The organism is Pseudomonas cannabina, from assembly GCF_900100365.1.
GTDB lineage: Bacteria > Pseudomonadota > Gammaproteobacteria > Pseudomonadales > Pseudomonadaceae > Aquipseudomonas > Aquipseudomonas cannabina.
On the sequence record NZ_FNKU01000001.1, the window covers coordinates 3,388,744 to 3,504,086 of the forward strand.

100 protein-coding genes and 5 pseudogenes (2 of these 105 only partly in view) are annotated in these 115,343 nt (G+C 58.2%); 55 read left to right on the top strand and 50 right to left on the bottom strand.

Annotation, left to right across the window (positions count from 1 at the left end):
- The 9 genes and pseudogenes from bglX to BLT55_RS15980 all read left to right on the top strand — a co-directional run.
- Positions 1 to 286: the 3' end of a beta-glucosidase BglX gene (bglX, locus tag BLT55_RS15940; protein WP_055001003.1), read on the top strand. Its footprint begins 2,012 nt before the window's first position; only the last 286 of its 2,298 coding nucleotides appear in the window; its start codon lies off the left edge, out of view; it ends in the stop codon at positions 284 to 286.
- 69 nt (positions 287 to 355) lie between these two features.
- A pseudogene (locus BLT55_RS15945) lies at positions 356 to 2,113 on the top strand (ATP-binding protein).
- A gap of 6 nt (positions 2,114 to 2,119) precedes the next feature.
- Positions 2,120 to 3,454, top strand: a complete 1,335-nt coding sequence (locus BLT55_RS15950; RefSeq protein WP_055001004.1) for a sigma-54-dependent transcriptional regulator — start codon at positions 2,120 to 2,122, stop codon at positions 3,452 to 3,454.
- Positions 3,455 to 3,678: 224 nt separating this feature from the next.
- Positions 3,679 to 6,059 (top strand): annotated as a pseudogene (locus tag BLT55_RS15955) (PAS domain-containing protein).
- 74 nt (positions 6,060 to 6,133) lie between these two features.
- Positions 6,134 to 7,828 carry a molecular chaperone HscC gene (locus BLT55_RS15960; protein WP_055001005.1) on the top strand — a complete coding sequence of 565 codons (1,695 nt, stop codon included), beginning with the start codon at positions 6,134 to 6,136 and terminating at the stop codon, positions 7,826 to 7,828.
- Positions 7,829 to 7,833: 5 nt separating this feature from the next.
- Entirely contained in the window at positions 7,834 to 9,459 is a 1,626-nt protein-coding gene (locus BLT55_RS15965) for a J domain-containing protein (RefSeq protein ID WP_055001015.1), read from the top strand.
- Positions 9,460 to 9,642: 183 nt separating this feature from the next.
- Positions 9,643 to 10,968, top strand: coding sequence for an MFS transporter (locus BLT55_RS15970; protein ID WP_007248843.1), 1,326 nt, complete (start codon positions 9,643 to 9,645; stop codon positions 10,966 to 10,968).
- A gap of 518 nt (positions 10,969 to 11,486) precedes the next feature.
- On the top strand, positions 11,487 to 11,846 hold the full coding sequence (locus BLT55_RS15975; protein WP_074800642.1) for a hypothetical protein: 360 nt from the start codon (positions 11,487 to 11,489) through the stop codon (positions 11,844 to 11,846).
- Positions 11,847 to 11,986: 140 nt separating this feature from the next.
- Entirely contained in the window at positions 11,987 to 12,610 is a 624-nt protein-coding gene (locus BLT55_RS15980) for a flavin reductase family protein (RefSeq protein ID WP_055001006.1), read from the top strand.
- Here the strand turns inward: BLT55_RS15980 and BLT55_RS15985 are convergent, their stop codons facing one another.
- A complete protein-coding gene (locus BLT55_RS15985) occupies positions 12,611 to 12,850 on the bottom strand; it encodes a hypothetical protein (RefSeq protein ID WP_055001007.1) in 240 nt (79 codons plus the stop codon).
- A 152-nt stretch (positions 12,851 to 13,002) separates the two neighbouring features.
- On the opposite strand from BLT55_RS15985, the gene BLT55_RS33495 reads away from it, so the two are divergent.
- Both BLT55_RS33495 and BLT55_RS15990 read left to right on the top strand, forming a co-directional pair.
- Positions 13,003 to 13,173: a hypothetical protein gene (locus BLT55_RS33495; protein WP_166647499.1), complete on the top strand. Its 171-nt coding sequence runs from the start codon at positions 13,003 to 13,005 to the stop codon at positions 13,171 to 13,173.
- A gap of 128 nt (positions 13,174 to 13,301) precedes the next feature.
- Positions 13,302 to 14,795 carry an MDR family MFS transporter gene (locus BLT55_RS15990; RefSeq protein ID WP_055001008.1) on the top strand — a complete coding sequence of 498 codons (1,494 nt, stop codon included), beginning with the start codon at positions 13,302 to 13,304 and terminating at the stop codon, positions 14,793 to 14,795.
- A 14-nt stretch (positions 14,796 to 14,809) separates the two neighbouring features.
- On the opposite strand, the gene BLT55_RS15995 is transcribed toward BLT55_RS15990, so the two are convergent.
- Both BLT55_RS15995 and pmeR read right to left on the bottom strand, forming a co-directional pair.
- Positions 14,810 to 15,940 (bottom strand): DUF3396 domain-containing protein, encoded by a 1,131-nt coding sequence (locus BLT55_RS15995; protein ID WP_055001016.1) that lies wholly within the window; start codon positions 15,938 to 15,940, stop codon positions 14,810 to 14,812.
- A 477-nt stretch (positions 15,941 to 16,417) separates the two neighbouring features.
- Complete coding sequence (gene pmeR / locus BLT55_RS16000; protein ID WP_007248849.1) at positions 16,418 to 17,065, bottom strand: auxin-lysine conjugate-binding transcriptional regulator PmeR; 648 nt, start codon at positions 17,063 to 17,065, stop codon at positions 16,418 to 16,420.
- 256 nt (positions 17,066 to 17,321) lie between these two features.
- Between pmeR and BLT55_RS16005 the strand changes: the two genes are divergently transcribed.
- From BLT55_RS16005 to BLT55_RS16015, 3 genes are read left to right on the top strand one after another with little or no spacing between them, the layout of a single operon-like run.
- A complete protein-coding gene (locus BLT55_RS16005; protein WP_007248850.1) occupies positions 17,322 to 18,482 on the top strand; it encodes an efflux RND transporter periplasmic adaptor subunit in 1,161 nt (386 codons plus the stop codon).
- Between the two features lie 3 nt (positions 18,483 to 18,485).
- A complete protein-coding gene (locus BLT55_RS16010; protein ID WP_054079815.1) occupies positions 18,486 to 21,620 on the top strand; it encodes an efflux RND transporter permease subunit in 3,135 nt (1,044 codons plus the stop codon).
- Complete coding sequence (locus BLT55_RS16015) at positions 21,617 to 23,077, top strand: AdeC/AdeK/OprM family multidrug efflux complex outer membrane factor (protein WP_055001009.1); 1,461 nt, start codon at positions 21,617 to 21,619, stop codon at positions 23,075 to 23,077. The genes BLT55_RS16010 and BLT55_RS16015 overlap by 4 nt, the downstream gene beginning before the upstream one ends.
- A gap of 88 nt (positions 23,078 to 23,165) precedes the next feature.
- On the opposite strand, the gene BLT55_RS16020 is transcribed toward BLT55_RS16015, so the two are convergent.
- The 5 genes from BLT55_RS16020 to pcaR form a co-directional block, all read right to left on the bottom strand.
- Entirely contained in the window at positions 23,166 to 24,467 is a 1,302-nt protein-coding gene (locus tag BLT55_RS16020; RefSeq protein ID WP_055001010.1) for an MFS family transporter, read from the bottom strand.
- Between the two features lie 216 nt (positions 24,468 to 24,683).
- Positions 24,684 to 25,886 (bottom strand): 3-oxoadipyl-CoA thiolase, encoded by a 1,203-nt coding sequence (gene pcaF / locus BLT55_RS16025; protein WP_174518628.1) that lies wholly within the window; start codon positions 25,884 to 25,886, stop codon positions 24,684 to 24,686.
- Positions 25,883 to 26,665: a CoA-transferase subunit beta gene (locus tag BLT55_RS16030; protein ID WP_174518629.1), complete on the bottom strand. Its 783-nt coding sequence runs from the start codon at positions 26,663 to 26,665 to the stop codon at positions 25,883 to 25,885. The genes pcaF and BLT55_RS16030 overlap by 4 nt, the downstream gene beginning before the upstream one ends.
- Positions 26,662 to 27,519: a CoA transferase subunit A gene (locus tag BLT55_RS16035; RefSeq protein WP_055001017.1), complete on the bottom strand. Its 858-nt coding sequence runs from the start codon at positions 27,517 to 27,519 to the stop codon at positions 26,662 to 26,664. Before BLT55_RS16035 ends, BLT55_RS16030 begins: the two co-directional genes overlap by 4 nt.
- Before the next feature lie 158 nt (positions 27,520 to 27,677).
- Positions 27,678 to 28,520: a pca regulon transcriptional regulator PcaR gene (gene pcaR / locus BLT55_RS16040; RefSeq protein ID WP_007248858.1), complete on the bottom strand. Its 843-nt coding sequence runs from the start codon at positions 28,518 to 28,520 to the stop codon at positions 27,678 to 27,680.
- Positions 28,521 to 29,478: 958 nt separating this feature from the next.
- On the opposite strand from pcaR, the gene BLT55_RS16045 reads away from it, so the two are divergent.
- Both BLT55_RS16045 and BLT55_RS16050 read left to right on the top strand, forming a co-directional pair.
- On the top strand, positions 29,479 to 29,676 hold the full coding sequence (locus BLT55_RS16045) for a hypothetical protein (RefSeq protein ID WP_007248860.1): 198 nt from the start codon (positions 29,479 to 29,481) through the stop codon (positions 29,674 to 29,676).
- 198 nt (positions 29,677 to 29,874) lie between these two features.
- Positions 29,875 to 31,347, top strand: coding sequence for an inorganic phosphate transporter (locus BLT55_RS16050; protein ID WP_055001013.1), 1,473 nt, complete (start codon positions 29,875 to 29,877; stop codon positions 31,345 to 31,347).
- Between the two features lie 50 nt (positions 31,348 to 31,397).
- Here BLT55_RS16050 and BLT55_RS16055 read toward each other — a convergent pair whose 3' ends face one another.
- The 7 genes from BLT55_RS16055 to BLT55_RS16085 all read right to left on the bottom strand — a co-directional run bounded on the left by BLT55_RS16055 (position 31,398) and on the right by BLT55_RS16085 (position 38,680).
- Complete coding sequence (locus BLT55_RS16055) at positions 31,398 to 32,885, bottom strand: helicase HerA-like domain-containing protein (protein WP_055001014.1); 1,488 nt, start codon at positions 32,883 to 32,885, stop codon at positions 31,398 to 31,400.
- Positions 32,886 to 32,943: 58 nt separating this feature from the next.
- The gene (locus tag BLT55_RS16060; RefSeq protein ID WP_055001018.1) at positions 32,944 to 33,135 is read right to left on the bottom strand and encodes a hypothetical protein; all 192 of its coding nucleotides are present in this window, start codon (positions 33,133 to 33,135) and stop codon (positions 32,944 to 32,946) included.
- Between the two features lie 77 nt (positions 33,136 to 33,212).
- A complete protein-coding gene (gene purU, locus BLT55_RS16065) occupies positions 33,213 to 34,064 on the bottom strand; it encodes a formyltetrahydrofolate deformylase (protein ID WP_003363851.1) in 852 nt (283 codons plus the stop codon).
- Positions 34,065 to 34,335: 271 nt separating this feature from the next.
- Positions 34,336 to 35,439: an IS5-like element ISPsy19 family transposase gene (locus tag BLT55_RS16070; RefSeq protein WP_004663854.1), complete on the bottom strand. Its 1,104-nt coding sequence runs from the start codon at positions 35,437 to 35,439 to the stop codon at positions 34,336 to 34,338.
- Between the two features lie 713 nt (positions 35,440 to 36,152).
- Complete coding sequence (locus BLT55_RS16075; RefSeq protein WP_054998781.1) at positions 36,153 to 37,265, bottom strand: hypothetical protein; 1,113 nt, start codon at positions 37,263 to 37,265, stop codon at positions 36,153 to 36,155.
- Positions 37,266 to 37,428: 163 nt separating this feature from the next.
- Complete coding sequence (locus BLT55_RS16080; RefSeq protein ID WP_054998782.1) at positions 37,429 to 37,881, bottom strand: hypothetical protein; 453 nt, start codon at positions 37,879 to 37,881, stop codon at positions 37,429 to 37,431.
- 112 nt (positions 37,882 to 37,993) lie between these two features.
- On the bottom strand, positions 37,994 to 38,680 hold the full coding sequence (locus tag BLT55_RS16085; protein ID WP_054998783.1) for a hypothetical protein: 687 nt from the start codon (positions 38,678 to 38,680) through the stop codon (positions 37,994 to 37,996).
- 335 nt (positions 38,681 to 39,015) lie between these two features.
- Here BLT55_RS16085 and BLT55_RS16090 point away from each other — a divergent pair, with 335 nt between their 5' ends.
- A complete protein-coding gene (locus tag BLT55_RS16090) occupies positions 39,016 to 39,765 on the top strand; it encodes an IS5 family transposase (protein WP_082438194.1) in 750 nt (249 codons plus the stop codon).
- A 163-nt stretch (positions 39,766 to 39,928) separates the two neighbouring features.
- Here BLT55_RS16090 and BLT55_RS16095 read toward each other — a convergent pair whose 3' ends face one another.
- Positions 39,929 to 40,906 (bottom strand): IS5 family transposase, encoded by a 978-nt coding sequence (locus tag BLT55_RS16095; RefSeq protein WP_007247761.1) that lies wholly within the window; start codon positions 40,904 to 40,906, stop codon positions 39,929 to 39,931.
- Between the two features lie 106 nt (positions 40,907 to 41,012).
- A complete protein-coding gene (locus BLT55_RS16100) occupies positions 41,013 to 42,116 on the bottom strand; it encodes an IS5-like element ISPsy19 family transposase (protein ID WP_004663854.1) in 1,104 nt (367 codons plus the stop codon).
- 128 nt (positions 42,117 to 42,244) lie between these two features.
- Here BLT55_RS16100 and BLT55_RS16105 point away from each other — a divergent pair, with 128 nt between their 5' ends.
- On the top strand, positions 42,245 to 43,225 hold the full coding sequence (locus BLT55_RS16105; protein ID WP_004665467.1) for an IS5-like element ISPsy2 family transposase: 981 nt from the start codon (positions 42,245 to 42,247) through the stop codon (positions 43,223 to 43,225).
- A gap of 146 nt (positions 43,226 to 43,371) precedes the next feature.
- Here the strand turns inward: BLT55_RS16105 and BLT55_RS34790 are convergent, their stop codons facing one another.
- On the bottom strand, positions 43,372 to 43,701 hold the full coding sequence (locus BLT55_RS34790) for a plasmid mobilization protein (RefSeq protein ID WP_074800645.1): 330 nt from the start codon (positions 43,699 to 43,701) through the stop codon (positions 43,372 to 43,374).
- Positions 43,702 to 43,774: 73 nt separating this feature from the next.
- On the opposite strand from BLT55_RS34790, the gene BLT55_RS16115 reads away from it, so the two are divergent.
- Complete coding sequence (locus BLT55_RS16115; protein ID WP_007247761.1) at positions 43,775 to 44,752, top strand: IS5 family transposase; 978 nt, start codon at positions 43,775 to 43,777, stop codon at positions 44,750 to 44,752.
- Between the two features lie 1,002 nt (positions 44,753 to 45,754).
- Here the strand turns inward: BLT55_RS16115 and BLT55_RS34795 are convergent.
- From BLT55_RS34795 to BLT55_RS16135, 3 genes are all read right to left on the bottom strand, one after another.
- Positions 45,755 to 46,198, bottom strand: a complete 444-nt coding sequence (locus BLT55_RS34795; protein ID WP_082438088.1) for a replication protein RepA — start codon at positions 46,196 to 46,198, stop codon at positions 45,755 to 45,757.
- 76 nt (positions 46,199 to 46,274) lie between these two features.
- Positions 46,275 to 46,808, bottom strand: a complete 534-nt coding sequence (locus BLT55_RS34420) for a replication protein RepA (RefSeq protein WP_074800651.1) — start codon at positions 46,806 to 46,808, stop codon at positions 46,275 to 46,277.
- A gap of 7 nt (positions 46,809 to 46,815) precedes the next feature.
- On the bottom strand, positions 46,816 to 47,007 hold the full coding sequence (locus BLT55_RS16135) for an AlpA family phage regulatory protein (protein ID WP_074801414.1): 192 nt from the start codon (positions 47,005 to 47,007) through the stop codon (positions 46,816 to 46,818).
- Positions 47,008 to 47,257: 250 nt separating this feature from the next.
- Between BLT55_RS16135 and BLT55_RS16140 the strand changes: the two genes are divergently transcribed.
- Together BLT55_RS16140 and mvaT are read left to right on the top strand one after the other, a co-directional pair.
- Complete coding sequence (locus BLT55_RS16140) at positions 47,258 to 48,235, top strand: IS5 family transposase (RefSeq protein WP_007247761.1); 978 nt, start codon at positions 47,258 to 47,260, stop codon at positions 48,233 to 48,235.
- A 354-nt stretch (positions 48,236 to 48,589) separates the two neighbouring features.
- Positions 48,590 to 48,970, top strand: coding sequence for a histone-like nucleoid-structuring protein MvaT (mvaT, locus tag BLT55_RS16145; RefSeq protein ID WP_002554971.1), 381 nt, complete (start codon positions 48,590 to 48,592; stop codon positions 48,968 to 48,970).
- Positions 48,971 to 49,038: 68 nt separating this feature from the next.
- On the opposite strand, the gene sbcB is transcribed toward mvaT, so the two are convergent.
- The gene (sbcB, locus tag BLT55_RS16150; protein WP_055000753.1) at positions 49,039 to 50,469 is read right to left on the bottom strand and encodes an exodeoxyribonuclease I; all 1,431 of its coding nucleotides are present in this window, start codon (positions 50,467 to 50,469) and stop codon (positions 49,039 to 49,041) included.
- A 264-nt stretch (positions 50,470 to 50,733) separates the two neighbouring features.
- Here sbcB and BLT55_RS16160 point away from each other — a divergent pair, with 264 nt between their 5' ends.
- From BLT55_RS16160 to BLT55_RS16175, 4 genes are read left to right on the top strand one after another with little or no spacing between them, the layout of a single operon-like run.
- Positions 50,734 to 51,369 (top strand): RDD family protein, encoded by a 636-nt coding sequence (locus BLT55_RS16160; RefSeq protein WP_223862827.1) that lies wholly within the window; start codon positions 50,734 to 50,736, stop codon positions 51,367 to 51,369.
- The gene (locus BLT55_RS16165; RefSeq protein WP_055000758.1) at positions 51,366 to 52,346 is read left to right on the top strand and encodes a stage II sporulation protein M; all 981 of its coding nucleotides are present in this window, start codon (positions 51,366 to 51,368) and stop codon (positions 52,344 to 52,346) included. The genes BLT55_RS16160 and BLT55_RS16165 overlap by 4 nt, the downstream gene beginning before the upstream one ends.
- The gene (locus BLT55_RS16170; protein ID WP_055000755.1) at positions 52,333 to 53,925 is read left to right on the top strand and encodes a DUF4129 domain-containing protein; all 1,593 of its coding nucleotides are present in this window, start codon (positions 52,333 to 52,335) and stop codon (positions 53,923 to 53,925) included. Before BLT55_RS16165 ends, BLT55_RS16170 begins: the two co-directional genes overlap by 14 nt.
- The gene (locus BLT55_RS16175) at positions 53,922 to 55,151 is read left to right on the top strand and encodes a DUF4350 domain-containing protein (protein WP_055000756.1); all 1,230 of its coding nucleotides are present in this window, start codon (positions 53,922 to 53,924) and stop codon (positions 55,149 to 55,151) included. Before BLT55_RS16170 ends, BLT55_RS16175 begins: the two co-directional genes overlap by 4 nt.
- Before the next feature lie 473 nt (positions 55,152 to 55,624).
- On the opposite strand, the gene BLT55_RS16180 is transcribed toward BLT55_RS16175, so the two are convergent.
- Both BLT55_RS16180 and BLT55_RS16185 read right to left on the bottom strand, forming a co-directional pair.
- Positions 55,625 to 55,975: a type II toxin-antitoxin system RelE/ParE family toxin gene (locus tag BLT55_RS16180; protein WP_055000757.1), complete on the bottom strand. Its 351-nt coding sequence runs from the start codon at positions 55,973 to 55,975 to the stop codon at positions 55,625 to 55,627.
- A 12-nt stretch (positions 55,976 to 55,987) separates the two neighbouring features.
- Positions 55,988 to 56,236 (bottom strand): type II toxin-antitoxin system prevent-host-death family antitoxin, encoded by a 249-nt coding sequence (locus tag BLT55_RS16185; RefSeq protein WP_017685122.1) that lies wholly within the window; start codon positions 56,234 to 56,236, stop codon positions 55,988 to 55,990.
- 470 nt (positions 56,237 to 56,706) lie between these two features.
- Here BLT55_RS16185 and BLT55_RS16190 point away from each other — a divergent pair, with 470 nt between their 5' ends.
- Positions 56,707 to 58,131, top strand: a complete 1,425-nt coding sequence (locus BLT55_RS16190) for an IS1182-like element ISPsy6 family transposase (protein ID WP_055001182.1) — start codon at positions 56,707 to 56,709, stop codon at positions 58,129 to 58,131.
- Positions 58,132 to 58,855: 724 nt separating this feature from the next.
- Here the strand turns inward: BLT55_RS16190 and BLT55_RS16200 are convergent.
- Positions 58,856 to 59,833: an IS5 family transposase gene (locus BLT55_RS16200; protein WP_007247761.1), complete on the bottom strand. Its 978-nt coding sequence runs from the start codon at positions 59,831 to 59,833 to the stop codon at positions 58,856 to 58,858.
- A 243-nt stretch (positions 59,834 to 60,076) separates the two neighbouring features.
- Between BLT55_RS16200 and BLT55_RS16205 the strand changes: the two genes are divergently transcribed.
- The 4 genes from BLT55_RS16205 (at position 60,077) to BLT55_RS16220 (ending at position 63,139) form a co-directional block, all read left to right on the top strand.
- Entirely contained in the window at positions 60,077 to 60,400 is a 324-nt protein-coding gene (locus tag BLT55_RS16205) for a hypothetical protein (protein ID WP_139206396.1), read from the top strand.
- Positions 60,401 to 60,489: 89 nt separating this feature from the next.
- The gene (locus BLT55_RS34800; RefSeq protein ID WP_139206397.1) at positions 60,490 to 60,600 is read left to right on the top strand and encodes a helix-turn-helix domain-containing protein; all 111 of its coding nucleotides are present in this window, start codon (positions 60,490 to 60,492) and stop codon (positions 60,598 to 60,600) included.
- Positions 60,601 to 60,752: 152 nt separating this feature from the next.
- Positions 60,753 to 61,799, top strand: a complete 1,047-nt coding sequence (locus BLT55_RS16215; protein WP_055000086.1) for an AAA family ATPase — start codon at positions 60,753 to 60,755, stop codon at positions 61,797 to 61,799.
- Complete coding sequence (locus tag BLT55_RS16220; RefSeq protein WP_055000087.1) at positions 61,796 to 63,139, top strand: DUF58 domain-containing protein; 1,344 nt, start codon at positions 61,796 to 61,798, stop codon at positions 63,137 to 63,139. The genes BLT55_RS16215 and BLT55_RS16220 overlap by 4 nt, the downstream gene beginning before the upstream one ends.
- A gap of 55 nt (positions 63,140 to 63,194) precedes the next feature.
- Here BLT55_RS16220 and BLT55_RS16225 read toward each other — a convergent pair.
- The 3 genes and pseudogenes from BLT55_RS16225 to BLT55_RS16235 form a co-directional block, all read right to left on the bottom strand.
- A pseudogene (locus BLT55_RS16225) lies at positions 63,195 to 63,464 on the bottom strand (PilZ domain-containing protein); the annotation flags it as partial.
- 103 nt (positions 63,465 to 63,567) lie between these two features.
- Positions 63,568 to 63,657: pseudogene (locus tag BLT55_RS16230) on the bottom strand (PilZ domain-containing protein); the annotation flags it as partial.
- A 193-nt stretch (positions 63,658 to 63,850) separates the two neighbouring features.
- Entirely contained in the window at positions 63,851 to 64,240 is a 390-nt protein-coding gene (locus BLT55_RS16235; protein ID WP_055000088.1) for a tetratricopeptide repeat protein, read from the bottom strand.
- Positions 64,241 to 64,416: 176 nt separating this feature from the next.
- Here BLT55_RS16235 and pyk point away from each other — a divergent pair, with 176 nt between their 5' ends.
- A complete protein-coding gene (gene pyk / locus BLT55_RS16240) occupies positions 64,417 to 65,868 on the top strand; it encodes a pyruvate kinase (protein WP_007248886.1) in 1,452 nt (483 codons plus the stop codon).
- 468 nt (positions 65,869 to 66,336) lie between these two features.
- Here pyk and BLT55_RS16245 read toward each other — a convergent pair whose 3' ends face one another.
- The gene (locus BLT55_RS16245) at positions 66,337 to 67,275 is read right to left on the bottom strand and encodes an iron-sulfur-binding ferredoxin reductase (RefSeq protein WP_055000089.1); all 939 of its coding nucleotides are present in this window, start codon (positions 67,273 to 67,275) and stop codon (positions 66,337 to 66,339) included.
- 178 nt (positions 67,276 to 67,453) lie between these two features.
- Between BLT55_RS16245 and BLT55_RS16250 the strand changes: the two genes are divergently transcribed.
- On the top strand, positions 67,454 to 68,977 hold the full coding sequence (locus BLT55_RS16250; protein ID WP_055000090.1) for a fumarate hydratase: 1,524 nt from the start codon (positions 67,454 to 67,456) through the stop codon (positions 68,975 to 68,977).
- Between the two features lie 104 nt (positions 68,978 to 69,081).
- On the opposite strand, the gene BLT55_RS16255 is transcribed toward BLT55_RS16250, so the two are convergent.
- From BLT55_RS16255 to BLT55_RS16270, 4 genes are all read right to left on the bottom strand, one after another.
- On the bottom strand, positions 69,082 to 70,239 hold the full coding sequence (locus tag BLT55_RS16255) for a phospholipase D-like domain-containing protein (RefSeq protein ID WP_055000091.1): 1,158 nt from the start codon (positions 70,237 to 70,239) through the stop codon (positions 69,082 to 69,084).
- A 1-nt stretch (position 70,240) separates the two neighbouring features.
- Positions 70,241 to 70,822 (bottom strand): YceI family protein, encoded by a 582-nt coding sequence (locus BLT55_RS16260; RefSeq protein WP_055000092.1) that lies wholly within the window; start codon positions 70,820 to 70,822, stop codon positions 70,241 to 70,243.
- A gap of 79 nt (positions 70,823 to 70,901) precedes the next feature.
- Positions 70,902 to 71,240, bottom strand: a complete 339-nt coding sequence (locus BLT55_RS16265) for a hypothetical protein (protein WP_055000093.1) — start codon at positions 71,238 to 71,240, stop codon at positions 70,902 to 70,904.
- Positions 71,237 to 72,343: a serine hydrolase domain-containing protein gene (locus BLT55_RS16270; RefSeq protein WP_055000094.1), complete on the bottom strand. Its 1,107-nt coding sequence runs from the start codon at positions 72,341 to 72,343 to the stop codon at positions 71,237 to 71,239. Before BLT55_RS16270 ends, BLT55_RS16265 begins: the two co-directional genes overlap by 4 nt.
- A 452-nt stretch (positions 72,344 to 72,795) precedes the next feature.
- Between BLT55_RS16270 and olsB the strand changes: the two genes are divergently transcribed.
- Positions 72,796 to 73,551, top strand: a complete 756-nt coding sequence (gene olsB / locus BLT55_RS16275) for an L-ornithine N(alpha)-acyltransferase (RefSeq protein ID WP_055000095.1) — start codon at positions 72,796 to 72,798, stop codon at positions 73,549 to 73,551.
- The gene (locus BLT55_RS16280; RefSeq protein ID WP_055000096.1) at positions 73,551 to 74,357 is read left to right on the top strand and encodes a lysophospholipid acyltransferase family protein; all 807 of its coding nucleotides are present in this window, start codon (positions 73,551 to 73,553) and stop codon (positions 74,355 to 74,357) included. Before olsB ends, BLT55_RS16280 begins: the two co-directional genes overlap by 1 nt.
- Here BLT55_RS16280 and BLT55_RS16285 read toward each other — a convergent pair.
- Positions 74,315 to 74,914, bottom strand: coding sequence for an acyl carrier protein phosphodiesterase (locus tag BLT55_RS16285; protein WP_055000097.1), 600 nt, complete (start codon positions 74,912 to 74,914; stop codon positions 74,315 to 74,317). The two genes, BLT55_RS16280 and BLT55_RS16285, sit on opposite strands and share 43 nt — an antisense overlap.
- A 164-nt stretch (positions 74,915 to 75,078) precedes the next feature.
- Between BLT55_RS16285 and BLT55_RS16290 the strand changes: the two genes are divergently transcribed.
- Genes BLT55_RS16290 through BLT55_RS16300 form a run of 3 tightly spaced genes read left to right on the top strand, consistent with a single transcriptional unit; the run spans position 75,079 to position 77,664 of the window.
- On the top strand, positions 75,079 to 75,393 hold the full coding sequence (locus BLT55_RS16290; RefSeq protein WP_007248896.1) for an ArsR/SmtB family transcription factor: 315 nt from the start codon (positions 75,079 to 75,081) through the stop codon (positions 75,391 to 75,393).
- Between the two features lie 33 nt (positions 75,394 to 75,426).
- Positions 75,427 to 76,593 (top strand): MFS transporter, encoded by a 1,167-nt coding sequence (locus BLT55_RS16295; RefSeq protein WP_055000103.1) that lies wholly within the window; start codon positions 75,427 to 75,429, stop codon positions 76,591 to 76,593.
- 21 nt (positions 76,594 to 76,614) lie between these two features.
- Positions 76,615 to 77,664, top strand: a complete 1,050-nt coding sequence (locus BLT55_RS16300; RefSeq protein ID WP_055000098.1) for an alkene reductase — start codon at positions 76,615 to 76,617, stop codon at positions 77,662 to 77,664.
- A 91-nt stretch (positions 77,665 to 77,755) separates the two neighbouring features.
- On the opposite strand, the gene BLT55_RS16305 is transcribed toward BLT55_RS16300, so the two are convergent.
- From BLT55_RS16305 to BLT55_RS16315, 3 genes are all read right to left on the bottom strand, one after another.
- Positions 77,756 to 78,607, bottom strand: coding sequence for a hypothetical protein (locus tag BLT55_RS16305; RefSeq protein ID WP_007248899.1), 852 nt, complete (start codon positions 78,605 to 78,607; stop codon positions 77,756 to 77,758).
- A gap of 86 nt (positions 78,608 to 78,693) precedes the next feature.
- Entirely contained in the window at positions 78,694 to 79,686 is a 993-nt protein-coding gene (locus BLT55_RS16310; RefSeq protein WP_055000099.1) for an NAD-dependent epimerase/dehydratase family protein, read from the bottom strand.
- Positions 79,687 to 79,760: 74 nt separating this feature from the next.
- Positions 79,761 to 80,660, bottom strand: coding sequence for a LysR family transcriptional regulator ArgP (locus BLT55_RS16315; protein ID WP_055000100.1), 900 nt, complete (start codon positions 80,658 to 80,660; stop codon positions 79,761 to 79,763).
- Positions 80,661 to 80,754: 94 nt separating this feature from the next.
- Between BLT55_RS16315 and BLT55_RS16320 the strand changes: the two genes are divergently transcribed.
- The 6 genes from BLT55_RS16320 to BLT55_RS16345 all read left to right on the top strand — a co-directional run bounded on the left by BLT55_RS16320 (position 80,755) and on the right by BLT55_RS16345 (position 90,439).
- Entirely contained in the window at positions 80,755 to 81,357 is a 603-nt protein-coding gene (locus BLT55_RS16320; RefSeq protein ID WP_055000101.1) for a LysE/ArgO family amino acid transporter, read from the top strand.
- A gap of 191 nt (positions 81,358 to 81,548) precedes the next feature.
- Complete coding sequence (gene sodB, locus BLT55_RS16325) at positions 81,549 to 82,130, top strand: superoxide dismutase [Fe] (protein WP_007248904.1); 582 nt, start codon at positions 81,549 to 81,551, stop codon at positions 82,128 to 82,130.
- A 362-nt stretch (positions 82,131 to 82,492) separates the two neighbouring features.
- A complete protein-coding gene (locus BLT55_RS16330; protein ID WP_007248905.1) occupies positions 82,493 to 84,544 on the top strand; it encodes a putative bifunctional diguanylate cyclase/phosphodiesterase in 2,052 nt (683 codons plus the stop codon).
- Positions 84,545 to 84,723: 179 nt separating this feature from the next.
- The gene (locus tag BLT55_RS16335; RefSeq protein WP_055000102.1) at positions 84,724 to 86,088 is read left to right on the top strand and encodes an imelysin family protein; all 1,365 of its coding nucleotides are present in this window, start codon (positions 84,724 to 84,726) and stop codon (positions 86,086 to 86,088) included.
- 305 nt (positions 86,089 to 86,393) lie between these two features.
- Complete coding sequence (locus BLT55_RS16340; protein ID WP_055000970.1) at positions 86,394 to 87,281, top strand: DUF4123 domain-containing protein; 888 nt, start codon at positions 86,394 to 86,396, stop codon at positions 87,279 to 87,281.
- A complete protein-coding gene (locus BLT55_RS16345; protein ID WP_223862782.1) occupies positions 87,278 to 90,439 on the top strand; it encodes a toxin VasX in 3,162 nt (1,053 codons plus the stop codon). Before BLT55_RS16340 ends, BLT55_RS16345 begins: the two co-directional genes overlap by 4 nt.
- Before the next feature lie 108 nt (positions 90,440 to 90,547).
- On the opposite strand, the gene BLT55_RS16355 is transcribed toward BLT55_RS16345, so the two are convergent.
- Complete coding sequence (locus BLT55_RS16355; protein ID WP_004663854.1) at positions 90,548 to 91,651, bottom strand: IS5-like element ISPsy19 family transposase; 1,104 nt, start codon at positions 91,649 to 91,651, stop codon at positions 90,548 to 90,550.
- A 471-nt stretch (positions 91,652 to 92,122) separates the two neighbouring features.
- Between BLT55_RS16355 and BLT55_RS34000 the strand changes: the two genes are divergently transcribed.
- Positions 92,123 to 93,178, top strand: coding sequence for a DUF6708 domain-containing protein (locus BLT55_RS34000; RefSeq protein ID WP_223862762.1), 1,056 nt, complete (start codon positions 92,123 to 92,125; stop codon positions 93,176 to 93,178).
- A gap of 17 nt (positions 93,179 to 93,195) precedes the next feature.
- Here the strand turns inward: BLT55_RS34000 and BLT55_RS16370 are convergent, their stop codons facing one another.
- Entirely contained in the window at positions 93,196 to 93,825 is a 630-nt protein-coding gene (locus BLT55_RS16370) for a pyridoxamine 5'-phosphate oxidase family protein (RefSeq protein ID WP_055000161.1), read from the bottom strand.
- A 178-nt stretch (positions 93,826 to 94,003) separates the two neighbouring features.
- On the opposite strand from BLT55_RS16370, the gene BLT55_RS16375 reads away from it, so the two are divergent.
- Genes BLT55_RS16375 through BLT55_RS16385 form a run of 3 tightly spaced genes read left to right on the top strand, consistent with a single transcriptional unit; the run spans position 94,004 to position 97,655 of the window.
- The gene (locus BLT55_RS16375; RefSeq protein WP_055000160.1) at positions 94,004 to 95,431 is read left to right on the top strand and encodes a di-heme oxidoreductase family protein; all 1,428 of its coding nucleotides are present in this window, start codon (positions 94,004 to 94,006) and stop codon (positions 95,429 to 95,431) included.
- A gap of 45 nt (positions 95,432 to 95,476) precedes the next feature.
- Positions 95,477 to 96,541: an imelysin family protein gene (locus BLT55_RS16380; RefSeq protein WP_055000159.1), complete on the top strand. Its 1,065-nt coding sequence runs from the start codon at positions 95,477 to 95,479 to the stop codon at positions 96,539 to 96,541.
- 16 nt (positions 96,542 to 96,557) lie between these two features.
- Positions 96,558 to 97,655, top strand: a complete 1,098-nt coding sequence (locus BLT55_RS16385; RefSeq protein WP_055000158.1) for a DUF1513 domain-containing protein — start codon at positions 96,558 to 96,560, stop codon at positions 97,653 to 97,655.
- A 68-nt stretch (positions 97,656 to 97,723) separates the two neighbouring features.
- Here BLT55_RS16385 and BLT55_RS16390 read toward each other — a convergent pair whose 3' ends face one another.
- The 5 genes and pseudogenes from BLT55_RS16390 to colR all read right to left on the bottom strand — a co-directional run bounded on the left by BLT55_RS16390 (position 97,724) and on the right by colR (position 101,517).
- Positions 97,724 to 97,951, bottom strand: a complete 228-nt coding sequence (locus tag BLT55_RS16390) for a hypothetical protein (protein WP_055000157.1) — start codon at positions 97,949 to 97,951, stop codon at positions 97,724 to 97,726.
- A pseudogene (locus BLT55_RS16395) lies at positions 97,948 to 98,670 on the bottom strand (lipopolysaccharide kinase InaA family protein). Before BLT55_RS16395 ends, BLT55_RS16390 begins: the two are co-directional and overlap by 4 nt.
- A 4-nt stretch (positions 98,671 to 98,674) precedes the next feature.
- On the bottom strand, positions 98,675 to 99,355 hold the full coding sequence (locus BLT55_RS16400) for a class I SAM-dependent methyltransferase (RefSeq protein ID WP_055000156.1): 681 nt from the start codon (positions 99,353 to 99,355) through the stop codon (positions 98,675 to 98,677).
- A 199-nt stretch (positions 99,356 to 99,554) separates the two neighbouring features.
- Positions 99,555 to 100,844 carry a sensor histidine kinase gene (locus BLT55_RS16405; protein WP_055000155.1) on the bottom strand — a complete coding sequence of 430 codons (1,290 nt, stop codon included), beginning with the start codon at positions 100,842 to 100,844 and terminating at the stop codon, positions 99,555 to 99,557.
- Positions 100,834 to 101,517, bottom strand: coding sequence for a two-component system response regulator ColR (colR, locus tag BLT55_RS16410; protein WP_007248919.1), 684 nt, complete (start codon positions 101,515 to 101,517; stop codon positions 100,834 to 100,836). Before colR ends, BLT55_RS16405 begins: the two co-directional genes overlap by 11 nt.
- Before the next feature lie 177 nt (positions 101,518 to 101,694).
- On the opposite strand from colR, the gene BLT55_RS16415 reads away from it, so the two are divergent.
- Positions 101,695 to 102,435, top strand: a complete 741-nt coding sequence (locus BLT55_RS16415; RefSeq protein ID WP_055000154.1) for a phosphatase PAP2 family protein — start codon at positions 101,695 to 101,697, stop codon at positions 102,433 to 102,435.
- Between the two features lie 594 nt (positions 102,436 to 103,029).
- Here BLT55_RS16415 and groL read toward each other — a convergent pair.
- The 3 genes from groL to BLT55_RS16430 form a co-directional block, all read right to left on the bottom strand.
- The gene (gene groL, locus BLT55_RS16420; RefSeq protein ID WP_007248922.1) at positions 103,030 to 104,673 is read right to left on the bottom strand and encodes a chaperonin GroEL; all 1,644 of its coding nucleotides are present in this window, start codon (positions 104,671 to 104,673) and stop codon (positions 103,030 to 103,032) included.
- Between the two features lie 49 nt (positions 104,674 to 104,722).
- Positions 104,723 to 105,016 carry a co-chaperone GroES gene (locus BLT55_RS16425; RefSeq protein WP_003304675.1) on the bottom strand — a complete coding sequence of 98 codons (294 nt, stop codon included), beginning with the start codon at positions 105,014 to 105,016 and terminating at the stop codon, positions 104,723 to 104,725.
- A gap of 252 nt (positions 105,017 to 105,268) precedes the next feature.
- On the bottom strand, positions 105,269 to 105,760 hold the full coding sequence (locus tag BLT55_RS16430) for an FxsA family protein (protein ID WP_055000153.1): 492 nt from the start codon (positions 105,758 to 105,760) through the stop codon (positions 105,269 to 105,271).
- Between the two features lie 311 nt (positions 105,761 to 106,071).
- On the opposite strand from BLT55_RS16430, the gene BLT55_RS16435 reads away from it, so the two are divergent.
- Positions 106,072 to 106,830 (top strand): SDR family oxidoreductase, encoded by a 759-nt coding sequence (locus tag BLT55_RS16435; protein ID WP_055000152.1) that lies wholly within the window; start codon positions 106,072 to 106,074, stop codon positions 106,828 to 106,830.
- 58 nt (positions 106,831 to 106,888) lie between these two features.
- On the opposite strand, the gene BLT55_RS16440 is transcribed toward BLT55_RS16435, so the two are convergent.
- Entirely contained in the window at positions 106,889 to 107,896 is a 1,008-nt protein-coding gene (locus BLT55_RS16440) for a DUF481 domain-containing protein (protein WP_054079822.1), read from the bottom strand.
- A 159-nt stretch (positions 107,897 to 108,055) separates the two neighbouring features.
- Here BLT55_RS16440 and BLT55_RS16445 point away from each other — a divergent pair, with 159 nt between their 5' ends.
- Genes BLT55_RS16445 through BLT55_RS16455 form a run of 3 tightly spaced genes read left to right on the top strand, consistent with a single transcriptional unit; the run spans position 108,056 to position 110,360 of the window.
- Positions 108,056 to 108,412, top strand: a complete 357-nt coding sequence (locus BLT55_RS16445; protein ID WP_055000151.1) for an MGMT family protein — start codon at positions 108,056 to 108,058, stop codon at positions 108,410 to 108,412.
- Between the two features lie 54 nt (positions 108,413 to 108,466).
- Complete coding sequence (locus tag BLT55_RS16450; RefSeq protein WP_055000150.1) at positions 108,467 to 110,017, top strand: AmpG family muropeptide MFS transporter; 1,551 nt, start codon at positions 108,467 to 108,469, stop codon at positions 110,015 to 110,017.
- A 28-nt stretch (positions 110,018 to 110,045) separates the two neighbouring features.
- Positions 110,046 to 110,360, top strand: a complete 315-nt coding sequence (locus tag BLT55_RS16455) for a hypothetical protein (RefSeq protein ID WP_055000149.1) — start codon at positions 110,046 to 110,048, stop codon at positions 110,358 to 110,360.
- A 65-nt stretch (positions 110,361 to 110,425) separates the two neighbouring features.
- Here the strand turns inward: BLT55_RS16455 and BLT55_RS16460 are convergent, their stop codons facing one another.
- Both BLT55_RS16460 and BLT55_RS16465 read right to left on the bottom strand, forming a co-directional pair.
- Positions 110,426 to 111,256, bottom strand: coding sequence for a mechanosensitive ion channel family protein (locus BLT55_RS16460; RefSeq protein ID WP_055000148.1), 831 nt, complete (start codon positions 111,254 to 111,256; stop codon positions 110,426 to 110,428).
- A 101-nt stretch (positions 111,257 to 111,357) separates the two neighbouring features.
- Positions 111,358 to 111,837 (bottom strand): YajQ family cyclic di-GMP-binding protein, encoded by a 480-nt coding sequence (locus tag BLT55_RS16465; RefSeq protein ID WP_007248931.1) that lies wholly within the window; start codon positions 111,835 to 111,837, stop codon positions 111,358 to 111,360.
- 171 nt (positions 111,838 to 112,008) lie between these two features.
- On the opposite strand from BLT55_RS16465, the gene BLT55_RS16470 reads away from it, so the two are divergent.
- The 3 genes in view from BLT55_RS16470 to BLT55_RS16480 are tightly spaced (at most 43 nt apart) and all read left to right on the top strand, a layout consistent with a single transcriptional unit that may run on beyond the window.
- Positions 112,009 to 112,929, top strand: a complete 921-nt coding sequence (locus tag BLT55_RS16470; protein WP_055000147.1) for a putative 2-dehydropantoate 2-reductase — start codon at positions 112,009 to 112,011, stop codon at positions 112,927 to 112,929.
- Positions 112,930 to 112,972: 43 nt separating this feature from the next.
- A complete protein-coding gene (locus BLT55_RS16475) occupies positions 112,973 to 115,009 on the top strand; it encodes a sensor histidine kinase (RefSeq protein ID WP_007248933.1) in 2,037 nt (678 codons plus the stop codon).
- Positions 115,010 to 115,024: 15 nt separating this feature from the next.
- On the top strand, positions 115,025 to 115,343 hold the 5' portion of the coding sequence (locus BLT55_RS16480) for a cob(I)yrinic acid a,c-diamide adenosyltransferase (RefSeq protein WP_055000146.1). 260 nt of this gene lie beyond the right edge of the window; the window shows 319 of its 579 coding nt (coding positions 1–319); the start codon lies at positions 115,025 to 115,027; the stop codon falls past the right edge of the window.

Here is a 115,343-nt window from a genome sequence, read left to right on the forward strand (position 1 = left end):
CAGCGTTACGGTGAAGAACACCGGCAAGGTCGCGGGCGCCACCATTGTTCAGCTGTACCTGCGCGATATCGCCGCGTCGATCAGTCGTCCGGTGAAAGAACTGAAAAACTTCGAGAAAGTCATACTTGAGCCAGGCGAGGAAAAGGTTGTCACCTTCACCCTCAGCGAAGACGACCTGAAGTTCTACAACACGGAACTCAAGTACGCCGCAGAGCCGGGCGAATTCAAGGTCATGATCGGCCTCGACTCGCAGACGGTGAAAGAAGCGACGTTCACTCTGTTGTAACGCCCCTCCAAGGCGTATTGGCGAGCACCCGCCTGCCAATACGCCTGCGGATTCCGTTCAGGCTGCACCATGACGATCAAGCATCGCTACTGGCGACTTTCTCTGTACGTGCTGCTGATTCTGGCGGGTGCCGCCCTGTCGGCCAGTCTGGCGATGCGTCAGGCGCAGCGCCACGCACTGTCGGAAGATGCCGCACGTGGCAGCGGGCAACTGGCGTTGTACGCCAACACTCTGCACACCCTGATCGAACGCTACCGCGCCCTGCCCTCGGTGCTGGCACTGGACCCGGAAATTCGCGCGGCACTAAGCCATCCGGTGACCGACGACGTGCAACGCGCACTCAATCTCAAGCTGGAAAAAATCAACAGCGCGGCCCACTCGTCGACCCTCGAACTGCTTGATGCCAACGGGCTGGCCATCGGCGCGAGCAACTGGCGCACGCCCAACAGTTATGTCGGTCACAACTACGGCTTTCGGCCTTACTTCCTGCAAACCCGCGCCAATGGCACCGGGCGCTTCTACGCAGTCGGCGTGACCACGGGGATTCCCGGTTACTTCCTCTCCAGCGCAGTGGTGAACGATGCGGGGGTCTTCAGTGGCGCGATGGTCGTGAAACTGGAGTTTCCGAACCTTGAGCAGGAATGGGGCCAGGGTGACGACCTGCTGCTGGTCAGCGATGAAAAGGGCATCGTGTTCATCGCCAATCGACCCGACTGGCGTTATCACGAACTGCTGCCGATCTCCGTTGCAGGCCGGGCCGATCTGCTGCGCACTCGCCAATATGACAAAAAGCCTCTGTCTCCGTTGCGCAGCCGGGTTATTGATCGCTTTGGCATCAACAGCCACTTGAGCCGTGTCGAAGGACCGGATGGCACGGCTGACTACCTCTGGCAATCACTGCCGCTGCCCGACAAAAACTGGACCCTGCACCTGCTGCGCAAGCCAGCGGCCGCCAGCGAGGACGTGCGCAATGCCGGACTGGCCGCAGCGGGCATCTGGCTGGCACTGGTGTTTCTCGGCCTGTTTCTTTACCAGCGCTGGCGGCTGGCGCGATTGCGCGAACGCAGTCGGGACGAACTGGAGCGCCTGGTGCAGGAGCGCACCCGCGACCTGCAAACCGCGCAGGACGGGCTGGTGCAATCGGCCAAGCTGGCTGCGCTGGGGCAGATGTCAGCAGCGCTGGCCCACGAAATCAACCAACCGCTGACGGCCCAGCGCATGCAACTGGCAACCCTGCGCCTGCTGCTCGATCAGGGCCGCATCGACGAAGCCTGCAAGGCGCTGAATGCGGTGGACCAGCAACTGACGCGCATGGCGGCACTGACCGGCCACCTGAAAACCTTCGCGCGCAAGAGCCCGAGCGGTTTGCGCGAGCGGCTGGACCTCGCCACGGTGGTCGATCAGGCCTTGCTGCTGCTGGAACCACGCCTGCGCGAAGAAGCTGTCGACTGCGTGCTGCACCTGTCGCGTCCGGCCTAGGTACGCGGCGATGCGATCCGTCTGGAGCAGGTGCTGATCAATCTGCTGCGCAACGCGCTGGATGCCATGCGCGATTGCAGCACACGCCGCCTGGAAGTCCGTATCGATGCGCTCGACGCGCAGTGGCGACTCAGCGTCAGCGACACCGGGACCGGCATCGCGCCAGAAAACCTCGCCCGTATTTTCGATCCGTTCTTTACCACCAAACCGGTAGGCGATGGTCTGGGCCTCGGTCTGGCCGTTTCGTACGCCATCATTCATCAACTGGGCGGGCAACTGACCGCAGAAAGCCATGCCAACGACGCGGTGTTCTGGTTCTGCCTGCCCAATGACGCTCTGGAGACCTGACCCGGCATGTTGAACTCGGTCATCGTGGTAGACGACGAAGCGCCCATCCGGCAAGCCGTCGAACAGTGGCTGAGCCTGTCGGGTTTCGAGGTGCAGGTGTTTGCCCGCGCTGAAGAATGCCTGAACAGCCTGCCGGAACACTTTCCCGGCGTGGTACTGACCGACGTGCGCATGCCGGGCATGAGCGGTCTGGAGCTGTTGAGCCGACTGCATGAACTGGACCGGGATTTGCCGGTCATTCTGCTGACCGGGCATGGCGACGTGCCGATGGCGGTCGAGGCTATGCGCGAAGGCGCGTATGACTTTCTGGAAAAGCCGTTCAGCCCTGAAACCCTGATCAGCAACCTGCGCCGCGCCCTGGAAAAACGCCAGTTGGTGCTGGAAAACCGGCGCCTGCATGAGCAGGCTGACGCCCGGACACGCCTCGACGCTACCCTGCTTGGCACTTCGCCCAGCCTGCAAACCCTGCGCCGGCAGGTGCTGGAGCTGTCGCAACTGCCGGTCAATGTGATCATCCGGGGCGAAACAGGCAGTGGCAAAGAACTGGTCGCCCGCTGTCTGCATGACTTCGGCCCGCGCGCAGGCAAACCTTTCGTGGCACTCAACTGCGCGGCCATCCCGGAACACCTGTTCGAAGCCGAACTGTTCGGCCACGAAAGCGGCGCGTTTACCGGCGCGCAAGGCAAGCGCATCGGGCGCCTGGAGTACGCCGACGGCGGCACGGTGTTTCTCGATGAAATAGAAAGCATGCCGATGGCGCAACAGGTCAAGCTGCTGCGCGTGCTGCAGGACAAGCGCTTGGAGCGATTGGGCTCGAATCAGAGCATCGAGGTCGACCTGCGGATCATTGCGGCGACCAAGCCTGATCTGCTTGAAGAGGCACGTGCCGGGCGCTTTCGGGAAGACCTCGCGTATCGCCTGAATGTAGCTGAACTGCGCTTGCCGCCCTTGCGCGAACGCCGGGAAGACATCCCGCAACTGTTCAGCCATTTCGCCAGAACCTCCGCCGAACGTCTGAACCGCGACGCGCCTACCCTCAGTGCCGCGCGCCTGAGCCAGTTGCTTAGTCATGACTGGCCCGGCAACGTTCGCGAGCTGGCCAATGCGGCCGAGCGTCAGGCACTCGGCCTGGAGCTGACGCCTTCCGAGCCTGACAGCCCGGCGCAGGGGCAATCACTGGCGACCCGTCAGGAAGCGTTCGAGGCGCAATGCCTGCGCGCCTCGCTGACCCTTCATAAAGGCGATATCAAGGCCGTGCTGAGCGAATTGCAACTGCCGCGCCGGACCCTGAACGAGAAGATGCAGCGTCATGGCCTGACGCGGGAAATGTTTCTCAACTGAGGGTTACCGGCGCTGCACACGTCTTCTTAAGGGCAGAAACGAACATTTTTGCTCGCACCGGGTCTGCTTACTGATCGCGGTCGCATTCGATAGCGGTCGCTGAGTCAGACAAGGCATAATGACACCATTCCTGCTTTAACCATTCAGCTCACTTTGGCAGTCCGAAAGATGGGGCATTTTCTACCGTGAATACTCCCCTCGACCTCCCACTGGGAGGCGGCGAAATGGGCCGGTTTATCCGCGAGACCGACTGGTCGACGTCTGCGCTGGGGCCAAAGCATGCCTGGCCTGCGGCGTTACTGTCGGCGTTGAACCTGATGCTCAGTTGCCCGGACAGCATGTATTTGCTCTGGGGGCGGGATTTCATTCTGTTTTTCAACGATGCTTATTGCCCGGTGCTGCCCGTTGAGGCTCGACAGGCGCAGGGACAGCCTATCGCCTCTGTATGGGGCGATGCGTGGGAAGCGGTTCGACCGCTGGCCGAGCAGGCGCTCGCCGGTCACAGTTGCCGGTCGGACGATATTCAGCGAACCGTCGTGCGCGGTGGCAAATCCGTACAGACCTGGTGGTCGCTGTCCTATTCACCCCTTTACGGTGACAGCGGCCTGATCGAAGGCGTCTTCAGCCGGGTCAACGAAACCACCTCTCAGGTTCTCGCTGAAGCCCGGCAAAATGAAAACGAAGCGTTTACCGACCGGGTTCTGTCGAGCATCAATGACTGCATCAAAGTGCTGGATCTCGACTCGCGTCTGACGTTCATGAGCGAAGGCGGTCAGCGGATCATGGAAGTCAGCGACTTCAACGCCATTCGTGGCTGTCCGTGGCCGGATTTCTGGCAGAACCAGGGCAATCTGGACGCCATCGCCGCCGTCGAAGCCGCGCGCGCCGGTCGAAGCGCCAGCTTCATGGGCTCGGCGCAAACGCTGGGTGGCAACGTCAAATGGTGGCATGTGCAGGTCAGCCCGATTTTCGGCAAGGACGGCAAACCGGAGAAGATTCTCTGCGTCTCCAGAGACATGACCCAGCTCAGGGATGCAGAAGAGGCGCTGCTGTCGCTGAACGAAACCCTCGAACAGCGCGTTATCGAGCGCACCCAGGACCGCGACCGCATCTGGCGGCTCTCGACCGATCTGATGCTGGTTGCGCAGTTCGACGGCATCATTTCGGCGGTCAACCCGGCCTGGACCCAGGCATTGGGCTGGTCGGAAGAACAACTGCTCGACAGCCAATTCCTGGCGTTGGTGCACCCTGACGATATCGACAGCACCCTGGCGGCGATGAGCGGGCTGGAGAACGGTCAGACCATCCCTCATTTCAAGAACCGTTACCGCCACAAGGACGGTTCGTACCGGACCATCGCCTGGACGGCGGTGCCGGACAAGCAGTTCATTCACGCCGTGGGTCGCGATATTCAGGCCGAAGAAGCCGCCAACGAGGCCCTGAGGGTTTCTCAGGAAGCGCTTCATCAAGCCCAGAAACTGGAAGCCATCGGTCAGCTGACCGGTGGCGTGGCACACGATTTCAATAATCTGCTGACGGTTATCCGCTCGTGCAGCGACTTGCTGAAGTCCACCAACCTCGACGAAACGCGCCGCATGAAATACGTGGAAGCGATTTCCAGCACCGTCGACCGCGCGGCGCGCTTGACCGGCCAGCTGCTGGCCTTTGCCCGCCGCCAGGCCTTGCAGCCGGAAGTCTTCGATGTCTGCAAAAGCGTGGCGCGCATCGGCGAAATGATGGACACCCTGACCGGCTCACGCATTCAGGTACACATCGATCTGCCGCCAGAACCGTGCTTTATCTTTGCTGATGGTAGCCAGTTCGACACCGCGCTGGTCAACATGGTGGTCAACGCCCGCGATGCGATGGCGGGCTCTGGCCGTCTGACCATCAAGGTCGAATGCTCGGCCTGCTCTTCTGCTGAACTGGACCCTTCGCTCAGCGAGGGGACTACGTGACAGTGTCGTTGACCGATACCGGGTCGGGCATCCCCAAGGACAAACTGGGGCTGATCTTCGAGCCGTTCTATACCACCAAAAGTATTGGTCAGGGCACCGGGCTGGGCCTGTCGCAGGTGTTCGGCTTTGCCAAGCAGTCCGGTGGTGAAGTGCTGGTCGAAAGCGAACTGGGCAGCGGCAGCCGCTTTACGTTGTGCCTGCCCAGCGCCCAGGACCATGAGCCGGTTCCGGAAGACGAGAACTGCGAGCTCAATGCACCCTCCGGCTTGTGCGTATTGATGGTCGAAGACAATCAGGACATCGGCACCTACACCCGGCCGATGCTCGAACAACTCGGTTTTCAGGTGCTCTGGGTATCGAGCGCCCGCGAAGCACTGCACGAGCTGTCCGGCAACCCTGAAAACTTCCACGTGGTGTTTTCGGACATCGCCATGCCGGGCATGAGCGGACTGGAGCTGTACGCAGAAATCGAAGCGCGCTACCCGTGGATGCCGGTGGTGCTGACCACAGGCTACAGCACCGAATTTGCCACGATTGCTCAAGACGAAACCCATCGCTTCGATCTGCTGCAAAAGCCCTACTCCAGAGAAGATCTGGCCGCCCTTCTGCATAAGGCCGTGTGCCGCAATGGGGAACCGAAGCACTGAACACTCGTTTACAGGCGGCACAGACCGCCTTGTTTTAGAATCACGCCAAATTTAAGGCAGGGAGCATTTTTGAGATGATCGTCGGAATTGACCTGGGCACCACCAACAGCCTGGTCGCGGTATGGCGCGACGGTAGCAGCCAGCTGGTTACCAATGCCCTGGGTGAAACGCTCACCCCGAGCGTGGTCGGGCTGGACGATGAAGGGCATATTCTGGTCGGCAAGGCGGCACGCGAACGTCTGCAGACCCACCCGCAACAAACCACGGCGCTGTTCAAGCGCTACATGGGCAGCGCCCAGGAGATTCGTCTGGGCGCCGAGACCTACCGCCCGGAAGAACTGTCGTCGCTGGTCCTCAAAAGCCTGAAAGCCGACGTCGAGCGCGCGTTCGGTGAGCCGGTGACCGAGGCGGTGATCAGTGTTCCCGCGTATTTCAGCGATGCTCAACGCAAGGCAACGCGCATTGCCGGTGAGCTGGCCGGCCTGAAAGTCGAAAAACTGATCAACGAGCCCACCGCCGCAGCACTGGCGTACGGGCTGCACCAGCAAGAAGGCGAAACCTCGTTCCTGGTGTTTGACCTGGGCGGCGGGACGTTCGATATTTCGATTCTCGAGTTGTTCGATGGTGTGATGGAAGTGCGCGCCAGTGCGGGTGACAACTTTCTCGGCGGCGAAGACTTCGATCGGTTGCTGGTCGAGCACTTTCTGAACCTGCACCGCGACGAGCGTGACTTCCCGGCCAAGGAACTGGTGACCCCGTCGCTCAAGCGTGAAGCCGAGCGCGTGCGCAAAGCGCTGGGGCAGGAAGACAGCGTTGACTTCGTGCTGCGTCATGCTGATCGGGAATGGCGCAAAACCATCACCCAGGATGAGATGACCGAACAGTTTGCACCACTGCTGGCCAGGCTGCGTGCACCGATCGAGCGCGCCTTGCGTGACGCGAAAATACGCGTCGCCGATCTCGACGAGATCCTGCTGGTGGGCGGCACGACGCGCATGCCTTTGATCCGCAAACTGGCGGCCGGGATGTTCGGGCGCTTTCCGGCCATCACCCTCAACCCGGACAAAGTGGTCGCGCAGGGTGCTGCGATTCAGGCCGCACTCAAGCAGCGTGATGCAGCGCTGGAAGAGGTCGTGCTGACCGACGTGTGCCCTTACACATTGGGCATCGAGACCACGCAATACGTGTTCAATGGCTATCAGCCGGGGCATTACCTGCCGATCATCGAGCGCAACAGCGTGGTGCCGGTCAGCCGGGTGCGCACGGTTAACACGGTGGCTGACAATCAGGAACACGTGCTGCTGAAGATATTTCAAGGCGAAAGTCGTCTGGTCAAAGACAACATCGCACTGGGCGAGCTGAATATTCCCGTCCCGAAGGCCAAGGCCGGTGAGGTCGAGCTGGACGTGCGCTTCACTTACGACAACAACGGTCTGCTGGAAGCCGACGTCCTGATCCAGATGACCGGCGAAAAGCACAAGCTGGTGATCGAGAACAACCCCGGCGTCATGACCCCCGCCGAGATCAAGGAACGCCTCAAGGTGCTGGAAGCGCTCAAGGTTCATCCGCGCGAACGGCAGGTCAATACTCACCTGACAGCCCGCCTGGAACGGCTCTATCAAGAGTATCTGGGCGAGGCTCGGGAAACCATCGGAGTCTGGGCAGCGCAGTTCCAGCGGGTTCTGGAAACCCAGGATGACCGGCAGATCAGTGAAATGCGCAAGCAGCTCGAACAGGAAGCCGACCGTTTTGAACGGGGTGAGTGGTGATTGCAATGGATTGCTGGGGCGTACTGCAACTGCAAGACGACGCCGATGAACGCAGCATCAAACGGCAATACGCCAGACTGCTGAAGACCACTCGGCCGGATGATGATCCTGTCGCGTTCCAGAGGCTGCGCGATGCGTACGAGCAGGCGCTGGAGCGGGCCCGAAATCGTGTCGAAGACGACAGCGAAGGCGACGAAGCGTGGTCGTTTGCCGGTCAGGAGTCGACAGCTCTGGATACACCCGCACTGCGGGTACAGCCGCACGATCAGGCGCTGTCCGGCTTCGACGGCACCGATGCTCCGGTGCGCCCGGCGATAGAGCTGAACTGGTATGAGCAAGCGTCTCGAACCACGCCGGACAACCTGCATGCACAACACCAGCTCGCCAGGGATCAGGGCTGCGACGAGGTGTTCCAGCAACATCTGGCGCGCCGCTGCCTGCTCGACCCGGAAGACAACCTGCCGCTGATAAAAGCCGCAGTAGAGCAGTTACATTGGCTGACACCGTGGCAGAAGGTGCAGCTCAGAGCGCACCAGTCGCACCGACTGACCCAGGCACTGCTGGAAAGCTCGGTTCAGCCCATGCATGCGTTGCTCGAAAGCAACGAAGAGCGCGCCTTTCTCGACGCGTTGAAGACACTTCAACAGCAACCCTGGCTGGCTTCTTTTGATCGGCAGGAGCAACTGGAGCAGTGGACCATGGCGCTGCTGCTCAACAACCATCACTGGTCGCCCGCCCTGTTCGAACGTCTGACCAATCTGTTCGACTGGGACAAGAAGCACGATGTGCATTCCGGGCCGATGTCGCTGTGGATGAACCTGGTCCGACGCTGTGAAGAGAAAGCCTTCATCGCCCGTCAGTATCAACTGCTCGCTGGACCGCCCGATACTCCCGAAGCGGCTGCAGCGCATCTGATTCTGCAGCCGCCGCCGTTGAATGAAAGACTGCGCATCGCAAGACTGGGCGATCAAACGCTCTGGCAAGCCTGCGAAGCACTCGCGTCTGATCTGATTCATCGATTTCCGGAGGCCATGCAGTGGTTTCCCGAGGCTGATGTGCAGTCATGGCGAAAGTTGTCGAAGCAGGTGTCGTTCAACACTAATCTCAGAACGTACCTGTTCAGCGCATTGGCGACGTTGACGACAGTCAATCTGAATCCTCCGACCACAAAAGATCGATGGAACGAAATACTTTCCGTTGTACTTACCGTCCCCGTTTTCACAATACTGGCTGTCGCCGTGTTCATGCGCGCCTGGCGCCCTGCTTCTGCAATGTTCAGCTCAATCGATATTCGCTACAGCAAACGCCTGCTTCCCGACTTCCTGAGCTGGCCCGGTCATCAGGCACTGCTGTTGCGCCACGGACTGCCTCTAGCGTTGTTTGGCGCGGCGTTCATATCGTTAGGGCCGCTGATTGCTCTCTTGTATCTATCCATCGTAGCGCTATGGATCATTCTGTCGCCTTACCGAATGTCCCTGTTTCAGGATGCGGTTTCCCGGCGGACCGGTGGCTGGCAGGGCATCAATGCCTTCGCCGCCCGGAACACCTTCACAGGCATCATGGTCCTGATGGGCGTAATGCTCGCCTTTGTTGGGGCAGTGATTATTTTCAAGGCCGTACACGGCAATTAGCTCCTTCCGCCCCTCCATCAGCAAGAATCCGCCTATCTGCTCGACACCTATAAGCGGATTCTTGCTCATCGAAAAATCGCAAGTCCTCTGGAACGGGCTCTCAGGGTGTGGCACAGCTCCTGCTATGGAGCTGGTCAGGGCATGGAATGCCTCTTCCTAAAAATAATGAATTCAAGGAACACCATGGACACCCCAAATCCCGCCTCCAATGGGTCAACGGCTCCTGCCGCTGGCCAAAAAACCACTTCCAGCCGTCTCAAATCGATCTTCAGTGGCTCGGTCGGCAACATGGTCGAGTGGTACGACTGGTACGTCTACGCCGCTTTTTCGTTGTACTTCGCCAAAGCGTTCTTCCCCAAAGGCGACACCACTGCGCAACTGCTCAACACTGCCGCCATCTTCGCGGTCGGCTTTCTGATGCGGCCGATCGGTGGCTGGCTGATGGGGCTGTATGCCGACTACAAGGGCCGCAAGGCCGCGCTGATGGCCTCGGTGCTACTGATGTGTTTCGGCTCGCTGATCATTGCACTGACACCGGGCTATGAAAGCATCGGTGTCGGGGCGCCGATCCTACTGGTGTTCGCCCGATTGCTGCAGGGCCTGTCGGTCGGCGGCGAATACGGCACCTCGGCGACTTACCTGAGCGAAATGGCGACCAAGGAGCGTCGCGGCTTCTTCTCCAGCTTCCAGTACGTCACGCTGATTTCCGGCCAGCTCATCGCGCTGGGTGTGCTGATCGTGCTGCAACAGACGCTCACCACCGAACAGCTGTACGCCTGGGGCTGGCGTATCCCGTTTGTCATCGGTGCCTTGTGCGCAGTGGTAGCGCTGTTCCTGCGTCGCGGCATGGAAGAGACCGAATCGTTCACCCGCAAGAAGAAGGAAAAACGCAAGGAAAGCCTGATGCGTACGCTGATGCGTCATCCCAAGGAATTGATGACCGTCGTCGGCCTGACCATGGGCGGCACCCTGGCCTTCTATACCTACACCACGTATATGCAGAAGTATCTGGTCAACACGGTCGGCATGAGCATCACCGACTCGACCTCGATATCGGCTGCGACGCTGTTTCTGTTCATGCTGTTGCAACCGGTGGTCGGCGCGCTGTCCGATAAAGTCGGTCGCCGCCCGATCCTGATTGCCTTCGGCGTGCTGGGTACGCTGTGCACAGTGCCGATCCTGACCACGCTGCACACCATTCAGACCTGGTGGGGCGCGTTCTTCCTGATCATGGCAGCGCTGATCATTGTCAGCGGTTATACGTCGATCAACGCCGTGGTGAAGGCCGAACTGTTCCCTACCGAAATCCGCGCCCTGGGCGTGGGTCTGCCGTATGCGCTGACCGTATCGATCTTTGGTGGCACGGCGGAATACATCGCGCTGTGGTTCAAGAGTGTCGGCATGGAAACCGGTTATTACTGGTATGTCACCGCCTGCATCGCCTGCTCGCTGCTGGTCTACGTGTTCATGAAAGACACGCGTAAACACTCGCGGATCGAGACTGACTGATCGGGTCAGGTTCACCACGATTTTCGTGATCATGCTCCGCGTTGAAATACAGCTTTTGACGCGGAGCATGATGAAGGCGTTCCCATGCTGGAGCGCTCATTGTCGTACGCAGGTGTGTTTTGGGTTCTGCGTAGGGCGTGAGCGTCATTCAGGCTCACTGATAACGATCAGTATCATTGCCCACATCGATATAACCACCGCATAAAAGCACCATCTTTCATTGAGCACCTGAAACAAAGCGTTTCAGTTTGGTGCATTATTTAAGTAGTTTTCAACGATAACTATTTGAATTAACGACACTTTCATTTTGTCAAGAGCGTTTATTACAAGATTTTTCAAGAATTGCACCACAACAAGGCAGCTCTACCTGCAAGGCCCGAAATCAGCGCGTTGCGGCTTACTATCATTTTTAGCGATGATCGCTAGCAATCCTATTAACTTCTTAAAAAACTGCTGGCGCGTAGCATTGCCTCCATACCGGGATGACAACTCACCCGACACCACTTGGAGACACTCTCATGAAAACCAACACACTGATCTTCGGCCTGGTCTTCTCTGTTCTGACATCGAGCGCATTCGCTCTTCCAGCAGTCGATACCGTGCACAACGAAATGTCCAAAGCAACCGTCGTTGCTGAAGGCGGCACCAAGCACACTAACGTCGGCTCGATCCGCGTAGCCGCTGATGGCGCAGATCGTGTAGGTCCGAACCGTCAAGCTGCCGATGGTGCTGATCACGTCGGTGCAAATCGTCTGGCCGCTGATGGTGCCGATCGCGTCGGTGCAAACCGTCAAGCTGCTGATGGTGCAGACCATGTCGGTGCAAACCGCCTGGCCGCTGATGGGGCTGATCGTGTCGGTGCAAACCGCCTGAGCTGATCACTCATGCAACACCCCAAGGCCCGGCTATGCCGGGCTTCTTTGTTTCTGGCTTAGACCGAAACACAGACTGCTCTGGCATCCAGCGCCAATGCGCAGCACTATGTTCACATCTAACAGTGAGCCATAAGGAATCGAGCATGTCAGACGCTATTCACTCTTACGAGCCATCCAAAGGACACGGCCTGCCGCACGATCCGTTCAACGCAATTGTCGGCCCGCGCCCGATTGGCTGGATTTCCTCTCGGGATGCTAGCGGTAAGCTGAACCTTGCGCCGTACAGCTTTTTCAACGCGTTCAACTACGTGCCACCGATCATTGGTTTTTGTAGCGTCGGGCGCAAAGACAGCCTCAATAACATCGAGCAGACCGGCGAATTCGTCTGGAACCTGGCGACCCGCTCGCTGGCCGAGGCCATGAATCAAAGCTGTGCGCCCGTGGCCCCGGACGTGAGCGAATTCGAGCTGGCGAACCTCACACCGCTGGCATCGCTTATTGTCTCGGTGCCGCGCGTGCAGGAAACGCCCGTGTCCTTCGAATGCAAGGTCACGCAGATCATTCAACTGCAACGGGCAGACAAGGAGCTGGTGCCGAGCTGGCTGATTCTGGGCGAGGTGGTTGCGGTCCATATCGACAAGTCGCTGCTCAAGGACGGCATCTACGATACCGCTGCGGCCGAGCCGATTCTGCGCGGTGGGGGCCCGGCGGATTATTTCCAGCTTGGGCCAGAAGCCTTGTTCAAGATGTTCCGCCCGGGCGCCTGATCAGGAAGCCCACACCGGCTCGCCCTCCGGGTCCACGTCGATCAGCCGCTCCAGTTCCTGGACGGCGGCCAGATCGGCGTCATGCGCAGTCTTGAAAGACTGCCCGGGCAATATCGCGTGGAAGCGCGGCGCGCCCCCGGCAGCCAGTGCCTTGACGGCAACGGCCGCGCTGTAACCCTTCTGTTCCGAAGGGATGACCGCCGAAACCACTTCAAACCCGTTGTATTCCTTGCGTGCCATCTGTCTCGAACCTGCAGTCAGTCAAAACGCGAATTCTAACGCTTCATTCCCTCCCTGTGCGGCACGGATATCGTCCGGCCCGAAGCGCTTTCTTGTCCTACACTTCAATCAGCTCTTTCAAGCTGCTCTGTAGGTAAAACAAGGAGTGCGTCATGAAAGTAATAACAAGAAGATGTATGGCTGCCGTCGGCATTATCACGGTACTGGCGGTGTATGCCGCGGGTGCTTACCGCAACGAACTGTCTCGACAGAACCCGGCGGTCGCCAGTTGCACGTTCGGCCATTGTGTGCCGACCGATGCTACTTTCAGCGCCCTGCGATGACGCTCATGCCTGGCGGGTTGGGTCGCCATTCAGCAAAGGCAGCTATCGATTAGCAAGCTATCGGATTAGACTGGCCAGACTTCTCCCGCCGCCCTTGCGGCGGGTCAACACTGCCATCGGGTTCTGCCTTGACCAGTCTTACTCAAACGCCGCCAGCCATTCGCAGCATTTTGTTCGCGCTGATGATGGCCGTCCTGCTCAGCGCGCTGGATCAGACCATCGTCGCTGTGTCGATGCCAGCCATTTCCGCCCAGTTCAGGGACATCGACCTGCTGGCCTGGGTCATCTCCGCGTACATGGTCGCGCTGACCGTGGCGGTGCCCATCTACGGCAAGCTGGGCGACCTCTACGGGCGACGCAAGCTGATGCTGTTCGGGCTTGGCCTGTTTACGCTGGCCTCGCTGTTTTGCGGCGTCGCGCAAAGCATGGAGCAACTGGTGCTAGCGCGCGTGTTACAGGGCATCGGTGCGGGCGGCATGGTGTCGGTGAGTCAGGCCATCATCGCCGACATCGTCCCGCCTCGTGAGCGGGGCCGCTACCAGGGTTATTTCAGCAGCATGTACGCCGTGGCCAGCGTCGCAGGCCCGGTGCTGGGCGGTTTGATGACGGTGTACCTGTCCTGGCGCTGGGTGTTTCTGATCAACCTGCCACTGGGAGCCGCTGCGCTTATCGTCGCCTACCGGACCTTGAACGGCCTGCCCATTCCACAACGCAAGCCAGTGATCGACTATCTAGGCACCGTGCTGATGATCATCGGCCTGACCGCGCTGCTGCTGGGCATCACCGAAATCGGTCAGGGGCTGACGCTGGGCCACGCTCAGGTTCAGCTGCTGCTGAGCATCGCCTTGCTGGCGCTGGCGGTTTTCGTCTGGTACGAACGTCGCGCTCCGGAGCCGTTACTGCCCATGCACCTGTTTACCAACCGCAGCGCAGTGCTCTGCTGGTGTACGGTGTTCTTCACCAGTTTCCAGGCTATTTCCCTGATTGTGCTGATGCCGCTGCGTTACCAGACTGTCACCGGCGGTGGCGGTGACAGTGCTGCTTTGCACATGTTGCCTCTGGCTATCGGCATGCCGATGGGCGCTTATTTTGCCGGGCGACGCACAGCGCAGACCGGCCGCTACAAACCATTGATTCTGACTGGCGCGCTGCTGATGCCGATCGCCATTCTGTCCATGGCCTTCACACCGCCGCAGTCGGTTCTGCTGATGAGCCTGTTCATGATTCTGACCGGCATCGCGACCGGCATGCAATTCCCCTCCTCGCTGGTCGGAACCCAGAACGCAGTGCAGATCAGGGACATGGGCGTTGCGACCAGCACCACCAATCTGTTCCGCTCACTGGGTGGCGCAGTCGGGGTCGCGCTGATGTCGGCGCTGTTGCTGGCGATGCTGCAACATTCGGGTGTGGGCCTGACGGATACCGGCGTGACTGGCGAAAGCGGCTCTGGCAACGTTCTGCTCGACAGCCTCAATACGGCAACCGGGCCGGCACTGGATACCTTGCGTGCCGAACTGGCGCTGACGTTCAGAAACCTGTTGATCACCAGTGCAGCCATTTCGCTGCTTGGCCTGGCCGCGGCCTGGGCCATGCCCGACACATTACTGCGCGGCCGGGACTGAGCGGTGATTCAGGCTTACGACAATCCGGCCCAGAACCATTGGGTCTTCTTGTTTTTTACATGGGCGAAGGCAGGCATGATTTCGCCCTCGTCGAAATGCCGCCGAGAGCCAAACCGGGCGCTGCTGAACCAATAACCCGAGCGCGGACAGGCTTGCCCGGCATCGACGGGCGGCAGAGGTTTTTCATCGAACCGCGCATACCACTGCGCGGTGGTCTCTTCGGTAAAACCGAGCGCTGGCGCGAGATAAGGATGAAGATTACCGGTGTCCTGCAAACGGATCGGCTTGATCAGTCTGTTGACCGTCACGTAAGACTGCGGCGGCGGCAGCCCGCTGCCACCCAGCTCTGGCGCCACGCCAGCACGAATCAGCAGGCCGCTGCGGTAACTGTGAAACACGATGTCACTGTGCGCGCTCATCTGCCCGCGCAACCGGTCGCTCCCGCCCAGTTGTTTGACGAATGAATCACCCAACACGGTGTACCAGCTCACACCCTTGATGCGGTCCAGCAAACGCAGGCTTTCTATGTGCGGCCCAGGGTCGACCATCAGCCCGATGTATTCCTGCGCCAGACGATATTCCCACGGCAGATACTGGTGACTATCGCAGGGCAGCACACACGCCAGCCCGCCGTAACCATGCTCGGCCTGCACTTCGCTGCTCAGGTATCTGATCCAGGTTTCGTAGTTTTTCAGCCCGTCAGGCTCATTCAGGTATGACCAGGGCAGTACCATCTTCAGGCACGAACGGTCATTCTCGGCCTGGCTCTGCGGGGTGTTCATCACAAACAGGCTGTACATCGCGACTTCGGCCTGGGTTGCGCTGGCAAGCGACCAGATGAATTGCTCGTCTGGCGAACTGTCCACAACCTGCCGGCACGTTGCGGAAAACGCCGTCGACGTCAGGCGCCGCATGCGCTTGAACAACTGCCATTTGAGCTTGGGCCTGAAGGTTTCGTAAAAACGCGCGAAACAGCCTTCTATCCGCCGCTTGACCTCCGGGCTGTGACCGTTACGGAAGTACAAGGTGGTGATCAGGCCCAGTCGTATGACGGGCGTGCCCGATAGCGAATCGACTGAAACCGGCCCGGATTGCTGTCCGATACTGTTCAGAAACCTTACAGCATCAGATCCGCTATCCGGCATGATCGGCACTCCTTTCAGTCCTTTGGTAGATCGGGTGGCGCCATTGCCTGAAGCTGTCTTGCGCGTTTCGGTTACCTGCTGCGCGCGTCGGGTCGCGCGACAGCCACGCCCGTTGCCGTCCTGATGAACATCGGCGGATTTTTCATTGATTTCGTGACACATCGGCGCAAGATTCGGCAAAAACATGCAGCTTTCCTCTCTTCTGTTTTTCCAGGAGGCGAAGAGTGAAGGGAGTTTTCCCACGGAGCAATAGTCGGAAATTACTTTGGGAAATCAGCTACATGTATCAGGAAATGTCCTACCCGATTCCTACAAAATCTTTGTAAGTTGCCGGTCAATGGGTCGTAATAAACGGACGCAGTAAGGCACGACAGGTAAACAGTCGGTAAATCTGCTGTCTATCAGGCAAGGAATGGCGTTAGCCTTTGTGCGAAAGGTCGGCATCGAAAGACCGGCAGGCATCGTGCCCGCCATCTTTCAGACCGCGACCGTTTTTACTCTCAAGGAAGGGCTGTAGCGAAGCATGTCCAGACACACATCGACCATCTGCTCGGCCTCTTCAGGCAACGAAAAACTGTCGGGCACCAACAGCCATTGATAAATGATGCCGTTGATGTGGGCAAACATGGCGACGGCGGCGCGTGCGGTGTCCAGGCCTTGCGGAAGCTGCCCTTGGCGCACCGCATTGCGCAGCCCCAGCGTGATCCGCTCGTGGCACTGAATCGCGTTTTCTTGGCGTTGACGACGAAAATCACACATCTCGTCAGTAAACTCGCACTTATGGAAAAGGATTTCATTGATACGACGTGTTTTCGGGTCCCGTGCCAGCTCATGGAACAAGTGAATCAACAGGTTCCTCATGCACCCGAGCGGGTCTTCCTCCTCCTCGCTCTGACTGGCCTGGGCCATTTCATCGAGCGGTTCCTGAAGGCTGTCGAGCATCGCCTGCACCAGATCGGCCTTGTTATTGAAGTGCCAATAGATGGCACCGCGCGTCACACCGGCAAGGGTCGCGATGTCAGCCAGCGTGGTACGGGCGACGCCTCGCTCATAAAAAGCGTGTTCGGCGGCCTCCAGTATCTGGCTGCGGGTAATCTGGGCTTCCTCTTTGGTGCGACGAACCATGGCAATAAAACCTCAAGAAAATCACCCCAGGCACCTCGTTGGCTGCATGCCTGGATACATAACCGGGCGGCATTTGTCTCGCCTTGTCCCGAATTGGCTGTCGGCACGCTGGATAGTGGCCGAATGCGCATCGCGGGTGTTTACAAACAACCGCGAATGTAAGTATATTCCTTAGCATGCTACTAATCTAGCCGAAATATTTTTTTACACTTCAACGTACTGTTGAGATAACAGGCTCCTGCCCCCGAGGATCTTCATGCAATTCAAGCCAGCTGTTACCGTTCTGGTCACTGCCGTCGCCCTGGCAACCCTGCTCAGTGGCTGTAGCAAGAAAGAACAGGCGGCCCCGCCTGCGCAAACCCCTCAGGTCGGTGTCGTTACTCTCAAAGCGCAGCCTTACACCCTGACGACCGAGTTGCCGGGCCGGACCACCGCATTCCGCGTGGCCGAGGTCCGCCCTCAGGTCAATGGCATCATTCTCAAGCGTCTGTTTACCGAAGGCGGCGACGTCAAGGCCGGTCAGCAGCTGTATCAGATCGATCCTGCTATCTATGAGGCCAGTGCCAACAGCGCCAAGGCGACCTTGCAGTCGGCCAAATCGATGTCCGATCGCTACAAGCAGCTGGTCAGCGAACAAGCCGTCAGTCGTCAGGAATACGACACCGCACTGGCCTCGACCATGGAAGCTCAGGCAGCCCTGCAGACCGCTCAGATCAACCTGCGTTTTACCAAGGTGCTGGCGCCGATTTCCGGCCGTATCGGTCGCTCTGCGGTAACCGAAGGCGCACTGGTGAGCAGCGCTCAGGCCGACGCAATGGCGACCATTCAGCAACTTGATCCGATTTACGTGGACGTGGTGCAGTCATCCGCTGACATGCTCAAGCTGCGCAACGATCTGGACAGCGGCAAGCTGCAGAAATCAGGCGACAACTCGGCCAAGGTCAAGCTGACGCTGGAAGACAACAGCACCTACGCACAGGAAGGCAAGCTGGAGTTCTCCGAAGTCTCGGTTGATCAGACCACCGGCTCCGTGACCCTGCGTGCCGTGTTCCCGAACCCTGAACACCGCCTGCTGCCTGGCATGTTCGTTCATGCGCAATTGCAGGCAGGCGTCAATTCGAAGGCCATTCTGGCACCGCAACAGGGCGTGACGCGCGACCTGAAAGGCACACCGACCGCCATGGTGGTCAATCAGGACAACAAGGTCGAAATGCGCACGCTGGTGGCCAACCGCACCGTGGGTAGCGACTGGCTGATCGAAGACGGCCTTAAAGAAGGTGATCGCGTCATCACCGAAGGCCTGCAATACGTCAAACCAGGTGCAGAAGTGAAAGTCGCCGAAGCGACCAACGTTAAAGGAGCAAACCCGGCGCCTGCCCCGGCCACTGATAAAGCCGCAGGCAGCAAAGGGGAGTAACCCATGTCGAAATTTTTTATTGATCGACCCATTTTTGCCTGGGTTATTGCCCTCGTGATCATGCTGGTCGGTGCGCTGTCCATTTCCAGCCTGCCGATCAACCAATACCCGAGTATCGCACCGCCTGCCATCGGCATTCAGGTGACTTACCCGGGCGCCTCTGCACAAACCGTGCAGGACACCGTGGTGCAGGTCATCGAGCAGCAGCTCAATGGTATCGATAACCTGCGTTATGTGAGTTCGGAAAGTAACTCCGACGGCAGCATGACCATCACTGCGACCTTCAATCAGGGCACCAACCCGGATACGGCGCAGGTTCAGGTACAGAACAAACTCAACCTGGCCACCCCACTGCTGCCGCAAGAAGTGCAGCAGCAGGGTATCCGCGTAACCAAGGCGGTGAAGAACTTCCTGATGGTGATCGGCCTGGTGTCGGAAGACGGCAGCATGGGCAAGGAAGACCTGGCTAACTACATCGTGTCGAACATGCAGGACCCGATCTCGCGGACCTCCGGTGTGGGTGACTTCCAGGTGTTCGGTTCGCAGTACGCCATGCGCATCTGGCTCGACCCGGCCAAGCTGAACAACTTCCAGCTGACCCCGGTGGACGTGCGAGACGCGATCACTGCGCAGAACGTGCAGGTGTCTTCCGGTCAGTTGGGCGGCCTGCCGTCGATCAGCGGTCAGCAGTTGAACGCCACGATCATCGGCAAGACCCGTCTGCAGACGGCCGAGCAGTTCGGCAATATCTTCCTCAAGGTCAACACTGACGGCTCGCAGGTTCGCCTCAAAGACGTCGCCACCGTCGGCCTTGGCGCAGAGAACTACAGCACCGACTCGCAGTTCGACGGCAAACCGGCTTCCGGTCTGGCGATCAAGCTCGCGACCGGCGCCAACGCGCTGGACACCGCCAAGGCGATCCGTGCGACCGTTTCGTCGCTGGAGCCGTTTTTCCCGCCCGGCATGAAAGTGGTTTACCCGTATGACACGACCCCGGTCGTGAGCGAATCGATCAACGGCGTGGTTCACACCCTGATCGAAGCCATCGTGCTGGTGTTCCTGGTGATGTACCTGTTCCTGCAGAACTTCCGCGCGACCGTCATTACCACCATGACCGTTCCGGTGGTATTGCTGGGTACATTCGGCATCCTCGCGGCCTTCGGTTTCACCATCAACACCCTGACCATGTTCGGTATGGTGCTGGCCATCGGCTTGCTGGTGGACGATGCGATTGTGGTGGTGGAAAACGTCGAACGGGTCATGGAGGAAGAAAAGCTCTCTCCGCGTGACGCCACGATCAAATCCATGACGCAGATTCAGGGCGCACTGGTCGGTATCGCGCTGGTGCTGTCGGCGGTGCTGTTGCCGATGGCGTTCTTCGGCGGTTCCACCGGGGTGATCTACAAACAGTTCTCGATCACCATCGTCTCGGCCATGGCCCTGTCGGTCGTGGTTGCGCTGATTTTCACCCCGGCGCTGTGCGCCACCATGCTCAAGCCCATCGACGAGAAAACGCACGGCCAGCCCAAGCGTGGTTTCTTCGGCTGGTTCAACCGCACCTTCGACCGCAGCGTTCTGAGCTACGAGCGCGGCGTCGGCAACATGCTCAAGTACAAGTGGCCCGCGTATCTGGGTTACATCCTGATCTGCGCGGGCATGGTCTTCATGTTCATGCGCATCCCCGCAGCGTTCCTGCCGGAAGAAGATCAGGGCGTTATCTTCGCGCAGATCCAGACCCCGGCCGGCTCCTCGACCGAGCGTACGCAGGAAGTCATCGACAACATGCGTGAATACCTGCTGACCAAGGAAAGCGGCGCAGTGAAGTCGGTGTTCTCGGTCAACGGCTTCAACTTCGCAGGCCGCGGGCAGAGCTCGGCGATTGCATTCGTCATGCTCAAACCGTGGGAAGAACGTGACGCCGACAACAGCGTCTTCAAACTGGCCGAGCGCGCTCAGGGCTACTTCTTCAGCCTGCGCGACGCGATGGTGTTCGCCATCGTCCCGCCGTCGGTACTGGAGCTGGGTAACGCAACAGGCTTCGACGTTTACCTGCAAGATCAGGGCGGCGTCGGTCACGAGAAACTGATGGAAGCACGTAACCAGTTCCTCGGCATGGCGGCGCAGAGCAAGATTCTGGCAGGCGTGCGTCCGAACGGGCTGAACGACGAACCGCAATATCAGCTGCTCATCGACGACGAACGTGCCAGCGCGTTGGGTATCACCCTGTCGGACATCAACAACACACTGTCCATCGCGTTGGGTGGCAGCTACGTCAATGACTTCATCGACCGTGGCCGTGTGAAGAAGGTGTACATCCAGGGTGACGCAGGCGCTCGTATGACGCCTGAAGACCTGAAGAAATGGTACGTGCGCAACAGCTCGGGCGAAATGGTGCCGTTCTCGGCCTTCGCCAGCGGCAAGTGGTCCTACGGTTCGCCAAAACTGTCGCGTTACAACGGCGTGGCGGCTGAGGAAATCCTCGGTACGCCGGCACCGGGCTACAGCAGCGGCGACGCAATGGCCGAAGTTGAAGCGCTGGCCAAGAAACTGCCGCAAGGCATCGGCATCTCCTGGACCGGTCTGTCCTACGAGGAGCGTCTGTCCGGTTCGCAAGCCCCTGCCCTTTACGCCCTGTCGTTGCTGGTGGTGTTCCTGTGTCTGGCAGCGTTGTATGAAAGCTGGTCGATTCCGATCGCGGTCATCCTCGTGGTGCCGCTGGGGGTTATCGGTGCACTGATGGCAACCAGCCTGCGCGGACTGTCCAACGACGTGTTCTTCCAGGTCGGTCTGCTGGTGACGGTGGGTCTGGCGGCGAAAAACGCCATTCTGATCGTCGAGTTCGCCAAAGAGCTGCATGAACAGGGCAAGAGTCTTGCCGATGCAGCCATCGAAGCGTGCCGCATGCGTCTGCGCCCGATCATCATGACGTCCATGGCGTTCATCCTCGGCGTTGTGCCGCTGGCGATTTCGTCAGGCGCAGGCTCGGGCAGTCAGCATTCGATCGGTACCGGCGTAATTGGCGGTATGATCACGGCAGTTATCCTGGCGATCTTCTGGGTGCCCCTGTTCTTTGTCTCGGTTTCAGGGCTGTTCAAGGGCAAGCAGAAACATATTTCACACGATGAGGCTGGCCAATGAGCAAGTCATTGATCTCTCTTGCAGTTACCGCGTTCATACTCGGCGGCTGCTCTTTGATCCCCGAGTACAAGCAGCCGGAAGCCCCGGTCGCCGCCCAATATCCACAAGGTCCGGCCTACACGCCGGCCGAGGCGGCCAAAATGGCCGCTGCGGAGCAAGGCTGGCGCCACTTCTTCAATGATCCGGCGTTGCAACAGCTGATCGAGACCGCGCTGCTCAACAACCGTGACCTGCGGGTCGCGGCGTTGAACATCGACGCCTATCGCGCCCAGTACCGCATTCAGCGCGCGGACTTGTTCCCCGCTGTTTCCGCGACCGGCAGCGGCGCTCGCCAACGCGTGCCGGCCGACCAGACGCAGACCGGTCAGTCCGCGATCACCAGTAGCTACTCGGCCACGCTGGGCGTCAGCGCCTACGAGCTGGACCTGTTCGGTCGCGTGCGCAGCCTCAGCGAACAGGCACTGGAAACCTACTTCGCCACGGAAGAAGCGCGTCGCGCCACCCAGATCAGTCTGGTGGCCAACGTCGCCAACGCCTACATGACCTGGCAGGCCGACAAGGAACTGCTCAAGCTGACGCAGGACACCCTCAAGACCTACGAAGAAAGCTTCCGCCTGACCTCGCGCAGCAATGAAGTCGGTGTTTCTTCGGCGCTGGACCTGAGCCAGTCGCGTACCGCTGTCGAGAGCGCTCGCGCCAGACTGGCCCAGTACCAGCGTCTGGTCGCTCAGGACCAGAACAGCCTGGTGCTGTTGCTTGGCACCGGCCTGCCGGACAACCTGCCGGCCAGCCAACTGCTGGATTCCGACATGCTGACCGAAATGCCGGCCGGTCTGCCGTCCGACCTGTTGCAGCGTCGTCCGGACATTCTGCAAGCCGAGCACACGCTCAAGGCCGCCAATGCCAACATCGGCGCAGCGCGTGCAGCGTTCTTCCCGAGCATCAGCCTGACCGCCAGCGCCGGGACCGGCAGCACCGAGCTGTCCGGCCTGTTCAAGGGGGGGTCGGGAACCTGGCTGTTCCAGCCGAGCATCAACATCCCGATCTTCAACGCCGGCAGCCTGCGTGCCAGCCTGGATTACTCGAAGATCCAGAAAGAAATCAGCGTCGCCAACTACGAGAAGGCCATTCAGACGGCTTTCCAGGAAGTGTCCGACGGCCTGGCTTCGCGCAAGACCTACGACGAGCAGCTCCAGGCGCAGCGTGACTTTGTCACTGCCAACCAGGATTACTACCGTCTGGCCGAGCGTCGCTACCGGATCGGCATCGACAGCAACCTGACCTTCCTCGACGCTCAGCGCTCGTTGTTCAGCGCGCAACAAACGCTGATCATTGATCGCCTGTCGCAGCTGACCAGCGAGGTCAACCTGTACAAGGCCCTCGGCGGCGGCTGGTATGAAAGAACCGGGCAGACCGAAACCATCTCCAAAGAGAAGCCTTCGGTGCAGCTGTTCTAAAGGCAGTGTTTTAATCGCACTGCTCTGATTGCAACGCATAAAAAACCCACCTGATCAGGTGGTTTTTTTTTGATTGGAAGACCTGCGATCAATGATCCTGATGCAGGTACTTCGGCTCTTTCGGCAGCCGCAGACTGAACAGGAACGCGATCGCCATCATGGCCGTCACGTACCAGTAAAAGCTGTTTTCCATCCCGGCGCTCTTGAGTTTCAAGGCGACCCATTCGGCCGAACCGCCAAACATCGCGTTGGCGACCGCATACGCCAGCCCTACGCCCAGCGCACGCACCTGAGGCGGAAACATCTCGGCTTTGACCAGCCCGCTGATCGAGGTGTAGAAGCTGACAATCGCCAGCGCCAGGGTGATCAGCACGAAGGCCATGAACGGGTTGGTGGTGGTTTTCAGAGTCATCAGGATCGGCACCGTACACAGCGTACCCAGCGCGCCGAACAACAGCATCGAATTACGTCGGCCGATACGGTCCGCGAGCATGCCGAAGAACGGCTGCATGCACATGTACAGGAACAGCGCGCCGGTCATGATGTAGCTGGCCGTCTTGGCTTCCATACCGCCGGTGTTCACCAGATATTTCTGCATGTAGGTCGTGAAGGTATAGAAAATCAGCGAGCCACCGGCGGTGTAACCCAGCACCGTGATAAACGCAGCCGTGTGATTTCTGAACAGCGCCGTGATACTGCCTGCATCCTTGTCCTGACGACTTTCAGCGGTGGTGGTTTCATTGAGTGTGCGCCGTAGCAGCAAGGCGATGACAGCGGCCGCCGCGCCGATCACGAACGGGATGCGCCAGCCGTAATCGCGCAGCTCTTCGGTGGTGAGAAACTGCTGCAGGATGACCACGGTCAGCACGGCCAGCAACTGACCGCCAATCAACGTCACGTACTGGAACGAGGCATAGAAACCGCGCTGGCCGCGCAACGCCACTTCACTCATGTACGTTGCCGTGGTGCCGTACTCGCCACACACCGACAAACCTTGAAGCAAGCGCGCCATCAGCAGCAGTGCCGGGGCCCAGGCACCAATCGATGCATAGGTCGGCAGGCAGGCGATGATCAACGAACCGGCACACATCATGGTGACCGAAATCAGCATCGAGTTCTTGCGGCCATGCTTGTCCGCCACGCGGCCAAACAGCCAGCCACCAATCGGGCGCATCAGAAAGCCAGCGGCAAACACGCCTGCGGTGTTGAGCAACTGGACGGTCGGGTCATCGGATGGAAAGAAGGCAGGCGCGAAATAGATCGCACAGAAGGCGTAGATATAAAAGTCGAACCATTCAACGAGGTTCCCGGAAGAGGCGCCGACGATCGCGAAAATTCTTTTGCTTCGCTCCTCGCCCGTGTAGTGCGGTGCTTTTGCTGTTGTCGTCATTGTTTTCCCCAAAGCAGAACTGTCCATAAGCAACAATCTGTAACACTGTCTTTAATCGAGCACAATCACTCAGGCCAATTCAGCCAAAACCACCAGGCGGGTACCTGTACTCAAATCGCACAACAACCCGGATCACTCGCCTGTCTTTTCGTGGAGACGGACGGATGAACCGGGTTGCTGAACAACGGGTCGGGAAGCGGCTTGAAACAGAAAAGCCTAACGCTCGATGGCCAGCGCCAGGCCCTGCCCTACACCCACGCACATGGTCGCCAGGCCTTTGCGCCCGCCGGTTTTTTCCAGCTGGTGCAGCGCCGTCAGGACCAGCCGTGCGCCGCTCATGCCCAGCGGGTGCCCGAGTGCAATCGCGCCGCCATTGGGATTGACCTGCGGCGCGTCGTCCGCCAGGCCCAGCTCGCGCAACACCGCCAAGCCCTGGCTGGCAAAAGCCTCGTTGAGTTCGATGACGTCAAAATCAGTAATCGCGATGCCCAGCCGCTCGACCAGTTTGCGCACTGCGGGCACAGGGCCGATGCCCATCACCCGTGGCTCGACGGCTGCGCTGGCCATGCCCAATACGCGAGCGCGAGGGATCAGGCCATGCTTTTTGACCGCTTCGGCCAACGCCAGAGTCAGCGCCGCCGTACCGTCGTTGACGCCTGACGCATTGCCAGCCGTCACGGTCTGGTCCGCGCCGTTGACCGGCTTGAGTTTGCTCAGGGTTTCCAGGCTGGTATCGGCGCGCGGGTGTTCGTCCTTGTCGACAATCGTTTCACCCTTTTTGTGCGGGACCCGCACCGGTACGATTTCTTCCTCGAAGAAGCCTGCCGCCTGGGCGACGGCGGCGCGTTGCTGGCTGCGCAGCGCAAAAGCGTCCTGATCGGCTCGCGAAATGTTGAAGTCAGTGGCGACGTTGTCGCCGGTCTCGGGCATGGAGTCCACGCCATACAGCGCTTTCATGGCCGGGTTGACGAAACGCCAGCCGATGGTGGTGTCTTCCAGCTTCATGTTGCGCGAAAACGCCGCATCGGCCTTGCCCATCACGAACGGCGCACGCGACATCGACTCGACGCCACCGGCAATCGCCAGCTCCATCTCACCTGACGCAATGGCACGGAACGCAGTGCCGATGGCATCCATTCCAGACGCGCACAAACGATTGAGGGTAACGCCCGGCACGCTTTTCGGCAGCCCGGCGAGCAAGGCCGCCATGCGCGCGACGTTGCGGTTGTCCTCACCGGCCTGATTGGCGCAACCGAGGAACACTTCATCAACCTCTTCCCAATTGACGGTGAGGTTGCGCTCCATCAATGCCTTGATCGGTATGGCGGCCAGGTCGTCAGCACGCACCGTGGACAAACCACCGCCGAAACGGCCGATCGGCGTACGAATCGCATCGCAAATAAAGACGTCACGCATCACGCTTCTCCTGCAACCTGACCATGGGCTGCGGCGGTCCGGGCTTCGAGATCGCGCAGTGCCGTCAGCTCGACGTCAGTGGGTTCTTCCGAGATTGCGACCGTGTCGGCAAAACGGATGTCCCAGCCCGTCGCGGCGATAACCTGCTCGCGGGTCACGCCGGGGTGCAGCGTGGTCACGACGAACTCATTGGTGTGCGCTTCCGGCTCCATGATGCACAAGTCAGTGATGATCCCCACCGGCCCGGCACCCGGCAAGCCCAGACGCTTGCGCGAATCGCCACCTTCGCCATGACCGACCGAGGTGATGAAATCCAGCTTATTGACGAACGAACGCGCCGACTGCTTGAGAATGATCAGCACCGACTTCGCCGAACCGGCGATTTCCGGCGCACCACCGGCACCCGGCAGGCGCACTTTCGGATGGTGATAATCGCCCACTACGGTGGTGTTGATATTGCCGAAGCGGTCCACTTGCGCAGCGCCGAGAAAGCCGACGTCGACCCGACCGCCTTGCAGCCAGTAGCGGAAAATTTCGCTGGTGGAAACCACCGTGTCAGCGGTTTCCGCCAGCTCGCCATCACCAATCGACAGCGGTAAAACGGTGGGTTTGGCACCAATCGGCCCGGATTCGTAGATCAGTACGACGTCGGGCGACGACGTCAGGCGTGCAAGGTTCGCCGCCTTGGAAGGCAGGCCGATGCCGACAAAGCACACCGAACCGTTGCGCAAACGGCGGGCGGCGGCGACAGTCATCATTTCACTGGTGGAGTAAGTCATTATCGGGCCTCCGAAGCGCGAGCCAGCTTGCTCTGGAATTCGCTGAAATCTGCTGTGCCGTGAATGTATTCGTCGTTCCACGCCGTGAACGTTTCGCGGTCGCGGGCAATCGGGTCCCACGCCTGATAAAACGGGTTATCTCGCTCGTAGTAGCCATGCGCATAGGACGGATGCGCGCCACCGGGCACCAGACACACCGCGCTCAACGCCCAAGTCGGCAACACACAGGAGTTCATCGGTGCCTTGAGGTCATCGACTATCTCTTCTACCGTCACGATGCAGCGTTTGGCAGCCAGCGCGGCCTCTTTCTGCGCGCCAAGAATGCCCCACAGCAAAACATTGCCCTTACGATCGGCCTTCTGCGCGTGGATCACCGTGACGTCGGGACGAACCGATGGCACGGCAGCCAGCACTTCCCCGGTAAACGGGCAGGTGACGGTCTTGATCAACGGGTTGACCTTGGGCAAGTCGGAACCGGCATAAGCACGCAGCACCGCAAACGGCAGGCCTGAGGCACCGGCGACATACGCGTTGGGGAGGTCGGCATGGCTGTGCTCTTCGATTTCCATCGCGCGCGGCCACTGTTTTTCGACGGCGTCGCGCAGACGGTGCAGGGAGCCGACGCTAGGGTTGCCGCCCCACGAGAAAATCAGACGTTTCGCACACCCTGCGCCTATCAACTGATCGTAGATAAGGTCGGGCGTCATGCGTACCAGGGTCAGGTCTTTCTTACCCTGACGAATGATTTCATGGCCCGCAGCCGTGGGGATCAAATGGGTAAAGCCTTCAAGCGCAACGGTGTCGCCATCGTTGACCAGTTGCTTCACCGCATCGCGTAGAGAAAGAATATCTGCCATGAGGTGCTCCGAACCCAACATCACGTTCAAGGATCAGCGCGAAGACCTGCGCCGGAATGAAAATGAGGTTATGCCTGAGCCACACGGCAAACAATCCGATAATCGACTAACCGTTCGGTAACCGAACAAATTCACCTGCAACGAGGGCGCTCAAGGCATCAGGTGAACAGCTGGGTACTCAAGTCCCGGCTGGCATCCAGCATGATCGGCAGGAAGCGCTGCTCCAACTCACTTCGCGCCACTCGCCCGGCACTGGTGCTGACATTCAGCGCGGCCAGCACCTGGCCCGACGCATCATAAACCGGGACGGCAATAGAACGCAGCCCCTGCTCCAGTTCCTGATCGACAATACACCAGCCTTGTTGACGAACCAGTTGCAGGCATTCTAGCAAGGCTTCCGGCGTGCGAATGGTCCGGCTGGTCTTGGGCTGCAAGTCGACGTGGTCCAGATATTCCTGCAACGACACATCGTCCAGCGCAGCCAGCAGAATACGCCCCATGGACGTGCAATACGCCGGCAATCGGCCGCCGACTGAAAGGTCGACCGAGATCAGCCGCTGCGTGGTTGCCGAGCGCGCGATATAAAGAATGTCGTTGCCTTCCAGCGTCGCCATGTTGCACGCCTCGTGCAGTTGATCGCTCATGCGGTCCAGATAAGGCTGCGACGACGTTGCCAGCGGCGTCGACGACAAATAGGCGTGACCGAGGGTCAGGACTTTCGGCAACAACGAATACGTGCGTCCGTCAGTGGTCGCGTAACCCAGTTTGATCAATGTATGCAGGCAGCGCCGCACGGCTGCGCGCGGGATTTCAGTGCGGTGGCTGATCTGCGCGATGGTCAGGTGCCGTTTGCGCTCCTGAAAGGCATGAATAACGGCGAGCCCGCGCGCCAGTGACGTCATGAAATCCGGGTCACCGGTCAGCGCCTGGATGCGCTTGGCAGGCGACGCCACGATAGGCGGTGCCAATGAGGCAAAAGAATTACGCAGTTCATCATTCATTGCCACACCCTCTGTAACACGTAGTCAGGCCTTGTAAACCGGGGGCTTCGGATGATTTTCAAGAATATCTGCGCGCCCCGGCTCGTGCGATTATCGAACAGATGGCCGATAATCGCAATTGACCCGTCACACAGATGCTTATACCTTTAGCACTGCCACGAAGTGACTTCTTGGAAATTACTGGTCAGGTACCCACTGAGAAGTCATAGGCAGCGGCCTTGCTTACCTAGCAAGGCCGTTTTCATTACGAAGCGCCGCCGTGCGCTGCAGTTCCGCCAGCCTCGCCCGCGCTTGACGAACCCGCCTTGAATACGTGGCAATATTTCAAGTCATCCCGGATATGAACACGCTGAATTTCAGCATCGGAGTTTTGTCTGAGGCGGCAAAAAATGTTTTATAAAAGTTCTTTCATATAAATGCCCGACTCAAACTTCGGAACAATCGTACAAAAAAACCAGATATGTGAACTCGTGCAACGTCGGTTGTTGACGTAACACTAGTTCTTGGAGATAGTATCCGGCAGTTGACAGGCCTTACACTCACGACGATTGCCCGGTGCAAAGCGGCTCTGCTTCGATAAGCGTTTCGATGTACGGCTTCGTCGTGATGGAACACGTTGCCATTCACCGGCAAGTCTGCCAACACAGGCCCACTGCCTGAAATCAGAATGCATGTCGCTACGACAGCTATTTTCTCCGGTGTACGTAGCCGCAAGCATCCGCAAGATGCCCCGCACTCTCTGTTCGACTGCACGGCAAGGTTTCACCTGCTTGCGCATTACAGAAAGACGGAATGAGCCTACTTGCAATGTTTTGCGTTATCACCGGATCCCATTTGACTTGATTAGGGAGGCGCTGATTTATTCGATTTTTCGTCCCTGCAACGCTCTGGAGGCCTTGATTTATCTGGGGGCAACAGCTGGGTTTTAGAATAAATCAGCGTCTCCTTAGGTAATACAGTGACTAAAGATGAACTGCGCGCGGAACTTGAGCGCCAGGAGCAACGTTTCAAGGATGTCTACGGCGGGGAAATCACCACCTACGCCGCGCAGCCGGAACCGGAACGCAAGCCTTGGCGTAAAAGAGCCAGCCTGCTGGACCAGGCGTTCAAGCAGGAATTACAGAAAATGGAAGAAGAACTGAAAGAAGAGCCGTGACATCACGGGCCTGAATGCCCCGCCACCTCTGCCTTGATGCGTCCGCACTACTTGCACCACCGCCCCATTGAGCCTTCAACGGGGCTGCGCTCATGCGTCTTTTTTTTGGTTTGAGGCGACACCGGTCAGCGACGACAGGTCGTTCTGTATTTTTTCTGTCATAATCGCGCCCCCTTCAGACCCGGTCAGAAAACCTACATGATCGATTTATTCAGCGGGCTTGATGCCTGGGTGCTTGTGAGCCTGTTGCTCGCCCTGGCTTTCGTCCTCACCTTCGAGTTCATCAACGGCTTTCATGACACCGCTAACGCGGTGGCGACAGTCATCTATACCAAGGCCATGCCCCCTCATCTGGCCGTGTTCTTTTCCGGTGTGTTCAACTTTCTCGGTGTGCTGCTCGGCGGTGTGGGCGTTGCCTATGCCATCGTCCACCTGCTGCCGGTAGAGCTGTTGATCAACGTCAATACCGGACACGGTCTGGCCATGGTGTTCTCGCTGCTGGCGGCGGCGATTACCTGGAACCTGGGCACCTGGTATTTTGGGATTCCGGCCTCCAGTTCGCACACCCTGATCGGCTCGATCCTCGGTGTCGGCCTGGCCAATGCACTGATCAACGGCATTCCTCTGGCTGATGGCGTCAACTGGCAGAAAGCGATCGACATCGGCGCCTCGCTGGTGTTCTCGCCACTCGCCGGCTTCATCGTTGCAGGACTGGTGCTGATCGGCCTGAAATGGTGGCGGCCGCAGTCGAAGATGCACAAGACGCCGGATCAACGCCGCAAGCTCGATGACAAGAAACACCCGCCGTTCTGGAACCGCCTGGCCCTGGTCATCTCCGCCATGGCGGTCAGCTTCGTGCACGGTTCCAACGATGGTCAGAAAGGCATCGGCCTGATCATGCTGGTGCTGATCGGTATCGTACCGAGCCAGTTCGTCCTCGACCTGACCAGCACCACCTACCAGATCGAACGTACCCGCGACGCGACGCTGCATTTGAGCCAGTTCTATCAGCGCAACAGCAGCACGCTGGGCGAATACCTGGCGATGGGCAAGGCTGAAAAAGGCGACTTGCCGTCCAGTTCGGCGTGCAACCCGAAACAGACCGAGCCCACCATCGACGCGCTGCTTGACCGCCTGAAAGGCGTGTCCGACTACCATTCCTTGACGCCCGAGAGCCGCATCGAAGTACGCCGCTATCTGTTGTGCCTGGATGACACGGCACGCAAGGTCGGCAAACTGCCAGACCTGGGCGCGCGTGAAAAGTCCGACCTTGAGAAGCTGCGCAAGGACCTGACCGCCACCACTGAATACGCACCATTCTGGGTGATTCTGGCGGTTGCGCTGGCGCTGGGCATCGGCACCATGGTCGGCTGGAAACGCGTGGTACTGACCATCGGCGAGAAGATTGGCAAGCAAGGCATGACCTACGCCCAAGGCATGTCGGCGCAAATCACCACGGCCTGCGCCATCGGTCTGGCCAACGTGTTTAGCCTGCCGGTGTCCACCACCCACATTCTGTCATCGGGTGTTGCCGGGACCATGGTCGCCAACAAGAGCGGCCTGCAAGGCGGGACGGTCCGCACCATTCTGCTGGCCTGGGTGCTGACCCTGCCTGCCACGGTTGCCTTGTCCGCCGGGCTGTTCTGGCTGGCCTCGAAGGCGCTGTCCTGATCTGAGCCTGCTCAAGCGGTGCGCCCCCCACACCGCTTGAAGGCCTGGCGTTACTTGCGCTTTTTACTGCCCAGCAACGACCCCATCAAACCCCGCACCAACTCACGCCCAAGTCGGTTGGCGGCCTGACGCATCACGTTTTTCATCGCCTGCCCGGCCAGACCACCCAGAAACTCTCCGGCCTTGTCGCTGAAACTCTCTTCCTGAGCACTTTTCGTGACATCCGCATTCTGCTGCTCAGGCGCGTCGACGTTGCGGGCGCTGAGCATTTCATAGGCAGACTCTCTGTCCACCGGCTTGCTGTAACGCTGGCCCAGCGTGGACTGACTGATCAGACTGGCGCGCTCACTCTCGCTGAGCGGCCCGATACGCGATTGAGGCGGTGCAATCAGAACGCGCTGAACCATCGCCGGCGTGCCTTTATCCTGCAACGTGCCGACCAGTGCTTCACCGGTGCCCAGCTCGGTCAGCACACTCAAGGCATCGATATCAGGATTAGGCCGAAAACCGTCGGCCACGGCGCGCAGCGATTTCTGTTCTTTGGCCGTAAACGCGCGCAGACCGTGCTGAATGCGCAAGCCAAGCTGGGCAAGCACCGCATCAGGCAAATCACTTGGCGACTGGGTCACGAAATAGACGCCCACACCTTTGGAGCGAATCAGGCGAACGACTTGCTCAAGCCGTTCCTGAAGCGCTTTCGGCGTGTCGGCAAACAGCAAATGGGCCTCATCGAAGAACAACGCCAGCAGCGGTTTGTCGGCATCGCCGCGCTCAGGCAACTGCTCGAACAACTCAGCCAGCAGCCACAGCAGAAAAGTCGCGTACACCTTCGGCGCTTCATGAACCAGACGGCTGGCGTCGAGCAGATGAATGCGCCCTCGCCCATCGCTGGCGGGCTGAAGAATGTCTTCGAGCTGTAGCGCGGGCTCACCAAACAAGGCTTCGGCGCCCTGCTGCTCCAGCACGGCCAGCCGACGCTGAAGGGCCTGGCTGGAACCGGTTGTCATCAGCGCGCTGTCTTCGCCCAGCAATTGCGGATTGTCACGCAAATGATTGAGCAGCGCTTTGAGGTCTTTGATATCGAGCAACAACAGACCTTCACGATCCGCCACCTTGAACGCCGCATACAGGGCCGCTTGCTGGCTGTCGGTCAACTCGAGCAAATTACCGAGCAGTAACGGCCCCATTTCACTCAACGTGGTGCGCAATGGATGACCAGACTTGCCGTCAATGTCCCACAACGTGACCGGATACCCTTGAGGGCTGTGCGCAAGCCAGGGCATGCCGGCAATGCGTTCGGCAATCTTGCCTTGCGGACTGCCGGCAGCTCCGAGGCCGCACAAGTCAACTTTGATATAAGCGGCGAAAACTGCGACGCCCGCATCGCTGAAAGCCTCGGCCAGGCGCTGCAAGGTGACGGTCTTGCCGGTGCCAGTCGCACCGGCGATCAGCCCGTGACGGTTGGCCAGGCGAAGCGCCTGAGAAACGGGTCGCCCGGCAGGGTCGGCACCCAGGACTATTTCCAGAGAGTCACGCATCGTTCAGCTTCTCCAAAAGGGATTCAGCACCAGCGCACCGCACCGCAGCTGAATGGTTTTACGCCGGGTCATCGCCCTGTGGCGAGGACGGCGCTTCAGTCGATTGCTGCAACGTGCGCCACAGTTCTGCAGCACCGTCAAAATCGGCACCGTTTTCCGGGGTCAGCGCAGCGGGGTCATAACGGCTCAGGCAGCCTTCGCCGAGGGTGGCGGGTGGTATCGAAACAGCTTTGTCGAGAGGGTCGGTCATCAGGCTGGCACCTTGCACGTTGCGCCATCACCAACAGGGGAATGACAGGCGCGCAACGGGCGCGCCTGCCTCAGAGATTAGTCGAACACCACTGTCTTGTTGTCATGCACCAGAACACGGTCTTCCAAATGCGCACGCAGACCACGGGCCAGGACCATTTTTTCCACATCACGACCGAAACGCACCATGTTTTCGATGCTGTCGCGATGGCTGACGCGTACCACGTCCTGCTCGATGATCGGACCAGCGTCCAGCTCTTCGGTTACATAGTGACAGGTCGCACCGATCAGTTTTACGCCGCGCAGCGACGCCTGATGATAGGGCTTTGCACCTACGAAAGACGGCAGGAAACTGTGGTGAATGTTGATGACCTGATGGGCATATTCACGGCACAACTGCGGTGGCAGAATTTGCATGTAGCGCGCCAGAACCACGACATCTGCCTGATGATGCCCAACCAGACGCGACACTTCGGCGAACGCCGGCTCCTTGTCTTTCGGGTCCACCGGAACATGGTAATAAGGAATGTCATGCCACTCGACCATGCTGCGCAGGTCCTGGTGGTTCGAGATCACGCAGGCGATATCGCAATCGAGTTCATCACTGTGCCAGCGGTGCAGCAAGTCCGCCAGGCAGTGCGATTCACGGCTGGCCATGAGCACGACGCGCTTCTTCTGCGCCGAGTCGGTGATGCGCCAGTCCATCGAAAACTCTTCCGCTATCGGCGTGAAGGCCTCACGGAAACCGTCCAGATCAAAAGGCAGGGTGTCGGCACGAATCTCGTGACGCATGAAAAACCAGCCGCTGAGGTTGTCGGAATGATGACTCGCTTCGGTGATCCAGCCGTTATGGGACGCCAGAAAGTTACTGACTTTGGCAACGATGCCGACACGGTCCGGGCAAGCAATCACCAGACGAAAAGTGCGCATTGGGGGAAACTCCAGAACTTCGCAAAGCCGCTATTCTAGCGGCTGCGCAGGAAAACTGCAGTATCTCTGTTGCCTGAATGCACGCGCCGAAATGCACGGCCCCGGCGCGAAAGATTGCACCGTGCCACTATCTGCTTTTAGCGCGTCCGGCGCTAAACAAGCCCTATATTAAGAGGGATTTTATGCGAGGTTCTTTTCAAGCGCACACGTCCCGCTTCTAGTTCAGACGTCTGTAGGACCTGTGTATATTTCTAAGAGGGTGTAGACAAAATCATGTAGTGAGTCGGCGCGCGAGTATTCGAGCCTCGGCCAACCAAACCCATGCCTCGCTTACCGCAAAAAGGCGATCATGATGCATGATCAGTCGCCGAGCTCTCTCATTCCAGGCATGAGTTCGCTCCACTACCCATCGCTTGGGCATGACCACAAATCCAGTCTGAACAGGCTCCACGGAAAATAGATCGCCTTGTTCAGAGTGCCATTGCCCTGTTCTTCTGTTATTCGGGCCACGGATCACTTGAACATCGATAGCGTGCAGTTGATGGGTGCGCTGTGCCCATTTTCCTGCGTACGCACTATCAACAAAAAGCGTGCTCAGTGACGGATATTTTTCCTTCGAGTACGCCACCGCATCATCCGCCGCGTCACGATCCTGCACGCTTGCAGCACTGATACTGACAGCCAGCAGCAGGCCCAATGTATCGACAATCAGACTTCGTTTACGCCCCTTCACTTTTTTGCCTGCGTCGTAGCCGCTGTCACCGCCTTGAGGAGAACTGCGGGTCGACTGTGAATCCAGGATCGCTGCTGACGGGCTGTCAGCGCGTTCTTCCCGCTCACGCCATTGAGCTCGCAAGCGATCATGCATTTGCTCGAACTTGCCTTGAGCGCTCCACCGGCGGAACGTTTTGTAGACATTGTCCCAATGAGGAAAATCGCGGGGTAGCATTCGCCATGAGCACCCCGTGCGTACGACATAGCAACAGGCTTCCAGCAACGTGCGCCGAGAGTGAAGCGGTGGCACTCCTCGTCCGCCCTGGCTTTCAAACAGGTCGGCGACCAGTGCCCACTCGGTATCTGTCAAGCAACTCGGATATAGCTGCTCCGGCAGTTGGCGGCGGTGGGTTTCATTGTAGCCATAGGCTTTATTAGGTTCAGGTGACTGAAAACTTCCCTTGGCCCGCTGCTTTACACGCGTAATCCCTGCCATTTTCAACGCTTTTGCAAAGGTGTCGGGATGCGCAGTGATACCGGTTTCGGCGAAGAATACGAGCGCCAATTCGGCCTGGCTGGAATAGGGCTGTGCATGAGCGAGTTTCACCAGCACGGGATAGTGCTCGGCGGCAATCGAGCGAGGACGTCCGGTTTTAGGCATGGCTTGAGGGCTATTCAGACAAGGGAGTGAAAGTTTAATTTATTTTGTCTACACCCTCTAGGTATCCTCTGAAAAAGCCCATTTTTTTGGAGAGGAACCGGGCTGGAGCGCCTGTATTTACTGGCTTCGACTTTTGAAGAAAAGGCTTTTTCAGACCTTCCCTAGGGCCATAGGGGCTTTGCCCCTCTGGACTCCCCAGATCTGCCTTGCGACGCGGCGGGAAGCTGACGGGAAGAGCGCCCATCAGCCTCCCTTGCATAGGCTGGGGTCGTTCCAACCGCATCAAGGGTGAAGGCTTCGCCCCGGCGCTCCGTTCATCGGGCAGGCCCGATGAGCCGGTGCGGCGGCCCTTGACCCGGCTATCCGCGTTATTCACGCAGAAACGCAAACAATTAATGAATGACTTTGGTCTACAGCGCTCCATGGTGGATTTTTCTCGTTTCTCAGGTGCAGACCCCTTCGCCACGGTTTCTATATATCCACGCAGGAACACGAAGATATTGTGGAAATGGGCTAGGGGTGGTTCATGCTTGAGCGATAGCATTCATAGTGACTAGACCACTACAGCAAAAGCGATCTGAAATGTAAGGAACTCAGCTTCAGGCTTGCTGGACACCTTTTTAGCCCGGTGGAGGGTTACCCAAAAAGCTTATCCATTTCACATATGTCGAACCGACGAGTTCTTATAACAGGCCCCGTTCCACTCCTTGACGCTATTCATATCTCTCGGCCCTAAAATGCAGAGACTGAAGACGTCTATCGAACTCAATCGTCGGCTGGGCGGCGATCAAACGGTCCAATATTTTGGGAATTCCATAGAGATTGTTAGTGCTACCCGGACCGTACAGACGCCATAGCAGTGTCAGGGTTTCACAAGGAAATCTCTCCGGACATTCTGATCGTTCTAGGGCAGGTATTCTTTCTCGCCCTTGAACCTGCGAGAGGTAGGGAAGTAGTTGAACAAGTGCTTCGGGAAAAGCCTCTCCCGACCTTATTACCAGATTAGTGAAAGGGCAAGTCAACGCGCTTTCACGCACAACGCGCTCTCGCGGCCATACTTTTTCAAGAAGAGGGCCGACGCTTGTACGCCATGCCTCCGCCGGACCACCTTCAATGTCCAAAATCCACTGAGCGAGGAGCTCCACAGCGCCTTCCCGCAATGCGGCTGGACAGTTGCGAAGTGTATGAGAGATATCCGTAAGGGTGATGCCCCAAGCCTCGACGTCACTGTCTTCACGAATAATTGCCAATGCAGGCGCTACAATCTTTGCTGCTGCGGCTGTAGTTTCGTGATGCGATGCATCAACCTCTAACAGCCCTCTCAAAATGTGAGCGGAGAATACATTCGAGACAGAGATATACGTACGCCGTTGGTTTACCAAGACTGCTCGCAATCCATGCCCAGCAGCGGTTGTCTCGCCAAGAGCAGCATCAAGGCAGGTACAAATCTCATCGTTCGCCACGCTCAGTACAAATGCGAGCGAGTTGACGAAAATAGCCCGCGCAAACGCGCCTTGCTTTCCTTCTGCGCGAGCAGCAAAAACCATTGCCCTGAGATGATTCTCGCTAACCGAACCGAACGATTGTCGGGCGGCCTCGATATCGGAGAGCAGGGCTTCAGCTAATCTGCCCGCAGGTGAGTTGATCGCTCGCTCATACAGTCGCTCCCCGTTTTCGAGAAGCTCTACATCTTGTTCAACGGCTATCGCAAATAACCTTTGCCAACATGTTGATACATCATTACTGGGTTGCCGAGGAACGAATGCATAAAGAATTGCCAAGCGCTCGATGACAAGGGCCAGAAATCCAGATTCGGCATGCTCCATGCGTTGAAAAACTCGGATAATGAGTTCTGAGGTCGTCTCAACGCTGGTACTTGGGGGAAATGTCAAAGCTCCTAGGGAGACGCTGATTTATTCTAAAACCCAGCTGTTGCCCCCAGATAAATCAAGGCCTCCAGAGCGTTGCAGGGACGAAAAATCGAATAAATCAGCGCCTCCCTAGCAAGTCGTTCCACAACGGTGCATTCACTTCCTCAAGGGGAGCGTTTTGAAGTGTGTCGAACGCGCCTTCTGGATCATCACCACAGTATGCACTCCATCCCATTCTTTTCTCGATGTCGAAGCTCTGCATAACCGCTTGCGCGATCTCGAGACGTTGGTCACTAGCGGCGGCCATAATTGGCTGTGCATCACCAATGATCGTTCGGACACCGCTTGAATAAGATCTAAAAAAGTCTCGCTCTTCCACGTCGCGATCTAGGTAATCGCGCCGTAATAAGATTGAGGCGAGCTCCTGGGCCCCTTGTACGGACAACGCTCCAGCAGCTTCAAACATCTTCAGGCGCAACCATACGTCGGAGTCACGAGCATGGCCTCTCCAATCAGTTTGGCCACTGTCGATGGTGTAGCGTGCGAAGAACTCTTCGCCCTCAGTCAGCACCCTCCGCTCAAGTTCTAAGACTAAGGAGGCGCTGATTTATTCGATTTTTCGTCCCTGCAACGCTCTGGAGGCCTTGATTTATCTGGGGGCAACAGCTGGGTTTTAGAATAAATCAGCGTCTCCCTAACATCTGACTGGCCTCAGCAAGGCGTTCTCGCATCACTAGGAGAAGTTCACGTTTCACCTGCCAAAACTGGGTAAGTGACAGAGCGTTGAGGCCACGAATGGCCTCGTCTGCTGTGTAGATCGCTGCATTACGATGCCCATGAAGCCATAGTCTTACGGCTAACATTCCTGGCACACGCCGCCACTCGTCAACAAAATGCCGAGCAGCATCTGGATCCGTTGCGGCAATCTTTGGCAAAAGACTCGCGATCAACTTAACCAGGAGCATCGGCCCGTCATGATGCTCATTCTGGGCGTGAGGTTCCACCGAGGGCACTGAGGCATCATTGATGTCATAGTCTGTTTCAAGGGCTCCGCAATCGACGGTTGACGCGACAAGATCCTGAAGCTTTGAGGTCGCTAGCTTCATTATTAGCGCTGGCTGTGAGTGCGTCAGCAAAGCATCCACCAACTCGGCAGCGCCGGCAGAATCTCGCAGTTCAAAACTGGGGCGAATCAGATCTCTGATTTGTTCAGGCGCGTCGGCGCTTTCCTGGTTTGACAGAAATGCACGCGCTCCATTGAGGGTTAGCATAGGGGTAATTAAATCAACTGCTGCGAGGAGGTCGGAATGAAGAATGACTGTGCCGCCGAGCCTCTTTTGCAGGCTGTAGATTTGGAGCTCTGCCTCCATACGATCAGTACACGCCGAATTGGACACTAGGAGGCGCCACGCACGCGTCCAAAGATCATGTAATCCATTTACGTGATCTACACGATTTGCTAACGCGGTTGCGAGAGACTTGCCAATTTTCTTCATCCATTTGAGACCTAGGGAGACGCTGATTTATTCTAAAACCCAGCTGTTGCCCCCAGATAAATCAAGGCCTCCAGAGCGTTGCAGGGACGAAAAATCGAATAAATCAGCGCCTCCCTAGGGTCTGTTCCCGTTTGCACGTAACCCATTGATCCTTATGAGAACAGCCCCGTATTGTTGGAGTTCTCACACAACACCAATACGAGCCTGCAATGCCCCGATTAATGCTCAGTGATGAGCACTGGCCGAAGCTACGAGAAATTTTGCTACACGAATCGATCTACAACAAGCGAGATTTGCGCACCACGGTTGAAGGCATGCTGTATCGCATGCGTGTGGGTTGCCCTTGGCGAGACCTGCCGAAAGCGTTTGGAAACTGGAGCAAGGTCTACAAGCGGTTCAATGCCTGGTCTGCTTCAGGCAAGTGGGTCAAGGTGCTTGAGGTGCTGATGACTGATCCTGACATGGAGTGGGTCTTCATTGATGGCAGCTATGCCAAGGCTCATCAGCACAGCGCAGGTGCTGCCAGCACGCAGGACCAGGCCATCGGAAAAAGCCGAGCCGGTAACACCAGCAAGATTCACCTGGCTGTAGACGCTTGTGGGCTGCCTATTGCATTTGACGTGACCGCAGGCCAGACCAATGATTGTTCGCAGGCGGCCTCGTTGATTGCCAAGGTGCCCGATGCAGAAGTGATCATTGCGGACAAGGGCTACGACACTGAAGCGATACGGGCTCAGGTCGAGCAGCAAGGCAGCAAAGTGGTGATTCCACGAAAGCGCAATTCTCTGAAAGGGAACGCAGATCTGGACAAAGGGTTATATCGCAATCGACATCTCGTAGAAAACGCCTTCGCCCGGTTGAAGCATTTCCGGGCGGTGGCTTCTCGATTTGACAAACTCAAGAGAAACTATGAAAGCGTCATAGCAATGGCCTGCGCTTTTCTGTGGCTACCAATGTGAAACGGGAACAGACCCTAGGGAGACGCTGAACAATTAACCCGTTCGCACCGTCCCCATTTCCAAGCCGGTTTTTTTCAACCTGCCGGCCTTATTTTACGTTTCTCGAGCAGATTTCTGCCCTCATTTTGCTGAAAGGCGGGCCAGTCCCGCCTTTCAGACGGATTTATCCTGCCGTCTGTTGTAAATACCGCTTGGCCAGCATCAGATTGGCCAACCCAAACAAACTGAACAACTGCGCTGTATTCTTTTCCAGCCCACGGTAGCGAACCTTGCGATGATTGAAGCGCACCTTGATTACCTGGAAGGGGTGCTCGACCTTGGCACGCAGTTGCGCCTTGGCATATTCAATTTTGCGCTTGACCCGATACAGCACGCTGCCTTCGCCGTGCTGCTTGTAACTGCTTGGCCGTTCTGCAATCGACCAGATAACGTCCCGTTCAGCATGCTCCGGTCGCTTGGCCGCACCGGTGTATCCAGCGTCACCCGAAACATAGGTTTCGTCACCGTGAAGCAACTGGCCAACCTGGGTGACATCCGCCACGTTAGCGGCCGTCCCTACTACGCTGTGCACCAGCCCCGACGTGGCGTCTACACCAATGTGGGCCTTCATCCCAAAGTGCCATTGATTGCCTTTCCTGGCCTGATGCATCTCAGGATCACGCTTGCCTTCTCGGTTCTTGACCGAGGGCGGCGCGGCGATCAGAGTAGCGTCGACGATAGTGCCTTCCTTGAGCAGCAGCCCCCGGCTGGCCAGATGCTGGTTAATCGTTTCAAACAGCAGCCGGGTTAGCTGATGGACTTCCAGCAAGCGGCGAAAACGCAGCAAGGTGGTGGCATCCGGTGCAGACTCGCGACCCAGGTCGATACCCATAAAACCGCGGATGGCCTGGCTGTCGTAGACGGCATCTTCGCAACCTTCATCGGAGAAACCGAAACACTGCTGCACGACGTACATGCGCAACATGCGCGACACCCCTATCGCAGGGCGTCCGCGCTTGCCTGCGGTGTTGCTATAAAACGGCGCCACTTGCGCCTCCAGCAGGGCCCAGGGCACCAACTGTTCAAGGTCAGCCAGGAAGCGATCTCGGCGAGTCTGCTTTTTCTTGCCGGTATATTCGAGTTCGGAGAAGGTCTTCTGCACGCGCGTAACGCTCACGGAGAGGGAGGCTGTTGAAGGAACTTAGTGTGCCAAGGGTGGGGACAGTTGGCTATTTTTGCAGCGCCTCCCTAGGAGGGTGTAGACAAAATCATGTAGTGAGTCGGCGCGCGAGTATTCGAGCCTCGGCCAACCAAACCCATGCCTCGCTTACCGCAAAAAGGCGATCATGATGCATGATCAGTCGCCGAGCTCTCTCATTCCAGGCATGAGTTCGCTCCACTACCCATCGCTTGGGCATGACCACAAATCCAGTCTGAACAGGCTCCACGGAAAATAGATCGCCTTGTTCAGAGTGCCATTGCCCTGTTCTTCTGTTATTCGGGCCACGGATCACTTGAACATCGATAGCGTGCAGTTGATGGGTGCGCTGTGCCCATTTTCCTGCGTACGCACTATCAACAAAAAGCGTGCTCAGTGACGGATATTTTTCCTTCGAGTACGCCACCGCATCATCCGCCGCGTCACGATCCTGCACGCTTGCAGCACTGATACTGACAGCCAGCAGCAGGCCCAATGTATCGACAATCAGACTTCGTTTACGCCCCTTCACTTTTTTGCCTGCGTCGTAGCCGCTGTCACCGCCTTGAGGAGAACTGCGGGTCGACTGTGAATCCAGGATCGCTGCTGACGGGCTGTCAGCGCGTTCTTCCCGCTCACGCCATTGAGCTCGCAAGCGATCATGCATTTGCTCGAACTTGCCTTGAGCGCTCCACCGGCGGAACGTTTTGTAGACATTGTCCCAATGAGGAAAATCGCGGGGTAGCATTCGCCATGAGCACCCCGTGCGTACGACATAGCAACAGGCTTCCAGCAACGTGCGCCGAGAGTGAAGCGGTGGCACTCCTCGTCCGCCCTGGCTTTCAAACAGGTCGGCGACCAGTGCCCACTCGGTATCTGTCAAGCAACTCGGATATAGCTGCTCCGGCAGTTGGCGGCGGTGGGTTTCATTGTAGCCATAGGCTTTATTAGGTTCAGGTGACTGAAAACTTCCCTTGGCCCGCTGCTTTACACGCGTAATCCCTGCCATTTTCAACGCTTTTGCAAAGGTGTCGGGATGCGCAGTGATACCGGTTTCGGCGAAGAATACGAGCGCCAATTCGGCCTGGCTGGAATAGGGCTGTGCATGAGCGAGTTTCACCAGCACGGGATAGTGCTCGGCGGCAATCGAGCGAGGACGTCCGGTTTTAGGCATGGCTTGAGGGCTATTCAGACAAGGGAGTGAAAGTTTAATTTATTTTGTCTACATCCTCTAAGGAAACTCTGAAAAAGACTTCCTAATTTGGCAAAATCTCCGGACACCAGTCGCCGAGCTTTTCGATGATGAAACAGATGACCTTCGCCGACGCCGAGTATGCCGGCAAGCGCAAGCAGACCCGTAAGGAATTGTTCCTGATCGAGATGGATCAGGTGGTGCCCTGGAAAGGTTTGATTGCCCTGATTGAGCCCTATTATCCAAAAGGAGAAGGTGGCCGGCCCGCCTACCCACTGATGGCGATGCTGCGTGTTCATCTGATGCAGAACTGGTTCGGCTACAGCGATCCGGCGATGGAAGAAGCGCTGTATGAGACGACCATCCTGCGTCAGTTTTCAGGCCTGAGCCTGGAGCGCATTCCAGACGAAACCACGATTCTCAACTTCCGTCATCTGCTGGAAAAGCACGAGTTGGCGACCGGGATTCTCGGCGTAATTAATGGTTATCTGGGCGACCGTGGCTTGTCGTTGCGTCAAGGCACCATCGTCGATGCCACGCTGATCCACGCGCCCAGTTCGACCAAGAACAAGGATGGCAAACGCGATCCTGAGATGCATCAAACCAAGAAAGGTAACCAGTACTATTTCGGCGCCAAGGCTCACATCGGCGCCGACGACGAGTCAGGCCTGGTGCACAGCGTGGTAGTAACAGCGGCCAATGTGGCAGACGTCACGCAGGTTGCCAAACTGCTACACGGCGAGGAAAACGTAGTCTGCGCCGACGCAGGTTACACCGGGGTTGAGAAGCGCGAAGAACATGCTGGGCGCAAGGTCATTTGGCAGATTGCCGCCCGCCGCAGCACTTACAAAAAGCACGGAAAACGCAGTGTTTTGTACAAGGCGATCCGCAAAATCGAGAAGGCCAAGGCCCAGGTTCGCGCCAAGGTCGAGCATCCGTTTCGGGTCATCAAACGCCAGTTTGGCTATGAAAAAGTGCGCTTTCGGGGCTTGGCCAAGAACACCGCGCAGATGGTGACGTTGTTCGCCCTGTCAAACCTGTGGATGGCCCGCCGACATTTGTTGGCGAGCGCAGGAGAGGTGCGCGTGTAATGCAGGAAATGGTTACCGCAAAAGGCTTTGCAGCGGCCGAAAGAGCTGAAAAGCGAAGATAATTGAGCAAATTTCGACATGCATCGTTTTTTGAAAAGTGCTGAGGACTCGGTAGCCGGAAAACATCCGGCTACTTCAGACCTTCCTTAAGGAGGCGCTGATTTATTCGATTTTTCGTCCCTGCAACGCTCTGGAGGCCTTGATTTATCTGGGGGCAACAGCTGGGTTTTAGAATAAATCAGCGTCTCCTTAAACGCAATCAGTAATTCAGAAGTTTGCTGTGAATGCGCACCGCGGCTGCTATTAAATAACTCTTTTTGCAGTCCGCCTAAACTACGGAGCTGAGCTGCAAACGTCTTTATGTCTGCACAGAGTATCCGGTCTGATTGGTTCCGTATCCGGCGACTCAATCCTGCACAACGAATAAACATCGACAACGATATGCCTGCACCCTCAGCTTTAGGGAGGCGCTGCAAAAATAGCCAACTGTCCCCACCCTTGGCACACTAAGTTCCTTCAACAGCCTCCCTCTCCGTGAGCGTTACGCGCGTGCAGAAGACCTTCTCCGAACTCGAATATACCGGCAAGAAAAAGCAGACTCGCCGAGATCGCTTCCTGGCTGACCTTGAACAGTTGGTGCCCTGGGCCCTGCTGGAGGCGCAAGTGGCGCCGTTTTATAGCAACACCGCAGGCAAGCGCGGACGCCCTGCGATAGGGGTGTCGCGCATGTTGCGCATGTACGTCGTGCAGCAGTGTTTCGGTTTCTCCGATGAAGGTTGCGAAGATGCCGTCTACGACAGCCAGGCCATCCGCGGTTTTATGGGTATCGACCTGGGTCGCGAGTCTGCACCGGATGCCACCACCTTGCTGCGTTTTCGCCGCTTGCTGGAAGTCCATCAGCTAACCCGGCTGCTGTTTGAAACGATTAACCAGCATCTGGCCAGCCGGGGGCTGCTGCTCAAGGAAGGCACTATCGTCGACGCTACTCTGATCGCCGCGCCGCCCTCGGTCAAGAACCGAGAAGGCAAGCGTGATCCTGAGATGCATCAGGCCAGGAAAGGCAATCAATGGCACTTTGGGATGAAGGCCCACATTGGTGTAGACGCCACGTCGGGGCTGGTGCACAGCGTAGTAGGGACGGCCGCTAACGTGGCGGATGTCACCCAGGTTGGCCAGTTGCTTCACGGTGACGAAACCTATGTTTCGGGTGACGCTGGATACACCGGTGCGGCCAAGCGACCGGAGCATGCTGAACGGGACGTTATCTGGTCGATTGCAGAACGGCCAAGCAGTTACAAGCAGCACGGCGAAGGCAGCGTGCTGTATCGGGTCAAGCGCAAAATTGAATATGCCAAGGCGCAACTGCGTGCCAAGGTCGAGCACCCCTTCCAGGTAATCAAGGTGCGCTTCAATCATCGCAAGGTTCGCTACCGTGGGCTGGAAAAGAATACAGCGCAGTTGTTCAGTTTGTTTGGGTTGGCCAATCTGATGCTGGCCAAGCGGTATTTACAACAGACGGCAGGATAAATCCGTCTGAAAGGCGGGACTGGCCCGCCTTTCAGCAAAATGAGGGCAGAAATCTGCTCGAGAAACGTAAAATAAGGCCGGCAGGTTGAAAAAAACCGGCTTGGAAATGGGGACGGTGCGAACGGGTTAATTGTTCAGCGCCTCCCTAGGGAGACGCTGATTTATTCTAAAACCCAGCTGTTGCCCCCAGATAAATCAAGGCCTCCAGAGCGTTGCAGGGACGAAAAATCGAATAAATCAGCGCCTCCCTAGGTGGTGGGTTAAAGCGATCACCGATGTTCTGCCGAAAGATCTACAGACCCTGCTGCAGCAAAGTGGGTGGGAAGCAGGGTTGGAAGTTAGCGCTTACGAGAACGCCAAATCGCGGAATCAGGTACGTTGCTCAAAAGATTTTGAGGCCATCCCTTTCTATTCGGTGCAAGAGGCTGCATTCCAACTTGCATCAGGAAAATCATGGCCACTATGGATAAGCGAAGATGCTGCGCGGCAGACCTCTGCAATCGGTGAATGTCCGCCAGAACTCCATAAGGGATCAAAGGACGTCGTACTTGACCTTATTAAGGTGTTGGACAGTCGCAATTTCGGGCTCGGCGTGTCCAGCGAACACGAAAGTCGGTGGCGGCCATACGTCGTTCTCTTCTCAAGAAACAATCCGGCTAGCGAGGTGCTTGCAGGCGTAGTCCACTCGTACTTCTCTTGGCGACAGCGTCGAGATGAGCGCTCGCCCATGCTTTACGTGTCCGACGGAGCTACGTCCTATGCACCTCGGCTATTGGGCTTCGGTGACCATACCGCAGTCGTAAACGGCCTTGATGTAATTCCTGCGGGCGATGGCCCCGGGGAGTTTTTCGGCTACAAAAATGCCTTGAAAGTGGTGGGTACTCCGAACGGACTTCAGTACATGGGCAAGCGAGTCCCATTGGTGTGAATGTGTCCCGGTAATCGGCGCGAGGTGTTCATCTCATTGAGGTGAACACCTTTAGAACGCTAGCAGACGAATCTTCAGGCGCATTGATCTAAACTTCGTATTCGTTTTGACTGCTTTTTATCAGGCGGTATATGAAGCTGGGCGGGAGTCAGTTTGATATACTCTCGGTAGATTTCCACGTGGGGACGGGCCTCAGGGTAAAACAATAGGGCTTCGTCGAGGCGTCTAATAAAAGTTTTCTTGAAGTCACGAGCACCTTGTTTATCCGTTGCGTAGTTGGCACCAAATTGCCTACGCAAACTTGAGATTGGTATCTTCATTTCTGTTCTTTTGGATTTCCGTAACGTGTACATCCTATAGACAAGCCAGGCGTAGATATCCATCGCTAGCGGCGAATGCCTTAGGCTTTGCAATGCTTCCATTTTGAGCGGAACTGGGGCGCTAATGATTGCTTCAAAGAAGTCTGTATTGAGTGTAAGACTGCTCTCCCATTTCTCGCAGTCTAGGGAGGCGCTGATTTATTCGATTTTTCGTCCCTGCAACGCTCTGGAGGCCTTGATTTATCTGGGGGCAACAGCTGGGTTTTAGAATAAATCAGCGTCTCCCTAGTGTTCTAACATCCCAAAAGAAAAACGCTTTCTTTGCTACCATCATATTTTCAATTGTGATCGCGCCGCTGTTGCTTCCAGTTACTGAAATCATCGATCTTACAAGCCTTAATGTCTGCTCTTTAAGTTTGCCGATGTATCGACCATCGTTATGCAGTCCCAGTTTTTTAAGGAACGCCGACTGTGATTTACCCAGCCCTATCACGGGGCTTTGAGTTTTGACTGCTTCAGTGCAGATCCAAGCCAGTAGCAATCTCGGTAGGCTTCCATACGGTACTCCGATATGTGGAGGTGCCGAAATCGATAGCTTCAACCATTCCGTACCGCGTTCAAAATAATGAATACCAGGGTCGCTATGAGGAAAGGTAGCCTGTACTAGAAAACGGGTCGTGAACGCCGTGGGACCCGGTTTCGTTCTCTGAGCAGCTTCCATCCGAGTCGCGTCATTCATCATGCGGAGCAAGCGGGGGTTAAGCTCCCAAGATATTTCATCCAGAGCATTATTTTTAGCGAGGCTCATTTTTACCTCAGCGAACAGCTTGCGTTAGTCGTTTCTCACATTTATGGCTTAACCACGCTGACACCTCTGCCTCAATCCAGCCGACGGCTCTGATGCCTAGTGGTACTGGTCTTGGAAAGCTTCCGTTGTTTATCAGAAAGTAGATCCCTGACTTAGGGAGACGCTGATTTATTCTAAAACCCAGCTGTTGCCCCCAGATAAATCAAGGCCTCCAGAGCGTTGCAGGGACGAAAAATCGAATAAATCAGCGCCTCCTTAGGTATCCTCTGAAAAAGCCCATTTTTTTGGAGAGGAACCGGGCTGGAGCGCCTGTATTTACTGGCTTCGACTTTTGAAGAAAAGGCTTTTTCAGACCTTCCTTAGGGAGGCGCTGCAAAAATAGCCAACTGTCCCCACCCTTGGCACACTAAGTTCCTTCAACAGCCTCCCTCTCCGTGAGCGTTACGCGCGTGCAGAAGACCTTCTCCGAACTCGAATATACCGGCAAGAAAAAGCAGACTCGCCGAGATCGCTTCCTGGCTGACCTTGAACAGTTGGTGCCCTGGGCCCTGCTGGAGGCGCAAGTGGCGCCGTTTTATAGCAACACCGCAGGCAAGCGCGGACGCCCTGCGATAGGGGTGTCGCGCATGTTGCGCATGTACGTCGTGCAGCAGTGTTTCGGTTTCTCCGATGAAGGTTGCGAAGATGCCGTCTACGACAGCCAGGCCATCCGCGGTTTTATGGGTATCGACCTGGGTCGCGAGTCTGCACCGGATGCCACCACCTTGCTGCGTTTTCGCCGCTTGCTGGAAGTCCATCAGCTAACCCGGCTGCTGTTTGAAACGATTAACCAGCATCTGGCCAGCCGGGGGCTGCTGCTCAAGGAAGGCACTATCGTCGACGCTACTCTGATCGCCGCGCCGCCCTCGGTCAAGAACCGAGAAGGCAAGCGTGATCCTGAGATGCATCAGGCCAGGAAAGGCAATCAATGGCACTTTGGGATGAAGGCCCACATTGGTGTAGACGCCACGTCGGGGCTGGTGCACAGCGTAGTAGGGACGGCCGCTAACGTGGCGGATGTCACCCAGGTTGGCCAGTTGCTTCACGGTGACGAAACCTATGTTTCGGGTGACGCTGGATACACCGGTGCGGCCAAGCGACCGGAGCATGCTGAACGGGACGTTATCTGGTCGATTGCAGAACGGCCAAGCAGTTACAAGCAGCACGGCGAAGGCAGCGTGCTGTATCGGGTCAAGCGCAAAATTGAATATGCCAAGGCGCAACTGCGTGCCAAGGTCGAGCACCCCTTCCAGGTAATCAAGGTGCGCTTCAATCATCGCAAGGTTCGCTACCGTGGGCTGGAAAAGAATACAGCGCAGTTGTTCAGTTTGTTTGGGTTGGCCAATCTGATGCTGGCCAAGCGGTATTTACAACAGACGGCAGGATAAATCCGTCTGAAAGGCGGGACTGGCCCGCCTTTCAGCAAAATGAGGGCAGAAATCTGCTCGAGAAACGTAAAATAAGGCCGGCAGGTTGAAAAAAACCGGCTTGGAAATGGGGACGGTGCGAACGGGTTAATTGTTCAGCGTCTCCCTAAGTATCCTCTGAAAAAGCCCATTTTTTTGGAGAGGAACCGGGCTGGAGCGCCTGTATTTACTGGCTTCGACTTTTGAAGAAAAGGCTTTTTCAGACCTTCCCTAAATAATTCAAATAAAACTTTTATTTAATGTTTACTTGCCCATTTACAGTGACTATTATTGCCGCACTGTATCCCTGCAACCCTCACAACTTAAGGTCCCCTCATGTCCCTGATCAACGAATACCGCGCCACAGAAGAAGCCATCAAAGAACTGCAAGCCCGTTTGAAGAATCTGTCGCAAGACGACAAACTGCAAACCGAGCTGGAATTCGAAGGCAAACTGCGCACGCTGATGGGCGAATATCAGAAATCGCTGCGTGACATCATTGCTTTGCTGGACCCGGACGCCAAGGTTAACAAGGCTCCACGTGGCGGCGCAGTTAAACCTGCCGGCACCAAACGCGCTCGCAAGGTCAAGCAATACAAGAACCCGCACAACGGTGAAGTCATCGAAACCAAAGGTGGCAACCACAAGACGCTGAAAGAGTGGAAAGCCAAGTGGGGCAGCGATGACGTAGAAAGCTGGGCCACTCTGCTGGGCTAAGCTGCACACGGTCGCAATCATCGCGATTGAAAAACGCCAGCTTGCTGGCGTTTTTTATTGCCCGCTATTTATAGCTGCAAACGCGCACTCAACAGTTGGGCGTAATCCTGCCACTGGCGTAACACATCCAGTTGATCGGGTGTGGCATTAAGCGACAGTTCAATCAGCGCTTTCGTAAAATCCTGTAGGGTATTGGGCGCACCCCACTCCGGATTGCGTAACCGCTCTTGGCAGAAATGCTGCCAGCGCTGCTGCTCTTCACGGCTCAAGGTGTGCGGAAAGTTGCGCGCACGGTAGCGAAATAACAGTTCAGGCAAACGCGTATCGTCGAACGGCCAGGCGTCACCCGCCAACCGCTCAGGGTCAGCGAGTCGTACTTGCTCGCACAGCCGACGATCCCGATCAGCGATAAATCCATCATATAACTGTTGTTCGGGATCTTCACTTGCAGTGAAGTCCTCCTTGCCGTACAGCGCCAACACTTTATCCTGCCAAACTTCGCGACTTTCATTCAACGCGGCAGCACGTGACTCATAGCCCGCCATGTCCAGTTGCAGACGCTCTTGATCTTCGCTGCGCAGCACGCCCATCGGCGCAATCACCGGGCAGCGATTTATATGAAGTAATTTGAGCGGCACTGGCAATTCGCCTTCGTTCAAGGCCTCATGCCGCGTATATAGACGCTGCTTAAGTGTCGACGCGTCTTGATCCAACAAAGGCGAATGATCCAGGTGCAGATCACAGACGATCAGCGCATTGCGATTATGCGGGTGCCAGGCCAGCGGTAACACAACGCCCAGATAGTTGCGCGCCGCTGAAAAGCGTCCGGAGATATGCACCAATGGCTGCATCAGACGAATCTGGTCCTGAACTTTCTGCTTACTGCGCAGCGCGAACAGATAGTCGTAGAGCCTGGGCTGTTTCTCACGAATCAAACGTGCCAGCGCTATCGTTGCCCGCACATCGGACAGCGCGTCATGCGCCTGCCCATGATCGATACCGTTGGCAGCCGTGAGGCGCTCCAGTTTAAGCGTTACCCGTCCGTCCTGTTCGGGCCAGACAATGCCATCGGGGCGCAATGCATACGCTGCGCGCACTACATCGATCAGATCCCAGCGACTGTTACCGCCCTGCCACTCGCGCGCGTAGGGGTCGAAAAAGTTGCGATAAAGGCTGTAACGGGTAACTTCGTCATCGAAACGCAGCGTGTTGTAACCTGCGCCACAGGTGCCCGGCGTGGACAGTTCGGCGTGTACCCGGGTCATGAAGTCAGCTTCACTCAGGCCCTTTTCGGCCAGCAGGGTTGGCGTTATTCCGGTAATCAGGCACGCCGCAGGATGAGGCAGAATGTCATCACTGGGCTGACAATGCAGATTGACCGGAGGCGCTATTTCATTGAGATCGGCATCGGTACGAATGCCAGCCATCTGCAACGCGCGATCATTGCGCGGGTTGATGCCGGTGGTTTCGTAGTCATACCAAAAAATGCTGGAAGTCACGGGCTGATCCTGAACAAAAGACCCGCCAAGTGTAGGGTGTCAAATACACCGTTGGCTAATCGGGTAACGTCCGGCGCACGGAGAAATCCTTTCTTACAGCTCGCGTATTGAATGGCTGGTTGCTTAGCACTGCGCAGGTGGCTAGCATCAGTTTTCGAACAACATGCGCCTCCAATAGTGCCGCCCTCTCCAGCTTCGCCAGGGAATGCAGTGAACAGACCGCTGGATACACGCATCGAGATCGAGACCCCGGAAGGCATCGACATGCTCCTTCGCCCCGCCGGCCTGGTTTCCCGCTCGCTGGCGTTCGGCATCGACCTGGCCATTCGGGCAGGCGTCATCGGCATACTTTTCATGTTGCTACAGTTGTTCGACAAGCTCGGAATGGGCCTCGCGGCCATTGCCATCTTCTTGGTCAACTGGTGGTACATGGTGCTATTCGAAGTGCTGAATCAAGGCCGCACGCCGGGCAAGCGAATGCTCGGGCTGCGGGTCGTGCACGATGACGGTACGCCTGTCGACTGGTCGTCATCGGTCATACGAAACCTGCTGCGTTTCGTCGATATGCTGCCGCTGGGTTACAGCCTCGGGGCGGTCAGTTGCCTGAACCATCCTTTGTTCAAGCGCCTCGGCGATCTGGCCGCCGGTACGCTGGTAATCTACAGCGACCGGCCTGCGCTGCGCCCTGTGGTGCCGCCAGCCGAGCCAGTCATCGTGCCGTTCGCCCTGCGCCTGGACGAGCAGCGTGCAGTGCTGAGCCTGGCCGAACGTCAGGCCGAACTGTCCAGCGCCCGCACTCAGGAACTGGCGGCGATTCTGGCCAAGCCGTTGCGTATCCCGGCGGACCAGGCTGTGCTTCACGTGAACGGCATCGCCCGTAGCCTGCTGGGGCCGACATGAAGCAAAGCCAGTTCGAAAGCCGCCATGCCCCTGAATGGCAACACTTTGGCCAGCGCCTCGATGCACTGGAGCGTGGCAACGCCGACGCTGCCGCCAGCGAGACATTCCCCGGCGATTACCGGCGCATCTGTCAGCATCTGGCGCTGGCTCAAGAACGGGGTTACAGCAGCCACCTCATCGATCCGCTCCACCAGTTGGCAATGCGTGGCCATCAGCAACTTTATCGCCACCGCAGTGCATCGAGTGCCCGTTTGCTGGGCTTCATTCTGGCGGGCTTCCCCAGACTGGTCCGCGCCGAATGGCGTTTCGTGCTGATCGCCAGCCTGCTGTTTTTCGGCAGCCTGATCGGCATGGGCTTGCTGGTCTACGGCTTTCCAGAGTTGATTTACAGTGTTGTCAGCCCGGAACAGCTTAGCGAGATGCAGAGCATGTATGACCCGTCGGCCAGCAGGATTGGCCAGGCGGCCGAACGCGCATCCGACGCCGACTGGATGATGTTCGGCTACTACATCATGAACAACATCGGCATCGCTTTTCAAACCTACGCCAGCGGTTTGCTGTTCGGCCTGGGCAGCCTGTTCTTTCTGCTGTTCAACGGTTTGATGATCGGCGCGGTAGCGGGGCATTTGACGGACATCGGCTACGGTCAGACATTCTGGTCCTTCGTTATCGGCCATGGTGCCTTCGAACTCACCGCCATTGCCCTGGCCGGTGCAGCCGGGCTCAAACTGGGCTGGGCCTTGCTGGCACCGGGCAGGCTGACCCGCAGCGCGGCATTGCGCGCTGCCGCCAGCACCAGTGTGCAACTGATCGGCGGAGTGATTCTGTTTCTGTTGATCGCGGCCTTCATCGAAGCCTATTGGTCATCAATGACCTGGCCCGGCCCGGTGATCAAATATCTGGTGGGCAGCCTGTTATGGGTGCTGGTGGCGGCCTACCTGACCCTGGCCGGACGGGTGACCCATGCGCCTGACTGAATCGAGCGTCGCCATTCGTCCTCGCTCGCCTTGGGAAGCCATCGATCTCGGCGTGCTGCTGGCCGGTCGGCATCGCGGTTTGCTGATGGGCAGTTGGGCAATCGTGACGCTGCCCTTTTTCTGCCTGCTCAGCCTGCTGCTCTGGGAATATCCTTCGGCGGTCATTTTCCTGTTCTGGTGGTTGAAGCCTGCGTTCGAGCGCCTGCCGCTGCTTATCTTGTCCCAGTCGCTGTTCGGCGCAACACCCACGCTCAGGCAAGCCCTCAAAGCCTGGACGGGCACCTTGAAAAGCCAGCTTCTACCCAGCCTGCTATGGCGGCGCCTGAGCCTGAGCCGCAGCTTTCAATTACCGGTGCAACAACTCGAACACCTGGACGGCACCGAGCGCGCCATCCGTATCGGTCTGCTCAGTCAAAAAGACCTGCGCGCCGCGCGGATGCTCACGGTCGTGGGCGCCCACCTGGAATATTCACTGTGGATCGGCCTGCTGATTCTGCTCTACGCACTGATCCCTCAGCAGGTGCAGGTCGACTGGCACTGGATGAACCTGCTCGATCTTGAAAGTCCGCAACTGTGGATCGATCACCTGACCAACCTGTTTTATGCGCTGGCGCTGGTGCTCTGGGAGCCCATATATGTCGCATGCGGCTTCACCCTTTACCTCAACCGCCGTACCGTCCTTGAAGCGTGGGATATCGAACTGGTTTTCAGACGCTTGCGCCAGCGTCTGATCGGCAGCGCTTATGTGTTGTTGATCGGCGTCGGGCTGGGCCTGTCGATAGCCCCGGTCCCGGCATGGGCCGATCCGCAGGAATACAGTTGCCCATTGCCTGACGGCAGCGAGGTCCACGCGACGCCGTCTCTGGCTGCCCCCGACACGCCACGCCTGACGCGTCAGACCCTGACCAGCGAAGCGTCCCGACACAAGATAAACGAGGTACTGCAACAGCCTCCGTTCAAGAACCTCAAGACTGAAACCGGCTGGCGCTTCCCGGAAAAAAAACAGCCAGGCAAACCGAACGGTCGGGAACATCACGATCAAGGCTGGCTGATCAAATGGCTCGACAGGCTGATGCTGGCGACCCACGGCATCGCCCGTTTCGTCGAAGTGCTGCTATGGGCGGCAGTGCTGGGTCTGAGCGGCTTGTTGATCTGGCGTTATCGGCGGTGGGTCACAACCTTCGTCAGCCGTGGCACCGGCAGGAAAAAAGCCGCAAAGCCTCGTCCCGAGCAGCTTTTCGGTCTGCAGGTGAGCGCCGAAAGTCTGCCGGACGACGTCGCCGGGCAGGCCGAGCAGCTTTGGAACAGCCAGCCTCGTGAGGCTTTGGGCTTGCTGTACCGCGCACTGCTCAGCCGCTTGCTGACCGACTACCGACTGCCATTGAAAAACGCCGACACCGAAGGCCAGGTTCTGCAGCGCATAGCGTCGCTGAACCAGCCGCTGTTGAGCGAATTCAGTCAAACCCTGACCCGCCACTGGCAAGCACTCGCCTACGGCCATCGCCTGCCACCTGCGCACTTGCGGCAGGAACTCTGTGATGGCTGGCGTCGCCTGTTCGGTTCGTCGGCGAAATCATGAGCCGGCGTAACACAGTCCCCATCGGCATACTGATCGGCGTGCTGGTCGTGGCGCTGCTGACCGCTGCGGGGATTTACCTGAGCAGCCATCTGGAGCGCTACGAGAAAACAGTCGATCATGGACCTGCACCCGAGGCGAAGGCTAACCCGTGGCTAGCCGCCGAGCAGTTTTTGCGAGGGCTGTCCGTACCGGTCAGCACCACCGACACGCTGGTTCAGTTGCCCGATCCACGCCAGGGCACGCAGACGCTTTTGCTGCTCAACGACCGCAAGAATATGACCCCCGCACAAACCCAGCGTCTGCTGGACTGGGCAGAATCGGGCGGGCACTTGCTGTTCGTCGCCCAGCAACTCTGGGATGAACGAAAAGGCCGCAGCGGAGACCTGCTGCTCGACAGGTTGCAGATTCATCAATACCTCACCCGAGACATCAACGCGAAGGACCGGCAACTGGACGACGCCCAGCCCATGCCGCCCATTCCACTGGCGAAACCCGCCCCGCCGCACAAAAAAGTGCCTTGGCCCGAACTGACCCGCCTGTATCTGGAAAACGAAAGCGCTCCGGCTTACATGAGTTTCACGCCGGCGTTTCATCTGGAAGACCCGGAAGACAATGCCCAGTCCTGGGCGAACAGTGCCGACGCTACGCACCTGATGCAGCTCAGCCGTGGCGATGGCATGATCACGGTGATCACCGACGCCGACCTGTGGAAAACCCGCTCGATCGGCAAATATGACAACGCCTGGCTGCTCTGGTACCTGACTCAAGGCAGCGAAGTGACCATGGTGCTGCAAACCGAGCACGACAATTTGCCGAGCCTGTTGCTGCGCAACTTCCCTCAGGCGCTGCTGGCACTGGCGCTGCTGATTGCCTTCGGCCTGTGGCATGTCGGACTGCGCGAAGGCCCGTTACAGAGACCCGCTTCCCTGGCACGCCGTCAGCTGACCGAGCACCTGCGCGCCAGCGCCGAGTTTCTGCGCCGACGCACCGGTCAGCAAACCCTGATCAAAAGCCTGCAACAGGACGTCCTGCGCCGCGCCCGTCAGGTCCATCCCGGTTTCGAACAACTGGTTGTCGCCGAACAATGGCAGGTGCTGTCGCGCCTGACGCGCCAGCCCACCAGCGCCATCAGCGACGCCCTGCGCCCAAGGCCGGCGCAACGCCTCTCACACAGCGAATTCACCCGTCAGGTGGCCCACCTGCAAACCATCAGGAATGCCATATGATCTGGCTCGGAAAGCGTTAGATTGCTGCCCCAGTGAAATCAACACCTTATAAGCTCACAGGTCTTGGTACTGAGCAGTGGGTATCTGTTGAGTGCAGGAGACGGCAGATGGAGCTTGTGTGGGCTGCTGAGGATTTCGTAATTGCCGGGCAGCCCTATGCGGAGTTCTCTACGACTTTCTCAGCTTCTTGGAGCCCATGGGATTGATTGGCGTGACGTGGATCCTGGTGAGGCCAAATGTCTCGTGGCAGCCTATCGAGACTACTGTTTAGTGACCTGCGAACTGGCGCCGAACACCACTCGCTAACGCCTGACATTGAAGTAGCTTCTGTCAGCGAAACCTATTTTTGAAAACTTACCAGCTTCAAATCGGGATGATTTCCTTGCGTCCATGCCTGCCCTGCACGCCAATCCAAAGCTCCAGCGTCGCCGCTTCTCATCATCTTCTTTCGGTGGTGTCGATGCCATATCCTGCTATATAGGCTGAAGCAGGCAGTAGCGGATGAGGGCTTGTTCGACACTTTGTTTACCACCCATTACAAGCACCACGACGATGACGGTAATACCATCTGAATCCCTCACTTCGTAAAAGATCCGGTATCCGTCAGTGTTCAACTCACGATAATGCAGTACGCCCAGCTCACTCAATTGAGGACTGACCGGGTAGCCCAACGGGGTGGACAGGAGCTTGTTCTGAATGGCATCGATCAGGGTATCTACGCGTTGAGCAGCTGATGAGAATCCCTGATGAACAGCCAGGTGTTCAACCTGATCTTCGAGGCTTTGCTGGGCAACCTCGGTAAAGCGCAGTGCAACTGTAGTCATGTAGGCTCCTGATTACTTGTGGTCAAACCTCCTGCTCAATCGGGCCTTGAGTTCGTCAGTGGAACAGTGCTTGCCTTGGGCGTACTCGCGGGAACTGATGGCCAGGAGCTTCACCAAAGCGATCGACTCATCGCGACGCTTACGATCTGCGTAAGATTCCACCACGTAAGCCGGGACACCATTTTGCGTGACAACCAATGGCTCATCGAGAGGCAGGTCGGCTGCGTTGCGTTTCAGATAGCTAATTGTTTCAACTCGCATGAGTTGAGACCTCCTTCGTAGTGGCACCGGGAAAATCGTGCCTAACCTCCACTGCTTTCGGCACTGTATCGCCTAAGCCGCACGCTCGAAGCCAAAATGTAGACCAAATAAAGACTCTTTTCAAATTCTTTTTCCTTCAGGGCCAAGAGACTTGATTGGGGATGCATAGATATGACGCTGTCTGATTTTTACGATTTGTGGGGATACAAGACGTGCGAGCTACGAATGAAAGATGTCCGTACATTTCCGAGAGGACTTACCAAACCGCTCGTTGATCGTGAGCATCTGCAACCATGGCTTTCTCTGAGGCTGTTTGTCCGCTGTCACCGGATGACTGGCTCGGCCCCCTGCTTTTTGAGGACAACATCTTGGTTGTATAAAGCTGCCATGCAGACTGTGTGAAAACCTAGCAATCTGCGCAGCGCTCAAAGAAAATGCTCCGTATCGAAAGATACAGAGCATTTTTCGTTATGGCCTACATCCAAGGTGAGTCCCGCAGCCAGACCAGCCTATTCCCGGTCTCGCTGGAAGAGTTGATCCCCGAGGATCACCTCGTTCGTGTCATTGACCTGTACGTTGCCAGGCTCGATCTGGTGCAACTGGGCTTCGATAAAGCGATTCCAAAAAGCACGGGGCGCCCTGCTTATGATCCCGCCGATCAGCTAAAACTCTACCTCTACGGCTATTTTCAGCGGATTCGCTCATCGCGACGTCTTGAAGCCGAGTGTCAGCGCAACATCGAAGTGATGTGGCTGATCAACCGGCTCAAGCCCGACTTCAAGACCATCGCCGATTTTCGCAAGAACAATAAACCCGCCTTCATCGCGACCTGCCGTGCTTTCGTTCGGTTTTGTCGCACGGCAGGCTTGATCGCCGGTGAGTTGGTGGCCATCGACGGCAGCAAGTTTCAGGCGGTCGCATCCTCACGGCGTCATGTGAATTTGAAGCAGCTCAAGCGCCAGGAAGAAAAACTGGATAAGCGCATCGCTCAGTATCTGGCCGAGCTGGATGAGGCCGACAAGGCTGAAACCACAGATTCAATTGATCGCAGCGCAATCAAGGTAGCCCTGGCACAGCTTGAGGCTCGACAACAGGATAATCAGAGTTGCCAGGCACTGATGCGTTCGATGGGCATCGAGCAGTTCAACACCCATGAAAGCGATGCCCGAATGATGCGCACGGCCAAAGGGCCACGTGTGGCCTACAACGTGCAAACCGTCGTGGACGCCGAGCATTGCCTGATTTTGCATCATGAGGTCACCCAAGATGGCGATGACCGAAAGCAACTGGAGCCGATGGCCAAGGCCGCCAAAGCAGAGTTACAGCAAGATGATCTGACGGTCACTGCCGATGCCGGCTACTCCAATGGCAAGCAGTTTCAGGCCTGCGAGGATGCTTCGATTACGGCCTATGTACCGCCCAATCGTTCGAAAAACCCTGGCAGTCAGGAAGAGCAGCTCTTTGAGCGAAAAGACTTTATCTATGAGACCGGACACGATCGTTTCCAGTGTCCGGCAGGCAAATGGTTAACGCTAAAACAGCACAACAAAGGTGATCGGATCTATCAGGCTGAGGTCGATGACTGCGCCAACTGCGCGCTGAAAACGCAATGCACTCGAGCCCGGCGCCGTTATGTCTCACGACATGCCCATGAAGAGGCTTTCGAGCGGATGGAGCAAAGAATGCAGGCGCATCCTGAGATGATGGCCAACCGAAGATCCATCGTTGAGCACCCCTTCGGCAACCTCAAGCAATGGCTATTTGGTAATGGCCGTTTCTTGCTGCGACAACTGGAGGGTACAAAAGCTGAAATGGCCTTGGCGGTGAATGCCTATAACCTGAAACGAGCGATTAAAGTGCTCGGTGTGCGCCATCTGATGGCTTTGATGGGCTGAGCGGACATTTTTTTCGTCTGCTGCCAATACAAAAAAAACGCCCCGAACAAGTCGGGGCGTTTGCTTGGGCCTTCATCAGTGTGTTTTCACACAGTCTGCATGAGCCCTCTTATTTCCTATGTAGGGGGATCATTTTGGTATGACTTCGTCGTTAATTTCAGGCTTTCGTGGGCATGCTTTCATGAATGGTTAATGTAAAGTACTCGGCCCACATCAAGGATGACTTTATGTCTAGTAACTACCCAATGCGACCATTCGAAAACGCTCGCGCAAAAATCCTTTCGATCTATGCGGCTATTAGCAGACCGGAAGCAGATCAGCTTTCACAGGCAACGCAGAACTACGTAGAGACCCTGGAGGAATATGAACTTATCTCTAAGGCACAGCGGATGGTTTTGGACAACGAACTAGCGAACGCTCGGTGCAATTGGGAGATGCCCTCCCAAAATGTGCCGCTGATGAAGCGAATCACGAGTTGCCTCAAGCGGAAATTGGCTAGGTGTAAAGCATGGCTTGCTGCCAAAGAGCAAAAATGGAAAACATACTGGCTAAAGTGGGTTGCGATAACGACTATCCTAGGGAGACGCTGAACAATTAACCCGTTCGCACCGTCCCCATTTCCAAGCCGGTTTTTTTCAACCTGCCGGCCTTATTTTACGTTTCTCGAGCAGATTTCTGCCCTCATTTTGCTGAAAGGCGGGCCAGTCCCGCCTTTCAGATGGATTTATCCTGCCGTCTGTTGTAAATACCGCTTGGCCAGCATCAGATTGGCCAACCCAAACAAACTGAACAACTGCGCTGTATTCTTTTCCAGCCCACGGTAGCGAACCTTGCGATGATTGAAGCGCACCTTGATTACCTGGAAGGGGTGCTCGACCTTGGCACGCAGTTGCGCCTTGGCATATTCAATTTTGCGCTTGACCCGATACAGCACGCTGCCTTCGCCGTGCTGCTTGTAACTGCTTGGCCGTTCTGCAATCGACCAGATAACGTCCCGTTCAGCATGCTCCGGTCGCTTGGCCGCACCGGTGTATCCAGCGTCACCCGAAACATAGGTTTCGTCACCGTGAAGCAACTGGCCAACCTGGGTGACATCCGCCACGTTAGCGGCCGTCCCTACTACGCTGTGCACCAGCCCCGACGTGGCGTCTACACCAATGTGGGCCTTCATCCCAAAGTGCCATTGATTGCCTTTCCTGGCCTGATGCATCTCAGGATCACGCTTGCCTTCTCGGTTCTTGACCGAGGGCGGCGCGGCGATCAGAGTAGCGTCGACGATAGTGCCTTCCTTGAGCAGCAGCCCCCGGCTGGCCAGATGCTGGTTAATCGTTTCAAACAGCAGCCGGGTTAGCTGATGGACTTCCAGCAAGCGGCGAAAACGCAGCAAGGTGGTGGCATCCGGTGCAGACTCGCGACCCAGGTCGATACCCATAAAACCGCGGATGGCCTGGCTGTCGTAGACGGCATCTTCGCAACCTTCATCGGAGAAACCGAAACACTGCTGCACGACGTACATGCGCAACATGCGCGACACCCCTATCGCAGGGCGTCCGCGCTTGCCTGCGGTGTTGCTATAAAACGGCGCCACTTGCGCCTCCAGCAGGGCCCAGGGCACCAACTGTTCAAGGTCAGCCAGGAAGCGATCTCGGCGAGTCTGCTTTTTCTTGCCGGTATATTCGAGTTCGGAGAAGGTCTTCTGCACGCGCGTAACGCTCACGGAGAGGGAGGCTGTTGAAGGAACTTAGTGTGCCAAGGGTGGGGACAGTTGGCTATTTTTGCAGCGCCTCCCTAGGGAGACGCTGATTTATTCTAAAGCACAGCTGTTGCCCCCTGATAAATCAAGGCCTCCAGAGCGTTGCAGGGACGAAAAATCGAATAAATCAGCGGCTCCCTAGTCCTTATCGTCACGTTTTGTATGGTTCCTTTCTTTGGCGCCGCGATTTCATTGAGCTACCTGGTAACGGTGGTGGGGCTATTGCTCGTCGCGTTCAGCCTGCTGGTGAGATTTAAATTTTTGCAAGATCTTGCCACTCTGCTGGGGATAGTGCTGGCTGGCTACTGGTACATCCACTCTGTAAGTGGCGCGTTCAACCCTGTCGATGAGGTCATCCTCATCACGGAACAAAAGGATGGGTACGTCGCGTTGGTGAAGGTTGTTAAGCATAAGGATAGTCGTAAGCAAGCCTGTTCATTCGATCCAACCAAAGCGCAATTGACTTGCGAAGTGAGAATCGGAAAAAGCGATACAGGCCTGCAACCACAACTATAGATAGGAGTTGACGGATCACCCATCGAAAACTAGGCAAGCCTCAAAACAGAGAAAACGGAAGCGTAGTCCGCGAGATCAAGGCGGCGGGGATGAATCAATCGCAGATTGCACGCGAGACCGGGCTAGCTCTATCGACTGTCCATCGATACTGGAAGAGGATTGATGCTACCGACTCTTGCGCGGATGAGGGGATGGAGTAGGTTACCGTCAGCGGTCTAAAAGAGTGTGAACGTGAGCACCGTTACCCAAAAAGGCGTGCCGGCCAAAAGGTCACCTAAAACAGTTAGATTGAGTAAGTGATTAATTTATGGAAGATAATCCCGCCCTAACAGTTAGCAAGGCTACGGAACCAATGACCAATCAAACGCCCGAACACCCTGCCAGCGCCGAGCCCGTCACGGAACCGGTCAGCCCGACGAGCACTGCAAGCACTCAGGCGCAGCAGCGCCAGCGCGCCAGTCAGCTTGCTCAGGCGTTGCGCACTGAACTGCAAAAAGCGGTGATCGGGCAGAATACGGTCATCGAAGACGTGCTGACTGCGCTGATCGGCGGCGGGCATGTATTGCTCGAAGGCGTACCGGGGCTGGGCAAGACGCTGCTGGTCAGAGCGCTGGCCAGTTGCATTGGTTGCGACTTCGCACGTATCCAGTTCACGCCGGACCTGATGCCCAGCGATGTCACCGGGCACGCTGTGTACGACATGCAGACCGAGCAGTTCAAGCTGCGCAAAGGGCCACTGTTCACCAATCTGTTACTGGCCGATGAAATCAACCGTGCACCGGCCAAGACGCAGGCCGCACTGCTGGAAGCCATGCAAGAACGGCAGGTCACCCTTGAAGGACGAGCCTTGCCCATTGCGCAGCCGTTCATGGTGCTGGCGACTCAGAATCCTATCGAGCAGGAAGGCACCTACCCGCTGCCGGAAGCGGAGCTGGATCGCTTCATGCTCAAGCTGCGCATGGATTACCCCGAAGCCCGGGAAGAGCTGGACATGGTGCGCCAGGTCACTCGTTCGTCGCGCGCCGACATGCTGGATGTGAAGCCGCTCAGGGTCATCATGCAGGCCCGTGAAGTTCAGGTCCTGCAACGTATTGCCAGCGAGCTGCCGCTCGACGAACAGGTGCTGGATTATGCCGTCAGGCTGGCGCGCAGCACGCGAACCTGGCCCGGCCTGAGCCAGGGCGCCGGACCGCGAGCGTCGATTGCGCTGGTGCGTGGCGGACGGGCGCGCGCCTTGCTGCGCGGTGGCGAATTCGTGACGCCGGATGATATCAAGGGCTGTGCGCTGGCCGTGTTGCGGCACCGGGTACGTCTGTCGCCAGAGCTGGACATCGAAGGCCTGTCGGTGGATCAGGTGCTCAGGCAGATCCTCGATCAGGTTCCGGCGCCGCGCCTGTGAAACAGACCCTGCGGCCGTCGGTGACGTTGCTCCGTTGGCTCGGAGGGCTGACGGGTGCTGCGTTGCTGCTCGGCACACTGCATGCGCTGGGCATCGACTATCCGGCACAGATCGACAGCCTGTATCGGGGCGCTTTACTGGTGCTGACGATTGCCGGCCTGCTCGACGCCTTCTGGCTGATTCGCCAGGCCTCGCCGCAGGTGCAGCGTCATCTTCCGGGAAGCCTGGCGCTGGATCGCTGGAACGAGGCTCGGCTCGACGTCGAGCAGCACAGTTCCAGGCCGCTGACGATACGCGTTTTCGACCACCTGCCCCATGGTCTGGAATGGGAAAACCTGCCGCAATCCCTGACGCTGCTGCCGGGCGAAAAAGGCCAGTTCGGCTATCGGCTGCGCCCGACGAGCCGGGGGCATTTTGTGTTCGAGCGCTGTGAAATCAGCCTGCCCGGACGTTTGCGGCTGTGGACCACCCGGCGCTATCTGGCTTTGCACAGCACAACCCGCGTCTACCCGGATTTCGCTCGTCTCTATGGCGGGCAACTGCTGGCGGTGGACAACTGGATCAGCCAGCTCGGTGTGCGGCAGTTGCAACGTCGCGGGTTGGGCATGGAATTCAATCAGTTGCGCGAATTTCGCGAAGGCGACAGCCTGCGCCAGATCGACTGGAAAGCCACCGCGCGTCAACGCACCCCCATCGCTCGCGAGTATCAGGATGAGCGCGATCAGCAAATCGTCTTCATGCTCGATTGCGGACGCCGTATGCGCAGCCAGGATGGCGAGCTGTCGCATTTCGATCACGCACTCAATGCCTGCCTGCTGTTGAGCTATGTCGCGTTGCGCCAGGGCGACTCGGTAGGCCTGGCAACTTTTGCTGGCGATGAGGACCGCTACCTGTCGCCCGTCAAAGGCTCGGGGCAACTCAACCTGTTGCTCAATACGGTCTATGACTTGCAGACCACCCGGCGTACGGCCGATTACAGCGCAGCCGTTCGTCAACTGATGATCCGACACAAAAGACGCTCGCTGATCGTACTGGTCACTAACTTGCGCGACGAAGACGACGACGAACTCCTGGCGGCGGTCAGGCAACTGAGTCGCCAGCATCGGGTGCTGGTTGCCAGTCTGAGAGAGGAAGTGCTCGACAGCCTGCGCCAGTCGCCAGTGCAAACCTATGATCAGGCGCTCGACTACTGTGGGACGATGAGTTTCCTCAATGCCCGGGCGGCGCTTCATGAGCGGATGAGTGCCCAAGGCGTGGCGATCATGGATGCGCGTCCAAGGGAACTGGGGCCGCAATTGATCACTCGCTACCTGAGCTGGAAGAAGGCAGGAACGCTATAGGGCAGAACGTTAACAGGCAGGACCCGTGCGGCTTGAACCGCACGGTCCGCCAAGGTCAGGCAGACGCCTCGTAAGACGGGTAAAACGAGAAGTAGCGGCGCAGCATCTGGATGAAGTCGAGGTATTCGGTCGAAACCTGAGACAGCTCAAAGCCAGAGTCATAGCCGCCGGGCGTTTCGTCCTCGTGACACCAGAGGCACAAGGCTTTTACATTGATGACATCGGCACCCTTTGCATCGGGCATTCTCAATACAAGGTCAAACCGGGCACCCACCAGCATCGGCAGGTCACTGATAAGCATCAGTCCATCTTCGGATACGTTACCTAGGGAGACGCTGATTTATTCTAAAACCCAGCTGTTGCCCCCAGATAAATCAAGGCCTCCAGAGCGTTGCAGGGACGAAAAATCGAATAAATCAGCGCCTCCCTAGGCAACCTATAGGTTTGCCCGTATGACAATTGAAAACCTGAAGATAATCATGCAATTGGTGCCGTTCTATTCTTCGCTCTTTATACATGGCAGGCCGCCTTCGGAAACCACTGGGCGTGGTTACGTAAAACTGCATGTTCGCTACAGCCACTCCAGACACCGAGCTGCAGAGATTCCTTTGATACAGAGTTTTACAACTCCTCTATCCCTCATGAGACAGACTAGCCCAGTTTTTTCCGAAATCCACCCGATTACGATACATTCCACCCAATTGGATGTAATTATTTTGAAACGGGACTGCGCGGAGCAGGCATTACTCTGACGGGCTGGGCCTGGGGGTAGTGACCGAGCTGCGCCAGCGTGTCGAGTCTGGCCCGTGCGCGGTAAGCATATTCACTTTGTGGGTACTGCGTTAGAAGGAATTGGTAGGTCTGTGCAGCATCCACATACAATTTCTGACGCTCCAGGCACTGCGCGCGGAGCATCGAAACCTCCGGCTGCACATAACGCCGCTCACGGCTCTGACGCTCGATCTTGGACAAATCGAGCATCACCCGATCGCAATCGCCTTCCTGATAAGCGCGGTAGGCATGATCCAGGTTGGAGTTCATTGCCCAGCGATTGCAGCCGCCGAGCGCAATCAGTAATACAACAATCGTTACAATACGCATGGGAGTCTCCTGTTCTCTGCGCTTTATCGGCTCGCCAGCCGTTTTCTACAGGCCAATCGAGCACCGATCGTCAGCCGCTTGCCCGTCCCGTCCGCAGCGCGGCAGTGCAAAGGAACAATGACTAAAGATCCAGAGAGGAGTAGCCTCTCGCTGCGCTTCAATCAAGGAGTTTGTGCATGACCGTACGCCGCACCAAAATCGTCGCCACACTTGGCCCTGCCAGCAACTCGCCGGAAATCATCGAGCAACTGATCCTCTCGGGTCTGGACGTTGCCCGTCTGAATTTCTCCCACGGCACCCCGGATGAGCACAAGGCTCGCGCCAAACTGATCCGTGAGATTGCCGCCAGACACGGGCGCTTCGTCGCTCTGCTGGGTGACCTGCAGGGTCCGAAAATCCGTATTGCGAAGTTCACCGACAAACGAATCGAGCTGAAGGTCGGTGACAAGTTCACCTTCTCCACCGCTCATCCGCTGACCAGTGGCAACCAGCAAATCGTGGGTATCGACTACCCGGATCTGGTCAAGGATTGCGGCGTAGGCGACGAGCTGTTGCTCGACGACGGTCGCGTGGTCATGCGCGTCGACACCCAGACCGCACACGAACTGCACTGCACGGTGCTGATCGGCGGTCCGCTGTCCGACCATAAAGGCATCAACCGTCGCGGTGGCGGTCTGACGGCCCCGGCGCTGACCGAGAAAGACAAGCAGGACATCAAGCTCGCTGCCGAAATGGATCTGGACTATCTGGCCGTTTCCTTTCCGCGCGATGCCGCTGATATGGAATATGCCCGCCAGTTGCGTGACGAATCCGGTGGCACCGCCTGGCTGGTCGCCAAGATCGAACGGGCTGAAGCCGTCGCCAACGACGAAGTGCTTGACGCACTGATTCGCGCCAGCGATGCCGTCATGGTTGCCCGTGGCGACCTGGGTGTCGAAATCGGTGACGCCGAACTGGTCGGTGTTCAGAAACGCATCATTCTGCACGCACGTCGCCACAACAAGGCGGTGATCGTCGCGACGCAAATGATGGAGTCGATGATCTCCAGCCCCATGCCGACCCGCGCCGAAGTGTCCGACGTGGCCAACGCCGTGCTCGATTACACCGACGCCGTCATGCTCTCGGCAGAAAGCGCTGCGGGTTCTTACCCTGTTGAAGCCGTACAGGCCATGGCACGTATCTGCGTCGGCGCTGAAAAGCACCCGACCGGCAAAACGTCCAGCCACCGTATCGGCCACTCGTTCACGCGTTGCGATGAAAGCATCGCGCTGGCCGCCATGTACACCGCCAACCACTTCCCTGGCGTGAAGGCGATCATCGCACTGACCGAAAGCGGCTACACCCCGCTGATCATGTCGCGCATTCGCTCCTCGGTGCCGATCTACGCGTTTTCCCCGCACCGTGGCACTCAGGCGCGCGCGGCGATGTTCCGTGGCGTCTACACCGTGCCGTTCGACCCGGCAAACCTGCCGCCTGGCCAGGTCAGCCAGGCCGCCGTCGACGAACTGCTCAAGCGCGGGCTGGTCGAGCAAGGCGACTGGGTCATCCTGACCAAGGGTGACAGCTACCACACCATCGGCGGCACCAACGGCATGAAAATCCTGCACGTTGGCGACCCATTGGTCTGATAGCACTGGTCTTATAGCTCGGCGCTGCAAGCCAAGGCCCCATCTCGCAAGAGCCGGGGCCTTTTTGTATTGTGTCAGCTCGGGAACTGGGGCTTTCAGGCTTCTGCCCGTAGGCCGTGGGAGCGAACTTGTTCGCGAAGGGGCCGGTACATTCCGCGAATAATGTCCCCCCTGAACCACAGTCTTCGCGAACAATGCGGATCGCCGCCCCGGTCGCTCCCACGGCTTTCGGCCAGAATCAGAAGCGGACTTGTGCATAGCGATGCATCGGACGCAGAGCACGCTTCTGCCCGTAGGGCGTGGGAGCGAACTTGTTCGCGAAAGCTTTATTCCGGGCGATACATCTTCAGCGGATGTAACGGCCCTTTCGCGAACAAGTTCGCACGGACTTCGGCCAGAATCAAAAGCGGACTTGTATAACGCTAAGCGCTGAAGCATGCGGAACGAGAGCTTTAACTAACGAGCCCCTTACTCCCGCGCCACAAACACATCCGCCAGCAGTCGATTACGCGGCAGCCCTGCCAGATACAAACGCTTGGCAAACATCTCCACGCTGTCGGCACTGCCACACAACAGCGCCATGGCATGCCGCGACAACAGGCGCAGCTCGGCCAAGGTTGTCTGTAGAGTCTGCGCGGTGATCAGTTGAACCAGCAGCTGTGGATAACGCTCAGCCAAGGCCTGTAACTCGTCAGCCAGGTAATGTTCATGACGGTCACGAGCCAGATGAATCAGGCGGATACTGCCTTGATGCTCCTGACGCAACGCCTCGCGCAGCACGCCCCACAAAGGCCCGAGACCGGTGCCGGCTGCCAACAGCAGCAACGGCTTGTCCTGCCAGTCAGGGTCATAGCGCAGCGCCCCGCCACGCAGTTCGCCGAGTCGCAAGTCGTCACCGATCTGCAACTGACGGGCGGCATCACGGAAGGCACCGGGCAAACCACAATCGATATGAAATTCCAGAAACGCATCCTCGCCCGGAAGACTGGCCAGCGAGTAGGGTCGTGCAATACCACCTTCCGTCCACAACACCTGATGCTGGCCTGCGCCGTAGCGCAGCGGGCGTGCCGGTTCGAGCCGCAAGCGCAGCACTGTGGGGCCAAGCCAGTCGCAGCCGACAACCTTCGCGGGCAAACCGTCGCGTTGCGGATCGAACACCTCGACCGTCAGGTCCTCGACCACTCGGCACTGGCAGGCAAGGCGCCAGCCCTGCTGACGCTTTTCAGCGGGCAAGGCTTCGGGCAACGCGTCGTCAGGCTCACCTTTTACACAGCGCACCAGACACGCATGACAACTGCCGGCACGACAACTGTAAGGAACCGGCACACCGACATGGTTAAGGGCGTCGAGCAGATTGCCGGCCGATGGCACCGACCAGCTACGCTCACCCACATGCAATTGAGGCATTCAGACGCCCTGTGCAGAAAATAACCGTGATTGTACAGACTGGCCTGTCGGGCGGGTTATACTGCCGCGCCTTTTTGCGCCCGCTTCGGCTCACTGACAGCTCTGGTCCAAGCCGCAGTTCCAGACTGCCGCCGATAGCGTATTTGAATGTTCCCGTCCTTACAGAGGAGCGCGCCGCATGACCGTGATCAAGCAAGACGACCTGATTCAGAGCGTTGCAGACGCCCTGCAGTTCATATCCTATTACCACCCCGTGGATTTCATCCAGGCCATGCACGAGGCGTATCTGCGTGAAGAGTCGCCTGCCGCCCGCGACTCCATCGCCCAGATCCTGATCAACTCGCGCATGTGCGCGACCGGTCATCGCCCGATCTGTCAGGACACCGGCATCGTCACCGTTTTCGTGCGCGTCGGTATGGACGTTCGCTGGGACGGCGCCACCATGGGCCTGGACGACATGATCAACGAAGGTGTGCGTCGCGCCTACAACCTGCCTGAAAACGTCTTGCGCGCCTCCATCCTCGCCGACCCGGCAGGCGCTCGCAAAAACACCAAGGACAACACCCCGGCGGTCATCCACTACTCCATTGTCCCGGGTAACACCGTGGAAGTAGACGTCGCAGCAAAAGGCGGCGGTTCGGAAAACAAATCGAAGATGGCGATGCTCAACCCGTCCGATTCGATCGTCGACTGGGTACTGAAAACAGTGCCGACCATGGGCGCTGGCTGGTGCCCGCCGGGCATGCTCGGCATCGGCATCGGCGGCACGGCTGAAAAAGCCGCCGTCATGGCCAAGGAAGTGCTGATGGAATCCATCGACATTCATGAGCTGAAAGCCCGCGGCCCGCAGAACCGTATCGAAGAGATGCGTCTGGAGCTGTTCGAGAAGGTCAACCAGCTGGGCATCGGTGCTCAGGGCCTTGGCGGTCTGACCACCGTGCTCGACGTCAAGATCATGGATTACCCGACCCACGCCGCCTCGCTGCCGGTGTGCATGATCCCCAACTGCGCCGCCACCCGTCACGCCCACTTCGTGCTCGACGGCTCCGGCCCGGCTTCGCTGGAAGCACCACCGCTGGATGCCTACCCGGAAATCGTCTGGGAAGCCGGCCCGTCGGCCCGCCGCGTCGATCTCGACACCCTGACCCCGGAAGACGTGCAAAGCTGGAAGCCGGGCGAAACCGTGCTGCTCAACGGCAAGATGCTCACCGGTCGCGACGCTGCGCACAAACGCATGGTCGAGATGCTCAACAAGGGCGAAACCCTGCCGGTAGACCTCAAGGGCCGCTTCATCTACTACGTTGGCCCGGTTGACCCGGTACGCGAAGAAGTCGTCGGCCCTGCTGGCCCGACCACGGCCACGCGGATGGACAAATTCACCCGCCAGATCCTCGACCAGACCGGCCTGCTGGGCATGATCGGCAAATCCGAACGCGGCCCGACCGCCATCGAAGCCATTCGTGAGCACAAGGCGGTGTACCTGATGGCCGTTGGCGGCGCTGCTTATCTGGTGGCTCAAGCGATCAAGAAATCCAGAGTCGTGGCCTTCGCCGAGCTGGGCATGGAAGCGATCTACGAGTTCGAGGTCAAGGACATGCCTGTGACCGTTGCCGTAGACAGCACCGGTGAGTCTGTTCACATCACCGGCCCGCAGATCTGGCAGAAGAAGATCAGCGACAGCCTGGCGGTGGAAGTGCAGTAGGCGCCCTTCGATGAGGTAGCGAATTCGTCTACAATTCGGGTTCGCTACCAGGCATCGCCTGGCAAAATCTCGACACGAGGCCTTGATCGGCCCCGCTTACACCCTCAATTCCGCTGATCCAGCAAATTCACCACCAGCCGGTCGATCCAGCCCCACAGGCGCTGCTTGACACGCCGCCACAGGGGTCTGGCTTTCCAGTCTTCCAGGGTGATTTCGGCGCTCAGGGCGAAGTCTTTTTCGAAACTGGCAACCACGTCCCGGGTCAGGCCCGGATCGATGCCTTCGAGGTTGGCTTCCAGGTTGAAGTGCAGGTTCCAGTGATCGAAGTTGCACGAGCCGATACTCACCCAGTCGTCGATCAGCACCATTTTCAGGTGCAGAAAACACGGCTGGTATTCGAAGACTTTGACACCGGCACGCAGTAGGCGCGGGTAGTAGCGGTGACCAGCGTAGCGCACGGACGGGTGGTCAGTGCGCGGGCCGGTCAGCAGCAGCCGCACATCGACGCCACGCGCCGCCGCGCTGCGCAGGGCGCGACGGACTTTCCAGGTGGGCAGGAAATACGGTGTGGCGAGCCAGACGCGCTTCTGGCCGCTGTGCAAGGTACGCACCAGCGACTGCAGAATGTCGCGGTGCTGACGGGAATCGGCATAAGCCACCCGTCCCAGCCCTTCCCCGGACGTCGGCATGTTCGGTAACTGCCGCAGGCCGAAGTTTTGCTTCGGGCGCCAGGCAAAGCGCAGCGCATTGGCATGGAATTGCCGGTCGAACAGCGCCTGCCAGTCCAGCACCAGCGGCCCGGTAATCTCCACCATGACCTCATGCCACTGACTGACGTCTTTGTCCGGCTCCCAGAATTCATCGGTCACCCCGGTGCCACCCACCACTGCCAGAGCTTTGTCCACGACCAGAATCTTGCGATGGTCACGGTACAGATTGCGCACGCCACGCCGCCAGTGAATCGGGTTATAGAAGCGCAGGATCACCCCGGCATCCGTCAGTTGCTGGCGCAGCCCGGCATCGAAGGCTTTCGAGCCGAAGTCATCGAACAGACAGCGGACCATCACGCCACGCCGCCCCGCCTCGACCAGCGCCCGCACGATGGCATCGGCGCAGGCCCCGGCTTCGACCAGGTACAGTTCAAGGTCTACCTGCTGCTCGGCGCGATCGATCGCCGCGATCATGCGCGGAAAGAATGCCGGGCCGTCGATCAATAATTGGAAACGGTTGTTTTCACGCCACGGAAAAATCGCGCTGGCCATATCAGCGCGCCGTGAAAATCAGCACAGCGCCCACGGGCACCGACAGGCTGACCGCTGACAATCCCGCCGTTTTGCGCAAGGCGGTGAAGTCCGGCAGCAGATCGAAATCCTGTGCATGGACCACCAGCGGCTTCAGCGTCACCACCTGAAAGCGGCGATCGTCGAGACGCGTCACCAGCAACTCAGCGTTGTAGGTATGGGTCTTGTCGCGCAGGCTCACGGACAGCGGCAAGCGCAGTTCCAGTTGCGCACCGGGGGCGAGGTCGTTGATCGGTCGCATGTCCAGCTGCGCGTTGATCTGCGCGAAAGGAAAGTTGTGGACCTGAAACACCTGCTCACGAAGGCGCTCGTCGCGCATCGGAATGCCGGTGCTGACCGAGTCCATCTCGACCTGCACTTGCGCCAGCCCTTTGTTGCTGACCTTGCCGTGCAGCACCAGAAAGCGGTGCACTTCGGCGATGTCGGAGTCTTTGGTTGAAGTGAAAGAGAGTCGTGAAGACTCGTTATCCAGATACCAGTTGGCATGGGCAGGTAACGCCACTGCGGCCAGCATGACCAGCAGCAGACGAATTGTGTTGAGCATGCAGACTCCAGACGTGCATTTGGGGGCAACCTTAACGCCTGTCAGACCTCCGGCATACCGCTATGTTCGACCCGACGTGTCAGGAAGGGGGCGACAGCAGCCGACAGCCTTGTTTTTCGCCCTGCCATGCGGCGCTGCTGGTACGTCCAAGGCCGCTGGCAACTACCCGTTTCTGGCTTGCATCATCTGTCAGAGTGCTGGGCACGTACTGTTTGACGTAGCCCCGACAGTACGTTTCAGGGTTGTTCATCACGTACCGGCACGAGCAGTATTCCTTGGCGGTGTAAGCGCTGATGATGGTCGGGAATGCCTGCAGGTTCACGCGGTATAGCCAGGCAAGCACGGCGAGCACAACGATGATCAGCACCAGCAGGCTGCTGAACGGGCGACGCAGGATGAACATCCGACGGCTGCTCATTGGCTAGCCTCCTTGCCGAAGGCTGTTTGTACCAGCTTGAGCATCTGATTGTGGTTGTAAGTGCCATCACGGTCATCGGCATAGCGCACGATGACCAGTTTCTGTTCAGGAATCACATACAGCGCCTGCCCCCAGTGCCCCAGCGCGGCGAAGGTATCGGCGGGGGCGTCAGCCCAAGGGCCCTTGCCGCCATCAGCCGTGCGATTGAGCCACCACTGACCGCCCGGCACTTCAACACTGGCGTCCACTTGCTCGCCGGCAAAAGGCGTCAGCACGAAATCCATCCACGCCTGATTGAGCAACTGCCGCCCCTGCCATTGACCGCCGCGCTGCATCAACAGGCCGATACGTGCCAGATCGCCAACGGTCATGTAGGCATACGACGACCCCACGAAGATGCCGCTGCCGTCGGTTTCCCAGACCGCACCACGAATACCGAGCGGGTCAAACAGCGCTGTCCACGGGTAGTCCGGATACGCCTGTTGCCCGACCATGTTTTTCAGCGCGGCCGCCAGCACCGTGCTGTCGCCGCTGGAATAAAGATAAGCCTTGCCCGCAGGCCTGGCGGCGGCGTGCTCGGCGGTGAAGCGCGCCATGTCGTCACGGCCGCGGGTATAGAGCATGGCGACCACGGAGGAGTTGAGCGGCGCGTATTCGTAGTCTTCCTGCCAGTCCAGGCCGGACGCCCAGTGCATCAGGTCTTTGAGGGTGATATCGGGATGCTTCTGGAACGGCGCATAGAACTTCGCGACCGGGTCATTCAACTGAAAGCGCCCTTCTGTAAACGCCACGCCAAGCACCGTGGCCAGGATGCTCTTGCTGATGGACCAAGTCAGGTGCGGGGTCTGGGCGGTGGTGACGCCGGCATAGCGTTCGTAAACGACTTCGCCATCACGGATGACCAGCAGCGCGTCGGTGCGAATGCCTTTGCGGGTGTCTTCGTCCCTGGCCGGAAAGGCGTAGTTTTCAAGCGTTTCGATGGCCGGGGATCGTGGGACCGAGCGAGATGGCCACTGCTCCGCGGGCCATGTTTCGGCAACAGCGTTATGCGCGCTGATACCCAGCATCAACAGCAGACACAAGCGGACGAATCGACGAGGCATGGCAGGGTCTCGAAAGAATTATCCGCAAACCTTATCAAACCTTCATGACAATCCGGTAACGCGCCGGATTGGTGGGATGCAGGAGCTTCAGGAGGTTACGACGGCTGCGATGGGCTGCGAAGCGGCCCTGAAACAGGACACCTCGGTTTTGCCTGATACACCGAGGCGATTGGTTTTGCTGCCGGTTCCCGGCAGTTCGCGGACGAGCGAAGCGTCGCCCGGTCTGCTCCTCGCCCTGCGGGCAGAAGCCTGTTTTCCGAGCTCATCAAGACTTGTGCATCACGCGGGACGCGGAGCTTCGGCACAAGAGTCCGGGCGTAACAGGACCACACAACCATCACCAAAGCTTCACAGCCGTGACACGCCACCTCCCTAGCCTGCAGTTACGGCAAAGCGCCTGGACAAATCAGTCAACCAGCCCTATCAGCCAAGGCTGGCTCATGGAGATTCGTATGACCCAGATCGCCCGCATTCGTGACAACACTTCTGAACGTCGTCTTCAGGCCGAACGCCTGATTGGAACGCGCGCCCTGCAGGAAGCACAGGCGCTGCGTTTCAGTGTGTTCAGCGAAGAGTTCAACGCTCGCCTCAACGGCGCTGAACAAGGTCTGGATATCGATGACTACGATGTTCACTGCTCGCACATAGGGGTTCGCGACTTGAACACCGGGCGTCTGGTTGCCACCACCCGGCTGCTCGACCACAAGGCTGCCAGCACCTTGGGCAGCTTCTACAGTGAAGAAGAATTCAGCCTGCACGGCCTGGCGCATCTGCAAGGTCCGATTCTGGAACTGGGACGCACCTGTGTCGATCCGGCCTACCGTAACGGCGGCACCATCGCCGTGTTGTGGAGCGAACTGGCCGAAGTGCTCAACGAAGGCGGCTACAGCTACCTGATGGGTTGCGCGAGCATCCCCATGCAGGACGGCGGCATTCAGGCCCACGCAATCATGCAGCGCCTGCGCGAACGCTATCTGTGCAACGAGCACCTGCGCGCCGAGCCGAAAAACCCGCTGCCGACCCTCGATATCCCCAGCAACGTCATTTGCGAAATGCCGCCGCTGCTCAAGGCCTACATGCGCCTGGGTGCGAAGATCTGCGGCGAGCCCTGCTGGGACGAAGATTTCCAGGTCGCCGACGTGTTCATCCTGCTCAAGCGCGACGATCTGTGCCCACACTACGCGCGTCACTTCAAGGCGGCCGTGTGATGAGCCGGATGCGCGGCTATGCCCGCGTGGTCCGGGTGCTGCTGGTGGTGGCACTCGGCCTGACGATTGCCGGAGCGTTCGCGATTCTGGAGCGCATGAAAGTCGGCAGCTCGATGGAGCGCAGGCAGCCCTGGAGCCGCTGGTTCATGGCACGCCTGAGCAACGCCCTGCCGTTTCGCGTCACCGTGACCGGCGAGTTGCCAAAGCAGCCGATGCTGTGGGTCAGCAATCATGTGTCATGGACTGACATCGCGCTGCTGGGCATGCTCGCGCCGCTGTCGTTTCTGTCCAAGGCCGAAGTGCGCACCTGGCCGGTGGCTGGCTGGCTGGCCTTGAAAGCCGGCACCCTGTTCATTCGTCGCGGCGCGGGCGACAGCCGTCTGATCCAGAAGCAGATGTGCAACCACCTGCAACAAGGCAACGCGCTGTTGATCTTCCCGGAAGGCACCACCACCGACGGCAGGAGCCTGCGTACGTTTCATGGTCGCTTGCTGTCCAGCGCCATCGAAGCAGGCGTGCCGATCCAGCCGGTAGCCATCGGCTATTCGCGTGATGGCAAGCCTGACCCTATTGCGCCGTTCATTGGTGATGATGACCTGCTGTCGCACCTGCGCCGGCTGTTCGCCAACGAGCAAAGCGACGTGCATATTCATCTGCTGACGCCGATCCCGACGGCGGATCAGGAACGTGCCGCCCTGGCCTTCAAGGCTCAGCAGGCTGTGCAGACGGCCTTGTTTGGTGAGCCCGTGATCGGCGAACCTGCTCAGTCGAGCGAAGTGGTCTCGCGGCCGGCCAGAGCGGCCTGAGCGAAATCCTGAAGCTGCGGATAAAACGCGGCGAAATCCTCGCTCAAGGGCTGGTAAAGCGCCTGCAACTCTTGCATGCCGCCCGCCAGCCCTTCGGGTCGTGACAGGCGGCTGGAGATACCACGCAGCACCTGCTCCAACACGTCGAAATCCCGGTACGAACCCAGCCAGTCCTGCGCCGCCATCCGCGGTGCGATCAATGCCAGACGCTCGGGCAACTGCGGCTCGGCTGCCAGCGTGCCATAAACCCGTCGAGTGAACGTGTCCAGCGGCAGATCGGCATACACATGCCAGTCACGCGCCAGGCAATGATCGAAAAACACATCGAGCATGATGCCCGCGTAACGCCGCCGCTGTGTCGGAAAGCGAGCGATGGACGCCTTGATCAGCGGGTGGGCATCGGTGAACGCGTCAATCCTGCGATGCAGACGAATCGCGGCTTCCAGTTCGACAGAAAAACGCCCGGGCAGCGGACCTTTGACGAAGTCGCCGTACAGGCTGCCGAGCAATTGAGCAGGCCGCTGCCCGCCAAGATGAAGATGTGCCAGATAGTTCATGAGCGCAAGCCTACGCCGCTTTCGGGGCTCCGGTCTATATATCGATATAACCCGATATACCGATTTGTTCGCTGCTCAGCACATAATCATATTTGTATATCGCAATATACAGATATAAAGTTCGCCCTATCGCGATATATCGCTACACCGCCTGTGAGAACGACATGCAGATCGACCTCGACGACATAATAAAAGCCCTGGCCCACCCGGTCCGCCGAGAAATCCTGACCTGGCTGAAAGACCCGCGTGGCAACTTTCCGACCCAGGAGTACTCGATCGAACACGGCGTCTGCGCCGGACAGATCGATCAGCGCGCCGGGTTGTCGCAGTCCACAGTGTCAGCCCATCTGGCGACCCTGCAACGCGCCGGGCTGATCAGCAGCAAGAAGGTCGGCCAATGGCACTTCTTCAGACGTAACGAAGAAGTGATCCAGGCGTTCGTGCAGGCGCTGGTTAAAGAGCTGAACAACCCGACCTGATTTTCCACACTGTTTCGTTTCAAGGAGATGCCCGTGCCCCTTTCGCTACTCATTCTGGCCTTGAGCGCCTTCGCCATCGGCACCACTGAATTCGTCATCATGGGCCTGCTGCCCGACGTCGCCGCCGATCTGGGCGTATCGATCCCCGGCGCTGGCTGGCTGGTGACCGGCTACGCGCTGGGCGTGGCTGTCGGCGCACCGTTCATGGCCATGGCCACCGCCAGACTGCCGCGCAAAGCCGCGCTGGTCACGCTGATGGGGATTTTCATCATCGGCAACCTGCTCTGCGCGCTGGCCAGTGACTACAACGTGCTGATGTTCGCCCGTGTGGTCACGGCGCTGTGCCATGGCGCGTTCTTCGGTATCGGCTCGGTGGTCGCCGCAGGCCTGGTGCCCGCCAACCGCCGTGCGTCCGCTGTGGCCTTGATGTTCACCGGTCTGACCCTGGCCAACGTGCTGGGCGTACCGCTGGGCACCGCGTTGGGACAATACGCCGGCTGGCGCTCGACGTTCTGGGCCGTGACCGTGATCGGCGTGATTGCGCTGATCGGCCTGATCCGCTTTCTGCCGACCAATCGCAACGAAGAAAAACTCGACATGCGTGCCGAACTGAGCGCCCTCAAAGGTGCCGGTATCTGGCTGTCGCTGAGCATGACTGCGCTGTTTTCGGCGTCCATGTTCACCCTGTTCACCTACATCGCCCCGTTGCTCGGCGAAGTGACCGGCGTGTCGCCCAACGGCGTGACCTGGACCCTGCTGCTGATCGGCCTGGGCCTGACCGCCGGCAACGTGATCGGCGGCAAGATGGCCGACCGCCGCCTGTCGTCCACGCTGATAGGTGTGTTCGTTTCGATGGCGGTGATTTCCACCGCCCTCAGCTGGACCAGCGCGGCGCTGATACCGACTGAAATCACTCTGTTCCTCTGGGCAGTGGCGGCCTTCGCGGCGGTCCCGGCGTTGCAGATCAACGTGGTGACCTTCGGCAAAGCCGCACCCAACCTGGTCTCGACCCTGAACATCGGCGCCTTCAACGTCGGTAACGCGCTCGGCGCCTGGGTCGGCGGCAGCGTCATCGCACACGGCCTGGGCCTGACCAGCGTGCCATTGGCAGCAGCCGTTCTGGCCGTGCTCGCGCTGCTGATCACCCTGATTACTTTCCGCCAGACCGGCAACCCCGATCTGGCACACGCTACACATTGATCAATTACGAGGATTCGACACATGACGACTATCTTTGACCCGATCACCCTTGGCGATCTGCAACTGCCAAACCGCATCATCATGGCGCCGCTGACCCGCTGCCGTGCCGACGAAGGGCGCGTGCCCAACGCAATGATGGCCGAGTATTACGTACAGCGCACTTCGGCAGGCCTGATCCTGACCGAAGCCACCTCTGTCACACCGATGGGCGTTGGCTACCCGGACACCCCTGGCATCTGGTCCAACGATCAAGTGCGTGGCTGGAGCAACATCACCAAGGCGGTGCATAACGCTGGCGGCCGCATCGTGCTGCAACTGTGGCACGTAGGCCGTATTTCCCACCCGGCGTACCTGAATGGCGAAACGCCGGTCGCGCCGAGTGCCATTGCTGCTGAAGGCCACGTCAGCCTGATGCGCCCTATCACTCCATTGCCAACCCCGCGTGCGCTGGAACTGGCAGAAATCGGCGACATCGTCGAGGCTTATCGGGTCGGCGCAGAAAACGCCAAGGCAGCGGGCTTCGATGGCGTGGAAGTCCACGGCGCCAATGGTTACCTGCTCGAGCAATTCCTGCTGACCGGCAGCAACCAGCGTACCGACCAGTACGGCGGATCGCTGGAGAACCGTGCACGTCTGTTGCTGGAAGTGACCGATGCGGTGATCGACGTGTGGGGCGCTGGCCGCGTGGGTGTGCACCTGTCACCACGCTTCGACATGCACGACATGAGCGATGAAAACCGGGCGGAAACTTTTAGCTACGTTGCCAAAGAGCTCGGCAAGCGCGGTATTGCGTTCATCTGCGCGCGTGAGCGTGATGCTGAAGACAGCCTCGGCCCGCAACTGAAGAAAGACTTCGGCGGCATGTACATTGCCAACGAGAAGTTCACCAAGGAAAGCGCCAATGCCTGGCTGGCAGAAGGCAAGGCTGACGCAATCGCGTTCGGTGTGCCGTATATCGCCAACCCGGACCTGCCAGAGCGTCTGGCCAGCGATGCACCTCTGAACGAACCGCATCCGGAGACGTTCTACGGCAAAGGGGCGGTCGGCTATATCGACTACCCACGCCTGTAACACGTTGCCGTAAGGCAAAAAAACCCTGACTCGCGAGAGTCAGGGTTTTTTAGTGTCCGTCTGCCCTACCGCTACAGCGCAGCGGCAGGCTTCAACGACGTGTGTTGAGCTGCTGGGAGAGGTTCTGGATCTGGCTGTTCAGCGTGTTGATGCTGCGGGTGACTTGCGCCCGGAAAGCATCGAACTCGGCGGTGTTTCCGCCCGCTGACGGCGCCGGGGTGTTTTCCTGCTCGCTTTTGAGCACCATCAGTTCCTGCTCCAGGCGCTCGACCGCAGCCGACGCATTACCCTGTTTTTTCAGGGTCGCCACATCGGCGGCCACGCTCTTGATCTGGGCGTCCAGCTTGCCCTGCTCGGCCTGCGCAGTTTTCAGGTCAGGCAACGCGGCTTTCAAGGCGGCCAGTTCAGCGGCGACGCTTTTCAGTTGTTCCTGCACCTGCGTGTTTTCGGTTTGTTGCTGGGCCGTTTGCGCGGCAATCTGCTCCAGACGCTTGTCGAGGCTGCCCTGCTGACCTTCGACGCCTTCACGCTGTTTGTCCTGGTCCTCCAGTTGCGCTTCGAGCAACTTGATGCGCTGCTTGAGGGCTTCGCCGTCACTGGACAGTGACTCAGTCGCCACGACCTTGCCGGAGATGTCCTGCAAACGTCCCGCAGCTTCTTCACTGATACGCGCGAAGCTTTCCTGCGTTGCCACCAGCTGTTGCTCCATCAGCGAAACCTGCTGAAAGCTCCACCAGCCCAGGCCGCAAAAAGCAATGAACAACGCACCGACCAATGCCCAGAGCGGTCCGGTGCTCGGCCCTTTGACCTTGACCACCGGCGCGGTACGCGAATAAACCTTGGTGCGGTCACGCGCCTCGCTGTTCACGACGAAATCGTCATCGTCGTCTTTGGCGCTGAGGTGGGGAACGTCGTCGACGTCATCGTATGGATCGTTGCGCATGGATAACCCTTCAGGAAACTGTCGAAACCAAAATCAGGCAGTATATCAACAGCACGGCGACCAATCTCACTGTGCCACTACCACGTTCACATCCCGCTCTGTGCCTGCCACCAGCCACAGAATTCATCCAGTGCAGTCCACAGGCTGACCTGCGGCTGGTAATCCAGATAATGCCTTGCACGGCTGATATCAAGCGTAAAGTCCTTGTTCATGACCTGCATGCCCAACCTTGTCAGCGTGGGTTCAGGTCGGCCCGGCCACAGCCTGCAAGCGGCTTCGTTGATGGCCGCCGCGCTGCAGGCCAGCCCGTACGAACGATAGCGGGTAACCTGCGGCAACTGCATCTGCCGCATCACATAATTGATCGCATCCCATAGCGGCACCGGCGTGCCGTTGCTGATGTTGTAGGCCTTGCCCAGTGCCGATCCGGTTGCCAGCAGACTGCTCAGCAATGCTTCGTTGAGGTTCTGCATGCTGGTGAAGTCGACCATGTTCAGGCCATTGCCGATGATCGACAGGCGCTTCTTGCGCTGCATCTGCAACAGACGCGGAAAGATACTGTTGTCGCCTGCGCCGGTGACGAAGCGCGGCCGCAGGGCAATCACCTCGAGGCCGAATTCTGCAGCGCCGAAGACCTTCTGCTCGGCCATGTATTTGGTGGCCGCGTAGTGATTGTGGAAGCGTTTGGGCACCTGATCTTCAGTGATATCGCGACGCGACTGACCATTGAAATAAATCGACGGCGATGACAGGTGGACCAGCTTGCGCACTCTTTGTTTCAGGCAGCCCTCAACGATGTTCTCGGTGAGCTGCACGTTGCCCTGCACGAAATCCTGACGCCGCCCCCACACGCCGACCGAGCCGGAGCAATGCACCACGGCCTCGACGTCATCGCACAGCGCTCCCACCAGATACGGGTCGGCGAGGTCGCCCTGAATGAACTCGGCGCCGCGCCTGACCAGATGCTCGACGGCATCGGCACGGCGGCCATTGATCCGCACGCTCATGCCCTGTTCAAGGGCGAAACGCGCAAAGCGTCCGCCAATGAAGCCGCTTGCGCCGGTGACCAGAATCTTCATTTACCGCTCCATTAACGCACCTGCGTGACGGGAGAAACCCGACCCGCATTGATTACACATGACCACAATGACGATCATTCATCGCTCAACGGCACCAGCCAGCGCGCAGCATGTTGCGCCAGATGCTCGGTGAGGCGTGTCAGCAACTGGCCGCCATTGCGCCAATGGTGCCAGTACAACGGCACATCGATACAGCGATCCGGCAGCAGCTCAAACAGAACGCCGCTGCGCAATTGCCCGCGCACTTGCAGTTCAGGCGCCAGCCCCCAGCCCATTCCGGCTTCGATCATACGGATGAAACCTTCGGAAGAGGGGCACAAATGATGCTGGAAACCTTCCTGTACACCAAGCAGTGCCAGATAGCGATGCTGCAAAAGATCATCCGGCCCGTAAACGAGTGCTGCCGACCTGGCCAGTTTTTCGGGGCTGACACCGTCCGCAAAATGACGTGCGATGAACGCCGGGCTGGCCAGTGCCCTATAGCGCATCGCCCCAAGCAACTGGCTGCGCGCCCCGGCCACCGGGCGCTCGCTGCCACACAGACAGGCAGCGACTTCACCAGCCCGCATACGCTTGAGCCCGACGTCCTGATCTTCGACCACCAGGTCCAGCAAAAGACGGTGCTGTGTACAGAAATCACCGATCGCAGGCGCCCACCACGTTGCCAGACTGTCGGCATTCAAGGCGATCCGCAGACGCTCGGGCACACCCTCTTCATCCAGAGCAGGCACCTGACTTTGCAGATCGCGCTCCAGCAGACGCACCTGCTGCACATGGTTGAGCAGACGTCGCCCGATGTCGGTAGGGCTGGGTGGCGTAGCCCTGACCAGCACCGGCTGGCCGATACGCGCTTCCAGCAATTTTATGCGTTGCGACACGGCCGACTGCGACAGCCCCAGCACCTGAGCCGCGCGCTCGAACCCGGCTTGCTCGATAACGGCGGCGAGCGCCGATAACAGCTTGTAGTCGAACATCAGATTTCCTAATGAGCGATAAAGATTATTGGTTTTCCTTATACCGCTACACCACCGAGAATCGCCACCTGAATCTGCCTGATGGGAACGTATTATGTGGCAAAGCTATTTCAACGGATTACTGCTCGCCGCCGGGCTGATCATGGCCATCGGCTCGCAAAACGCGTTCGTGCTGGCGCAGGGGCTGCGCCGTGAACACCATGTGCCGGTAGCGCTGCTGTGCGTTATCTGTGACGCCATTCTGGTGGCTGCCGGGGTGTTCGGTCTGGCCAACGTGCTGGCGCAAAACCCGACTCTTCTGGCGGTGGCGCGTTGGGGCGGTGTGATATTCCTCACCTGGTATGGCCTGCAGGCACTGCGCCGGGCCTGCTCGAAACAAAGCCTCGAACACAGCGCGACAGCTGGCAAAAGGTCCCGCCGCACGGTACTGCTCAGCGCGCTGGCCGTGACGTTGCTCAACCCGCACGTTTATCTGGACACGGTGTTGCTGATCGGTTCGCTCGGCGCGCAGCAAACGGTACCGGAGGCCTACGTGGCCGGTGCGGCGAGTGCTTCGTTGCTGTGGTTTTCCTGCCTTGCGCTCGGCGCGGCATGGCTCGCGCCCTGGCTGGCCCGGCCTGCCACCTGGCGCCTGCTGGACGTGATGGTGGCGGTCATGATGTTCAGCGTGGCGTGGCAGTTGATCCGTTCAGCCTGAAGGTTTCATGTCCATTGGGGCAACAGCGCAGGAACCTCTATTCCACACAGTTGTTGCGTGGTTAAGCCGCAGGCCCGGTGCTATGATCCGGGGTCTGCGCCGCAAAAGAGTAAAACTCCCGGTGCATGCTGCTCCTGGCCGCCCGTGATCGGCCACGCGATTACCGCAATTGACCTGAAAGGAGATAAACCATGGCTTTTGAATTGCCACCACTGCCCTACGCCAAAGACGCTCTGGTGCCGCACATTTCTGCGGAGACTCTGGAATATCACCACGACAAGCACCACAACACCTACGTCGTGAACCTGAACAACCTGGTGCCAGGCACCGAGTTCGAAGGCAAAACGCTGGAAGAGATCATCAAGACTTCCTCGGGCGGTATCTTCAACAACGCCGCTCAGGTATGGAACCACACGTTCTACTGGAACTGCCTGGCCCCCAACGCTGGCGGCGAGCCGACCGGTGCGCTGGCCGAAGCAATCAACGCTGCATTCGGCTCCTTCGACAAGTTCAAGGAAGAGTTCAGCAAGACGTCCATCGGCACCTTCGGCTCCGGCTGGGGCTGGCTGGTGAAAAAGGCTGATGGCTCTTTGGCGCTGGCCAGCACCATCGGTGCCGGCAACCCGCTGACCAGCGGCGACAAGCCATTGCTGACCTGCGATGTCTGGGAGCACGCCTACTACATCGACTATCGCAACCTGCGTCCGAAGTATGTAGAAGCGTTCTGGAACCTGGTGAACTGGGATTTCGTGGCTCAGCAATACGCCTCCTGAATCCGGCAACACTGAAGAACCCGGCCCTGCGCCGGGTTTTTTTTGGCCCGCTTTCTGCGTAATGGCCTCAGGCGAGCGGTTTTTCATCCATGCGACGTACAAATGTTTTTCGCCTGCCGCTCGTACTTTGTGTATTGTCAGAAAGCGTTAGTTAGCTAATTATCACGACGTATTATCACGACGTAATTCTTTACAGTGTCCTGCTCTAATCATGCACACGGCCGTCGGCTGCATTGAGGTGGCGTGGGCCAGTGGGTGCAAGGAACGCGAGGATCAGCCGGCGGTGCCCCTTCTGAGGCACTCCGGTTTTTCGAGGGTGACGGGGCTATGCGCCCCCTCCGACACGAACTAAGGAACGGCCATTGAAGCTGGAACTCAAGAACAGCCTGTCGGTAAAGCTGCTGCGTGTCGTGCTGCTGTCAGCGCTTCTGGTGGGCGTCGTATTGAGCTGCGCGCAAATCGTTTTCGACGCTTACAAAACCCGGCAAGCCGTTGCAAGTGATGCCGAGCGGATTCTCGGCATGTTTCGCGACCCCTCGACTCAGGCGGTCTACAGCCTGGACAGGGAAATGGGCATGCAGGTCATCGAAGGCCTGTTTCAGGATGACTCGGTGCGCATGGCGTCGATCGGACACCCCAACGAAACCCTGCTCGCCGAAAAAGACCGCCCGCTGAAAGCATCGCCGACCCGCTGGCTGACCGATCTCATTCTGGGTCAAGAGCGCAGCTTCTCTACGCAGTTAGTGGGACGCAGCCCGTACAGCGAGTATTACGGTGATTTGCGCATTACCCTGGACACGGCCAACTACGGCGAAAGTTTTCTGGTCAACGCGGGCATCATCTTCATCGCTGGCGTGCTACGAGCGTTGGCAATGGGCCTGGTGCTGTATCTGGTCTATCACTGGCTGCTGACCAAGCCGCTGTCGAAAATAATCGAGCACCTGACGACCATCAACCCGGATCGCCCCAGCGAGTATCAATTGCCGCTGCTCAAGGGTCATGAAAAGAACGAGTTGGGGATCTGGGTCAACACCGCCAATCAGCTGCTGGCCTCCATCGAGCGCAACACCTACCTGCGCCACGAGGCCGAAAGCAATCTGCAGCGCCTGGCGCACTATGACTTTCTGACCGGGCTGCCCAACCGGCTTCAATTACAGACCCGACTGGACCGGATTCTGGAGGATGCCGGACGTCAGCAACACCGGGTTGCGGTTCTGTGCGTGGGCCTCGATGACTTCAAAGGCATCAACGAGCAGTTCAGTTATCAGGCCGGCGATCAGTTGCTGTTGGCACTCGCAGACCGGTTGCGCGCGCACAGCGGCCGGCTCGGCGCTCTGGCGCGGCTGGGCGGCGATCAGTTCGCGCTGGTTCAGGCCACTATCGAGCAGCCTTACGAAGCGGCAGAACTGGCGCAAAATATCCTCGACGAGCTGGAAGCCCCGTTCGAAGTAGCCGAACAGCGCATCCAGTTGCGGGCCACCATCGGCATTACCCTGTTCCCCGAGGACGGCGACAGCACCGAGAAACTGCTGCAGAAAGCTGAACAGACCATGACCCTGGCCAAAGCCCGCTCGCGCAATCGCTACCAGTTCTACATCGCCAGCGTCGACAGCGAAATGCGCCGCCGTCGGGAGCTCGAAAAAGACCTGCGTGAAGCCTTGCCGCGTGATCAGTTGTACCTGGTCTATCAGCCGCAGATCAGCTATCGCGACAACAGTGTGGTCGGCGTGGAAGCGCTGATTCGCTGGCAACACCCGGAGCATGGGCTGGTGCCGCCGGACGCGTTTATCCCGCTGGCCGAGCAGAACGGCACGATCATCGCCATCGGTGAATGGGTGCTAGACCAGGCTTGCCGCCAGTTGCGCGAATGGCTCGATCAGGGCTTCACCGATTTGCGCATGGCGGTGAACCTGTCGACCGTGCAACTGCATCACGCCGAGCTGCCACGGGTCGTCAACAACCTGTTGCAAATCTATCGCCTGCCACCCCGCTGCCTCGAGCTGGAAGTCACCGAAACCGGCCTGATGGAAGACATCAATACCGCCGCCCAGCACTTGCTCAGCCTGCGCCGCTCCGGTGCATTGATCGCCATCGATGACTTCGGCACCGGTTACTCTTCGCTCAGTTACCTGAAGAGTCTGCCGCTGGACAAGATCAAAATTGACAAGAGTTTCGTCCAGGACCTCATTCATGACGACGATGACGCCACGATCGTGCGGGCAATCATCCAACTGGGCAAAAGCCTCGGCATGCAGGTGATTGCCGAAGGTGTGGAAACCGTCGAGCAAGAGGCCTACGTGGTGACCGAGGGCTGCCATGAAGGCCAAGGCTACCTGTACAGCAAACCGTTGGCAGCCCGTGAGCTGCTGGCGTATTTGAAGCAGGCACGTCAGCGCAATCCCGTCACACTCTGAAAACTGCCGCGCAGCAGAGGCCGGTCAGAACGTTTTGAAACCGTCTTTTACAACCTGTCTGATACCTGATCACGACGGCAACGGCGTTTTGCCTTTACATCGAATGCAAATCTTTCGCATCATGTCGCAGATTTTATGGGCGCACTCCCGCCTTAACCCTATCGACGCAGGATTCCGTCATGATTCGTATGCCTCTGGCAACCGCTAGTCTGTTGGCCATCGCTATCTCTCTCGCCGGTTGCGGTGAAGGCAAGGACAAGGCCGCCGCCCAGGCGCCAGCCGCAACCCCTGCTGCCCCGGCCACCGCGCCAGCGCCTGCTGCACCCGCCGCCGCGCCGGTCGCCGCCGCACAAACAGACGACGCAGCGGCCAAAGCCGTGGTCGCCAACTACGCCAACATGGTGTCGGCCGTATTCGACGATGCCGAGGCCGGTGCGAAAAAACTCAGCGCGGCGGTCGACGCATTTCTGGCCAAGCCCAACGACGAAACCCTGAAAGCGGCTCGTGAAGCCTGGGTGGCGGCACGTGTGCCTTATATGCAGAGCGAAGTATTCCGCTTCGGCAACACCATCATCGACGACTGGGAAGGACAGGTTAACGCCTGGCCGCTGGACGAAGGCCTGATCGATTATGTGGCTAAGGATTACCAGCACGCGCTGGGCAACCCAGGCGCTACGGCCAACATCATCGCCAACACCGAAATTCAGGTGGGCGAGGACAAGGTCGACGTCAAAGAGATCACTGCCGACAAACTCGCCAGCCTCAACGAGCTGGGCGGTTCCGAGGCAAACGTTGCCACCGGCTACCACGCCATCGAGTTTCTGCTCTGGGGCCAGGACCTGAACGGCACCGGCCCTGGCGCCGGCAATCGTCCAGCCAGCGACTACCTTGAAGGCGCAGGCGCAACCGGTGGTCATAACGACCGCCGCCGCGCCTACCTCAAAGCCGTCACTGACCTGCTGGTCAGCGACCTGGAAGAAATGTCCGGCAACTGGCGCGCAGGTGTGGCCGATAACTACCGCGCTACGTTGGAAGCCGAGTCGGGCGAAAGCGGCCTGCGCAAAATGCTGTTCGGCATGGGCAGCCTGTCCCTTGGCGAGCTGGCTGGCGAACGCATGAAAGTCGCACTGGAAGCCAACTCCAGCGAAGACGAGCACGACTGCTTCAGCGACAACACGCACAACTCGCACTTCTACAACGGCAAAGGCATTCGCAACGTGTACCTGGGCGAGTACACCCGCACCGACGGCAGCAAAGTCAGCGGCCCGAGCCTCTCGTCGCTGGTAGCCAAAGTCGATCCGGCCACCGACGCCACCCTGCGCGCAGACCTGGACGACACTCAGGCCAAGCTGCAAGCCATCGTCGATCACGCCAACAAGGGCGAACACTTCGACCAGTTGATCGCCTCCGGTAACACCGCAGGCAATCAAGTCGTCCGCGACGCTATCGCCGCTCTGGTCAAACAGACCGGTGCCATTGAGCAAGCGGCGGGCAAGCTGGGCATCACCGACCTGAACCCGGATAACGCCGATCACGAGTTCTGATCACTGCGCTTGCTGCTGTAAAAACAACGCCGGTCAATTCGCTGATCGGCGTTTTTTTGTGTCCGGGCGACCCGTGCGTCACGTCTGATCGGCGATATTTCAGCAATTACTGTAGGGCCTTTCCTAAGGAGGCGCTGATTTATTCGATTTTTCGTCCCTGCAACGCTCTGGAGGCCTTGATTTATCTGGGGGGCAACAGCTGGGTTTTAGAATAAATCAGCGTCTCCCTAAAGTCATTTCGGCGTATTGAACACGCTTCCCGTACCGCCGAGTATCCGCGCCTCTTGCTCCGTCGAAGCGCGCTCATGTCTGAATTTGAATCCGGCCCTCGTGATCTGCCATGGTCGAAAAACGCTTATCTGCTGCTCAACGCCATCAATCTTCTGCAGTTGAGGAGGAAGCTGTTCGATTGGAATCCAGACCCAATCTACACAATGCTGTTCGTGCAAACCCGCTTCCGCGAACTGCTCGACCACTCGCCGGCGCTGATTCAAATCAACGGCCCATACGACCCCGCCTTTTCCAGTTTTTTGACTCACACCCGCGACGAATGGGGTTTGCTGCTATTCAGTGACGCCAACCACACAACGGTCGCCAGTCACCTGCGCTGGCTGGTGTTCGTGGACCTGCCTGCAGGCAAATCCTGCCATCTGAACCTCTCGGACCCGCCCGTCGCCAACGCCCTGTTCGGCCTTCACCCGGAACACACCGACAACAGGCTGTTCGGCCCTATCGAGCAGGTTTACGCAGCAGACGTCGTCACTGAGCGCTGGGTCCATCACACGCGTCACGGTGAACCGGCCGTTCATGACCAGAAAATCCTGTACCGGATGAACTCCCGGCAGATAGAGGCCATGGGAGACGTCGCGTTCCGCCTGATGGTGATCAGCCTCGACCGGCACCTGCGCACATTTTTCCCGGCCTGCCTCAACTCCTCGGACCTGAAGTCACGATACGACCACGTGCACGCGCTGGCCGTCACAGCCTATGAAGCAGGCTTCAACAGCGAAGTGGATATTTTCCACTACGCCAACGTCGTTTGCTTTCTCGCTGGGCAGCCGGCCGATGCGCATCTCGATATCAGAATGCTGATGACTGAAAGGTCCTCATTGACGCCCTCGCAGCGTATTCAGCAGGCCAACTGGCTGACCGTGGAACGTAGTCGCGAACAGCACGGAGCCGCCCGGCCATGATCCGCAAAACCCTTTCGCCTGAGGACAACGCTTACTGGGAGTCGAGAGCAAAAAGTCACGCAGACGCCCGCAACAGCATGAGCCACTGCCCGTTGATGGGCGATAAAATCCAGCTATTACCGCTGCGTAGCGGGCGTGTCGAGCGGTTGCACAGCCAGGCGGATTCATTGCCCTACTCAGGCCTCAAGCGACCGCTGGGGCTGCGACTGATTCGCGACGGTTATCTGTATGTCATTGATGAGAACAGCGGCTACCTGCATGAGTACCGCCTCGACAACGGTGTGCCGACCAAACTGCTCTGGCAGGACCAGGAAGTGGCTCAGGATGTCAGGCAGACGTCCATTGGCGAACACGCCCTGATATTCGCCCGTGACACCACGTTGCATGTCGCTTACTCGGAACTGCAATGGACAGCGGCCAAGTGCATGCACGTGCTGGGTAACGCAGCAGACCGTTTCTACTTCATGCAGAAAGTGAACCTGGCTGAAGCCGACTGTCAGAAAGGCGGCACCTACCTTCGTACCGAACAGCAGATCCGGGAACAGCTCGCAGAACTGGCGGAGCTGCCAGCCCAGCAGTGCGGTGCACCTGACATGCCGGTCGGGGAAACTCAGGACTATGTCTGGGAACATCTGCCACTGTTTCGGGAAACACAAATCGGCGAGCTTAAAAACACCCTCAACCCATTCTACGAATTGAATTACCTGTATTTGGTGCTCGACGACAGCATTGGCCTGTTGCGTGATCTTGCCCAAGAGCAGGACGAAGTAGTGAGCTGGCTCAATGAGTGGCGCGAGCGCAATGACAACGAAATGCGCTACCTCACCGCCAGCTACATCGACACATTAATGAGCATTGGTGAAAACAGCACTCGCCCGTTGCCTCCCGATTCAGCGTTATTGAAAAAAACCACACCGGCACAGCGCTCGCGCATCTATGACTACCTCAACGCGCGCAATCACTGGCGCCGTGAACGCAAACAGGTACCCGAGCCCGCCACGACTTCAGCAGGACAGTATTCCGCGTTGCGCGGAAACCCTTTCGAAGAGCCACCGAGCGTCCGTTTCGCCAGACAGGACATGGACAGTAAGCACTCACAGATGGTGTCAGCCCTCGGCAAACCGCTGCACGAGGAAATTGAAGACGATATCGAAACCCTGGAAGAGAACAGCCAAGGCACGTTGAACGGGGTCGGGATTGGCGCGCGAGGCATTCACGATCTTGTTCGACACGGAGAGATGCAAGCCTACCTGACTCATGAGCGCTCGCACCTGAAACGCTGGACGCAGCGCCTCGACGATATCACCCACGACCGCGTAAGCCTTTTCACCCAGGGAGAGCTCTATCGAAGTGCGTGGTACTTCGACCCGGAACATCCCGACCAGTTGAAAAGCGCACTGGCGATGGAGCTCAACTGCACACGCGACTTGTGCCGTACCGACGAAAGCCTGCAAAAAGTCGGGGATTATTTTCACGAGAACCCGCACTACATTTTGCCGGTGTTCTACGGGCGTCTGGACCTGGAGTTCTTGCGTTCCAAGTCAGCCAGCCTGCTCAAATGGCTGGATGATATGCGCAATTTCAGTGACGGCCTGGCCGATGCAAACCGGCGTATCGCTGACATCAGCCACATCATGGGCAATCACTGGACCAACAGTCTCAACCTGGACCCTGCCGCTCTGCCCCTGCATCAGGCCGTCAACGCCAGCTACATCCCCGCCGTTGCCCTGCGCCTGGAGCGCTGGCTCATAGAGATGCAAAACCGGCTGAACAGCCCGGAACTGCGCCAACACCTGGACAACTTCAGCCGCGCGAATAACCGCGCACAACGGCTGGGCATGCTGGTGGCGCTGCAACAGGAAGCAATGACCCTGAGAATTGCAGACGAAGCCGACGTACAAAAGTTTCGCGACAACTTCATCCGCCTGAATCAGCTGCTCGCCGCCGAAGATGATCTCATCCGGCAGCGCAACCGTATCACCAAACTGATCAGCCGCCGCACACTGACAGCGGATCAACATCGAGACCTGCTTTACGAGCGGCAATACGTCAACAACCAGCTCCTCCAGACCCGCAACACACGCGACGCCCTGCGCCGCGAACTGGAAAAAGCCATCACCCCGACCGGCACCCAGGCCAACGGCGCGATCGGTGTGCGACTGAATATCAGCGATCCGCAACTGCAAGCGCTTAATGACGAAATCGAAAAGCTGCGGGCTGGCGGGTTAAGAGGCTATGCGACTCAAGGCGCGGCTGCGGCGGCACTGAAGGGAAGCTTTTTTCCGTTGCTGGCGATGTGTTTGCAGATTGGGAATCTGGGGGAGGCTTGGGAGGTTTGGAAGGGGTCCGGAAACCGTAGAACGATCAAAGAAATTGTAGTTGTTCTGGGTGGACTCAGCAGTGTTGCGTCGGCGGCGCTATCGGTCTTGCAAGCGGTATACGTTGCAATGATTGACAATGCTCTTCGAGCAATAACAACCGGAAGCTCTGAGACAGGCGGAAAGTTACTGACTGCTCGCCTAGGAAAGATAGGATTGGCTTCAGGAGCATTTATCGCGCCGCTGAGTTTATTGGGCGGTGCAGGTACGGCATGGAATAATTGGGGGAAATGGCAGAAAGCGTTGACCTACGGCTCGACTGGCGAACAGACAGGAGCACTCATAGCGCTGACAGGTGACGTCGGCGCAACCGGCGTGAACGCCGCATTGACGCTACAGACAGGTAAAGAGCTAATCGGCATATTGACGGATATTTACCTTGACCCCACTTATTCCAAAGAAGAAGCGGCAAACCTAGCGTGGTCTACAAGAGGGCCACGACTTCTACGATTTTCGATTCGACTCACTCCTTGGGGCCTAATCTTCACCGCACTTCAATTAAGCGGCGAATCGCTATTCAACTACTCCAACCTGGAAGAACAACAACGTTGGTTACTGTATGGGATCTGGGGCAAAGAGCCCCAAGGTTGGGACTGGAGTACACACTCACAAAAACTTGCCGAGACCAATCTACTCCCCACGATTTTCGATAAAGGCATCAGCAATCGCCGTGTTGATGGCGAACCAGTACGGAGTCTGCATTTAGTATTACCGGGGATAACCAAGGCCAGCTTTGACGACACGTCTTTGCGCTGGTTTGCCGAGCTAGGTATCCTCTGAAAAAGCCCATTTTTTTGGAGAGGAACCGGGCTGGAGCGCCTGTATTTACTGGCTTCGACTTTTGAAGAAAAGGCTTTTTCAGACCTTCCCTAGAGGGTGTAGACAAAATCATGTAGTGAGTCGGCGCGCGAGTATTCGAGCCTCGGCCAACCAAACCCATGCCTCGCTTACCGCAAAAAGGCGATCATGATGCATGATCAGTCGCCGAGCTCTCTCATTCCAGGCATGAGTTCGCTCCACTACCCATCGCTTGGGCATGACCACAAATCCAGTCTGAACAGGCTCCACGGAAAATAGATCGCCTTGTTCAGAGTGCCATTGCCCTGTTCTTCTGTTATTCGGGCCACGGATCACTTGAACATCGATAGCGTGCAGTTGATGGGTGCGCTGTGCCCATTTTCCTGCGTACGCACTATCAACAAAAAGCGTGCTCAGTGACGGATATTTTTCCTTCGAGTACGCCACCGCATCATCCGCCGCGTCACGATCCTGCACGCTTGCAGCACTGATACTGACAGCCAGCAGCAGGCCCAATGTATCGACAATCAGACTTCGTTTACGCCCCTTCACTTTTTTGCCTGCGTCGTAGCCGCTGTCACCGCCTTGAGGAGAACTGCGGGTCGACTGTGAATCCAGGATCGCTGCTGACGGGCTGTCAGCGCGTTCTTCCCGCTCACGCCATTGAGCTCGCAAGCGATCATGCATTTGCTCGAACTTGCCTTGAGCGCTCCACCGGCGGAACGTTTTGTAGACATTGTCCCAATGAGGAAAATCGCGGGGTAGCATTCGCCATGAGCACCCCGTGCGTACGACATAGCAACAGGCTTCCAGCAACGTGCGCCGAGAGTGAAGCGGTGGCACTCCTCGTCCGCCCTGGCTTTCAAACAGGTCGGCGACCAGTGCCCACTCGGTATCTGTCAAGCAACTCGGATATAGCTGCTCCGGCAGTTGGCGGCGGTGGGTTTCATTGTAGCCATAGGCTTTATTAGGTTCAGGTGACTGAAAACTTCCCTTGGCCCGCTGCTTTACACGCGTAATCCCTGCCATTTTCAACGCTTTTGCAAAGGTGTCGGGATGCGCAGTGATACCGGTTTCGGCGAAGAATACGAGCGCCAATTCGGCCTGGCTGGAATAGGGCTGTGCATGAGCGAGTTTCACCAGCACGGGATAGTGCTCGGCGGCAATCGAGCGAGGACGTCCGGTTTTAGGCATGGCTTGAGGGCTATTCAGACAAGGGAGTGAAAGTTTAATTTATTTTGTCTACACCCTCCTAGGGAGACGCTGATTTATTCTAAAACCCAGCTGTTGCCCCCAGATAAATCAAGGCCTCCAGAGCGTTGCAGGGACGAAAAATCGAATAAATCAGCGCCTCCCTAGTGGACGCCCCTCATAGACAAGATGTCAGCACCGTACTTCGCCAAGGACTGTCCGTTGTCTCTGCATCACCGTTGACGTTGGCACTGGAGATCCCGGAAGAGTGGCAGAGACATAACGCAATGCTGTTTTTGCGGGTCGCAGTCAAGCCGGCATTAGCCAATACTTATCTGAAAGCAGATCAGAGCTACCTGAATTACCGTATCCCGCTAAGCAGGGAGTCCGTGAGCAAACCCATAAATGCGTCGTCTGACTCCGTCGAGACAGGCGTAACACTGCCAGCAGTGCAAATCATGGGGGAGCATCTTGATGAGCATCAATAAATACGATCGCCTGCCACGCGCGGGCGATACAGAAGATGAGTCAGGCATCAAGGTATTCTATCTCGCCCCACGTCCAGTACCAATGGGTGTAAAAGTCTACAGTGCGCGACATTTACACCAGGAAGCGAACGAGGTCTATCTCGACTTTGCACTGAACTCAGCGAACATAGAGTTCTCAGCCCGTGCTTTTATAAGCGCAATCATTACGATTATCAGTCTTTTTTTTCTGATCGCTGTTGGACTTGGCATCGACGGTTACTTTAGATTTCAAAAATCTTTTTCCGAGACGTTTGGAGCTTTAGTTCTTTCAAACTGGTTTATGTGGATTACTTTAATTATTTTATCGACTGCATACAGCTACCTTTTTCTCAACGCGGTCTATCAACTATCCACCACCACCCCCATCCGCTTCAATCGCCAGCGCCGCGAAGTGGCGTACGTCGCCAAACGCGGCCAGCCGCCCAGGTTTATTCCATGGGAAGAAGTCATTGCCTGCGTCAGTAGCAGCATCGTGCCAACGGAATATGGCTCTCAGCAGAAGTTCGCGCTGATGATCGGCCTGGTAGATGCCTCGGATGGGCAAGTGATGTGGCTCACGGTGCCAGCCTTCACGCTCGGCATGGCCGTCAGCGAGTGGGAGGCCATCCGCGCGTACATGGAGGAAGGTCCAGACGCCCTGCCCAAGCCGATGATGGGCGATACTCCCGAGCAAGGCACCGTGGGGTTTTTCCACATGTGCCGCCGTGATTATCTGATTGACCACGGCTACTTGCGCTACTTCTTCGGCTTTCTTTTGATCCAGTTCTGCAGCGGCTGGACCTTGCCCTGCCATATCGCCACTTGGGTCGAGCGACTGCCGAAGACAGCTTTCCCGAAGTCGGTGCAGAACTGGTCCAAGCCCCTGCCTCGCGATCAATGGCAATCCCCGAGTGCCGAACTGATTGCGCAAAGTGAAGAAGTCCGCAAAAGCTTTCGCAAGGGGATGGACATCTTTGAGCACTTTCGCGAGAAGGAAAATAACCCGAGCAAGACCAGAGGCTGATCAGGCAGCAGCCTTGATCAATACAACGTGTCCGCAATCCGACCAAGCAAGGCCTTGTCGTAGGCGTCACCATCGATTTGCTCGGCTGAAACTGCTTTCAGTATTTGCCCCGCTGTAGGCAGCGCGCTGCGTTCGATGTGCTGTGTCGCGTCCCACAGGCCTGACCGGATGGTTGCCCGGCTGCACTGGAAATACACACTGGTCACGGTGATGCGCAGGACTGATTTGGGCAGTTGGCCCTTCACTGCGAAACGCGCCAGCAGTTCGGGCTGAATCGAGATCTGCGCGGTGCCGTTGATGCGCAGGGTTTCACCGACGCCGGGGATGAGAAACAAAAGCGCAACGCGCGGGTCGTTGACGATGTTGCGCAGCGTATCGATCCGGTTGTTGCCGCGTCGGTCAGGCAGGTAAAGCGTCTTGCTGTCTTCGATGTGCACGAAGCCCGCCTGATCGCCACGCGGCGACGCATCGAGGCCATCGGCCCCGGCAGAAGCCAGCACGACAAAAGGGGCGGCTTCGATGAAGGGCCGGTAGGCCGGGTGAATATGGTCGACTTCCTTGATCAGGGAGGGCGGCGCAATCGGACCATACAGCGCTTCCAGCGCTTGGGTGGTGGTCACGAACGCGTTGTTGTCCGGATTTTCCATCGGATAATCTCTGTTGGGCGGCCCATGCAGCATAAGCAAAAATGCCAGGAGCCGGCCAGCTTCAAAGATTCGTAACAACGCATTACGTCGGATGCAGTAAACGATAATCCCTCTTATTCAAACCGCAGCAGACTGATAAGCTTGCACGCCCTGATTTCCTCCTCGTTGCAGGATGTGTATGAGTACGCGGTTCCGTCTTTCTCTTGCCTTGCTCATGACTCTGGTCCTGAGCGCGTGCGACGACGCCCCGCGCTTCACTCATGCCGAGCCGGGCGAAGCGTTGTCTGCAGGCAGCGCAACGGTGCGCAAGACTGACCAGAACGCGTTCTCCATGCCATCGGCCAATCTGTCTCCGGTACGACGGCTCGACTTCAGCGTCGGCAACAGTTTCTTCCGCAGCCCGTGGGTGATCGCTCCATCCACCACCACCGCTCGCGACGGCCTCGGGCCATTGTTCAACACCAACGCCTGCCAGAACTGCCATATCAAAGACGGCCGGGGCCACCCACCGGAAGCCAGCGACAGCAATGCGGTGTCGATGCTGGTCAGGCTGTCTATTCCGGACGACCCGGCCTACGCCGATCTGATCCGTCGCAACGGGGTGTTACCCGAACCGACCTACGGCGGACAGTTGCAGGATATGGCCAACCCCGGCGTGGCGCCGGAGGGCAAGGTGCGGGTCGAGTACGACGCGCTGGCGGTCACGTTTCGCGACGGCACGACTGTAGAGTTGCGTCAGCCCACCCTCAGCATCACCCAGTTGGGCTACGGCCCGATGCACCCGGACATTCACATTTCGGCGCGTATCGCCCCGCCGATGATCGGCCTCGGGCTGCTGGAAGCCATTGCCGACGAGGCCATCCTCGCCAACGCCGACCCCGATGACAAGAACGCCGACGGTATTTCCGGTCGTGCCAACTGGGTATGGGACGACGCGCAGCAGAAAGTCGTGATGGGCCGGTTCGGCTGGAAAGCCGGGCAACCCAATCTCAACCAGCAGAACGTGCACGCCTTTGCCGGTGACATGGGGCTGACGACCAGCCTGCGTCGTTTCGATGATTGCACCCCGGCCCAGACTGACTGCCTGGCAGCGCCGAATGGCAATGGCCCGAACGGCGAACCGGAGGTCAGCGACAACATCCTGCGCCTGGTGGAGTTCTACACCCGCAACCTGGGCGTTCCGGCACGGCGCAAAGTGGATGATCCTCAAGTACTCGCCGGCAAGAATCTGTTTTTCGAGACGGGCTGTCAGCAGTGTCACACTCCAGCGTTCAAGACCCGTGGCGACGCTGCCGAGCCCGAACTGGCCAATCAGGAGATTCGCCCTTACAGCGATCTGCTGTTGCATGACATGGGCGACGGGCTGCCCGACAATCGTACTGAGTTTCAAGCCACGGGAAGCGAGTGGCGTACGCCGCCGCTGTGGGGGCTGGGCCTGACCGGCACCGTGAGCGGACACACGCAATTGTTGCATGATGGTCGCGCCCGCAATGTACTTGAGGCGATACTCTGGCACGGCGGCGAAGCGCAGGCCGCGCAACGCAAAGTACTGACATTCGATGCTGAACAGCGTGAAGCGCTGCTGGCCTTTCTGAATTCGTTATGATTGCGCCCATTCCAACATTACTTCGTCAAAAATAAGGAGCCGGACATGTTCCGACCCAAGTTGTTGCTGACCAGCCTTGCGGCTCTCGCATTGGGTGCCTGTTCGCCATCCGACCCGCAAGCAGTCACGTCTGCGGCCATCGCCAAGCAGGTGATACTGCCGACCTACAGCCGCTGGGTTGACGCTGATCGTCAGTTGGCAGCCAGCGCTCTGGCGTTTTGCCAGGGCAAGACCGATCTGGCAGCCGCCCGCGCCGACTTCCTCAAGGCGCAAAAGACCTGGGCCGAGTTGCAGCCACTTTTGATCGGCCCGCTGGCCGAGGGCAATCGCGCCTGGCAGATACAGTTCTGGCCGGACAAGAAGAATCTGGTTGGCCGTCAGGTCGAACAACTGGTTGCCGCGCAGCCGCAGATCACAGCCGATGAACTGTCCAAAGCCAGCGTCGTGGTTCAGGGTCTGTCCGCTTACGAATACATCCTGTTCGATGCTGAAATCGACACGGCCAATGCCGAGCAGAAAGCGCGTTACTGCCCGCTGTTGATGGCCATTGGTGAACGCCAGAAACAACTGGCGGAAGAAATCCTCAACAGCTGGAACAGCACCGACGGCATGCTCGCGCAACTGAGCAAGTTTCCCAACCAGCGTTACGCCGACTCCCACGAAGCCATTGCCGAGTTGCTACGGGTTCAGGTCACTGCACTGGACAGCCTGAAGAAAAAACTGGGGACCCCGCTGGGTCGGCAGAGCAAAGGCCAGCCGCAGCCGTTCCAGGCTGACGCATGGCGCAGCAAAGCGTCGCTCAGCAGTCTGGAGGCCAGCCTGATCAGCGCCGAAACAGTCTGGACAGGTGTGGATAACAAGGGCTTGCGAGGCTTGCTCCCGGCTGAACAGAAACCACTGGCCGACAAAATCGATGCAGCCTACGCCACCAGCCGCAAACTGCTCACGGAGCTCAAGCCACCGCTGGCCGACCTGCTGGCCAGCGAGGCCGGACGCCAGCAACTCAATGCGTTCTATGACAGCCTGAACGCAGTGCATCGCCTGCACGAGGGCGAACTGGCCAAGGCGCTGGGTATTCAATTGGGCTTCAACGCCAACGACGGCGACTGATCAGAGGATACGAATGATGTTGCGACGTCAGGTCATGGCCCTCGCCAAATGGTTGCCAAGTGCTCGCATGCTCGGCGGCTGGACGCTGTTAAGGCAAAAGGACCAAGGCCCCCTGCTGCTTTCCGCGCGTGACGATAGCGACGGCCGGCATTACGCAGTGGGCTACCGACTTGACGGCACGCAGGTATTCGCCACCCAGGTCGGTCAGCGCTGTCACGACATCATCAACCATCCGGGCCTGCCACTGGCGGTGTTCATCGCGCGTCGTCCGGGCACCGAAAGCTATCTGATCGATCTGCGCGACGGCAGCCTGCTGCAAACCATCACCTCACAGCCCGATCGACACTTTTATGGGCATGCCGTGATTCATCGTGACGGCGAATGGCTTTACGCCACGGAAAACGACACGAGCGATCCTGGTCGCGGTCTGCTGGGCGTCTATCGATTTGTCGATGAGCGACTGGAGTATTCAGGCGAAATACCAACGCACGGCATCGGTCCACATCAGGTGTCATGGATGCCGGACGGCGAAACCCTCGCAGTCGCCAATGGCGGCATTCGCACTGAAGCGGAAAGTCGCGTTGAAATGAACCTCGATGCGATGCAGCCCAGCCTGGTGCTGATGCAGCGTGACGGGACGTTGCTGAGCAAGGAAACATTGTCGCAGCAGATGAACAGCGTGCGACATATGGGCATCGCTGCGGACGGCACCATCGTTGCCGGTCAACAGTTCATGGGGCCCAGCCACGAACTGGCCGAGCTGCTGGCGATCAAGCGTCCGGGCCAGCCATTTCAGGCGTTTCCGGTGGCAGAAGAGCAACTGCGCGCAATGGCCCACTACACGGCCAGCGTCGCGGTGCACAGTGAGCTGCGACTGGTCGCCCTCACGGCTCCGCGTGGCAACCGGTTTTTCATCTGGGATCTGGACAGCGGCGCCTTGAAACTGGACGCACCGTTGCCGGACTGCGCGGGCGTCGGTGCAGTGGCAGACGGTTTCGTGGTCACGTCAGGCCAAGGCCGCTGCCGGTTTTACGATTGCCGCAAAAGCGGATTAATGGCCAAGCCTCTGGATTTGCCCGCAGGGCTTTGGGACAACCACTTGCACGTGGCGTAACTGTCGACACAAGCGCACACACGCAAAAAGGCCCCTTGAAGGGGCCTTTGAGTGGGCGTGAAACAGGCTCAGTTACGAACGCCGGTCCCTTGAACCAGGCCGTACATGAGCAGCAAAAGGTCGTGATCCGGGCTCACCGCAACCAGGCTTTTCGCCACGCGCGGCATCGGACAATACCCCTCACCATGCACCGCGCTGAGTATCCGGGTCGCCGGTTGCTCGAACGCAGCAATTGCAACGGTCGCTGTCGCCAGCGCACTGAACACAAATAGACCTCTTGCCATTTCTAGTTTCATGACTCTAAACCTTTGATGGAGCTGCCAAATGCCGCCTCGTAAAAATAGACCAGCTTTTGCCAGTCTGCATCACTGAATGACGAATGGCGTCGGAGCTGTTTCATGTCGTGCTGGGCCGCACCGTAAGCGGTCACGCGGCGACGGCCTTTTTCCAGATCGAGCAAGGCCACCTGAACGTCGGCGTCGGGGCCTTCGCCGGTTACGCGGACAAAAATGTGCTTGATGTACAGACAGCTGTGCTGCCAGCGACCGAGGTGCATACGCGCCAGAGTAGTCGCGACTTCCTTGAGCATCCGCTCGTAAAACAGCTCGCCATGGCGCTCCCTTCCGCCGGCATCGAGCCATTTCTGGATTTCTCCGAACCCCACCAGCTCGACGGTGACCAAAAGCGCCTGCCAGGCATTTTCATCGCCGCGTCTGGCACCGCAGAACACGACCTCAGGTACGACCACACCCTGTTTGCGCAACCCTTCGAGCGCCTCGCGTTCACGCAGTACCGTCGGGCGTCCGAGCGGGTGCAACAGGCTACGTTATATATGACCCGTCTGGCGTTTGGCATAAAGGGTCTTGCCGTCCTCCATCAGCAGCCGCTGTACGCCACTTTCTCCGCCGCGACGCACATTAGGTTCTTCAACCCATTCGCCGCGCTTGCTCCAGAAATGGCTGAACTCATCCTGGATCGAGTTCACAACTGGCTTTTTCGAGGACTGCAAACCCATCTTTTTACCTTTTACGTAAGACATAGACACGCCACATGGCGTACATCAGCAGGAAATCCATTCGGTTCTGAATGCGAAATCCGGCCTGCTCAAATTCGGTTTCTACTGTTGTTACAGGTAACACAAAACGGTTCTGGTAACCTTCCTGCACACCTTTTTGCGAACGTTTTTTCTCCAGACGTCCGCGTTTCCAGGCCTTGAAGTTGCCGTCGACCCATAGCGAGACAATCACGCTGTCCCGGGTCACCCGCTGAAACTCCCTCAATAGAGCCATTCGGTCGGTGGACTGACCAATATGGTGCATCAGACGCATGCAAAAGATACTGTCTACCGCGTTGTCAGGCAGATCGATGTCGAAGGCAGATGTCTGCAAGGGTTGTACCCTTTTCACGATTTCTGCCGGTTGCGACTCCATGGCGGTGTTAAGCATATGGACAGCGTTGTCAGCACCGATGATCGAGCGGTTGGGTTTTTCGGCCAGTAATGGCCAAAAACGACCAGCACCGCACGGCAGATCCAGAACGAGCCCGGGGTCACCGGCCACGTGCAAAGCCTTTCTGGCCAATTGCTCGTCACGATGGTGCGACAGCTTGCGCCACAGACCATCCTGATGCTTTTCAAAGTATCGACGGGCATGCGTCCTGTCGTATTTACGGGAAAAATCGAGTTCTATGCGCTCGCTCATGAGGGCAGCTCCTGACAGTGATGGGGGCCAAAATAGAGGCCACGCCGTTACTGTCAGGTCATCTCAACGTGAAAAAATTGTCACGTTGGTGAGACAGGTGTTTCGAGATTTTACAGAGAGATAAGCGCTGTGTGTGACCAATCGACGAAATGCAGTCGATTTCCGATCACACACCGGCGCTTTTTGTCAGAGAAAGAACTCAGGACTTAACGACGTTCAGGGTCACGCTGAACCGGCAGCCATGCGGTTCCATGGGGCTCAGATCCACGCTCCAGCCCTGATTGACGCAGATGCGCTGCACCAGTGACAGGCCGAGCCCCAGCCCTTCACCGCGCTGCTCGTTGCCGCGCACGAACGGCTCGAACATGGCTTCGCGTTTTTCTTCGGGAATGCCGACGCCGCTGTCCTCGACCGTGAAGCTTTCCGCTTGCAGGGTCAAAATGATGAAGCCTTCGTCCGTGTAGTGCAGAGCATTGCGCAGCAGGTTGCCCATGACCGCGTGCAGGAACGTCGCGTTGTAGCGAATGTCCGAGACCTGATCTTCAGGTGGAGGGTTGTAGGTCAGCGTAAGGCCTTTGCTCTCGATAGGGTCGCGCCACTGCGAGATCAGTTGTTCGGCCACGCCGACCAGGATAGCTTTCGGTGTCATCGCCGGGTCTTCACGCTGAGTGCGGGCGAGCATGAGGAAGGTCTGCACCAGATCGCGCATTTCCTCGCAGGCACGGCCGATCCGCTCGACCTGCCGACGCGCGCGCTGGTCGAGTGCAGGATTTTCCAAAAGCAGCTCGCAGGAACTGGCCAGCACCATCAACGGTGTGCGCAGCTCATGGCTCACATCGCTGGTAAACATCCGCTCGCGGATCAGCGCCTGTCTGAGGCGACCCAGCGTCGCGTCGAAGGCGACTGCCAGTTCACCCACCTCATCGGCGGCGTAATCGGGTGCCAGCGGCGGTGCCAGGCCCAGAAGCTGGTCACGATGACGAACCTGTCTGGCAAGGCGCACGACCGGCGCCATGACGCGACGCGCCAGCACCCAGCCGAGAAACACCGCCAGCGCCAGCGCCAACACGAAGCCCACCAGCACGACGGCAAACAGCACCCGTTCGCGCTCTTCGAAATCGCTTTGGTCCTGCAGCAGCGCATAATGCCGACCGTCCACCACCTCGATCATGGCGTGGTAAGACAATGGCCCGCGAAAAACCTCGTGGAAGCCCGGCTCAAGATGCCGCAGGTCCTTGGGCAGATCGAAGTCGCCAGGGCCGTTGCTGAAATAGAACAACTGGTCAGGCTTGGGACGGTGGCTCCAGTCGCTGACACTGTCCATCAGCATCAGGCGATTGAGGTCGCCGCCAAGGCCGGCAGAGATCAGTTTTTCTTCGACCAGATGGACGGTGGAAATGATGCCGATGGCAAACGACCCGGCCACCAATGCGCTCATCAATGCGAAGGCAATGATGATCCGTTGGGCAAGACTCTGTTTAAACTCCATCCCGACCCTCGGCCAAGCGATAGCCCACACCATGCACGGTTTGCAGCAGCGGTTTGGCGAACGGTTTGTCGATCACCTGACGCAGTTGGTGCACGTGGCTGCGCAGGCTGTCGCTGTCCGGGCAATCATCACCCCACAACGCTTCCTCAAGAATCTCGCGACGCAGCACGTGCGGGCTCTTCTGCATCAGCACGGCCAGCAGCTTGAGCCCGACCGGGTTGAGCTTGAGCAGGCGGCCTTCGCGCGTGACCTCAAGCGTATCGAGGTCGTAGATCAGATCGCCCACCTGCAAAGTGCGCCGCCCACCGCCCTGCGCCCGACGCAATACGGCTTCGATACGAGCGGCCAGTTCGGACAGGGCGAACGGCTTGAGCAGGTAGTCGTCAGCCCCCGAGCGAAACCCCTGCAAACGGTCGTCCAGCTGATCGCGGGCGGTCAGCATGATCACCGGCGTATCGCGACGGGCGTCCTCGCGCAGGCGCTTGCACAGCGTGTAGCCGTCAATGCCCGGCAGCATGATGTCGAGAACAATGAGGTCGTAATGCTCGGTGGCTGCCAGATGCAGTCCTGAGAGGCCATCCTGGGCGCAATCGACGGTGTAGCCTTTCATGCCCAGATAATCGGCCATGTTCGCCAGGATGTCGCGGTTGTCTTCAACCAGAAGAATTCGCATGGAGCACTCTCATATGCAGTTTGGGCTGGCGCAGCTTAAGACGAAGTGGGCCTCAGAGCCAGCGCCGAAATGGCATGACGTTTTTTTCACCTATGATCAACAAAGGCCATGACACACTTTGAGACCTGCTGTCGCCCGTGAAAACAGCCGCCTTTCACCCATCGTTCTGGATTCGATATGTCGAAAACCGTCGCCCCGCCCTACTCTCGCTCGCTCAATCCGTGGATTTATCTGGGTATCCCCATCGCTGTCGCGATAGTGCTGGTGCTGCTCGAACTGACCTCGCTGGACATGGACATTGCCAAAATGGCCTACGACCCGGTCAGTGGCGAATTCATCGGCAGGCACAGTCACTTTCTCGAAGATGTATTGCACGACCGCGCCAAACAAATGGTCATGGCCTTCGGTGCTCTGGCCATCATCGGCTTTGCCGCGTCATTCAAGGTAGAGCGTCTGATTCCATGGCGCAGGGAGCTGGGTTGCCTGGTGCTGTCCATGGCCCTGTCGACCGCCTTCGTCACCCCGGTAAAAGTCGTGACGTCGGTGCAATGCCCGTGGAGCCTGAAAGAGTTCGGCGGCGAGGAAACCTACAGCGAACTGTTGAGCCCGCGCCCCGCCACCGAAAAACCCGGACGCTGCTGGCCGGGTGGTCATGCGGCGACCGGCTTTACCCTGTTTGCACTGTTTTTTGTGCTGCGGGATCGTCGCCCACGGCTGGCAAAAGCGGGGCTGGCACTGGCCTTCGGTCTGGGATCGATATTTTCCATCGGCCGCATGCTGCAAGGTGCGCACTTCTTCTCCCATAACATCTGGACGGCGGTGTTTTGCTGGTTGATCTGTCTGGGGGTTTATTACTTTGTGCTGTATCGGCCTATGCCGAAGGGTTCGGTGGCGGGAGGAGTAAAGACCGCTGGCTGACAGTGCACAACCATGACGCCGGAAGTTGGCGTCACAGGCAAACTTGACCCTGCAGTAGCCAGCGTGAGAAACCCCGCACAAGGCGGGGTCTCTTTTTAAGTGCTGTACTCGACAACTTGAAGCGCTCACTTGATCAGTCTGTTAACACGACTGAGGCGCGATAGTGCACAGAGAAACAGGAATACATACCAGGCCCAGCGGACCTGATATTTGGATATAACCATCTCGGCAACCTTCCGCAAAGACAACTGACGAAGCGGCTGCACCGCTGCCCAAAACCACTGCAAAACTAATCATCCTGATAATATTTTTCATTTCAACCACTCCCGAAAAGGCCATCACTTCAAGAGGCCAGCAAGATACAAATCAAGTCCTGCGGCCGATACAGCGTCATTGACCTCTCTTACTGCGGGAGTTCGCATGTCCGCCTTAGTGACAAGTCTAATGTCATACCCATTAATCGCCATCGGCGCCCAAGAACATTTGGCAGCAAACTTCAGCCACAGGTAACACAATAGCTATACCGATGAACAAACAAAAAACCCCGCACAAGGCGGGGTTCTTTATGGGTGTAGCTTAAGGGGTAAAGCCGGCTTACATCATGCCGCCCATACCACCCATGCCGCCCATGTCCGGCATGCCACCGCCTGCTGGCTTGTCTTCAGGCACGTCAGCGATCATCGCTTCGGTGGTGATCATCAAGCTGGCGATGGAGGACGCCGCCTGCAGAGCAGAGCGAGTCACTTTGGCCGGGTCGAGGATACCCATTTCGATCATGTCGCCGTATTCGCCGGAAGCAGCGTTGTAACCGAAGTTACCCGAACCTTGCTTGACCTTGTCGACAACCACGCTTGGCTCGTCGCCGGAGTTGGCAACGATCTGACGCAGAGGCGCTTCAACTGCACGACGCAGCAGAGCGATACCGACGTCCTGATCGGCGTTGTCGCCTTTCAGACCTTCGATGGCCTGCAGCGAGCGAACCAGTGCTACGCCACCGCCAGGTACCACGCCTTCTTCAACGGCTGCACGGGTTGCGTGCAGGGCGTCTTCAACGCGGGCTTTCTTCTCTTTCATTTCAACTTCGGAACCGGCACCGACCTTGATCACTGCAACGCCGCCCGACAGCTTGGCCAGACGCTCTTGCAGTTTTTCCTTGTCGTAGTCCGAGCTGGTGTCACCGATCTGCTGACGGATCTGGGAGATACGCGAGTCGATATCGGTTTTGACGCCAGCACCATCGATGATGGTGGTGTTTTCTTTGTTCAGAATGACGCGCTTGGCATTACCCAGGTGTTCCAGGGTAGTGGTTTCCAGGCTCAGACCGATCTCTTCGGAGATGACGGTACCGCCAGTCAGAACAGCGATGTCCTGCAGCATGGCCTTGCGACGGTCACCGAAACCTGGCGCCTTGACGGCTGCAACTTTCACGATACCGCGCATGTTGTTGACAACCAGAGTTGCCAGCGCTTCGCCTTCAACGTCTTCAGCAACGATCAGCAGCGGACGACCAGCCTTGGCGACTGCTTCCAGAACCGGCAGCATTTCGCGAATGTTGGAGATCTTCTTGTCAACCAGCAACAGCAGCGGGCTGTCCAGTTCGGCAACCATGGTGTCCGGCTTGTTGATGAAGTACGGGGACAGGTAGCCACGGTCAAACTGCATGCCTTCTACAACAGACAGCTCGTTGTCCAGACCCGAACCTTCTTCAACGGTGATAACGCCGTCTTTGGTCACTTTTTCCATGGCTTCGGCAATGATGTCGCCGATGGAGTGATCCGAGTTGGCAGAGATGGTGCCGACCTGGGCAATTGCCTTGGTGTCGGTGCACGGCTTGGACAGCAGCTTCAGTTGAGCAACGATGGCGATGGTCGCCTTGTCGATGCCGCGCTTCAGGTCCATCGGGTTCATGCCGGCAGCGACAGCCTTCAGGCCCTCGTTGACGATAGCCTGAGCCAGAACGGTAGCAGTCGTGGTGCCGTCACCAGCATCATCGTTGGCACGGGAGGCAACGTCTTTGACCAGCTGCGCGCCCATGTTTTCGAAACGGTCTTTGAGCTCGATTTCCTTGGCAACCGACACACCGTCTTTGGTGATCAGCGGAGCGCCAAAGCTTTTTTCGATGATGACGTTACGGCCTTTTGGGCCCAGGGTCGCTTTTACTGCGTCAGCCAGGACGTTTACACCGGCGAGCATTTTTTTACGGCCAGCATCGCCGAACTTAACTTCTTTAGCAGCCATGATCATTATTCCTTGAATACTTTGTGGTAACGGAAATCAGCGGGAGCACTCAGCCTTCGACGACAGCAAGAATCTCGTTCTCGCTCATCACCAGCAGGTCTTCGCCGTCTACTTTCACTGTGTTGCTGCCGGAATAAGGGCCGAACACAACCTTGTCACCCACTTTTACGGCCAGCGCACGCACTTCACCGTTGTCCAGCACGCGGCCGGTACCTACAGCGACGATCTCGCCACGGTTAGGCTTTTCAGCAGCCGAGCCTGGCAGAACGATACCGCCGGCAGTTTTCGTTTCTTCTTCACTGCGACGAATGACGACGCGGTCATGCAGAGGACGAAGCTTCATTGCGATCTCCTGATTATGTTTTTTTATCGCCCGGTGAGTGCACCGGCCGGTTCAAATCCGGACTTGCCGGTTACGGTTCGACGCGCGAACCGCAGAATACGGTCTGGCCTTCAGGCCAGAAACCTTGCGGTGACCCATACATAAGGGCGAGCGAGTTGATTACAAGTCTTGGCACAGAAAATTTTTACAATCCGATACCGGTCCTGAAACCAGCGCGGCACCCGAAGGTGCCGCGCTGCGAGGCTATGCAGGTTACTTGTCGCGGTGTTCGAACTCGCCCTCGATGACGTCGGGTTCGCGGGTCGGTTGGTGAATCGCAGTGGGGCGGCTGGCGGGCCCTTGGTTGGCGGGCGTCTGCAAGTCGTCGGCAAAAGCGCGCTGACGCATCGCCTGATCCTGAGCGCGCTGGCGCACTTTGCTGATCAGCAGGCGACGGGTTATCGGCAACAGGCAGATCACGCCGAGAATGTCACTGATGAAACCCGGCAGCAGCAACAGACCACCACCGACGGCAACCATCAGGCCTTCGAGCATCTCCTGCGCAGGCAACTCGCCGCGCGCCAGGCTTTCGCGCGCACGCAGCGCCGTTGCAAAACCGGCCACACGCATCACGAACAGCCCGAGCATGGACGTCGCGACGACCAGCAGAAAGGTCCAGAGAAAGCCGATGGACATTCCGACTCGAACCAGCAGAAACAGCTCGAGCACCGGGAATAATAAGAACAGCAGCAAAAAAACACGCATCAAATGAGTTCCTCAGGGGAAGAATGCCTTCCGAGTAGACCGTATGTGATGTCAGAAGATCGTTAATTCAAGCTCCGCGCATCTCGGTCGCAGGCTGATTATGCGCATAAACCGGCTGAACACAGGCTTCACGAACGTGTATCGGTGTATTTCAAGGCAGAGCAAATCTTCGGCTGGAGCCCTGCTGCTGCGTCTTGCTGTGAAGGGAAGACGAGCGCGCTGAAACAGAATATAACGTCGTCTGGCTATGGCATAAGCACTCGCATCCAGCCAGTGATGCCATGGAAACGATCAACTGATTGGGCACGCACATGGAATTGAAAGACAAGCTGATAATAATCACCGGCGGATGCCAGGGCCTGGGCAGAGCCATGGCCGAGTACCTGGCCGGCAAGGGCGCGAATCTGGCGTTGCTGGACCTGAATCAGGAGAAGCTGGACCAAGCCGTCGCCGCCTGCGAAGCGCTTGGGGTCAAGGCGCGCGCCTACCTGTGCAACGTCGCCAACGAAGATCAGGTCGTCGACACGGTCAACAAGGTCGCTGACGAGTTTGGCGCCATTCACGGCCTGGTGAATAACGCCGGCATCCTGCGTGACGGCCTGCTGGTCAAGGTCAAGGACGGCGTGATGACCAAGCTGAGCCTCGCGCAATGGCAGTCGGTGATCGACGTCAACCTGACCGGCGTGTTTCTTTGCACCCGCGAAGTGGCAGCGAAAATGATCGAGCAGAAGAGTCAGGGCGCGATCATCAACATCTCGTCGATTTCCCGGGCCGGAAATATCGGACAGACCAACTATTCAGCGGCCAAGGCTGGCGTTGCGGCTGCAACGGTGACGTGGGCGAGGGAGCTGGCGCGCTATGGCATTCGCGTGGCGGGCGTGGCGCCGGGGTTCATTGAGACCGAGATGACCGGCAGCATGAAGCCTGAGGCGCTGGAAAAAATGACCTCAGCCATACCGCTCAAACGCATGGGCAAGCCGGACGAGATTGCGCACTCGGTGGCTTATATTCTGGAGAATGATTATTTCAGCGGACGCATCCTGGAGCTGGATGGCGCGATGCGGATCTAGGGTCTGTCAGCACTGAAACGGCGAGCGACGCACATAGCGTGCGTCGCCTGCCAGTCGCTTACCAGCTCACGCCGAAGCCAGCGGTGTAGCGCGTCTTGTCGACGTCGCCATTGCTCGAACCGCTGATGACGTTCTTCTCGGCTTTCAGATTGAGCGACGCCCAATCGGTGACCTTGTAACGCAGGCCTGCCTCGGCATCCAGCGAGTAATCGGCTACGGCACTCAACGGTTTGCCCAGTTCGCCGTTGGTGAAGAATTCGACTTTCTTGCCGATCAGGTAGCGGGTGTAATCCCAGGTGCCTGCAACGGAGTAGAAGTTTTCTTTCTGGCCGTTGGAGAATTCGAAATCTGTGCGGTTGAGCAGCGCGCCGACTTTAAAGGCGCCCAGCTCGTCATCCCACAGCTGATAACCGGGACCGGTACCGACAACGCGCTGACGGGACAGATCTTCGACCTTGTCACGTTTGTAGCTGATGCGGCCGTCCCAGAAGAATTTCTCGGTCAGGAAGCGGTCCAGCGAGTACTCGGCGCTCCAGTTGTCGGTGCCGACAACTTCGTCCGTAGTCTCGCGGTTGTAATCGCCCCTGGCGTTGTGGCGCCAGTCGCCATGACGAGCCGAGGTCTTGAAGGCGACGTTATAGTCATTGGTATCGTTTTCAGCCTGCTGGAAGTCCAGCGCGGCATCGATGTTGCCCTTCCAGACCAGATCGGTGATCACCGGTTTCGGCTTGATGATCTGCTGAATGCTCGCCAGCTCGACGGTCTTGGGCGCATCACCATTGGCCAGCACGACCTTGCCGTCATCGGCAGCCTGCAACGATTTGGCTACTTCGCCGGTGTGCTCGTCCTGCTTGACCAGCAAAGGCTGGTCGCTTTTCAGGGTCTTGACCTGTTTCCAGTCCAGCGCGATGGCGCCGCCGTACTCGGTCTGCAGCAGCAACTTGCCGCCATCGAACACTTTGATGGTACCGGTCAGCCGATCGCCGTTCTTCAACCAGACGGTATCGGCAAGCAACGGAGTGGATACGGCGGTGATTGCAAGGCACAGCAGGGTTCTGGACAACATAAGCGATAACTAGGCTCTGTAGGGCGGGAAATCGGGCATTATCCTGCGGGAAGGCGTCGGGGCGATCCATGTACCACCAAGCACGGTGGTAACTGACAGCCTGACTCAGCAAAAGTTCAGCGAACGACAATCAATATCGCTTTTATACAGGATTAATGTGTGGCTGATCCGAACTTGACATTACTTTACCCAGACGAACAGTCGCCTGACGAAGTGCGACGTGCCGCTCTTTACCTGACCATGGCGCAAATACCGGAGGGCAAAGTAATCGCCTACGGTCAGTTGGCCGAGCTGGCAGGCCTGGGCCGCGCCGCGCGCTGGGTCGGGCGCACGCTGAGTCAGTTGCCGGACGGCTCCTCTCTGCCGTGGCACCGGGTTTTAGGGGCTGACGGTCGCATCAGCCTGCCCGTCGGCAGCGCTTCCGGTGACGAACAGCGCGCACGTTTACGGGCCGAGGGCGTTACCGTTACGAATAATCGGGTTGATATGCAGCGCCATGGCTGGCGTCCGCTATAGCACAGCGGTTAGAGTGCGCCCTTTGTTTTCGTAACCTGAGGCAGATTCCAGCCCATGCCCCGTAAAACCTGGCGCGCCGCGCTCGCCGCATATGCCAGCCCGTCGACATTAGTGTTACTGCTGCTCGGATTCGCTGCGGGCATGCCTTACATGCTGGTCTTTTCAACGTTATCCGTCTGGTTGCGCGAAGCGGGTGTTGCTCGTGAAACCATCGGCTATGCAAGCCTGATCGGTCTGGCCTACGCCTTTAAATGGGTGTGGTCGCCCTTGCTCGACCAATGGCGCCTGCCCCTGCTCGGCAAACTCGGGCGCCGCCGTTCCTGGCTGGTGCTTGCGCAAAGCCTGGTGATTCTGGGCCTGATCGGCATGGGCTTCTGCGACCCGCAAAAACACCTGTCGTGGTTGATCGCCATTGCGGTGGTAGTGGCTTTTGCCTCTGCGACTCAGGACATCGCCATCGATGCCTATCGCCTGGAAATCGCCCAAGACACCCAGCAGGCCGCCCTCGCCGCCAGCTATATGTCGGGCTATCGGGTTGCCGCGCTGCTGGCAACCGCCGGGGCGCTGTATTTCGCCGAAGGCTTCGGCTCGACCGGCTTTGCCTACAAGCATTCGGCATGGACCGGCACCTATGTGCTGTTCGGCCTGCTGATGCTGCCCGCGCTGGTCACTACGCTGATCATGCGCGAGCCGCCAGTGCCGCTGCGCACTCAGCTGTCGGCCGCGCGCTACGGTTTCACTCACCAGTTGGCGTCGGTGTTCGTACTGATCGTATTGCTGGTGTCCGTGCCGTCGATGTTTACCCAGCTTTACAACACCGACTTCGCCAGCGTGCTGTTCGACGGCACCAGCTGGATGGACCTGCTGCTGGAAGACCGGGCGTTTCTGCGCGCCATTCTCTACACGCTCCTGACCTTCGCCTGCCTGTCTGCAATGGGCCGTCGCGGTCTGGCGCCGGTGTTGACGCCGATCAACGACTTCATCATGCGCTACCGCTGGCAGGCCCTGCTGTTGCTGGGCCTGATCGCCACCTACCGGATGTCGGACACGGTGATGGGCGTGATGGCCAACGTCTTCTATATCGATCAGGGCTTCACCAAGGACCAGATCGCCAGCGTCAGCAAGATCTTCGGCCTGATCATGACCCTGCTTGGCGCAGGTGTCGGAGGGCTGCTGATCGTGCGTTTCGGCATTATGCCGATCCTGTTCATCGGCGGCCTGACCTCGGCATCGACCAATATTCTGTTCCTGCTGCTGGCAGACATGGGCCCGAACGTGAAGATGCTGATCCTGACCATCTCACTGGACAACCTCAGCTCGGGGCTGGCGACCTCGGCGTTCGTCGCCTATTTGTCGAGCCTGACCAACCTGAAATTCTCTGCCACGCAATACGCCCTGCTCAGCTCCATCATGCTGCTGTTGCCGCGCCTGCTGGGCGGTTATTCCGGTGTGGTTGTGGAAAAGTTCGGCTACCACAACTTCTTCCTGATCACCGCCCTGCTGGGTATCCCGACGCTGGTGATGATCATCCTGCAATGGAACAGAGAGATACGCACGGCGCAGACCGAGGAGCCCAAACAGGTTTCCCCGGTCGACCAGCCCTGATCCCTGGCTAACCCATCAAGGAACACCCTTGGACACTGAAAACAAAGCACGCCCTTTCAACCCGGTTCCACTGGGCCTTATCAGCCTGGGAATCTGGCTGCCGATCATCGGCGCCGCATTCCTGTCGAGCGGGCCTGCCGATCCGTCCGGATCGATGGCTTTCAGCGGCGGCACGGTCATCCTCGCGCAGATTGAAATCTTTGCGGTCATCTTTCTGCTGCTGTATGCCATCGCCATAAAGCCGTGGAGGCTTTCAAGAACAGTACGCACAGTGTTCTGGATCAACGCAGTGGCCGCCGTCGTTGCGGCAATTACCATCGTTACTACGCTGGCCAGGATGTAGTGACCGCAGGGCGAAAAAAAGCCCTGACTCTCGCGAGCCAGGGCTTTCTCATATCGGTCTCAACACTATTCCTGAACCACCCGCACAATCCGCTGCGGCAGTGGAATCTCGATTCCGGCATCCTTCAAACGGTCGCGCGCCTCGATGTTGAACATCGACGTCACGTCGCCCATATCGCCCGTACTGGTCCAGACCCGCAATGACAGGGTAATCGCGTTCTCGCCGAGCGCTGCCACCACGGCTTGCGGGGCCGGGTCTTGCAGCACGCGGGGGTCATCGGCCATGTCCAGCAGGACCTGCAAGGCCTTCTTCAAATCCGCATCATGGCTGACGCCGATGTCGAAGGTGATTTTGCGGGTCGGCTGGCGGTTGGTATTGGTGATGATGCCATTCGACAGGTTGCCGTTGGGGATGATCACGGTACGGTTGTCGCCGGTGCGCAGGACGGTGTGGAAGATCTGGATGTTGTCGACGGTTCCCGACACACCTTGGGCTTCGATCCAGTCGCCGATGCGGAACGGACGAAACAGCAGAATCAGCACCCCGCCCGCGAAGTTCGCCAGGCTGCCTTGCAAGGCCAGACCGATGGCCAGGCCGGCCGCACCGATCGCGGCCACGAACGAGGTGGTTTCGACGCCGATCATCGACGCGACGCTGACCACCAGCAGGATTTTCAGAATGATGTTCGCCAGGTTGCTGACGAAGCCCTGCAAGGCCAGATCAGCATGGCGCAGCGCCAGTAAGGCGCCCAGCCTGCCGGTCAGCCGGTTGATCAGCCACCAGCCCAGGCACAGCGTTACCAGAGCCAGCAGCAAACGACTGCCGTATTCCATGATCATCGGAATCCACGCCTGCGACGCTTGCCACAGATGACCGACTTCAGCATTTAAATCCATTGTTGTCCCCATTACCCGTTACGAACCGACGTCAAATCGCGCTCAAGGCGATTCGGACTGGCCGGGGACCACAAGGGTTCCCCGCAGCGCAGTCCCCATGTTCAGTCACGGAAGTTATTGAATTGCAACGGCATGTCCGCATCGTAGGCACGCAGTGCAGCGATGGCCTCTTGCAGGTCGTCACGTTTCTTGCCGGTCACCCGAACCTGCTCGCCCTGAATGGCGGCCTGAACCTTGAGCTTGGCTTCTTTGATGTGAGCAACGATTTTCTTCGCCAGCTCTTTGTCGATGCCTTCGCGCAGCGTGGCTTCCTGCTTCATCAGCTTGCCGGACGCATAGGCGTCTTTGACTTCAAGGCACTTGGCGTCGATCTTGCGCTTGACCAGCGCCAGCTTGAGGATCTCGATCATGGCTTCCAGCTGAAAATCCGCTTCAGCCGTCAACGTGATGGTCAGTTCCTTGAACTCGAACGTGCCTTTGCCTTTCAGGTCGTAGCGACGGTCCAGCTCTTTGATGGCGTTGTCGACGGCATTCGTGACTTCGTGTTTATCCAATTCGGACACTACGTCGAACGAGGGCATGTATGTTCTCCAGATAAACGGCGTGCGCACAAGGATCGGGCACGCATGACTTGACGGTTTGAAAGAACGCTTATTATAACGAGACTTTCCCTGCGTTCACTGTGAGCCTTTCATGCACATCCCTGTTTTCACGTTCAGCAGACCGTTTCCGTCCATGATCGTGCCACGCTGATGGCCGTGATCTGGCACGTGCTGGGGGCCGGCAGTCTGGGTTGCCTGTGGGCGACGCGCCTGCACCGGGCAGGCCTGCCGGTGCGGCTGTTACTGCGTGACGCCGAGCGGCTGGCGGCGTATCGCGCCAATGGCGGCTGCGTGACGCTGATAGAAAACGCGCTGCCCCAGGCTTATCCCGTCGATGCGCAGACGGCAGACCGGCAAGAACCGATCGAACGCTTGCTGGTCGCCTGCAAGGCCTACGATGCCGAACAGGCCGTTGCACAGTTGATTCCGCGCCTGGCGAAGGGCGCCGACGTCATCCTGCTGCAAAACGGCCTGGGCAGTCAGGACGCGGTGGCAGCGATCATTCCCGACCCCCGCTGCCTCTTCGCCTCCAGCACCGAAGGTGCATTTCGTGAATCGGACTGGTGTGTCAGGTTCGCCGGCCACGGTTTCACGTGGCTGGATGATGCCGCCAACCCGGTTGCACCGCTGCTGTTGAAGGATTTGCACGACAGCGGCATCCCTCACGAATGGACGCCGGACATCCTCTCGCGGTTGTGGCGCAAGCTGGCAATCAATTGCACGATCAACCCGCTGACCGTGCTGCACGATTGCCGTAATGGGGGGCTGCTGGAACATGGCGGCGAGGTTGCAACCCTTTGCGCCGAACTGACGCAACTGCTGGAGCGTTGCGGTCAGCCCGCTGCCGCACAAGACCTGCACAGCGAAGTGCTGCGCGTGATCAACGCCACGGCAGCCAACTACGCGTCGATGCATCAGGATGTCGCCAACCGGCGACGCACCGAAATCCGTTACCTGCTCGGCTATGCCTGCACTGAGGCAGTTCGCCATCGCTGCCCGACGCCACACCTGCAGCATTTGCAGACGCGTCTGACAGCTCATCTGGCAAGCAAGGGTTTGCGTACTGACTAGCCCGCGCTACCCTGCTCGCACCACCCGCCACTGCGACTCGCCCATGCCCTTGCGCCAACGCCTGGAAAACCTGCCGGTCGGCCAGAAACTGCTGGCCGCCCTGCTGATCCTGATGACCACCGTGCTGCTGGTCGCCAACCTGACCTTCATCAGCGCGGCCTATTACATCTCTCAAGAGGCCATGGCCCCGCAGGCGCTACAAACCATCGGCCGCCTGATCAGCAGCGCCAACCTCAACGAGCGGGCCTTGTACTCGCCGAACGAGGCGCGCGCCTTGCTCAAGGAGCTGAGAAGCTACGGACCGTTGCGGGCCGCAGCGCTGTACGACAATAACGGCGAGCGACTGGAGCAGATGCATCAGGGCGAAAGCCTCGAGCTGCCCCGGCATTTCAAAGACCTGGACAACTGGCGTCTGACTGAATTTCGCAGCACCCAGGTGATTACCGTGCCCAAAGGCGACGAACCGCCAGGGCATCTGTTGCTGGTCGCCAGCAGCGAGCTGCCTGCAGCGTTCTACACCGGCACGCTGACCGCCAGCCTGGGCATCCTGGTGTTCAGTGTGCTGCTCTGGCTGGTCGTCGCCCGGCAGATCCGGCGCCTGATCACCGAGCCTATCTATCAACTGGAAGAACTGTCCCGACGCGTCACCCGCGAAGAGAACTATGCACTGCGCGCCGAGCCTGGCAACGAGGATGAAATCGGCAGTCTGGCGGAAGCGTTCAATACCATGCTGTCGCGTATCGAGGCCCGCGAGCAGCAACTCAAACGCGCCCGCGACGACTCTCAGGAAGCCTACGATCAGGCGCAGGGGCTGGCCGAGGAAACCCGCCATACCAACCGCAAGCTGGAACTGGAAGTTCAGGTGCGCAGCAAGATCGAGAAAAAGCTCACCGGCTTCCAGAATTACCTCAACAGCATCATCGATTCCATGCCCTCGGCCATGATCGCGCTGGACGAGCAGCTTTACGTGACGCAATGGAATCAGGAAGCTACTGCGCTGTCCGGCACCACGCTGGACGAAGCGCTGAACCAGCCGATCTTTCTCGCCTTCGAGCCGATGCGCTCGTTCCTGCCGCAGATCAAACACACCGTCGAGCGGCACAGTGTGACCAAGATCGAGCGCGTGACCTGGATCAAGAACGAAGAGGCGCGCCACTACGCTCTGACCTTCTACCCGTTGACGGGCGATGCCGGGCGCGGCGTGGTGATCCGTATCGATGACATCACTCAGCGTATCTCGCTGGAAGAAATGATGGTGCAGTCGGAGAAAATGCTTTCGGTCGGCGGGCTGGCGGCGGGCATGGCGCATGAGATCAATAACCCGCTGGGCGCCATTCTGCATAACGTACAGAACATCAGACGGCGTCTATCCCCAGAATTGCCGAAAAACGTCGAGCAGGCCGAAGCCGATGGCATCGATCTGGCGGTGGTCAATCAATACCTGGAGAGCCGCGAGGTTCCAAAACTGCTGGACGGCATTCAACAGGCAGGCGCCAGGGCGGCGAAAATCGTCAGCCACATGCTCAACTTCAGCCGCTTGAGCAGCCGCCAGCTGGCACCGTGCGATCTGCCAGCGCTGATCGATCAGGCGGTAGAAATCGCCAGTAACGACTTCGACCTGACCATCGGCTTCGACTTCAAGGGCCAGCACATCATTCGCCAGTTCGACCCGGAACTGGGCCCGGTGCCGTGCATTTCCAACGAGCTGGAGCAGGTGCTGCTGAACCTGCTGAAAAATGCCGCACAGGCCATTCACCAGCGGCCAGACAGCGCAGAACCAGGGCGCATCATTCTGCGCACCCGCCTCAATCCGCCGTGGGCCGAAATTCAGGTGGAAGACAACGGCATCGGCATGTCGGAAAACGTTCGCAAGCGGACGTTCGAGCCGTTTTTCACCACCAAGGAAATCGGTCAGGGCACTGGACTGGGGCTTTCGGTGTCGTACTTCATCATCACCAATAACCACAAAGGCCAGATGGAGGTGCAATCCTCTCTCGGCATGGGAACCTGCTTCACGCTGCGTTTGCCGTTGGTCGCCAATCAGGCCAGTGTTCAGCAGCAGGTTATTTCCAAATCCTGATCAGGAGCCATCGCAATGGGCTTTCGTTTGTCGAAGATTTACACACGCACGGGTGACACCGGAGAAACCGGACTGGGCGACGGCCGCCGGGTGTCCAAGGATCACCCGCGCATTGAGGCCATCGGCGAAGTCGATACCCTGAACAGCCAGCTCGGGTTGCTGCTGGCCGGGCTGATCGATGAGGCTCAGCGCGTTCCGGCACTCAACGAAGTCATCGAAGTGCTTGCGCCCTGCCAGCATCGATTGTTCGATCTGGGTGGGGAGCTGGCGATGCCGAGCTACAAGGCGCTGAACAGCACCGAAGTCGAGAGGCTGGAAGCAGCGATCGATGTGT

Bases quoted from the DNA above. Each gene is read 5' to 3' on its own strand.
- BLT55_RS15980 (WP_055001006.1), top strand. From the start codon at position 11,987: ATGTCAGACGCTATTCACTCTTACGAGCCATCCAAAGGACACGGCCTG.
- BLT55_RS16415 (WP_055000154.1), top strand. From the start codon at position 101,695: ATGTCGAAAACCGTCGCCCCGCCCTACTCTCGCTCGCTCAATCCGTGG.
- BLT55_RS16050 (WP_055001013.1), top strand. From the start codon at position 29,875: ATGATCGATTTATTCAGCGGGCTTGATGCCTGGGTGCTTGTGAGCCTG.
- BLT55_RS16265 (WP_055000093.1), bottom strand. From the start codon at position 71,240: ATGAGCAGCCGTCGGATGTTCATCCTGCGTCGCCCGTTCAGCAGCCTG.
- BLT55_RS16020 (WP_055001010.1), bottom strand. From the start codon at position 24,467: ATGACGACAACAGCAAAAGCACCGCACTACACGGGCGAGGAGCGAAGC.
- BLT55_RS16340 (WP_055000970.1), top strand. From the start codon at position 86,394: ATGTCTGAATTTGAATCCGGCCCTCGTGATCTGCCATGGTCGAAAAAC.
- BLT55_RS16055 (WP_055001014.1), bottom strand. From the start codon at position 32,885: ATGCGTGACTCTCTGGAAATAGTCCTGGGTGCCGACCCTGCCGGGCGA.
- BLT55_RS16190 (WP_055001182.1), top strand. From the start codon at position 56,707: ATGGCCTACATCCAAGGTGAGTCCCGCAGCCAGACCAGCCTATTCCCG.
- BLT55_RS15975 (WP_074800642.1), top strand. From the start codon at position 11,487: ATGAAAACCAACACACTGATCTTCGGCCTGGTCTTCTCTGTTCTGACA.
- purU (WP_003363851.1), bottom strand. From the start codon at position 34,064: ATGCGCACTTTTCGTCTGGTGATTGCTTGCCCGGACCGTGTCGGCATC.
- BLT55_RS16460 (WP_055000148.1), bottom strand. From the start codon at position 111,256: ATGGATTTAAATGCTGAAGTCGGTCATCTGTGGCAAGCGTCGCAGGCG.
- BLT55_RS15960 (WP_055001005.1), top strand. From the start codon at position 6,134: ATGATCGTCGGAATTGACCTGGGCACCACCAACAGCCTGGTCGCGGTA.
- BLT55_RS15970 (WP_007248843.1), top strand. From the start codon at position 9,643: ATGGACACCCCAAATCCCGCCTCCAATGGGTCAACGGCTCCTGCCGCT.
- BLT55_RS15950 (WP_055001004.1), top strand. From the start codon at position 2,120: ATGTTGAACTCGGTCATCGTGGTAGACGACGAAGCGCCCATCCGGCAA.
- BLT55_RS15965 (WP_055001015.1), top strand. From the start codon at position 7,834: ATGGATTGCTGGGGCGTACTGCAACTGCAAGACGACGCCGATGAACGC.
- BLT55_RS16235 (WP_055000088.1), bottom strand. From the start codon at position 64,240: ATGCGTATTGTAACGATTGTTGTATTACTGATTGCGCTCGGCGGCTGC.
- BLT55_RS16075 (WP_054998781.1), bottom strand. From the start codon at position 37,265: ATGGAGCATGCCGAATCTGGATTTCTGGCCCTTGTCATCGAGCGCTTG.
- BLT55_RS16315 (WP_055000100.1), bottom strand. From the start codon at position 80,660: ATGTTCGACTACAAGCTGTTATCGGCGCTCGCCGCCGTTATCGAGCAA.
- BLT55_RS16450 (WP_055000150.1), top strand. From the start codon at position 108,467: ATGCCCCGTAAAACCTGGCGCGCCGCGCTCGCCGCATATGCCAGCCCG.
- BLT55_RS16430 (WP_055000153.1), bottom strand. From the start codon at position 105,760: ATGCGTGTTTTTTTGCTGCTGTTCTTATTATTCCCGGTGCTCGAGCTG.
- sodB (WP_007248904.1), top strand. From the start codon at position 81,549: ATGGCTTTTGAATTGCCACCACTGCCCTACGCCAAAGACGCTCTGGTG.
- BLT55_RS15995 (WP_055001016.1), bottom strand. From the start codon at position 15,940: ATGCCGGATAGCGGATCTGATGCTGTAAGGTTTCTGAACAGTATCGGA.
- BLT55_RS16385 (WP_055000158.1), top strand. From the start codon at position 96,558: ATGTTGCGACGTCAGGTCATGGCCCTCGCCAAATGGTTGCCAAGTGCT.
- BLT55_RS16170 (WP_055000755.1), top strand. From the start codon at position 52,333: ATGCGCCTGACTGAATCGAGCGTCGCCATTCGTCCTCGCTCGCCTTGG.
- BLT55_RS16270 (WP_055000094.1), bottom strand. From the start codon at position 72,343: ATGCCTCGTCGATTCGTCCGCTTGTGTCTGCTGTTGATGCTGGGTATC.
- BLT55_RS16375 (WP_055000160.1), top strand. From the start codon at position 94,004: ATGAGTACGCGGTTCCGTCTTTCTCTTGCCTTGCTCATGACTCTGGTC.
- BLT55_RS16405 (WP_055000155.1), bottom strand. From the start codon at position 100,844: ATGGAGTTTAAACAGAGTCTTGCCCAACGGATCATCATTGCCTTCGCA.
- pcaR (WP_007248858.1), bottom strand. From the start codon at position 28,520: ATGAATGATGAACTGCGTAATTCTTTTGCCTCATTGGCACCGCCTATC.
- BLT55_RS16345 (WP_223862782.1), top strand. From the start codon at position 87,278: ATGATCCGCAAAACCCTTTCGCCTGAGGACAACGCTTACTGGGAGTCG.
- BLT55_RS16015 (WP_055001009.1), top strand. From the start codon at position 21,617: ATGAGCAAGTCATTGATCTCTCTTGCAGTTACCGCGTTCATACTCGGC.
- BLT55_RS34000 (WP_223862762.1), top strand. From the start codon at position 92,123: ATGAGCATCAATAAATACGATCGCCTGCCACGCGCGGGCGATACAGAA.
- colR (WP_007248919.1), bottom strand. From the start codon at position 101,517: ATGCGAATTCTTCTGGTTGAAGACAACCGCGACATCCTGGCGAACATG.
- BLT55_RS16260 (WP_055000092.1), bottom strand. From the start codon at position 70,822: ATGCTCAACACAATTCGTCTGCTGCTGGTCATGCTGGCCGCAGTGGCG.
- BLT55_RS16335 (WP_055000102.1), top strand. From the start codon at position 84,724: ATGATTCGTATGCCTCTGGCAACCGCTAGTCTGTTGGCCATCGCTATC.
- BLT55_RS16160 (WP_223862827.1), top strand. From the start codon at position 50,734: ATGCTCCTTCGCCCCGCCGGCCTGGTTTCCCGCTCGCTGGCGTTCGGC.
- BLT55_RS16005 (WP_007248850.1), top strand. From the start codon at position 17,322: ATGCAATTCAAGCCAGCTGTTACCGTTCTGGTCACTGCCGTCGCCCTG.
- BLT55_RS16465 (WP_007248931.1), bottom strand. From the start codon at position 111,837: ATGCCCTCGTTCGACGTAGTGTCCGAATTGGATAAACACGAAGTCACG.
- pmeR (WP_007248849.1), bottom strand. From the start codon at position 17,065: ATGGTTCGTCGCACCAAAGAGGAAGCCCAGATTACCCGCAGCCAGATA.
- BLT55_RS16165 (WP_055000758.1), top strand. From the start codon at position 51,366: ATGAAGCAAAGCCAGTTCGAAAGCCGCCATGCCCCTGAATGGCAACAC.
- BLT55_RS34800 (WP_139206397.1), top strand. From the start codon at position 60,490: ATGAATCAATCGCAGATTGCACGCGAGACCGGGCTAGCTCTATCGACT.
- BLT55_RS16250 (WP_055000090.1), top strand. From the start codon at position 67,454: ATGACCGTGATCAAGCAAGACGACCTGATTCAGAGCGTTGCAGACGCC.
- BLT55_RS16440 (WP_054079822.1), bottom strand. From the start codon at position 107,896: ATGTTGTCCAGAACCCTGCTGTGCCTTGCAATCACCGCCGTATCCACT.
- BLT55_RS16245 (WP_055000089.1), bottom strand. From the start codon at position 67,275: ATGCCTCAATTGCATGTGGGTGAGCGTAGCTGGTCGGTGCCATCGGCC.
- BLT55_RS34420 (WP_074800651.1), bottom strand. From the start codon at position 46,808: ATGAGCCTCGCTAAAAATAATGCTCTGGATGAAATATCTTGGGAGCTT.
- olsB (WP_055000095.1), top strand. From the start codon at position 72,796: ATGACCCAGATCGCCCGCATTCGTGACAACACTTCTGAACGTCGTCTT.
- BLT55_RS16300 (WP_055000098.1), top strand. From the start codon at position 76,615: ATGACGACTATCTTTGACCCGATCACCCTTGGCGATCTGCAACTGCCA.
- BLT55_RS33495 (WP_166647499.1), top strand. From the start codon at position 13,003: ATGAAAGTAATAACAAGAAGATGTATGGCTGCCGTCGGCATTATCACG.
- BLT55_RS16305 (WP_007248899.1), bottom strand. From the start codon at position 78,607: ATGCGCAACGATCCATACGATGACGTCGACGACGTTCCCCACCTCAGC.
- BLT55_RS16180 (WP_055000757.1), bottom strand. From the start codon at position 55,975: ATGACTACAGTTGCACTGCGCTTTACCGAGGTTGCCCAGCAAAGCCTC.
- BLT55_RS16085 (WP_054998783.1), bottom strand. From the start codon at position 38,680: ATGGAGGCAGAGCTCCAAATCTACAGCCTGCAAAAGAGGCTCGGCGGC.
- BLT55_RS16215 (WP_055000086.1), top strand. From the start codon at position 60,753: ATGACCAATCAAACGCCCGAACACCCTGCCAGCGCCGAGCCCGTCACG.
- BLT55_RS16255 (WP_055000091.1), bottom strand. From the start codon at position 70,239: ATGGCCAGCGCGATTTTTCCGTGGCGTGAAAACAACCGTTTCCAATTA.
- BLT55_RS16475 (WP_007248933.1), top strand. From the start codon at position 112,973: ATGCCCTTGCGCCAACGCCTGGAAAACCTGCCGGTCGGCCAGAAACTG.
- BLT55_RS16060 (WP_055001018.1), bottom strand. From the start codon at position 33,135: ATGACCGACCCTCTCGACAAAGCTGTTTCGATACCACCCGCCACCCTC.
- mvaT (WP_002554971.1), top strand. From the start codon at position 48,590: ATGTCCCTGATCAACGAATACCGCGCCACAGAAGAAGCCATCAAAGAA.
- pyk (WP_007248886.1), top strand. From the start codon at position 64,417: ATGACCGTACGCCGCACCAAAATCGTCGCCACACTTGGCCCTGCCAGC.
- BLT55_RS16100 (WP_004663854.1), bottom strand. From the start codon at position 42,116: ATGCCTAAAACCGGACGTCCTCGCTCGATTGCCGCCGAGCACTATCCC.
- BLT55_RS16285 (WP_055000097.1), bottom strand. From the start codon at position 74,914: ATGAACTATCTGGCACATCTTCATCTTGGCGGGCAGCGGCCTGCTCAA.
- BLT55_RS16105 (WP_004665467.1), top strand. From the start codon at position 42,245: ATGAAACAGATGACCTTCGCCGACGCCGAGTATGCCGGCAAGCGCAAG.
- BLT55_RS16070 (WP_004663854.1), bottom strand. From the start codon at position 35,439: ATGCCTAAAACCGGACGTCCTCGCTCGATTGCCGCCGAGCACTATCCC.
- BLT55_RS16435 (WP_055000152.1), top strand. From the start codon at position 106,072: ATGGAATTGAAAGACAAGCTGATAATAATCACCGGCGGATGCCAGGGC.
- BLT55_RS16175 (WP_055000756.1), top strand. From the start codon at position 53,922: ATGAGCCGGCGTAACACAGTCCCCATCGGCATACTGATCGGCGTGCTG.
- BLT55_RS16355 (WP_004663854.1), bottom strand. From the start codon at position 91,651: ATGCCTAAAACCGGACGTCCTCGCTCGATTGCCGCCGAGCACTATCCC.
- BLT55_RS16035 (WP_055001017.1), bottom strand. From the start codon at position 27,519: ATGGCAGATATTCTTTCTCTACGCGATGCGGTGAAGCAACTGGTCAAC.
- BLT55_RS16425 (WP_003304675.1), bottom strand. From the start codon at position 105,016: ATGAAGCTTCGTCCTCTGCATGACCGCGTCGTCATTCGTCGCAGTGAA.
- BLT55_RS16090 (WP_082438194.1), top strand. From the start codon at position 39,016: ATGCCCCGATTAATGCTCAGTGATGAGCACTGGCCGAAGCTACGAGAA.
- BLT55_RS16470 (WP_055000147.1), top strand. From the start codon at position 112,009: ATGGCCGTGATCTGGCACGTGCTGGGGGCCGGCAGTCTGGGTTGCCTG.
- BLT55_RS16290 (WP_007248896.1), top strand. From the start codon at position 75,079: ATGCAGATCGACCTCGACGACATAATAAAAGCCCTGGCCCACCCGGTC.
- BLT55_RS16370 (WP_055000161.1), bottom strand. From the start codon at position 93,825: ATGGAAAATCCGGACAACAACGCGTTCGTGACCACCACCCAAGCGCTG.
- BLT55_RS16400 (WP_055000156.1), bottom strand. From the start codon at position 99,355: ATGAGCGAGCGCATAGAACTCGATTTTTCCCGTAAATACGACAGGACG.
- BLT55_RS16380 (WP_055000159.1), top strand. From the start codon at position 95,477: ATGTTCCGACCCAAGTTGTTGCTGACCAGCCTTGCGGCTCTCGCATTG.
- BLT55_RS16310 (WP_055000099.1), bottom strand. From the start codon at position 79,686: ATGAAGATTCTGGTCACCGGCGCAAGCGGCTTCATTGGCGGACGCTTT.
- BLT55_RS16320 (WP_055000101.1), top strand. From the start codon at position 80,755: ATGTGGCAAAGCTATTTCAACGGATTACTGCTCGCCGCCGGGCTGATC.
- BLT55_RS16185 (WP_017685122.1), bottom strand. From the start codon at position 56,236: ATGCGAGTTGAAACAATTAGCTATCTGAAACGCAACGCAGCCGACCTG.
- BLT55_RS16010 (WP_054079815.1), top strand. From the start codon at position 18,486: ATGTCGAAATTTTTTATTGATCGACCCATTTTTGCCTGGGTTATTGCC.
- BLT55_RS16280 (WP_055000096.1), top strand. From the start codon at position 73,551: ATGAGCCGGATGCGCGGCTATGCCCGCGTGGTCCGGGTGCTGCTGGTG.
- BLT55_RS16390 (WP_055000157.1), bottom strand. From the start codon at position 97,951: ATGAAACTAGAAATGGCAAGAGGTCTATTTGTGTTCAGTGCGCTGGCG.
- groL (WP_007248922.1), bottom strand. From the start codon at position 104,673: ATGGCTGCTAAAGAAGTTAAGTTCGGCGATGCTGGCCGTAAAAAAATG.
- BLT55_RS15985 (WP_055001007.1), bottom strand. From the start codon at position 12,850: ATGGCACGCAAGGAATACAACGGGTTTGAAGTGGTTTCGGCGGTCATC.